General features: G+C 70.5%; 96 protein-coding genes, 1 tRNA gene and 2 pseudogenes (1 of these 99 cut by a window edge). 34 read left to right on the top strand and 65 right to left on the bottom strand.

Annotated elements, in window-relative coordinates:
- The 4 genes in view from pqqE to ACFQ6S_RS12535 are tightly spaced (at most 52 nt apart) and all read left to right on the top strand, a layout consistent with a single transcriptional unit that may run on beyond the window.
- Positions 1 to 539: the 3' portion of a pyrroloquinoline quinone biosynthesis protein PqqE gene (pqqE, locus tag ACFQ6S_RS12550; protein ID WP_383407073.1), read on the top strand. It extends 553 nt beyond the left edge of the window; the window shows 539 of its 1,092 coding nt (coding positions 554-1,092); its start codon lies beyond the left edge, outside the window; its stop codon occupies positions 537 to 539.
- Positions 536 to 1,747, top strand: a complete 1,212-nt coding sequence (locus ACFQ6S_RS12545; protein WP_383407070.1) for a glycoside hydrolase family 105 protein — start codon at positions 536 to 538, stop codon at positions 1,745 to 1,747. The genes pqqE and ACFQ6S_RS12545 overlap by 4 nt, the downstream gene beginning before the upstream one ends.
- Positions 1,744 to 2,526, top strand: a complete 783-nt coding sequence (locus ACFQ6S_RS12540; protein ID WP_383407068.1) for a Tat pathway signal sequence domain protein — start codon at positions 1,744 to 1,746, stop codon at positions 2,524 to 2,526. The genes ACFQ6S_RS12545 and ACFQ6S_RS12540 overlap by 4 nt, the downstream gene beginning before the upstream one ends.
- Positions 2,527 to 2,578: 52 nt before the next feature.
- Entirely contained in the window at positions 2,579 to 4,645 is a 2,067-nt protein-coding gene (locus tag ACFQ6S_RS12535; RefSeq protein WP_383407065.1) for a PQQ-dependent sugar dehydrogenase, read from the top strand.
- Positions 4,646 to 4,657: 12 nt separating this feature from the next.
- Here the strand turns inward: ACFQ6S_RS12535 and ACFQ6S_RS12530 are convergent, their stop codons facing one another.
- Entirely contained in the window at positions 4,658 to 6,484 is a 1,827-nt protein-coding gene (locus tag ACFQ6S_RS12530) for an AMP-dependent synthetase/ligase (RefSeq protein ID WP_383407063.1), read from the bottom strand.
- A 342-nt stretch (positions 6,485 to 6,826) separates the two neighbouring features.
- Positions 6,827 to 7,690, bottom strand: a complete 864-nt coding sequence (locus tag ACFQ6S_RS12525) for a LysR substrate-binding domain-containing protein (protein ID WP_383407060.1) — start codon at positions 7,688 to 7,690, stop codon at positions 6,827 to 6,829.
- 180 nt (positions 7,691 to 7,870) lie between these two features.
- Between ACFQ6S_RS12525 and ACFQ6S_RS12520 the strand changes: the two genes are divergently transcribed.
- Positions 7,871 to 8,938, top strand: coding sequence for a bile acid:sodium symporter family protein (locus ACFQ6S_RS12520; RefSeq protein WP_383409222.1), 1,068 nt, complete (start codon positions 7,871 to 7,873; stop codon positions 8,936 to 8,938).
- On the opposite strand, the gene ACFQ6S_RS12515 is transcribed toward ACFQ6S_RS12520, so the two are convergent.
- Positions 8,874 to 10,109, bottom strand: a complete 1,236-nt coding sequence (locus ACFQ6S_RS12515) for a DUF4185 domain-containing protein (protein ID WP_383407057.1) — start codon at positions 10,107 to 10,109, stop codon at positions 8,874 to 8,876. The genes ACFQ6S_RS12520 and ACFQ6S_RS12515 overlap by 65 nt on opposite strands.
- A gap of 19 nt (positions 10,110 to 10,128) precedes the next feature.
- Positions 10,129 to 11,931: pseudogene (locus tag ACFQ6S_RS12510) on the bottom strand (exo-alpha-sialidase); the annotation flags it as partial.
- Between the two features lie 144 nt (positions 11,932 to 12,075).
- Here ACFQ6S_RS12510 and ACFQ6S_RS12505 point away from each other — a divergent pair.
- Complete coding sequence (locus tag ACFQ6S_RS12505; RefSeq protein WP_383407054.1) at positions 12,076 to 12,426, top strand: trypco2 family protein; 351 nt, start codon at positions 12,076 to 12,078, stop codon at positions 12,424 to 12,426.
- Positions 12,426 to 15,749 (top strand): NACHT domain-containing protein, encoded by a 3,324-nt coding sequence (locus tag ACFQ6S_RS12500; RefSeq protein WP_383407051.1) that lies wholly within the window; start codon positions 12,426 to 12,428, stop codon positions 15,747 to 15,749. Before ACFQ6S_RS12505 ends, ACFQ6S_RS12500 begins: the two co-directional genes overlap by 1 nt.
- Before the next feature lie 99 nt (positions 15,750 to 15,848).
- On the opposite strand, the gene ACFQ6S_RS12495 is transcribed toward ACFQ6S_RS12500, so the two are convergent.
- The gene (locus ACFQ6S_RS12495; protein ID WP_383407048.1) at positions 15,849 to 18,374 is read right to left on the bottom strand and encodes an ATP-dependent Clp protease ATP-binding subunit; all 2,526 of its coding nucleotides are present in this window, start codon (positions 18,372 to 18,374) and stop codon (positions 15,849 to 15,851) included.
- Positions 18,375 to 18,804: 430 nt separating this feature from the next.
- On the opposite strand from ACFQ6S_RS12495, the gene ACFQ6S_RS12490 reads away from it, so the two are divergent.
- Positions 18,805 to 19,572 carry an SCO3374 family protein gene (locus tag ACFQ6S_RS12490; protein WP_383409219.1) on the top strand — a complete coding sequence of 256 codons (768 nt, stop codon included), beginning with the start codon at positions 18,805 to 18,807 and terminating at the stop codon, positions 19,570 to 19,572.
- A 19-nt stretch (positions 19,573 to 19,591) separates the two neighbouring features.
- Here ACFQ6S_RS12490 and ACFQ6S_RS12485 read toward each other — a convergent pair whose 3' ends face one another.
- From ACFQ6S_RS12485 to ACFQ6S_RS12440, 10 genes are all read right to left on the bottom strand, one after another.
- The gene (locus ACFQ6S_RS12485; RefSeq protein ID WP_015658762.1) at positions 19,592 to 19,927 is read right to left on the bottom strand and encodes an Lsr2 family protein; all 336 of its coding nucleotides are present in this window, start codon (positions 19,925 to 19,927) and stop codon (positions 19,592 to 19,594) included.
- 246 nt (positions 19,928 to 20,173) lie between these two features.
- Positions 20,174 to 20,737: an amino-acid N-acetyltransferase gene (locus ACFQ6S_RS12480; RefSeq protein ID WP_383407045.1), complete on the bottom strand. Its 564-nt coding sequence runs from the start codon at positions 20,735 to 20,737 to the stop codon at positions 20,174 to 20,176.
- A 9-nt stretch (positions 20,738 to 20,746) separates the two neighbouring features.
- Entirely contained in the window at positions 20,747 to 21,352 is a 606-nt protein-coding gene (locus ACFQ6S_RS12475; protein WP_383407042.1) for a BlaI/MecI/CopY family transcriptional regulator, read from the bottom strand.
- Between the two features lie 143 nt (positions 21,353 to 21,495).
- Entirely contained in the window at positions 21,496 to 21,675 is a 180-nt protein-coding gene (locus ACFQ6S_RS12470; protein WP_383407039.1) for a hypothetical protein, read from the bottom strand.
- Between the two features lie 59 nt (positions 21,676 to 21,734).
- On the bottom strand, positions 21,735 to 22,379 hold the full coding sequence (locus ACFQ6S_RS12465; RefSeq protein WP_383409216.1) for a hypothetical protein: 645 nt from the start codon (positions 22,377 to 22,379) through the stop codon (positions 21,735 to 21,737).
- Between the two features lie 495 nt (positions 22,380 to 22,874).
- A complete protein-coding gene (locus tag ACFQ6S_RS12460; protein ID WP_383407036.1) occupies positions 22,875 to 23,672 on the bottom strand; it encodes a type III pantothenate kinase in 798 nt (265 codons plus the stop codon).
- 8 nt (positions 23,673 to 23,680) lie between these two features.
- Positions 23,681 to 24,652, bottom strand: a complete 972-nt coding sequence (gene nadC, locus ACFQ6S_RS12455) for a carboxylating nicotinate-nucleotide diphosphorylase (RefSeq protein WP_383409213.1) — start codon at positions 24,650 to 24,652, stop codon at positions 23,681 to 23,683.
- 5 nt (positions 24,653 to 24,657) lie between these two features.
- Positions 24,658 to 26,367, bottom strand: coding sequence for an L-aspartate oxidase (locus ACFQ6S_RS12450; RefSeq protein WP_383407033.1), 1,710 nt, complete (start codon positions 26,365 to 26,367; stop codon positions 24,658 to 24,660).
- Complete coding sequence (gene panC, locus ACFQ6S_RS12445; RefSeq protein ID WP_383407030.1) at positions 26,364 to 27,353, bottom strand: pantoate--beta-alanine ligase; 990 nt, start codon at positions 27,351 to 27,353, stop codon at positions 26,364 to 26,366. The genes ACFQ6S_RS12450 and panC overlap by 4 nt, the downstream gene beginning before the upstream one ends.
- Entirely contained in the window at positions 27,350 to 28,288 is a 939-nt protein-coding gene (locus ACFQ6S_RS12440; protein ID WP_383407028.1) for a Rossmann-like and DUF2520 domain-containing protein, read from the bottom strand. Before ACFQ6S_RS12440 ends, panC begins: the two co-directional genes overlap by 4 nt.
- 208 nt (positions 28,289 to 28,496) lie before the next feature.
- Between ACFQ6S_RS12440 and ACFQ6S_RS12435 the strand changes: the two genes are divergently transcribed.
- Positions 28,497 to 29,801, top strand: a complete 1,305-nt coding sequence (locus ACFQ6S_RS12435) for a threonine aldolase family protein (protein WP_383407026.1) — start codon at positions 28,497 to 28,499, stop codon at positions 29,799 to 29,801.
- Here the strand turns inward: ACFQ6S_RS12435 and ACFQ6S_RS12430 are convergent.
- Positions 29,791 to 30,006 carry a hypothetical protein gene (locus tag ACFQ6S_RS12430; RefSeq protein WP_383407023.1) on the bottom strand — a complete coding sequence of 72 codons (216 nt, stop codon included), beginning with the start codon at positions 30,004 to 30,006 and terminating at the stop codon, positions 29,791 to 29,793. The genes ACFQ6S_RS12435 and ACFQ6S_RS12430 overlap by 11 nt on opposite strands.
- 168 nt (positions 30,007 to 30,174) lie before the next feature.
- On the opposite strand from ACFQ6S_RS12430, the gene ACFQ6S_RS12425 reads away from it, so the two are divergent.
- A complete protein-coding gene (locus ACFQ6S_RS12425) occupies positions 30,175 to 31,281 on the top strand; it encodes a DUF5937 family protein (RefSeq protein ID WP_383407020.1) in 1,107 nt (368 codons plus the stop codon).
- A 19-nt stretch (positions 31,282 to 31,300) separates the two neighbouring features.
- Here the strand turns inward: ACFQ6S_RS12425 and ACFQ6S_RS12420 are convergent, their stop codons facing one another.
- The 3 genes from ACFQ6S_RS12420 to ACFQ6S_RS12410 all read right to left on the bottom strand — a co-directional run bounded on the left by ACFQ6S_RS12420 (position 31,301) and on the right by ACFQ6S_RS12410 (position 33,951).
- Positions 31,301 to 31,933 (bottom strand): AAA family ATPase, encoded by a 633-nt coding sequence (locus ACFQ6S_RS12420; RefSeq protein ID WP_383407017.1) that lies wholly within the window; start codon positions 31,931 to 31,933, stop codon positions 31,301 to 31,303.
- A gap of 56 nt (positions 31,934 to 31,989) precedes the next feature.
- Positions 31,990 to 32,661: a response regulator gene (locus tag ACFQ6S_RS12415; RefSeq protein WP_383407014.1), complete on the bottom strand. Its 672-nt coding sequence runs from the start codon at positions 32,659 to 32,661 to the stop codon at positions 31,990 to 31,992.
- Positions 32,662 to 32,736: 75 nt separating this feature from the next.
- A complete protein-coding gene (locus tag ACFQ6S_RS12410) occupies positions 32,737 to 33,951 on the bottom strand; it encodes a sensor histidine kinase (RefSeq protein ID WP_383407011.1) in 1,215 nt (404 codons plus the stop codon).
- A 118-nt stretch (positions 33,952 to 34,069) separates the two neighbouring features.
- On the opposite strand from ACFQ6S_RS12410, the gene ACFQ6S_RS12405 reads away from it, so the two are divergent.
- Entirely contained in the window at positions 34,070 to 35,074 is a 1,005-nt protein-coding gene (locus ACFQ6S_RS12405; protein ID WP_383407008.1) for an SAM-dependent methyltransferase, read from the top strand.
- 52 nt (positions 35,075 to 35,126) lie between these two features.
- Here the strand turns inward: ACFQ6S_RS12405 and ACFQ6S_RS12400 are convergent, their stop codons facing one another.
- The gene (locus ACFQ6S_RS12400) at positions 35,127 to 36,278 is read right to left on the bottom strand and encodes an NADH-quinone oxidoreductase subunit D (RefSeq protein ID WP_383407005.1); all 1,152 of its coding nucleotides are present in this window, start codon (positions 36,276 to 36,278) and stop codon (positions 35,127 to 35,129) included.
- A 31-nt stretch (positions 36,279 to 36,309) separates the two neighbouring features.
- Here ACFQ6S_RS12400 and ACFQ6S_RS12395 point away from each other — a divergent pair, with 31 nt between their 5' ends.
- Positions 36,310 to 36,828 (top strand): PH domain-containing protein, encoded by a 519-nt coding sequence (locus tag ACFQ6S_RS12395; protein WP_383407002.1) that lies wholly within the window; start codon positions 36,310 to 36,312, stop codon positions 36,826 to 36,828.
- The gene (locus ACFQ6S_RS12390; protein ID WP_383406999.1) at positions 36,825 to 38,159 is read left to right on the top strand and encodes a PH domain-containing protein; all 1,335 of its coding nucleotides are present in this window, start codon (positions 36,825 to 36,827) and stop codon (positions 38,157 to 38,159) included. The genes ACFQ6S_RS12395 and ACFQ6S_RS12390 overlap by 4 nt, the downstream gene beginning before the upstream one ends.
- A gap of 9 nt (positions 38,160 to 38,168) precedes the next feature.
- Here the strand turns inward: ACFQ6S_RS12390 and ACFQ6S_RS12385 are convergent, their stop codons facing one another.
- Positions 38,169 to 39,506, bottom strand: coding sequence for a hypothetical protein (locus tag ACFQ6S_RS12385; RefSeq protein ID WP_383406996.1), 1,338 nt, complete (start codon positions 39,504 to 39,506; stop codon positions 38,169 to 38,171).
- A 155-nt stretch (positions 39,507 to 39,661) separates the two neighbouring features.
- Positions 39,662 to 40,780, bottom strand: coding sequence for an alpha/beta hydrolase (locus ACFQ6S_RS12380; RefSeq protein ID WP_383406994.1), 1,119 nt, complete (start codon positions 40,778 to 40,780; stop codon positions 39,662 to 39,664).
- A gap of 253 nt (positions 40,781 to 41,033) precedes the next feature.
- Here ACFQ6S_RS12380 and ACFQ6S_RS12375 point away from each other — a divergent pair, with 253 nt between their 5' ends.
- The 6 genes from ACFQ6S_RS12375 (at position 41,034) to ACFQ6S_RS12350 (ending at position 46,122) form a co-directional block, all read left to right on the top strand.
- Positions 41,034 to 42,866, top strand: a complete 1,833-nt coding sequence (locus tag ACFQ6S_RS12375) for a phosphatidylglycerol lysyltransferase domain-containing protein (RefSeq protein ID WP_383406991.1) — start codon at positions 41,034 to 41,036, stop codon at positions 42,864 to 42,866.
- A gap of 103 nt (positions 42,867 to 42,969) precedes the next feature.
- Positions 42,970 to 43,848, top strand: a complete 879-nt coding sequence (gene folP / locus ACFQ6S_RS12370; protein WP_383406988.1) for a dihydropteroate synthase — start codon at positions 42,970 to 42,972, stop codon at positions 43,846 to 43,848.
- A complete protein-coding gene (locus tag ACFQ6S_RS12365) occupies positions 43,845 to 44,348 on the top strand; it encodes a nuclear transport factor 2 family protein (protein ID WP_383406985.1) in 504 nt (167 codons plus the stop codon). The genes folP and ACFQ6S_RS12365 overlap by 4 nt, the downstream gene beginning before the upstream one ends.
- A 260-nt stretch (positions 44,349 to 44,608) precedes the next feature.
- A complete protein-coding gene (folB, locus tag ACFQ6S_RS12360; protein ID WP_383406982.1) occupies positions 44,609 to 44,968 on the top strand; it encodes a dihydroneopterin aldolase in 360 nt (119 codons plus the stop codon).
- Positions 44,965 to 45,576, top strand: a complete 612-nt coding sequence (gene folK, locus ACFQ6S_RS12355; RefSeq protein ID WP_383406979.1) for a 2-amino-4-hydroxy-6-hydroxymethyldihydropteridine diphosphokinase — start codon at positions 44,965 to 44,967, stop codon at positions 45,574 to 45,576. Before folB ends, folK begins: the two co-directional genes overlap by 4 nt.
- A 57-nt stretch (positions 45,577 to 45,633) precedes the next feature.
- A complete protein-coding gene (locus tag ACFQ6S_RS12350; RefSeq protein WP_383406976.1) occupies positions 45,634 to 46,122 on the top strand; it encodes a DUF3180 domain-containing protein in 489 nt (162 codons plus the stop codon).
- A 10-nt stretch (positions 46,123 to 46,132) separates the two neighbouring features.
- Here ACFQ6S_RS12350 and ACFQ6S_RS12345 read toward each other — a convergent pair whose 3' ends face one another.
- The 7 genes from ACFQ6S_RS12345 to dacB form a co-directional block, all read right to left on the bottom strand.
- The gene (locus ACFQ6S_RS12345; RefSeq protein WP_383406974.1) at positions 46,133 to 47,122 is read right to left on the bottom strand and encodes a hypothetical protein; all 990 of its coding nucleotides are present in this window, start codon (positions 47,120 to 47,122) and stop codon (positions 46,133 to 46,135) included.
- Positions 47,123 to 47,190: 68 nt separating this feature from the next.
- Positions 47,191 to 47,796 carry a GTP cyclohydrolase I FolE gene (folE, locus tag ACFQ6S_RS12340; protein ID WP_383406971.1) on the bottom strand — a complete coding sequence of 202 codons (606 nt, stop codon included), beginning with the start codon at positions 47,794 to 47,796 and terminating at the stop codon, positions 47,191 to 47,193.
- A gap of 141 nt (positions 47,797 to 47,937) precedes the next feature.
- The gene (gene ftsH / locus ACFQ6S_RS12335; RefSeq protein ID WP_383406968.1) at positions 47,938 to 49,977 is read right to left on the bottom strand and encodes an ATP-dependent zinc metalloprotease FtsH; all 2,040 of its coding nucleotides are present in this window, start codon (positions 49,975 to 49,977) and stop codon (positions 47,938 to 47,940) included.
- Positions 49,978 to 50,184: 207 nt separating this feature from the next.
- Positions 50,185 to 50,745, bottom strand: coding sequence for a hypoxanthine phosphoribosyltransferase (hpt, locus tag ACFQ6S_RS12330; protein WP_383409209.1), 561 nt, complete (start codon positions 50,743 to 50,745; stop codon positions 50,185 to 50,187).
- A gap of 71 nt (positions 50,746 to 50,816) precedes the next feature.
- Entirely contained in the window at positions 50,817 to 51,959 is a 1,143-nt protein-coding gene (tilS, locus tag ACFQ6S_RS12325; protein WP_383406965.1) for a tRNA lysidine(34) synthetase TilS, read from the bottom strand.
- 211 nt (positions 51,960 to 52,170) lie between these two features.
- Positions 52,171 to 53,295, bottom strand: coding sequence for a zinc-dependent metalloprotease (locus ACFQ6S_RS12320; RefSeq protein ID WP_383406962.1), 1,125 nt, complete (start codon positions 53,293 to 53,295; stop codon positions 52,171 to 52,173).
- A gap of 122 nt (positions 53,296 to 53,417) precedes the next feature.
- Positions 53,418 to 55,046 carry a D-alanyl-D-alanine carboxypeptidase/D-alanyl-D-alanine-endopeptidase gene (dacB, locus tag ACFQ6S_RS12315; protein WP_383406959.1) on the bottom strand — a complete coding sequence of 543 codons (1,629 nt, stop codon included), beginning with the start codon at positions 55,044 to 55,046 and terminating at the stop codon, positions 53,418 to 53,420.
- A 79-nt stretch (positions 55,047 to 55,125) separates the two neighbouring features.
- Between dacB and ACFQ6S_RS12310 the strand changes: the two genes are divergently transcribed.
- Together ACFQ6S_RS12310 and ACFQ6S_RS12305 are read left to right on the top strand one after the other, a co-directional pair.
- Positions 55,126 to 55,617, top strand: coding sequence for an inorganic diphosphatase (locus ACFQ6S_RS12310; protein ID WP_383406956.1), 492 nt, complete (start codon positions 55,126 to 55,128; stop codon positions 55,615 to 55,617).
- Between the two features lie 115 nt (positions 55,618 to 55,732).
- Positions 55,733 to 57,364, top strand: a complete 1,632-nt coding sequence (locus tag ACFQ6S_RS12305) for a threonine/serine exporter ThrE family protein (protein WP_383406953.1) — start codon at positions 55,733 to 55,735, stop codon at positions 57,362 to 57,364.
- A gap of 37 nt (positions 57,365 to 57,401) precedes the next feature.
- On the opposite strand, the gene ACFQ6S_RS12300 is transcribed toward ACFQ6S_RS12305, so the two are convergent.
- Positions 57,402 to 58,298 carry a DedA family protein gene (locus ACFQ6S_RS12300; RefSeq protein ID WP_383406950.1) on the bottom strand — a complete coding sequence of 299 codons (897 nt, stop codon included), beginning with the start codon at positions 58,296 to 58,298 and terminating at the stop codon, positions 57,402 to 57,404.
- A 137-nt stretch (positions 58,299 to 58,435) separates the two neighbouring features.
- Here ACFQ6S_RS12300 and ACFQ6S_RS12295 point away from each other — a divergent pair, with 137 nt between their 5' ends.
- Complete coding sequence (locus ACFQ6S_RS12295; protein WP_007502747.1) at positions 58,436 to 58,801, top strand: YbjQ family protein; 366 nt, start codon at positions 58,436 to 58,438, stop codon at positions 58,799 to 58,801.
- A gap of 27 nt (positions 58,802 to 58,828) precedes the next feature.
- On the opposite strand, the gene ACFQ6S_RS12290 is transcribed toward ACFQ6S_RS12295, so the two are convergent.
- A complete protein-coding gene (locus tag ACFQ6S_RS12290; RefSeq protein ID WP_383406947.1) occupies positions 58,829 to 59,590 on the bottom strand; it encodes a MerR family transcriptional regulator in 762 nt (253 codons plus the stop codon).
- Positions 59,591 to 59,715: 125 nt separating this feature from the next.
- On the opposite strand from ACFQ6S_RS12290, the gene ACFQ6S_RS12285 reads away from it, so the two are divergent.
- Complete coding sequence (locus ACFQ6S_RS12285) at positions 59,716 to 60,999, top strand: ion channel protein (protein ID WP_383406944.1); 1,284 nt, start codon at positions 59,716 to 59,718, stop codon at positions 60,997 to 60,999.
- A gap of 30 nt (positions 61,000 to 61,029) precedes the next feature.
- A complete protein-coding gene (locus ACFQ6S_RS12280) occupies positions 61,030 to 62,436 on the top strand; it encodes a glutamate decarboxylase (RefSeq protein ID WP_383406941.1) in 1,407 nt (468 codons plus the stop codon).
- A 135-nt stretch (positions 62,437 to 62,571) separates the two neighbouring features.
- On the opposite strand, the gene ACFQ6S_RS12275 is transcribed toward ACFQ6S_RS12280, so the two are convergent.
- From ACFQ6S_RS12275 to ACFQ6S_RS12255, 5 genes are all read right to left on the bottom strand, one after another.
- Positions 62,572 to 63,294 carry an ABC transporter permease gene (locus tag ACFQ6S_RS12275; RefSeq protein WP_383409207.1) on the bottom strand — a complete coding sequence of 241 codons (723 nt, stop codon included), beginning with the start codon at positions 63,292 to 63,294 and terminating at the stop codon, positions 62,572 to 62,574.
- A gap of 35 nt (positions 63,295 to 63,329) precedes the next feature.
- Positions 63,330 to 64,295, bottom strand: coding sequence for an ATP-binding cassette domain-containing protein (locus ACFQ6S_RS12270; RefSeq protein ID WP_383406938.1), 966 nt, complete (start codon positions 64,293 to 64,295; stop codon positions 63,330 to 63,332).
- A 73-nt stretch (positions 64,296 to 64,368) separates the two neighbouring features.
- Complete coding sequence (locus ACFQ6S_RS12265) at positions 64,369 to 65,010, bottom strand: PadR family transcriptional regulator (protein WP_383406935.1); 642 nt, start codon at positions 65,008 to 65,010, stop codon at positions 64,369 to 64,371.
- Positions 65,011 to 65,084: 74 nt separating this feature from the next.
- Positions 65,085 to 66,545: an aldehyde dehydrogenase family protein gene (locus ACFQ6S_RS12260; RefSeq protein ID WP_383406932.1), complete on the bottom strand. Its 1,461-nt coding sequence runs from the start codon at positions 66,543 to 66,545 to the stop codon at positions 65,085 to 65,087.
- Positions 66,546 to 66,636: 91 nt separating this feature from the next.
- On the bottom strand, positions 66,637 to 67,461 hold the full coding sequence (locus ACFQ6S_RS12255) for a helix-turn-helix domain-containing protein (protein WP_383409204.1): 825 nt from the start codon (positions 67,459 to 67,461) through the stop codon (positions 66,637 to 66,639).
- A gap of 333 nt (positions 67,462 to 67,794) precedes the next feature.
- Between ACFQ6S_RS12255 and ACFQ6S_RS12250 the strand changes: the two genes are divergently transcribed.
- Positions 67,795 to 68,325 carry an ATP-binding protein gene (locus ACFQ6S_RS12250; protein ID WP_383406929.1) on the top strand — a complete coding sequence of 177 codons (531 nt, stop codon included), beginning with the start codon at positions 67,795 to 67,797 and terminating at the stop codon, positions 68,323 to 68,325.
- Between the two features lie 103 nt (positions 68,326 to 68,428).
- Here the strand turns inward: ACFQ6S_RS12250 and ACFQ6S_RS12245 are convergent, their stop codons facing one another.
- From ACFQ6S_RS12245 to rpmG, 5 genes are all read right to left on the bottom strand, one after another.
- Entirely contained in the window at positions 68,429 to 68,707 is a 279-nt protein-coding gene (locus ACFQ6S_RS12245) for a DUF397 domain-containing protein (RefSeq protein WP_383406926.1), read from the bottom strand.
- 276 nt (positions 68,708 to 68,983) lie between these two features.
- Positions 68,984 to 69,217 (bottom strand): 30S ribosomal protein S18, encoded by a 234-nt coding sequence (rpsR, locus tag ACFQ6S_RS12240; RefSeq protein WP_383406923.1) that lies wholly within the window; start codon positions 69,215 to 69,217, stop codon positions 68,984 to 68,986.
- Positions 69,218 to 69,221: 4 nt separating this feature from the next.
- Positions 69,222 to 70,397 carry a CobW family GTP-binding protein gene (locus ACFQ6S_RS12235; RefSeq protein WP_383406920.1) on the bottom strand — a complete coding sequence of 392 codons (1,176 nt, stop codon included), beginning with the start codon at positions 70,395 to 70,397 and terminating at the stop codon, positions 69,222 to 69,224.
- A complete protein-coding gene (locus tag ACFQ6S_RS12230; RefSeq protein WP_383406917.1) occupies positions 70,397 to 70,645 on the bottom strand; it encodes a type B 50S ribosomal protein L31 in 249 nt (82 codons plus the stop codon). Before ACFQ6S_RS12230 ends, ACFQ6S_RS12235 begins: the two co-directional genes overlap by 1 nt.
- Before the next feature lie 8 nt (positions 70,646 to 70,653).
- Positions 70,654 to 70,818, bottom strand: coding sequence for a 50S ribosomal protein L33 (gene rpmG / locus ACFQ6S_RS12225; RefSeq protein ID WP_383406914.1), 165 nt, complete (start codon positions 70,816 to 70,818; stop codon positions 70,654 to 70,656).
- Positions 70,819 to 70,880: 62 nt separating this feature from the next.
- Between rpmG and rpmB the strand changes: the two genes are divergently transcribed.
- The 4 genes from rpmB (at position 70,881) to ACFQ6S_RS12205 (ending at position 72,627) form a co-directional block, all read left to right on the top strand.
- The gene (rpmB, locus tag ACFQ6S_RS12220; RefSeq protein ID WP_383406911.1) at positions 70,881 to 71,117 is read left to right on the top strand and encodes a 50S ribosomal protein L28; all 237 of its coding nucleotides are present in this window, start codon (positions 70,881 to 70,883) and stop codon (positions 71,115 to 71,117) included.
- Positions 71,117 to 71,422 carry a 30S ribosomal protein S14 gene (gene rpsN / locus ACFQ6S_RS12215; protein ID WP_383406908.1) on the top strand — a complete coding sequence of 102 codons (306 nt, stop codon included), beginning with the start codon at positions 71,117 to 71,119 and terminating at the stop codon, positions 71,420 to 71,422. Before rpmB ends, rpsN begins: the two co-directional genes overlap by 1 nt.
- Before the next feature lie 160 nt (positions 71,423 to 71,582).
- Positions 71,583 to 72,056 carry a hypothetical protein gene (locus ACFQ6S_RS12210; protein ID WP_383409201.1) on the top strand — a complete coding sequence of 158 codons (474 nt, stop codon included), beginning with the start codon at positions 71,583 to 71,585 and terminating at the stop codon, positions 72,054 to 72,056.
- A 52-nt stretch (positions 72,057 to 72,108) separates the two neighbouring features.
- Complete coding sequence (locus tag ACFQ6S_RS12205) at positions 72,109 to 72,627, top strand: DUF4232 domain-containing protein (protein WP_383406906.1); 519 nt, start codon at positions 72,109 to 72,111, stop codon at positions 72,625 to 72,627.
- A gap of 6 nt (positions 72,628 to 72,633) precedes the next feature.
- Here the strand turns inward: ACFQ6S_RS12205 and ACFQ6S_RS12200 are convergent, their stop codons facing one another.
- The gene (locus tag ACFQ6S_RS12200; RefSeq protein ID WP_383406903.1) at positions 72,634 to 73,758 is read right to left on the bottom strand and encodes a DUF2786 domain-containing protein; all 1,125 of its coding nucleotides are present in this window, start codon (positions 73,756 to 73,758) and stop codon (positions 72,634 to 72,636) included.
- A gap of 111 nt (positions 73,759 to 73,869) precedes the next feature.
- Here ACFQ6S_RS12200 and ACFQ6S_RS12195 point away from each other — a divergent pair, with 111 nt between their 5' ends.
- On the top strand, positions 73,870 to 74,637 hold the full coding sequence (locus ACFQ6S_RS12195) for a Clp protease N-terminal domain-containing protein (RefSeq protein WP_383406900.1): 768 nt from the start codon (positions 73,870 to 73,872) through the stop codon (positions 74,635 to 74,637).
- A gap of 34 nt (positions 74,638 to 74,671) precedes the next feature.
- Positions 74,672 to 76,375: a bifunctional 3'-5' exonuclease/DNA polymerase gene (locus tag ACFQ6S_RS12190; RefSeq protein WP_383406897.1), complete on the top strand. Its 1,704-nt coding sequence runs from the start codon at positions 74,672 to 74,674 to the stop codon at positions 76,373 to 76,375.
- 311 nt (positions 76,376 to 76,686) lie between these two features.
- Here ACFQ6S_RS12190 and ACFQ6S_RS12185 read toward each other — a convergent pair whose 3' ends face one another.
- From ACFQ6S_RS12185 to ACFQ6S_RS12130, 12 genes are all read right to left on the bottom strand, one after another.
- Positions 76,687 to 77,580, bottom strand: coding sequence for a glycosyltransferase family 2 protein (locus ACFQ6S_RS12185; protein ID WP_383406894.1), 894 nt, complete (start codon positions 77,578 to 77,580; stop codon positions 76,687 to 76,689).
- Between the two features lie 122 nt (positions 77,581 to 77,702).
- Positions 77,703 to 78,104, bottom strand: a complete 402-nt coding sequence (locus ACFQ6S_RS12180) for a DUF3052 domain-containing protein (protein WP_383406891.1) — start codon at positions 78,102 to 78,104, stop codon at positions 77,703 to 77,705.
- A gap of 102 nt (positions 78,105 to 78,206) precedes the next feature.
- A complete protein-coding gene (locus tag ACFQ6S_RS12175; protein ID WP_383406889.1) occupies positions 78,207 to 79,580 on the bottom strand; it encodes a Tat pathway signal sequence domain protein in 1,374 nt (457 codons plus the stop codon).
- Positions 79,581 to 79,816: 236 nt separating this feature from the next.
- Positions 79,817 to 80,884, bottom strand: a complete 1,068-nt coding sequence (locus tag ACFQ6S_RS12170; RefSeq protein WP_383406886.1) for a TauD/TfdA family dioxygenase — start codon at positions 80,882 to 80,884, stop codon at positions 79,817 to 79,819.
- Between the two features lie 6 nt (positions 80,885 to 80,890).
- Positions 80,891 to 81,991: an aspartate kinase gene (locus ACFQ6S_RS12165; RefSeq protein ID WP_383406883.1), complete on the bottom strand. Its 1,101-nt coding sequence runs from the start codon at positions 81,989 to 81,991 to the stop codon at positions 80,891 to 80,893.
- Positions 81,988 to 83,040 carry an aspartate-semialdehyde dehydrogenase gene (locus ACFQ6S_RS12160; protein WP_383406880.1) on the bottom strand — a complete coding sequence of 351 codons (1,053 nt, stop codon included), beginning with the start codon at positions 83,038 to 83,040 and terminating at the stop codon, positions 81,988 to 81,990. Before ACFQ6S_RS12160 ends, ACFQ6S_RS12165 begins: the two co-directional genes overlap by 4 nt.
- Entirely contained in the window at positions 83,037 to 84,065 is a 1,029-nt protein-coding gene (locus tag ACFQ6S_RS12155) for a DMT family transporter (RefSeq protein ID WP_383406877.1), read from the bottom strand. The genes ACFQ6S_RS12160 and ACFQ6S_RS12155 overlap by 4 nt, the downstream gene beginning before the upstream one ends.
- Positions 84,066 to 84,134: 69 nt before the next feature.
- Entirely contained in the window at positions 84,135 to 85,154 is a 1,020-nt protein-coding gene (locus ACFQ6S_RS12150) for a transporter substrate-binding domain-containing protein (RefSeq protein WP_383406874.1), read from the bottom strand.
- Positions 85,151 to 86,473, bottom strand: coding sequence for a methylaspartate mutase (locus ACFQ6S_RS12145; RefSeq protein ID WP_383406871.1), 1,323 nt, complete (start codon positions 86,471 to 86,473; stop codon positions 85,151 to 85,153). Before ACFQ6S_RS12145 ends, ACFQ6S_RS12150 begins: the two co-directional genes overlap by 4 nt.
- A complete protein-coding gene (locus tag ACFQ6S_RS12140; RefSeq protein WP_383406868.1) occupies positions 86,470 to 86,934 on the bottom strand; it encodes a cobalamin B12-binding domain-containing protein in 465 nt (154 codons plus the stop codon). Before ACFQ6S_RS12140 ends, ACFQ6S_RS12145 begins: the two co-directional genes overlap by 4 nt.
- Positions 86,935 to 87,047: 113 nt before the next feature.
- Positions 87,048 to 87,953, bottom strand: a complete 906-nt coding sequence (locus ACFQ6S_RS12135) for a LysR family transcriptional regulator (RefSeq protein ID WP_383406866.1) — start codon at positions 87,951 to 87,953, stop codon at positions 87,048 to 87,050.
- A gap of 169 nt (positions 87,954 to 88,122) precedes the next feature.
- A complete protein-coding gene (locus tag ACFQ6S_RS12130; RefSeq protein ID WP_383406864.1) occupies positions 88,123 to 88,275 on the bottom strand; it encodes a hypothetical protein in 153 nt (50 codons plus the stop codon).
- A 195-nt stretch (positions 88,276 to 88,470) separates the two neighbouring features.
- Here ACFQ6S_RS12130 and ACFQ6S_RS12125 point away from each other — a divergent pair, with 195 nt between their 5' ends.
- Positions 88,471 to 91,542 carry a BTAD domain-containing putative transcriptional regulator gene (locus tag ACFQ6S_RS12125; RefSeq protein WP_383406861.1) on the top strand — a complete coding sequence of 1,024 codons (3,072 nt, stop codon included), beginning with the start codon at positions 88,471 to 88,473 and terminating at the stop codon, positions 91,540 to 91,542.
- Positions 91,543 to 91,583: 41 nt separating this feature from the next.
- On the opposite strand, the gene ACFQ6S_RS12120 is transcribed toward ACFQ6S_RS12125, so the two are convergent.
- Together ACFQ6S_RS12120 and ACFQ6S_RS12115 are read right to left on the bottom strand one after the other, a co-directional pair.
- Complete coding sequence (locus ACFQ6S_RS12120; RefSeq protein ID WP_383406859.1) at positions 91,584 to 92,774, bottom strand: hypothetical protein; 1,191 nt, start codon at positions 92,772 to 92,774, stop codon at positions 91,584 to 91,586.
- 46 nt (positions 92,775 to 92,820) lie between these two features.
- Complete coding sequence (locus ACFQ6S_RS12115; protein WP_383406857.1) at positions 92,821 to 93,366, bottom strand: hypothetical protein; 546 nt, start codon at positions 93,364 to 93,366, stop codon at positions 92,821 to 92,823.
- Between the two features lie 947 nt (positions 93,367 to 94,313).
- On the opposite strand from ACFQ6S_RS12115, the gene ACFQ6S_RS12110 reads away from it, so the two are divergent.
- Both ACFQ6S_RS12110 and ACFQ6S_RS12105 read left to right on the top strand, forming a co-directional pair.
- Positions 94,314 to 96,920, top strand: a complete 2,607-nt coding sequence (locus ACFQ6S_RS12110; RefSeq protein ID WP_383406854.1) for a tetratricopeptide repeat protein — start codon at positions 94,314 to 94,316, stop codon at positions 96,918 to 96,920.
- Positions 96,921 to 97,335: 415 nt separating this feature from the next.
- Positions 97,336 to 97,818, top strand: a pseudogene (locus tag ACFQ6S_RS12105) (tyrosine-type recombinase/integrase); the annotation flags it as partial.
- 49 nt (positions 97,819 to 97,867) lie between these two features.
- Here the strand turns inward: ACFQ6S_RS12105 and ACFQ6S_RS12100 are convergent.
- The 9 genes from ACFQ6S_RS12100 to ACFQ6S_RS12060 all read right to left on the bottom strand — a co-directional run bounded on the left by ACFQ6S_RS12100 (position 97,868) and on the right by ACFQ6S_RS12060 (position 112,842).
- Positions 97,868 to 97,941: transfer RNA gene (locus tag ACFQ6S_RS12100), tRNA-Thr, on the bottom strand.
- 127 nt (positions 97,942 to 98,068) lie between these two features.
- Complete coding sequence (locus tag ACFQ6S_RS12095; RefSeq protein ID WP_383406851.1) at positions 98,069 to 99,697, bottom strand: alpha/beta hydrolase; 1,629 nt, start codon at positions 99,695 to 99,697, stop codon at positions 98,069 to 98,071.
- 152 nt (positions 99,698 to 99,849) lie between these two features.
- Entirely contained in the window at positions 99,850 to 101,055 is a 1,206-nt protein-coding gene (locus ACFQ6S_RS12090) for a DNA polymerase III subunit delta' (protein WP_383406849.1), read from the bottom strand.
- A gap of 138 nt (positions 101,056 to 101,193) precedes the next feature.
- Entirely contained in the window at positions 101,194 to 104,448 is a 3,255-nt protein-coding gene (gene tmk, locus ACFQ6S_RS12085; protein ID WP_383406846.1) for a dTMP kinase, read from the bottom strand.
- A gap of 183 nt (positions 104,449 to 104,631) precedes the next feature.
- On the bottom strand, positions 104,632 to 107,469 hold the full coding sequence (gene topA / locus ACFQ6S_RS12080) for a type I DNA topoisomerase (protein WP_383406844.1): 2,838 nt from the start codon (positions 107,467 to 107,469) through the stop codon (positions 104,632 to 104,634).
- Between the two features lie 247 nt (positions 107,470 to 107,716).
- Entirely contained in the window at positions 107,717 to 107,914 is a 198-nt protein-coding gene (locus tag ACFQ6S_RS12075; RefSeq protein ID WP_383406842.1) for a hypothetical protein, read from the bottom strand.
- 186 nt (positions 107,915 to 108,100) lie between these two features.
- Positions 108,101 to 110,422: a serine/threonine-protein kinase gene (locus ACFQ6S_RS12070; protein WP_383406839.1), complete on the bottom strand. Its 2,322-nt coding sequence runs from the start codon at positions 110,420 to 110,422 to the stop codon at positions 108,101 to 108,103.
- A gap of 190 nt (positions 110,423 to 110,612) precedes the next feature.
- On the bottom strand, positions 110,613 to 112,142 hold the full coding sequence (locus tag ACFQ6S_RS12065) for a methyltransferase (RefSeq protein WP_383406837.1): 1,530 nt from the start codon (positions 112,140 to 112,142) through the stop codon (positions 110,613 to 110,615).
- Between the two features lie 112 nt (positions 112,143 to 112,254).
- A complete protein-coding gene (locus ACFQ6S_RS12060; protein ID WP_383406836.1) occupies positions 112,255 to 112,842 on the bottom strand; it encodes a small secreted protein in 588 nt (195 codons plus the stop codon).
- Positions 112,843 to 113,115 lie beyond the last annotated feature (273 nt).

The following is a 113,115-nucleotide window of genomic DNA, read 5'->3' as shown; positions in this document are numbered from 1 at the left end:
GCTGGGCCCTGCGCAACCGCGCCGCCCTGCTGCCCACCCGCGAGCAGGTGGACCGCGCCCGCGCCCGGCTCGCCCACTGGCGCGAACGCCCCGGCAGCACACCGGAGTTGGTCTGGGTCGCCCCCGACCACATCGACGGCACCGCGAAGCCCTGCATGGGCGGCTGGGGCGCGATCTCGCTCACCGTCGCCCCGGACGGCACGGTCCTGCCGTGCCCGGCGGCGGCCGCCCTGCCCGGACTCGACCCACCCAACGTCAAGGACCGCCGACTCGACTGGATCTGGCGGGAGTCGCATGCGTTCAACGCCTACCGCGGCGAGAGCTGGATGCGTGAACCGTGCCGCGGCTGCGCCCTGCGCTCCACCGACCACGGCGGCTGCCGCTGCCAGGCGTACGCACTCACCGCAGACGCCACCCGCACCGACCCGGCCTGCCGGCTCTCACCCGACCACTCCCTCGTCCGGGACCTGGTCGACACTCCCCGTCCCCTGCCCGGCGATCCGGCCTTCGTCCCCGCCTACCGCGAAGGAGCACCATGAGACGTCTGCACGCGCTGCTCACGGCCGCTGTGCTCGCCGCCGGGACCCTGACCGCGGCACCCGCGGCCGCCGGAAAGACACGACCCGTGTCCGCCGCCGAGCCCCCACGCGCCGTCACGGACTGGTCGGTCGCCCTGGTCGACTCCACCACGGCCCGCTTCTCGCCGAGCACGATCGGCGGCTGGTCGTACCCCGTCGGCCTCTACCTCTACGGCCAGTACCTCGTCCACCGCCGCACCCACGACCCGGACCAACTGGCGTACATCAAGAGCTACGTCGACCGGTTCGTCGCCGCCGACGGCTCCATCGACCGCGGCTTCGACAACCTCGACAGCATGCAGACCGGGCGGCTGCTGACGATCCTGCACCACGAGACCGGCGACGACCGCTACCGCATCGCGGCGAAGCGGATCCGCGACCGCCTCGACACCTACCCGCGCACCGAGGACGGCGGCCTCTGGCACGCCGACACCGCGAGCCGGGCCCACCAACTGTGGGCCGACGGCGTCTACATGGTCGCCCCGTTCCTGGTGGAGTACGGCAAGGAGTTCCACGACTCCGCCTACGCCAACGACGAGGCCGCCGAGCAGCTCCAGGTCTACGGCGGCCATCTCCAGGTCCCGGGCGGCCTGCTGCGCCACGCCTACGACGAGTCGCGCACCACCACCTGGTCCGACCCGGTCACCGGCCTCGCCCCCGAGCACTGGTGCCGTGCCGTCGGCTGGTACTCGATGGCGATCGTGAACGTCCTGGACGCCCTCCCCGCCACCCATCCGCGCCGCCCGGCCCTGCTGAGCATCCTGCGGAAGCTGGCCGCGGGCCTGGAGCGGTACCAGGACCCGGCCACCGGACGCTGGTTCCAGGTCATCGACAAGGGCGACCGCGCCGACAACTGGACCGAGACCTCCTGCTCCAGCATGTTCACCTACGCCCTCTCCCGAGGCGCCCGGCAGGGCCACCTCGACCCGCACTACGCGAAGGTCGCCGAACGCGGCTACCGGGGCGTCCTGCGGAAGATCTCGCTCGGCCCGGACGGCCGCACCGACCTCACCGACATCTCCGTCGGCACCAACGTCGGCGACTACGCGTACTACGCCGCCCGCACCCGGGCGACCAACGACCTCCACGGCCTGGGCGCCTTCCTGATCATGAACGAGCAGCTGCGCGCCGGGCCCCGCACCCCCACCACCGAGAGGGAGCAGTCATGAGAACCAGCCGCAGAACCCTGCTCGGCGCGGCCCTGGGCGGCGCGGCCGTCGCCGCCGTCGGCCTGCCCGCCACCCCCGCCACAGCCGCCTCCTGGCAGCTGAAGTGGTCCCCGTCCGCGCGCTCCGACGGCCTACGCGCCTTCGAGACCATCGAGGACGACCGAGCCGACTCGCATCCGGCGGGCGCGCCCCACATCCGTCCGGACGGCGACAACTGGCGCTTCACCATGCACAAGGCCGACCGGGACACCTCGACCGACCGCCAGCGTCACGAGGTCACCGGTCTGCGCACCTCCTCCGGCTTTCTGAAGTGGCTGCCGGGCCAGACCTGGCGGATCACCTACTCGATGTACATACCGAGCTCGCTGAAGGCCACGACCACCTTCACGCACATCATGCAGATGAAGCAGCCCGGCGCCGGCTCCTCGCCGATCGTCGTGCAGTCGCTGCGGCGGGTGAACGGTGCTCAGACCATCGAGCTCCAACTCCCCATCTCCGGGACCCTCATCGGCCGCACCTCCCTGGACCCGCTGCACGACACCTGGACCGACGTCGACTTCCAGATCAAGGTCGGCGACGGCTCGTCCGGCTCGGTCCGCTGGATCCTCAAGAGCGGCGGCAGCACGCTGATCGACAAGTCACGCAGCGGCGTCGACACCTTCCTGGCCGACCGGGTGCGCCCCAAGTGGGGCATCTACCGCAGCCTCGGCGACGCCTCCGGCTCCCTCCAGGACTGCCACCTGCTGCTCACGAACCTTCGCGGCTACCAACTCCTCTGAACCCGCGCACTCCCGACCTCCCCCTCACCCCCCACCACCGGAGGTGGCCCCCGTGCACGTCATCGCCGCCAGACACCGACACCGCACCGGCGTACTCCTCGCCGCCCTGTGCGGCCTGCTGCTGTCCCTCCTCAGCGCCTCCCCACCCTCCAGAGCCGCCGTCGCGGTCACCGACCACCAGGCCGAGGCCGCGACCATCTCCCAGGGCACGGTGGCGGCCAACCACACCGGCTACACGGGCTCCGGCTTCGTCGACTACACCAATGTCACCGGCTCGTACGTCGAGTTCACGGTGAGCGCGGACACGGCCGGCCGCGCCTCGCTCGCCTTCCGCTACGCCAACGGCACCACCACCGACCGGCCCATGGACATCGCGGTGGGCGGACAGGTCGTCGCGTCGAAGGTGCCCTTCCCGCCCACCGCGAACTGGGACACCTGGGCGGTCAAGTCGATCACCGCCGACCTGCCCGCGGGCACTCACAAGATCCGCGCGACGGCGACCACCTCCGGCGGCGGCCCCAACCTCGACAAGCTGACCGCGGGTCCGGCGGCGGACACCCAGGCCCCGACCCGCCCCGGCACACCGAACTGCTCGGCGATCACCGAGAACACCCTGACCCTCACCTGGGGCGCCTCGACGGACGACGTGGGGGTGGTGGCGTACGACGTCTACGAGCACGGCAACAAGATCGGTGAGGCCACGGGCGGCACGACCACCCAGAACCTCACCGGGCTTACCCCCAACACCACCTACGACCTCACCGTCATCGCCCGGGACGCGGCCGGCAACGCCTCCCCGGCCAGCCCCGCCGTGGACTGCAGGACCGCCGCCGGCTCCGACACCACCCCGCCGACCAAGCCCGGCACACTGGCGTACGCCGACGTCACCGCGAACAGCGCCACGCTGAACTGGGGCGCCGCGACGGACGACAAGGCGGTCACGGCGTACGACATCCGCAGCGGCGCCACCGTCTACAAGACCGTCACCGGCACCCCGCCCGCCACCTCGGCCACGCTCACCGGGCTCGCCTGCGACAGCCCCTACAGCCTGAACGTCGTGGCGCGCGACGCCTCGGGGAACGTCTCCCCGCAGAGCAACACCGTCACCTTCACCACCCGGGCCTGCGCGACGGACGGCGGCGTCCCCTCGTCCATCGGCACGCTGTCGTCCGGCTGGAGCATCCCCTGGGGCACCTACTGGATGCCCGACGGCAACAGCGCCCTGGTCACCGAACGGGACAGCTTCAAGGTGTTCAAGCTGACCAAGGACGGCACCAGGACCCAGGTCGGCAGTGTCCCGAACGCGGTCACCACGGACGGCGAGGGCGGATTGCTCGGCGTGGCCGTCGACCCCGGCTGGGCCACCAACCACCGCGTGTACTTCATGCACACCGCCGCCGAGGGCAACCGCATCGCGCGGATGACCTACGACGGCAGCTCACTGAGCGGCTACACGGTCCTGCTGCAGGGCATCAAGAAGAACCGCTACCACAATGGCGGGCGGCTCGCCTTCGGCCCGGACGGGCTGCTGTACGCCTCCACCGGAGACGCCCAGACCTCCTCGCTCGCCCAGGACAAGAACTCCCTCAACGGCAAGATCCTGCGCCTGACGACGGACGGCCGACCGGCCCCCGGCAACCCCTTCGGCACCTACGTCTACTCCCTCGGCCACCGCAACCCGCAGGGCCTCGCCTTCGACCGGAGCGGCCGTCTGTGGGAGGCGGAGTTCGGCAACAGCGCCTACGACGAGCTCAACCTGATCAAGCCGGGCGCCAACTACGGCTGGCCGACCTGCGAAGGCACCTGCTCGGTCTCCGGCATGACCAACCCGAAGAAGACGTGGCCCGTCTCCGAGGCGTCCCCGAGCGGCATCGCCATCGTCCGCAACGTCATCTACATGGCGGCCCTGCGCGGCGAACGGCTGTGGCGCATCCCCATCAACGGCGACACCGAGAACGTCGGCTCGGCGACCGCGTACTACGTCGGTACCTACGGCAGGCTGCGCACGGTCACCAAGGTGCCGGGCGCCGACCAGCTGTGGCTGTCCACCACCAACAGCGACAACAACGGAGGCGAGCCGGACGGAGCGGACAAGGTCTTCCGCGTGAACATCAGCTGACCCGGCACGGACTCACGCCTGGTACAGCGCCTCCACCTCGCCCGAGTACGCGTTCTCGATCGCCTTGCGCTTCAGCTTCAGCGACGGCGTGAGCAGTCCGTGCTCCTCGGTGAAGGGCTGGGCGAGGATCCGGAAGGTGCGGATCGACTCGGCCTGCGAGACCAGGGTGTTGGCGGCGACGACCGCGCGCCGCACCTCGGTCTCCAGGTCGGGGTCGCGCACCAGCTGGGCCGGGGTCATCTGCGGCTTGTCGCGCATCATCAGCCAGTGCTCCACGGCCTCCTGGTCGAGCGTGACCAGGGCCGCGATGTACGGGCGGTCGTTGCCGACGACGATGCACTGCGAGACCAGCGGATGGTCCCGGACCCGTTCCTCCAGCACGCCCGGCGAGACGCTCTTGCCACCGGAGGTGACCAGGATCTCCTTCTTGCGGCCGGTGATGGTGAGAAAGCCGTCCTCGTCGAGGGAGCCCAGGTCACCGGTGGCCAGCCAGCCGTCGTGCAGTGACTCGTCGGTGGCCTTCGGGTTGTTGAGGTAGCCCTGGAAGATGTTGTCACCGTGCAGCCAGATCTCGCCGTCGTCCGCGATGTGCACGGTCATGCCGGGGATGGGGCGGCCGACGGTGCCGTAGCGGGTGCGCTCGGGCGGGTTCGCGGTCGCGGCCGCCGTCGACTCGGTGAGGCCGTAGCCCTCGTAGATGTGCACACCGGCGCCCGCGAAGAACAGCCCGAGCCGCCGGTCCATCGCCGAACCGCCGGACATCGCGTGCCGGATGCGGCCGCCCATCGCCGCCCGCATCTTGGAGTAGACGAGCTTGTCGAAGAGCTGGTGCTGCATGCGCAGCCCCGCCGACGGGCCGGGCCCGATGCCCCACGCCTTGGCCTCCACGGCGTCCGCGTACTTCACGGCGACCTCGACGGCCTTCTCGAAGGGGCCGGATTTGCCCTCTTTCTCGGCCTTGCGGCGGGCGGCGTTGAAGACCTTCTCGAAGATGTACGGCACGGCGAGGAAGAACGTCGGCTTGAAGGCGGCGAGGTCCGGCAGCAGGGCCGCCGCGTTCATCTGCGGCTGGTGGCCGAAGCGGACCCTGCCGCGGATCGCGGCCACCTGCACCATCCGCCCGAAGACATGCGCGAGCGGCAGGAACAGCAGGGTCGCCGCCTCGTCGCCCTTCTTGGAGTGGAACACCGGCTCCCAGCGCTCGATGACGGTGTCCGCCTCGTACATGAAGTTGCCGTGCGAGATGACACAGCCCTTGGGGCGGCCGGTCGTACCCGAGGTGTAGATGATCGTGGCGATCGAGTCCGGTGTGACCGCCTGCCGGTGGCGGTGGACCACCTCGTCGTCGAGATGGGCGCCCGCGTCGTACAGCTCCTGCACGGCGCCCGAGTCCAGCTGCAACAGCTGGTGCAGCCGCGGCAGCCGGCCGATGACGGTCGCGATCGTCATCGCGTGGTCCTCGTGCTCCACGATCGCCGCCGAGCACTCGGCGTCGTACAGCATCCAGAAGCACTGCTCGGCCGAGGAGGTGGGGTAGATCGGCACCACCTGCGCGCCGATGGTCCACAGCGCGAAGTCGAAGAGCGTCCACTCGTAGCGGGTGCGCGACATGATCGCGACCCGGTCGCCGAAGCGGATGCCCCGGGCGAGCAGGCCCTTGGCGAGGGCCAGGACCTCGTCCCGGAACTCGGCGGCGGTGACGTCACGCCACTGGTCGCCCTCGTCCTTGCGGCCCAGCACGACGTACGACGGATCCTCCTGGGCATGCTGGAAGACGACATCGGCCAGGCCGCCCACCGGCGGTGCCAACGCCAACGGAGGGTTGGTGAACTCGCGCAAACCCCGCTCCCCGCTCCGAACACTTCGGCTGACGCTCCGCACAGCGCCGTGAAAGCTACCCCACCCGCCTTTCGGACGGGAGGGGGCCGAAAATCGACCAGTGCTCAGGTATCCACTGGTCAGCGGTGGAAAATGCGCTCACATGGGGAAGGGTCGGACAGAAAACTGACGGTTGAGTAAGTTTCGGGGCCGTAATCTCCACCAAATCTGTACGACCCGATTGCCGGGTACGGGCCCTGTCGATCTTGTTTTCCCCGCGCTGCCGCAGTCGTCTCCTCTGTCAGCGTGCGCGAGGCCGAACCTGTCACTCCGGTTTCCTTTCGGCGCCGGTGCCCCGCCCCGCTAACGGCGGTGCAGCCGATCCCCGCCCGCCAGAATCGCCCCCGCCAGAGCGTCCGCCGCCCCCTGGGCCGCCGGGTGCCGCCGGCCGTGCACCAGCACGAAGTCGACGCGCCCGAGCGCGGGCAGCCCGAACCGGTCCGGCACGCGCACGAGGCCCGGCGGAATCAGTCCCCGCGAGTGCGCCATCACCCCGAGCCCGGCCCGCGCCGCCGCGATCAGCCCGTTGAGGCTGCCGCTGGTGCACACGATCCGCCAGTCACGCCCCTGCCGTTCCAGCGCCTCCAGTGCGAGCGCCCGGGTGATGCCCGGCGGTGGATAGACGATCAACGGCACGGGGCGGTCCGCCTCCAGCCGGAGCCGCTCCGCGCCGATCCACACCAGCCGGTCGTGCCAGACCGGTTCGCCGTGTGGATCCTCGGGACGCCGCTTGGCCAGCACCAGGTCGAGCTTTCCGGCGGCCAGCTGCTCGTGCAGGGTGCCCGAGAGCTCGACCGTCAGCTCCAGGTCGACCTCGGGATGCTCGTACCGGAAGCCCTCCAGGATCTCCGGCAGCCGGGTCAGGACGAAGTCCTCGGACGCGCCGAATCGCAGCCGGCCGCGCAGCCGGGTGCCGGTGAAGAACGACGTCGCCTGCTCGTGCACCTCCAGGATCCGGCGGGCGAAGCCCAGCATCGCCTCGCCGTCCTCGGTCAGCTCCACGGAGTGGGTGTCCCGGGTGAACAGCGGCCGCCCGGTGACGTCCTCCAGCCGCCGTACATGCTGGCTGACGGTCGACTGGCGCAGGCCGAGGCGCCGGGCGGCCTGTGTGAAGCTCAGGGTCTGGGCCACCGCGAGGAACGTACGCAGATGTGAGGGGTCGTACACGCCACCAGGTTACCCACTGCTATCGCGGAACGTGATGACAGTCAGAGTGGTATGCGGGATTCCCGATCGCTGACCCTCAGAGGACGATGGAGAGGGCACGTCCGTGCCCGGAGCCGGAAGTTCAGCGAAGCGACAGCGAAGTAGTGGAGCACAGTGAAACGCCTGCAATGGCCGCGTTGGATGCCGATCGACCCGTACATCCTGCTGCTGCTCGGAACCGTGGGGCTCGCGGCCCTCTTCCCGGCGCGCGGGGCGGCCTCCGACGTGGCGTCCGGTGCCTCCACGGCCGCGATCGCCTTCCTGTTCTTCCTCTACGGCGCCCGGCTGTCCACCCGTGAGGCGCTGGACGGCGTCAAGCACTGGCGGCTTCACGTCACCGTCCTCGCCTGCACCTTCGTCGCCTTCCCGCTGCTCGGCCTGGCCGCCCGGGGCTTCGTCCCGGTGATCCTGAGCCACCCCCTCTACCAGGGTCTGCTCTTCCTCACCCTCGTCCCGTCGACCATCCAGTCGTCGATCGCCTTCACCTCGATGGCCCGCGGCAACGTGCCCGCCGCGATCTGCGCGGGCTCCTTCTCCTCCCTCGTCGGCATCGTCGCCACCCCGCTCCTCGCGGCGGCCGTGCTCGGCGGCAGCGCGGGTGGCTTCTCCGCCGACTCGGTGGTCGGGATCGTGCTGCAGCTGCTGGTGCCGTTCGTCGCCGGGCAGTTGCTGCGCTGCTGCGGAGTCAGGAGGGGCCGCGCGAAGCGCGTCGAGCAGGGTGGTGGCGGGCGACGGGTGGGCGGCTTCGTCGCCCGGCACAAGAGTGTCCTCGGGCTCGTCGATCGGGGCTCGATCCTGCTGGTCGTCTACACCGCGTTCAGCGAGGGCATGGTCCAGGGCATCTGGCACCAGGTGAGCCCGATCCGGCTCGGCGGCCTGCTCGCCGTCGAGGCGGTGCTGCTGGCCGTGATGCTCGCCCTGACCTGGTACGGCGCCAAGGCGCTGCGCTTCGGCCGGGAGGACCGCATCGTGATCCAGTTCGCCGGCTCGAAGAAGTCGCTCGCCGCCGGGCTGCCCATGGCGAGCGTCCTGTTCGGCGCGCACGCCTCACTGGCCGTGCTCCCGCTCATGCTCTTCCACCAGATGCAGTTGATGGTGTGCGCGGTCATCGCCAAGCGGCGCGCCCATGACGCCCAGGAGACGATCACCGTGTCGGCGCAGCCCGCAGCGTCACGAACCGTGGTCGGTACAGGGACACGTTCCGGCTGAGCTGCGCCGCCGCTCCGCCGGTGTCCAGCCAGTTGACGTCGTAGCTCAGCACCAGATGTCCGTCGCCGCTCAGCTCGGGGTGCACCTGCGGGTTGTAGGCGGCGACCTGCCCGCCCGGCGGCAGCGACGGGGTGAAGTCCTTCGTCGGCCCGCGCCACGGCCCGGCGGGGGAGCAGGCCCAGTACGACGTGACGGTCGTCAGCCCCTCGGCGCCGGGGGCCATCGTGAACAGCACGTACGTCCCCCGCACCCGCGCCACCGAGAACGCGCTGCCCACTCCGGTGCGCTGCCCGTCCCCCAGCACGGCCCGCGGCCGCGCACCCGCCTTCCCCCACGCGGAGCCGTTCCAGTACCGCCAGGCTCCCGGTTCGGCGAGCCGGCCGTCCGGCACACGGGCGACGTAGGCGTGCGAGACGGGTCGGGACGCGGCCTGACCGTCGTCACCCCCGAAGACGTACGTCCAGCCGCCCTCCTCGACGAGCGTCGTCCCGAACAGGACCCGCCGTGAGGCATCCGGCACCCGTTGCTGGTCGAGGACCTTGGTGACCGACTCGACCCGCAGATCGGGCAGCGAGAGCGTGGCCACCTCGGTGGCGGTCGGCACACCGTAGATCCAGGGGGACTGCCCGGCCGTGCGCACCCACAGCAGTACCCGCAGCACCTGTTTCGACGATCCGGGGGAGCGGGGCTCGACGCGGGCCGCGACCGGCCAGCGCCACTGGTTGGGGGCGGGATCGGGGAACAGCGGGGCGGGAAGCGTGCGCTCCAGGCGTCCCTCGCGCATGACGACCGCCGAATTGCGCACCAGCGGAGCGGTCGCCTCCCGCCAGGTGAACGACTCGCCGAACGGGTTGGGCGGGGCGTGCACCTGCCCGAGATAGGTGTCGGAGAACAGCCACAGCACCCGCCCGTCCGGCAGCCGCACCGAGTGCGTCCCGTCGCCCCCGGTCCAGTCGTCGGTGCGGGAGGGGTCGTCGCCGTAGCGGGCGAACTCGGCGGTCAGATCCTCGTCGGCCGACCAGGACGCGACCGAGTGCGCCACGCACGCGTCACCGCCCTCCCGTTCGCCGTCGTCCGGGAGGGCGGTGAGCAGTACTGCGGCGAGAACCAGGACCAGCAGGAGTCCGAGGCCGGTTCCCGTGCGCTGCCGTGCTCGTGTGTCGTCGGGCACGCCCGGGACGTTAGTGGCCTCAGCCCACGTGGTCCATGGGCAGCCACAGCACGGTGTCGCGGGTGTTCACCTTCTTGCGGGTGTTCGACTGTGCCGCCGAGGCGCTGAGCTCCTCCTCGCCGAGTGCCCGGTTCCACACCCGGACGTCGTCGATCGTGCCGGTGAGGAAGGCCCGGCTGTCCATGCGCTGGCCGACGTGCACACCGAACGGCGAGTTGCGGCTGACCGAACCGGGCACGTCCGTGGTGCTGATCGCCCGGCCGTCGAGGAAGAGCGTCAGCCGGCCGCCGCCGCGCCGCAGCGCCAGATGGTGCCACTCGCCGTCATTGGCGGCACCACCGGCCCACACGGACGAGGTGTGCACGGTCCCGAACCCCTCGCGCGTGGTGATCAGGGCGCGCACCCGGTTGTTGTCGGGCTCCCCGCGCAGCCAGATCTGGGGCTGGGTGCTGCCGATCCCGCCCATCCACAGGAACGGCTGCTCGCCGGACATGGCGGAGTAGCGGAAGAACAGCGACACCGTGAACTCACCCGTCCCGAGCGGGAGGCTGCTCCGGTACGGCAGCCGTACGGCGTCGTCCTTGCCGTCGAACTCCAGGGCCCTGCCCAGCACGCCGTCCGTCGTCCCGGCGCCGCCCAGGACGGTCGCGCGCGGTGCTCCGATGGCCAGGTCGGCGGTGGTCGGGTCCGGGCCGCGCCGGGCCCCGAGCCAGTCCTCGTTGAACCGCGCGAACCGGATCTCGTCCCGCGCGTCGACGGCGCCGCCCTCGTACATCAGACCCACCGTGGACGTATCGACGTCCACCATGTCGGAGTATCCCGACCAGTCCGTGGTGACGACCTTGCCGCGGTCCACGCTGTCCCAGGTGTCGCCGCCGTCGTAGGAGCTGCGGATCATCATGGTCCGGCGACGGTCCGGGTCGCCCGGGGCCGACAGCAGTATGCGGTTGCCCAACCGCAGTGTGGCGCCCTGGACTTGGGGCGTGTAGAGGTCCGGCATGTCGTGGAACGGCCCGGTGAAGCTGTCGCCGCCGTCGCTGCTGTAGGTCTGGCTGCGGTGCCCGAGGTCGGTACCGTCCTGTTCCCGGCCGCTGATGAGGATCTTGCCGTCCGTGCGCTCGGTGAGGGTCACTTCGGACGGCTTCTGCCGGAAGGTGCCGTCGGCCGCGGAGATGGGCCAGGAGTCGGTGGCGCCGATCCTCCAGTTGTCGCCGCCGTCGTCGCTGACGATGAGGGCCGCGTGGTTGGCGGTGACCCGACTGCCGTCCCAGGTCTCGGTGTTGACGCCGAAGACCAGCCGCCCGGCGTGCTTGCCCTTGGTGAGCTGGATGCCGTGCACGGGGCCGGTGGCGTACCAGGAGTTCCAGTTCGCGGGCAGTATCCGGTCGCTCAGATCGCGAGGCTCGGACCAGGTCTGCCCGTCGTCGTCGCTGTATTGCAGATGGGGAATGCGATTACAGGGAACCGAGCAACTGCCGCTGTCGGTACGCCCCGTGTTGTACGTCTCGGCCAGCAGGATGCGGCCGGTCTCACGGTCCACGATCGGTGCCGGGTTGCCGTGCGTGTCGCCGTTGCCCTCGTTGACGACCTGGAGCGGTCCCCAGGTGCGCCCGCCGTCGGTCGACCGCTTGAGCACGATGTCGATGTCGGCGGCGTCGCCGCAGTTGAGCACCCGGCCCTCGGCGAAGGCGAGCAGCGTGCCGTCCTTGGTCTTCACGATCGCGGGGATGCGGAAGCAGGCGTACCCGGGATCCTGGGACGCCTTGAACAGGATCTGTTGCTCGAACGACGGGACGGTCGTGGCCGGTTGGGACTCAGCGGGACCTAACGTCGCGGGGGGGGGGGCAGGGGGGGGGGGACAAAAGACGCGAGGGGGGGGGGCGGGACCCTTGAAGCCACCGCCCCCACGGCGCGTTCACGGGGCCACGGCCGCACGCCGGCCGGACCGAAGGCTTAAGGAGGCCCCATGAGCGCTGCCGACGAGTCACGCATCGAACTCGCGGACGCCGTGCAGACCATCCGTGACGAACTGCTGACCGCGGCCCGGCGTTCGGCGGGGCAGGACCTCGTCTTCGAACTCGGCGACATCCAGATGGAGTTCACCGTCGAGATACGCAAGGAGGTCAAGGCCGGCGCGAAGCTGAGAGCCTTGGTCGTCGATGCGGGCGCGGACACCGCACGGGCCGACAGCCGTACTCACAAGGTCTCGTTCACGCTGCAGGCCAAGGACGCCCGCACCGGCGCTCCGCTCAAGGTCGGCAACGACACGGAGGGAAGCGTCGGCGCATTCGGGCGCGGCACCCCTTCGTCGCGGTGATGCTGCGCTCGGCCGTCGAGCGGTCCGTGGTGGTGCTGGCCGGATCGCAGGGCAGCGGGGTCATGCTGTCGCCCCGCCTCGTGCTGACCAGCGCCCACGTACTGCGGAACAGGGAGTGGATCCGCACGGTCCATCCCGAGAGCGAACAGCCCCTGCCCAGCCGGGCGGTGTGGCAGGACGAGGAGAGCGACGTGGCTCTCCTGCTCACCGGCGAGGAGCTGGTCGATCCGGAGCAGTGGGCGCTGGCCAGGCTGCGCTGGGGAGTCGTCGGGTCGCCCGATCCGCTGCCCGGCTGCCAGGTCGTCGGGTTCCCCGCCGTCCAGCGCTACGGCCCGGACGACCAGTTGGAGTACGACCAGCTCACGGGCACCGTCCTGCCGATGGCGGGGCGGATCAGATCGATGCTGGTGTGCGAGTTCGACCGGGCTCCGGTCACCGCCCCGAGGCCGGGCGAGTCACCGTTCGCCGGACTGTCCGGCGCCCCGCTGTTCGCCGGTTCCGTACTGATCGGGGTGGTCACCCAGGTGCCGGACGGGCGGGACCACCGACGGGTCGAAGCGGTCCCGGTGCAGCGCATCCTGGACGCGCCGGGATTCCCGCACCATGTGATGGGCGCCGAGCCGGGTCATGTCCCGCCGGTGCTGGAGACCGTCGTGCCCGGCCATCACCTCCAGGACGAGCGGTTCGAGCAGCACTACGCCCGGGCCCTGAAGTCCCGGTACCGCAAGATCGAGATATTCGGCATCGACGAGCTGGGCACGACCGAGACCAACTGGGACCTCGACACCGCCTACTTGAGTCTGGAGGCCATAGCGGTCTCGGCCGCGCGGGAGAACGTGCCGGCCTCCCGGGCCGTCTCCGCGCCGCGCCGGATCAACGATCTGCTCGCCGACCGGCCGCGGGCGATGCTGCGCGGTGAGGCCGGCGCGGGCAAGACGACGCTGGTGTGGTGGCTCGCCTCGCACGCCGCCTGCGGCGCCCTGGATCACGAACTCGCCGAGCTGAACGACCTCGTGCCCTTCGTCATCCCGATGCGCAGCCTGCTGGCCCGGGCCATGGCCTTCCCGAAGCCGCACGAGCTGGCGACCGTGGCCGAGCTCCAGATCGACGAGGCACCGGACGGCTGGGCGCGCCGCGTCCTGGAAGCCGGACGGGCTGTGCTGCTGGTCGACGGCATGGACGAAGTACCGGCCGCCGACCGGGAGGAGGCGCGGCGCCGGCTCGCCGACCTGCTGGCGATGTACCCGCACAACCGCTGCCTGGTCACCGTACGGCCGCTGGCCGTCGCCGCCGACTGGCTCAGCTCCGAGAACTTCGAGGAGCTACGGCTGCTGCCCATGCGGGACGAGGACATCCTGGCCTTCTCGAAGGCCTGGCACGCCGCCGCCCGCCTGGAGTGCGCGGGCTTCCGGGACCCTCACCGGGCCGCCGCCGAGGACAAGAACCTCCGAGCCCTGGAGCAGGGCCTGGAGCAGGAGTTGGGCCGCAATCCCACCCTGCTCCATCTGTCCCGCACCCCGCTGCTGGCCGCGGTGGTCTGTGCGTTGCACCGGCGCCGCAGGGGCTTTCTGCCGGAGACCCGCTGGTCGTTGTACAACGCGGCGCTCACCATGCTGCTGGGCAGCCGGGACACACTGCGCCGGGTCGGAGCGCCGGAGGGCATCGCTCTCGGGGTCGAGGAGCACCAGCAGCTACTCCAGCGGATCGCGGCGTGGCTGGCCCGCGGCGGGTACGCCGAGTTCAACCACAAGCAGGCGGAGCATCAGATCGACCTGGCCATGCGGGGCATGCCCCAGGTGCGGCAGCAGGGCTCCGCCGAGGCCGTACTGACGCATCTGCTCAACCGCAGCGGTCTGCTCCAGGAACGCAACGAGACGGTCATCCAGTTCATCCACCGCACCTTCCAGGACTATCTGGCGGCGAAGGAGCTCCAGGAGAGCGACGGCATGGGCGAGCTGCTGAGCCATGCGGCCGACGAGGAGTGGCAGGACATCATCCTGCTGGCCGTGGGCCACTGCCACCGCGGCGAGGTCCGCCGTCTCATCGGAGGGCTGATCAAGAAGGGCGACGAGACGGCGGACGCCCGGACCCGCGCCGACATCCACCTCCTTGCGGCCCGGTGCGCGCTCAGCGCCGTGGTGCTGAACGAAGAGGTGCGGGAGCGGATCGCCGACCGCATCCGCGCGCTGATCCCGCCGCGCGACGCCACCAGTACGGCCAAGCTGACCTCCCTCGGCCCCTATGTGCTTCCGCTGGTTCCGCGGGCCGAGAGCCTGAGCGGCGAGGAGGCCCAGTCGGTCGTGCACATGATCCGCGACATCGGCGGTCCCGCGTCCCTGCCGCTGCTGCGACGGTTCGCCGCGCACCCCTCGCACGAGGTCCGCAGGGTGCTGATCGCCACATGGCCCCGCTACCCGGCGGACGAGTACGCCCATGAGGTCCTCGCGCACATGCCGCTGGAGGACGACGAAGTCGTCGTCATCAGCCCCGCCATGGCCTCCGCGCTGCGGCACTGCGGCCCCGTCGGACGGGTCTTCCTCAACATGCCGATCACCGGCGCGGACCTGGCGAAGACCCTGCCGGAGCAGGGCATCCGCAGGCTCGACGTGCGCGAGAATCCGCTGCTGAACGATCTGTCGTTCGTCCGCAAGCTGTCCGGTCTGACGTCCCTGTCGCTCAGCGGATGCCCGAGGGCGCGGAAACTGTCCGCGCTCGAAGGACTGCCGCTCAGCTCGCTCCGTCTGGAGCTCTACGAGATGCAGAAGGCGGACCTGGCCCCGCTGCAACGGCTGGAACAGCTCACCAGCCTGTCGCTGGTCGGAACGCTGCTCGACAGCGAGATCCCGCTGCCCGCGGGCCACCCGTCGGTCGAGAGCCTCACGGTGGCCAGCCAGACCACCATGATGATCAATGACCTGTCGCAGTGGCCGGCGCTCAGGAGCCTCGTCGTGCGCGGCGACTGCCACGCCTACGCCCTGCTGCTGGCGGCCTCGCGCGCTCCCGCTCTCACCGGCCTCGACTTCTCCATCAGCTCGCTGAGACTGCCGCGTCAGGTCGTTCCCCCGGCCCTCAACAAGGACGAGGAGGTCAGGCCGCGCAGACCACGCGAGCTCGAACCCCTGCCGGCGATCCGCCGGCTGACGGTCAGGGGCGTGAACCGGGGCGGGTCCACCAGGGACCTGGCGCGGGTGTTCCCGTCCCTCACCCGGCTCAGCATCAAATGCGACGAGGACGCGCCCCTGGACCTTTCCGCGCTGAGCGGGCACGCCGGGCTGGTGATCGAGGTCAACGGGCGGGTACTGACGCCGCGCCGCGGGCCCTGACACCGGGCTGCGGGCAGGCACCACCCGAGTGCCGGACATGCCAAAGGGGCCGGTGCTCGAAAGCACCGGCCCCTTTTCAGCTGGTGAGGCTGGGGAGGCTTACGCCTCCTTGCTCAGGTTCGGCCCGCTACCACCGGCCGCCTGCTCGATCGGCGGGACGTCCGGCAGCGCCGACTTCTCTTCACCGCGGAAGGTGAAGGTCTTGGCCTCGCCCTCGCCCTCGGTGTCCACGACCACGATGTGACCGGGACGCAGCTCGCCGAAGAGGATCTTCTCCGACAGCGAGTCCTCGATCTCGCGCTGGATCGTGCGGCGCAGCGGCCGCGCGCCCAGCACCGGGTCGTAACCCTTCTTGGACAGCAGCTCCTTGGCGGACTGGGAGAGCTCGATGCCCATGTCCCGGTCCTTCAGGCGCTCGTCGACCTTGCCGATCATCAGGTCGACGATCGCGAGGATGTCGTCCTGGGTCAGCTGCGGGAAGACGACCACGTCGTCGACGCGGTTGAGGAACTCGGGCCGGAAGTGCTGCTTGAGCTCGTCCTGGACCTTGTTCTTCATGCGCTCGTAGTTGGACTTCGTGTCACCCGAGGCCGCGAAGCCCAGGTTGAAGCCCTTGGAGATGTCCCGGGTGCCGAGGTTGGTCGTCATGATGATGACCGTGTTCTTGAAGTCCACGACCCGGCCCTGGGAGTCGGTCAGGCGACCGTCCTCCAGGATCTGCAGCAGCGAGTTGAAGATGTCCGGGTGGGCCTTCTCGACCTCGTCGAAGAGGACGACGGAGAACGGCTTGCGGCGGACCTTCTCGGTCAGCTGGCCGCCCTCTTCGTAGCCCACGTAGCCGGGGGGCGAACCGAAGAGACGCGACACCGTGTGCTTCTCGCTGAACTCCGACATGTCGAGGGAGATCAGCGCGTCCTCGTCGCCGAAGAGGAACTCGGCGAGCGCCTTGGACAGCTCGGTCTTACCGACACCGGACGGGCCGGCGAAGATGAACGAGCCACCGGGACGCTTCGGGTCCTTCAGACCGGCGCGCGTACGGCGGATCGCCTTCGACAGCGCCTTGACGGCGTCCTTCTGACCGATGACCCGCTTGTGGAGCTCGTCCTCCATGCGCAGCAGACGCGAGGACTCCTCCTCGGTCAGCTTGAAGACCGGGATGCCGGTGGCGGTGGCGAGGACCTCGGCGATCAGCTCGCCGTCGACCTCGGCGACGACGTCCATGTCGCCGGCCTTCCACTCCTTCTCCCGCTTGGCCTTCGCGGCGAGCAGCTGCTTCTCCTTGTCGCGGAGCGAAGCTGCCTTCTCGAAGTCCTGGGAGTCGATGGCCGACTCCTTGTCGCGGCGCACGCCCGCGATCTTCTCGTCGAACTCGCGCAGGTCCGGCGGCGCGGTCATCCGGCGGATACGCATCCGGGAACCGGCCTCGTCGATCAGGTCGATCGCCTTGTCCGGCAGGAAGCGGTCCGAGATGTACCGGTCGGCCAGGGTGGCGGCCTGGACCAGCGCCTCGTCGGTGATGGAGACGCGGTGGTGCGCCTCGTACCGGTCACGCAGACCCTTGAGGATCTCGATCGTGTGCGGCAGGGACGGCTCGGCGACCTGGATGGGCTGGAAGCGGCGCTCGAGGGCCGCGTCCTTCTCCAGGTGCTTGCGGTACTCGTCCAGCGTCGTCGCACCGATGGTCTGCAGCTCACCGCGGGCCAGCATCGGCTTCAGGATCGAAGCGGCGTCGATGGCGCCCTCGGCGGCACCCGCACCGACCAGCGTGTGCAGCTCGTCGATGAACAGGATGATGTCGCCGCGGGTGCGGATCTCCTTGAGCACCTTCTTCAGGCGCTCCTCGAAGTCACCGCGGTAGCGGGAGCCGGCGACCAGCGCGCCGAGGTCCAGGGTGTAGAGGTGCTTGTCCTTGAGGGTCTCGGGCACCTCGCCCTTGACGATGGCCTGGGCGAGACCCTCGACGACGGCGGTCTTGCCGACGCCGGGCTCACCGATCAGGACCGGGTTGTTCTTGGTACGGCGGGACAGCACCTGCATGACCCGCTCGATCTCCTTCTCGCGCCCGATGACCGGGTCGAGCTTGGACTCACGAGCGGCCTGGGTGAGGTTCCGGCCGAACTGGTCGAGGACCAGGGACGTCGAGGGGGTGCCCTCGGCAGGCCCGCCGGCGGTGGCGGTCTCCTTGCCCTGGTAACCGGAGAGCAGCTGGATCACCTGCTGCCGCACCCGGTTCAGATCTGCGCCCAGCTTGACCAGGACCTGGGCGGCGACGCCCTCGCCCTCACGGATCAGGCCGAGCAGGATGTGCTCCGTGCCGATGTAGTTGTGGCCCAGCTGAAGGGCCTCGCGGAGCGACAGCTCCAGGACCTTCTTGGCACGGGGGGTGAAGGGGATGTGCCCGGACGGGGCCTGCTGCCCCTGCCCGATGATCTCCTCCACCTGCTGGCGGACCGCCTCGAGCGAAATCCCGAGGCTCTCAAGGGCCTTGGCGGCGACACCCTCACCCTCATGGATCAGGCCCAGGAGGATGTGCTCGGTGCCGATGTAGTTGTGGTTGAGCATCCGGGCTTCTTCCTGAGCCAGGACGACAACCCGCCGCGCGCGGTCGGTGAACCTCTCGAACATCGTTAATCGCTCCTCAGAGCGGTCAGGCAGTGGGGGGAACTTCCCCTCCCTGTCCTTCCGCAGCTTAGTCCCGCAAGCGGGGACCGCTCATTCCAACTGCCGACACCGTCGATGGCCTCCTGACCCCGAACGCCGACATCTGCTCCAACCCGATGGTGCGAGACGATGTTCCCGCAGGCCAGGTGGTTACCCTCACCATCAGTACGCCGATGGCGAACGTAAGACTCACTGTCCTGCGTGTCGCCCCCTCCCACTAGGGATGTCTTACCCGCTGGGACAGACACTCCATGCCGCGCCCCCCGGTTCCCTCCGCTACGGGCGAACAACCTTGCGCCACCCCACACCCCCCGCACGCCCCCTTTTCAGCACTCTGTGCATCCGCTAGTACACCCAGCGTAACCTGCATGCTCTTTTGGCGGTTGCACTTGGCATGGTCGGCATCCGCCCCTTGATCACCCCCTCGATCACCCCGGACCTCGCCGCGATCCCCCTCCCCCGTCGGCCGCTCGATCCGAGCGTTCAGCTCCGCCGGTGGTACGAGAACGAACTGGGCTGGCCGGTGGTGCCCGCGCCGCCCGGAACCCCGCCGAGTCTTCGCGTGGGCACGCACTTCGACGTCCTGGACGTCCCGGCCGAGGCGGGCCGCGGGGCCCTGCGCCATCTGAGGCCGGACTCCCCCGTCGCCGTCCAGGGCAACCGGATGCTGCTGCTCATGGCCGCGGGCAGCGCCGAGGAGGTGCCGGGGGTGCTGCTCTGGCTGGAGTGGGGCACGCTGCCCCTGGACCTGCGGGCCCTCGGCGAGGGAGGCCTCATGGAGGCGCCGCTGCCGCCGGAGCGCGGGGCTGTCATGGCCGTACGGCCTCTGGAGGCGATCGGGGCGGCGGCGGTTGCCGCCGGGGCCGCTGTGCCGTGGCCCGTCGACTCAAGGGCGAGGGGGGTCCTACGGCGTTCCGGGCTGCCGGGGCTCGGTGGGATGCGCTCGCTTCCCCTGAGCCGCTCCGGCGCAGTGCAGGGGGCCGCCGTGTGGCTGCGGCCCCCCGAGCCCGGGGGCGAGGTCGAGGCCTCGCTGCCGACGCTGTCGGCCCTCGGGGGCGGTGGGGGCGCCCCCGATCTCGTGCGGGTGCTGGACACGGTGGCAACGCAGAGCCACCGCCTGTGGCTGAGGCGCGGAGGCGCCCAGCCGTCGGCCTGCCCGTAGAGCAGGCGCCGACCCTTGCTCAGCCGTTGGCCTTCTCGTAAGCCTCACGAATGGACGCCGGAACGCGGCCGCGGTCATTCACCTCGTAGCCGTTCTCCTTGGCCCACGCGCGAATCTGCGCGGTGTCCTGGCTGCCACCGGAAGCGGCGCGCGCCTTTCCGCGACCACCCGAAGCGCGGCCTCCGGTACGACGACCGCCCTTCACGTAAGGCTCGAGAAGGCCACGGAGCTTGTCCGCATTGGTAGTCGTGAGATCGATCTCGTACGTCTTGCCGTCCAGCGCGAACGTCACGGTCTCGTCCGCCTCGCCGCCGTCGAGGTCGTCGACAAGAAGGACCTGAACCTTCTGTGCCACCGGATTTCCTTTCATCGAAACTTGAGGGCTGGGGGTCTGCGGCGTCCGCCGTTTCGCCGTCCCCTGTTATATGCAGTACTGCAGTACGTCGGAAAGCAAACCGCTTTTGCTGGAAAAACACAAACCCCCGGGAGAGACCCACAGGCAGACCGCAGTCCGGAAACATGCGCGTTTCGGACATAGGGCACCTGGGCACACCCTGTCGGGCCGAATACGGGTTGTGGAAGCTTGGTGGATGCTGGGCGATCACAGATGCAGAAGCATGCGGCTGTTGCCCAAGGTGTTCGGTTTCACTCGTTCGAGACCGAGGAACTCCGCCACGCCCTCGTCATAGGAACGCAGCAGCTCCGCGTAGACATCGGTGTCGACCGGCGTCTCGCCGATCTCGACGAAGCCGTGCTTGCCGAAGAAGTCCTCTTCGAAGGTCAGACAGAAAACTCGTCGAACACCGAGCCAACGCGCGGTGTGCAGCAACTTCTCCAGCAACTGGTGACCGACGCCGGCGCCCTTCAGGCCCGGCTTCACGGCGAGAGTGCGTACTTCCGCCAGGTCTTCCCACATCACGTGCAGGGCTCCGCAGCCGACGACCTCGCCGTTGTCGTCCCGTTCCGCCACCCAGAACTCCTGGATGTCCTCGTAAAGCGTCACTGTGGCTTTGTCGAGCAGGATGCGTCGGCGGACGTACTCGTCAAGGAGGCGGCGCACCGCCGGGACATCGCTGGTACGGGCCCGCCGGACGGTGATGGCTTTTGCGGTGACTTCTGGGCTCTCCGCCGAGGGGGTCTCGGCCGAGTGGCTCTCTGCTGACATGAGCGGACGCTATCGCCCGTCGGGCCCCTGTGCGGACCCGGGGTTCTCGGGGGCGGTATCCGTGCCGCCGGTATCGGGGGCCACCGTATTGACGCTGTCGCTATCGGTGCTGGTATCGCTGCTGCGGGTATCGGTGACCGTATCCGCGCCGGGGGTATCCGCGGTGCCCGTATCGGCGCCGCGGGTATCGGTGCCGCCGGTATCGGTGCTCGTAACGCGGGGTGTATCGGGCTGTTCCGTGGGTTCGGGGGTTTCCGGGCCTTGGACGATGCGTACGGCGTCCCGCAGCGCCTGGCGCTGTTCGTCGCTCATCATGCCGAAGAAGGCGACGAGCGCGGCGGCGGGGTTGTCGCTCTGCGACCAGGCGTCGTTCATCAGAGCGGCGGCGTAGGCGGCTCGGGTGGAGACCGCCTCATATCGATAGGCGCGGCCTTCCGACTCGCGGCGTACCCAGCCCTTCTGATGGAGATTGTCCAAAACGGTCATCACCGTGGTGTACGCGATGGACCGTTCCTGCTGGAGATCTTCCAGGACTTCTCGAACGGTCGCCGGGCGGTTCCACTTCCACACCCGCGTCATGACCGCGTCTTCGAGTTCTCCCAATGGGCGAGGCACAGTTCAGCACAATAGTGGGAGAACTGGGAGTTGGCGTCTCGGACGTGCGCTTTATCTGGCAAATGGGAACAAAAAGGGCGTACGACTCGGAAAGCGACTGGGCTTGGAGTCGTACGCCGTTGAGTGTGGCGGCGGTGGGGCGGTCAGGCGTCCTGGTTCTTGGAGGGCCGGCGGGGGCCCTCCACGCGCGCGAGGGCGGCGTCCACGGCCGCGTCCTCCTTGGCCTTGTTGGCTCCGCCTTGAGTCTTCACGATCACCCTGATCACGCCGATGAAGAAAACGGCCATGACGGCCGGCGGGAGGAGTGCGGAGACGTAGTCCATGCGTCCAGGGTAGCCAGGGGGGTGGGGCGGGGTGGACGTCGGGTGGACCTCGGGGCGTGTCAGCCTGCGGCGAGCTGCTGGGGTGGGCTCGGGGGCGGCTGGGTGGGTGGTTTGCGGCGGGGGAAGACCTCGCCGGGGGTGGGGATGGGGCGCGTCGGCTTCGGGGCGGCGGGGGTGGGCGCGGGGCCGGGGGCGGGTTTCGGGGTGGCCGGCTTTTCGGCGGGCTTCTTCCGGGACGGCCTGGCGGGTTCCTGGCCGGCTGCTTGGGCGGGGAGGTCGACCGGGGTGCCGGGTGTGGCGTCGGGGCGGCCTCCGGGGAGGGCCTGGAGGTGGGTACGGGACGCGGGGATGGTGGGCTGGGCGGCGTGGAGGCGGCGGCAGCGGTTGAGGAGGGTGGCCGCGGCGGGGTTGCCGTGCAGGGCCCGGAGGGCGGCGAGGTCCTCGGGGGTCGGGTCGTAGCCGGCGCCGAGGGCCTCGTCGAGGAGGGTGAGGTAGCCGGCTGCGGTGCCGGGGAGGGCGGCGCGGTAGCGGGCGAGGTCGGCCACCAGGAAGGCACGCATCCGGGCGCCCTCGCGCATCGCCTCGTCTAGCGATTCGGCTAGGCGAAGACAGTCCTGGACGTCCTCGGCCGGGGCGGGGCTGGGGTCGACGGCAAGGGCGAGGGCGCGGCGGAGCACACGCAGCTCCTCCGCGCCGAACGCCATGCCACCGCGGGATCCGTATGGCGTGGGCATGCGCCGACGATACGCGCTAATCAGACAAACGCGGCATATGGGGGCGGGTGTGGCGTGGGGTGACACTCGGGTGGTGGGGGCTGGGGGCGATGCCTGCGGCGCCTGTGCGGTTTCGGTGGGGGTGCGTGTAGCGCCTGCGGTGTGGTGGGTGGGTCGGGGCCGTGCCGGGGGGTGTCCGTCCTCGGTCGGGCGGTTGCTGTCGGGCAGGGAGGTGGGCGTTCGTTGACGCCCGCCGCTGCGGGCGGACACCCCCCGGCACGGCCCCCATGCCCCTTGCCGCCGTACGCGGGTGCCGGCCCGGTGGGCGCCGACCCACACCATCCAAGCCCGTCCGGCGTTTGAGGACGAGGCCCCCTCAGGGCCGACGCGGGGGTCTGGGGGCCGCAGGTCCCCCAGGTTGGCCCGCGTCGGCGACGGGTGTGGGTCGAGGCGGCGGCATCGGGAGCCGCGGTGCAACCGACGGAGTCACATGCGGGAGACGTTGCGTTCGTAGACCAGGCGGAGGCCGACCAGGGTCAGCCACGGCTCGTGTTCGTCGATGACCGAGGATTCGCCCAGGACCATGGGGGCCAGACCGCCCGTCGCGATGACCGTGACGTCGTCGGGGTCGTCCGCCAGTTCGCGGGCCATGCGGTTGACGACGCCGTCGACCTGGCCCGCGAAGCCGTAGATGATGCCGGACTGCATGGCCTCGACGGTGTTCTTGCCGATGACGCTGCGGGGGCGGGCCACCTCGATCTTGCGGAGCTGGGCGCCCCGGACGCCGAGGGCCTCGACCGAGATCTCGATGCCGGGGGCGATGACACCGCCGATGTACTCGCCGCGCGCGCTCACCGCGTCGAACGTCGTCGCCGTACCGAAGTCGACGACGATCGCGGGGCCGCCGTAGAGCTCGACCGCCGCCACGGCGTTGATGATGCGGTCGGCGCCGACCTCCTTGGGGTTGTCCGTGAGGATCGGGACGCCCGTCTTCACGCCCGGTTCGACGAGGACCGCGGGGACGTCGCCGTAGTAGCGGCGGGTCACCTCACGGAGTTCGTGAAGGACGGAGGGGACGGTGGCGCAGATGGCGATTCCGTCGATGCCGTCGCCCAGTTCGTCGCCGAGGAGCGGGTGCATGCCCATCAGGCCCTGGAGGAGGACCGCCAGTTCGTCGGCCGTGCGGCGGGCGTCCGTCGAGATGCGCCAGTGCTCGACGATGTCCTCGCCGTCGAACAGGCCGAGGACGGTGTGCGTGTTGCCTACGTCGATCGTGAGGAGCATGCCGGTCCCTACTCCGCCGCTCGCAGGTCCAGGCCGATGTCCAGGATCGGCGAGGAGTGGGTGAGGGCCCCGACGGCCAGGTAGTCGACGCCCGTCTGCGCGTATGCCCTGGCGTTGTCGAGGGTCAGGCGGCCCGATGCCTCCAGCGCTGCGCGGCCGTCGACGATCGCCACGGCCTCCTCGCACTCGCCGGGCGTGAAGTTGTCCAGGAGGATCAGGTCGGCGCCCGCGTCCACCACCTCGCGGAGCTGGTGCAGGGTGTCCACCTCGACCTCGATGGCCAGGTCCGGGAAGGACTCGCGGACCGCCTTGAAGGCCTGGGCGACACCGCCCGCCGCCACCACGTGGTTGTCCTTGACCAGGGCCGCGTCCGACAGGGACATGCGGTGGTTCACTCCGCCTCCGCAGCGCACCGCGTACTTCTCCAGCGCGCGCAGGCCCGGCGTCGTCTTGCGGGTGTCGCGGACCCTCGCCTTCGTGCCGTCCAGTACGTCCGCCCACGCGCGCGTGGCCGTCGCGATGCCCGACAGACGGCAGAGGATGTTCAGTGCGCTGCGTTCGGCGGTGAGGAGGTCCCGGGTGCGGGCGGTGATCGACAGGAGCTTTTGGCCTGCCGCCACCTTGTCGCCGTCCTCCACGTGGCGTTCCACCTCGAACTCGTCCTCGCAGACGATCGAGACGACCGCTTCGGCGACCCTGAGGCCCGCCACGACGCCCGCCTCGCGCGCGGCGAAGTCGGCCGTGGCGACCGCGTCCTCGGGGATGGTCGCGACCGTCGTCACGTCCACGCCGTGTGCCAGGTCCTCCTGGATCGCCACGTTGGCGATGTCCTCGACCTCGACCGGGTCGAGGCCCGCGTCGGCCAGGAGCTGGGCGAGCGCGGGGTCGAGGCCGCACTCCATGTACTCCTCGTCGGCACCGCAGGCGCAGTCGTCGCCGCAGCCGCCGTTCGAGGCGAGGGGAAGGTCGGGGGTGGTCACTGCTGTCACTGCTCCTGGGGCCGGGTCGGGGGGAAGTCTGCGGTGTCTGTGGTGTGCACGGCCAGTGTGCGGTCGGGGTTCAGGCGTACGACGATGTGGCGGCGCCATGCCGTGTCGACACGGTCGGCGTGGTCCTCGCGCCAGTGGCAGCCACGCGTCTCCTCGCGCAGACGGGCGGCCGCGACCAGGACCCGGGCCACGCACAGGAGGTTCGTGGCCTCCCAGGTGTCCACGCCGGGCTCGGCCGTCTTGCCGTTCTCGGCGAGGGCGTCGCGGGCCTCGGTGCGCAGCTGCTGGAGCTGCTCGGCGGCCTGGGCCAGGGAGTCGGCGGAGCGCAGGACGCCTGCGCCGTCGGTCATGATCCGCTGGATCGTGAAGCGGGCCTCGGGCGCGAGCAGGGGGTGCTCGGGGGTCTCGGGGTGCGGCACCGGCTGCGGCACGCGGGCGTGCAGGCCGTTGGCCGCGCGGGCCCCCGCTATGTCCTCCACGATGCGCTCGGCGTAGACCAGGCCTTCGAGGAGTGAGTTGGAGGCCAGGCGGTTGGCGCCGTGCACGCCCGTGCAGGCGACCTCGCCGCACGCGTACAGGCCGGGGACGGTCGTACGGCCGCGGGAGTCGGTGCGTACGCCGCCGGAGGCGTAGTGGGCGGCCGGGGCGATCGGGATGGGGTCGTGGACCGGGTCGATGCCGTGCGCGCGGCAGGCGGCGAGGATCGTGGGGAAGCGGTGTTCCCACATCTCGGCGCCGAAGTGCCGCGCGTCGAGGAACATGTGCTCGGCGTCCTGCTCCTGCATGCGCCGCATGATGCCCTTGGCGACGATGTCCCGGGGAGCGAGTTCGGCGAGTTCGTGCTGGCCGGTCATGAAGCGCACGCCGTCGGCGTCGACCAGGTGGGCGCCCTCGCCGCGTACCGCCTCGGAGACCAGGGGCTGCTGGCCCTCCGCCTCCGCGCCGAGGAACAGGACGGTGGGGTGGAACTGGACGAATTCGAGATCGCTGACCTCGGCGCCCGCGCGCAGGGCGAGGGCCACTCCGTCGCCCGTCGACACGGACGGGTTCGTCGTCGCCGAGAAGACCTGGCCCATGCCGCCGGTCGCGAGGACCACCGCGGGGGCATGGACCGCCCCCACGCCGTCGTGCTGACCCTCGCCCATGACGTGCAGGGTGACGCCCGCCGTGCGGCCGTCGGCGTCGGTGAGGAGGTCGAGGACCAGCGCGTTCTCGATCGTGCGCAGACCACGCGCGCGTACCGCCTCGACGAGGGCACGGGAGATCTCCGCGCCGGTGGCGTCGCCACCGGCGTGGGCGATACGGCGGCGGTGGTGGCCGCCCTCGCGGGTGAGTGCGAGTTCCCCTTCGGAGGACTCGTCGAAGTGGGCGCCCGTCTCGATCAGCCGGCGTACGGCGTCGGGGCCCTCGGTGACGAGGATGCGGACCGCTCCCTCGTCGCACAGGCCCGCGCCCGCGACCAGGGTGTCGTCCAGGTGCTGTTCGGGGGTGTCACCCTCGCCGAGGGCCGCGGCGATGCCGCCCTGGGCCCAGCGGGTGGAGCCGTCGTCGAGGCGGGCCTTGGTGACGACGACGGTCGTCAGGCCGGCGGCCTCGCAGCGCAGGGCCGCGGTGAGGCCCGCGACACCCGAGCCGACGACCACGACGTCCGCGGCGATGGACCATCCGGGCGCGGGCGCGTGCAGTCGTATGCCTGTGCTGGTCACGAGGCGGCTCCGAAGGTGAGGGGGATGTTGTCGATCAGCCGGGTCGCCCCGACCCGGGCGGCGACGGCGAGGACGGCCTCGCCGGTGAAGTCGTCCTCGATCTCGGTGAAGTCGGAGGGGTCGATCAGGGCGAGGTAGTCCAGTTCGAGGGGCGGGTCGAGGCGGGCGGCCTCGTCGAGGACCAGGCGGGAGGCGGCGCGAATGGCCGCGGCGGCGCCGGGGACGGCCTTGGCGACGGCGTGCGCGTCGGCCGCCGCGCGGGACTCGCCTATGGCGCTGAGCGCCTCGGCACGCGCGCGCGTGGCGGGCACTTCGCGGGCCCGCGCGCGCAGTGCTTCCTGGGCCGCGTGCCGGTCGCGGCCGGCGAACAACGCCTGGGACAGCGCGAGCGCCGTGCGCCGCTCCTTGGGCGAGAGGTAGCGGTTGCGGCTGGAGAGGGCGAGGCCGTCCTCCTCGCGCACGGTCGGGACGCCGACGATCTCCACGCCGAAGTTCAGGTCGCGTGCCATCCGGCGGATCAGGGCGAGCTGCTGGGCGTCCTTCTGGCCGTACAGGGCGACGTCGGGGCGGGTGAGGTGGAGCAGCTTGGCGACGACGGTGAGCACGCCGTCGAAGTGGCCGGGGCGCGAGGTGCCCTCGAGCCGCTCGCCCATGGGGCCGGCGCTGACGCGGACCTGGGGCTCGCCGCCCGGGTAGACCTCGTCGACGGCGGGGGCGAACACGGCGTCCGCGCCCGCCTCTTCGGCGATCTTGAGGTCGGCTTCCAGCGTGCGCGGGTAGCGATCGAGATCCTCGCCCCGGCCGAACTGCAAGGGGTTCACGAAGACCGTGACGACGACCTCGCCGTCGGGTCCGGCGATCCCGCGCGCGGTGCGGATCAGGGTGGCGTGGCCCTCGTGCAGGGCGCCCATGGTCATCACGACGGCGCGGCGGCCGGCACGCGTGCGTGCGTGCAGTTCGCCGGCGGTGCGCAGCAGGGTGGTCATCGGGCCTCTCCCTCGGCGCCGTCGGCCCTGTCGGTCCCGTCGGCGAGTACCCCGAGGAGGTCCTCGGCGAATTCCGGTTTGAGCAGTCCGTGGGCGAGCGCCCGGTCGGCGGTCGCGCGGGCCATGGCGACATAGCCGGCGACGGTCTGCGGGGCGTGCCGGCGCAGCTCGGTGATGTGCGCGGCGACGGTGCCCGCGTCCCCGCGCGCGACCGGGCCGGTCAGGGCCGCGTCGCCGGAGCGCAGGGCGTTGTCGAGGGCGGCCCCGAGCAGGGGGCCGAGCATCCGGTCGGGGGCCTCGACGCCCGCCTCGCGCAGCAGCTCCATGGACTGGGCGACGAGAGTCACCAGGTGGTTGGCGCCCAGTGCGAGCGCCGCGTGGTAGAGCGGGCGCATCTCCTCGGAGACCCACTCGGGCTCGCCGCCCATCTCGATGACGAGGGCCTCGGCGGCGAGGCGCAGTTCCTCGGGGGCGGTGACGCCGAATGAGCAGCCGGCCAGCCGCTGGACGTCCACCGGGGTGCCGGTGAAGGTCATCGCCGGGTGCAGGGCCAGCGGCAGCCCGCCCGCGCGCAGGGCGGGGTCCAGGACCTTCGCGCCGTACCGCCCGGAGGTGTGCACCAGCAGCTGGCCCGGCCGTACGGCCCCGGTCTCGGCGAGGCCCTCGACCAGGCCGGGCAGGCTGTCGTCCGGGACGGTCAGCAGGACGAGCTCGGCGCGCGCGAGGACTTCGGCGGGCGGCACGAGCGGTACGCCGGGAAGCATCCGCTCGGCACGTCGCCGGGAGGCGTCGGAGACCCCGGACACGGCCACCGGGCGGTGCCCGGCGAGCTGGAGGGACGCGGCCAGCGCGGGGCCCACGCGGCCGGCGCCGACGACACCGACGGTGAGCCGCGCGGGGCGGTCCCTGGGATCTGGCTGTTGGCTTGTAGTCACGCGAAGGCGGCCTTCCCGTTCCAGTCCGCTCTGGGTACCGGACGATTTCTCGTCATGTTAACGCGATTGGTTCGAGAGGCGTTCGGTTGTCCACAGGCTGTGGGTTACCACACGTCCCGGCGCGCGTGCCGGTGCGAGGGCCGGGGCAAGCGCCGGTGTACGGAAATGCGGGTGCCCGCGTGGGCGGGCGCACGGGATGATCCGGGGCATGAGCGATACGGCGGAGCAGGGCGGGAAGCGGGCAGGGGCGGCGCCGGACGAGGCATCACCCGGCCGGCGATCATCGGGCGACGCGTCAACGGGCCGGCCGTCACCGGACGAGGCACCGTCCGGCGAGCAATTGTCGGACGAGCAGGTGTCGGACGACGAGCGGCGCAAGCGGCGCCGTGAAAGGCGCATCGTCGCCTACCGCAGCGCGCGGCGCGTGCTCGCGCGCCCCGGCTTCCTGGGCACCCTCCGTGAGCGCCTGGCGCTGCTGGACGAGGCGCGTGCGCTGGACCTGCACGACCTCGACGAGTCGTCGGACCTCTACGGCGACGGCATCGTCGAGGCCCTGGAGGAAAAGACCGCCGCTCTGCTCGGCAAGGAGGCCGCCGCGTTCTTCCCGACGGGCACCATGGCCCAGCAGGTCGCCCTGCGCTGCTGGGCGGGCCGTACCGGGAACCCGACCGTCGCCCTGCATGCGCTCGCCCACCCCGAGGTGCATGAGAGGAACGCGTTCAGCGAGGTGGGCGGCCTGCGCCCGGTCCGCGTGACGAGCGAACCGCGGCTGCCCACCGCCGCCGAGGTACGTGACTTCGACGAGCCCTTCGGGGCGCTGATGCTCGAACTGCCCCTCAGGGACGCCGGTTTCGTGCTGCCGACGTGGGAGGAGCTCACGGAGGTGGTGGAGGCGGCGCGGGAGCGCGAGGCGGTGGTGCACTTCGACGGCGCGCGCCTGTGGGAGTCCACGGTCCACTTCGGCCGCCCGCTGGCGGAGATCGCGGACCTGGCGGACAGCGGGTACGTGTCGTTCTACAAGTCCCTCGACGGCTTCGGCGGCGCCGCCGTCGCCGGTCCGAAGACGCTGGTGGACGAGGCGAAGGCCTGGCGGCACCGGTACGGCGGCACGATCTTCCAGCAGTTCCCGACCGCGCTGTCGGCCCTCGCCGGTCTGCGCAGGGAGCTGCCCCGGCTGCCCGAGTACGTGGCCCACGCGCGCGTGGTGGCCGCCGCGCTGCGCGAGGGGTTCGCGGCGGCCGGGGTGCCGTGGACGCGGGTGCACCCCGAGCCGCCGCACACCAACGAGTTCCAGGTCTGGCTGCCGTACGACGCCGACGCCCTCGCGGAGGCGGCCATCCGCCAGGCGGAGGAGACGAAGACCGTCCTGTTCGCAGGCGGCTGGGAGGCCAAGGGGCCGGGTCTGGCCTTCACCGAGGTCTACGTACGGGCCGCCGCGCTGGAGTGGACGGCCGACGACGTGCGGGAGGCCGTAGCCGGGTTCGTGCGACGGCTGACCGACGTCAGTGGGTAGAGCGCGGCCGCAGATGCAGCCACCGCCCCAGAGCGTGCCGTAGCCGCCCATGGGCCGGGCGTCCGGCGACGACGGCCCGGAACTGCCGGTGGTCGCGGAACTCGCGCACGACCTGCCAGTCGTGGCTGCCCGGCGCCGGCGGGGCGGCCTCGCCGAGCTGGCTGGCACGGTAGGTGTCGAGGAGGTAGTGCTGCGTGATGCTCATGGCTGGTCGCCTTCTCGGGACGTAGGAGACATGACTGGGTGGTGTTCGGGCTCCGCGGCTGCCCCGGTCGTCCCAGGCTGCGCCGGGTACGGCACCCCCGTCGCGTCGATTGACGGCCGCCGTCAATCGACGGCCGCGTTGTCAGTGGCGGGGTGCACCATGAAGGACATGAGCGTCACCATCGACATCACGGGGCTGCGCCCGGAGAGGCTCGCCGTCGTGCCCTCGCCCCTGGCCGAGCTCGGCATGGCGCTGCACGCGCTGGCGGAGCCGGGGCACCATCCCGGGCTGCAGGGCTGGGTGACGGGCGTGACGGCCCGGTTGGACTCGCACCTGGCCGACCGGATGTGCGAGGCCGACTTCCTGTGGCGGTCGACGTTCTCCGACCTCTTCCTGCCCTTCGCCGGCATCCGGGGCCGCAGCACCCTGCCGGGCGCCACGCTGGCGGAGGAGCTGGACCAGTTGGACAAACTCACGGACGAGCAGTTCGTGGACGCGGCCCTGGAGTTCACCTGCGCCCTGCCGTACAGCACGCGCGGGCCCGACGCGCTCTCCGACGCCGAGGTGCGGCGGCGCGCGCTGGACCTCGCCGCCGCGCGCGGGCCGCAGCAGATGCGGTTCAGCGAGCGGCTGCTGTTCGATCCGCCGCGGATCCGGGCCTGGCTGCGCCAGTTCCTCCAGGACTGCGACGAGGCCTTCTTCGCCGAGACCTGGTCCCGGCTGCGCCATCAGCTCGCCACGGACGCCCGTCACAAGACGGACCTCCTGCGCCACAAGGGCCTCGCGGACGCGCTGGCCGCGGTGTCCCCGGCGGTGACCCTCGACGAGAGCGCCGCGCGGATCACGATCGACAAGCTGGGCGACGGCCACACGGCCGTGGGCGACGGCGGCCTCCTCCTCGTCCCGACGAGCCTGGGCTGGCCCCACCTGATGGTCCTGCACCGCTACGCCTGGCAGCCGGTCCTGCACTACCCGGTCGGTTCCCCCGAGCTGGCCGCCCCGCCCACGGTCGATCAGCTGGCCCTGCGGATGACCGCGCTCTCCCACCCCGTACGGATGCGCATCTGCCGCAACCTGGCCCGCAGCGCCTACACCACGGGCGAGCTGGCGCAGGTGCACGGCATCACGGCACCGGAGATATCCCGGCACCTGAGCGTCCTGAAGAAGGCGGGCCTGATCACCACCCGCCGCCGCGGGCGTTACGTCCTGCACCAGCTGGACGTGACGGTGGTGGCCCGGCTGGGCAGCGACTTCCTCGAAGGCATCCTCAGATAGCGCCCACAGCGCGCGGCCGTCAGTCGAACCGGATGTGCCTGAACCCGACCCCCGCCTGCCGCAGCCGCGTCCGCAGCGCGCCCTCGTTGTTGGGCCGCAGCCGCAGCCCGGCCAGGACGGCCACACGGTCCGCGGTCTTCGGCACCGTCGAGTGGTCCGTCCACAGATGCTCGGCGAACTCCGGCTCGCGCAACCGCTCCAGACAGCGGTCTAGCTGCTGGACGGCCCAGCTCTCCCGCCGCAGCCCGGAGTTCTTTCCGGCGACGTACTGAAGGAGGTGCCCGAAGCCGCGCTCGCGCAGCCGCTTCAGCACGGTCGCGCGTTCGGCGAGGAGGGTGAAGTGCCTTACGTCATGGCCGAGTTCACCCAACCGCCCGACCGTCTCGGCGAAGTAGCCGGGGTTCGTGACCGTCATGGGGACGATCACCGTCCCGTCGTGCTTGGTCAGGGCGAGGTCGAGGACCTCGACGACGCCCTGCCGCCAGGACGCCAGGTCCTGGAAGTCGCCGCGCAGTTGGGGCGGGAGCATGCGCCGCAGGCCGAACCCGGCATGCTCCGGGTCGCAGACGACGCTGCCGGGCAGACGGCGCTGGATCTCGTGTGCGGTCTGTGTCTTGCCGCCCCCGAAGGGGCCGTTGATCCACAGGAGCATGCGCAGACCCTAGTGCCTCCGCGTCACGCGCGCGTGAGGTCCCCGGGCTTCCGGGCTCAGCCGTGCCCGCCGGCCCGTACCAGACCCGTCTCGTACGCGAGGACGACCACCTGCACCCGGTCCCTGAGCCCCAGCTTGGTCAGGATGCGGCCGACGTGGGTCTTCACGGTCGCCTCGGACAGCACCAGCCGGGCGGCGATCTCACCGTTGGACAGGCCCTGGGCGACCAGCACCATGACCTCGCGCTCGCGGTCGGTGAGCCGCTCAAGCTCCTTGCGCTGGGGCTCCTTGCCGGTGGACGGCAGCATGGGCGCGAACCGGTCCAGCAGGCGCCGGGTCGTCGACGGGGCGACCACCGCGTCGCCGCTGTGCACCGAGCGGATGGCGGCGAGCAGCTCGCCGGGCGGCACGTCCTTGAGCATGAAGCCGGAGGCGCCCGCCTTCAGCCCGGAGAAGGCGTACTCGTCGAGGTCGAAGGTGGTGAGGATCAGCACCTTGGGCGGGTCCTCGTCCAAGCAGATACGGCGGGTGGTCTCCACGCCGTCCAGCTTCGGCATGCGCACATCCATCAGCACCACGTCGACGGCGGTCGAGCGCAGTACCTCGAGGGCCTCGACGCCGTCGCCCGCCTCCGCGACGACCTCCATGTCCGGCTGGGCGGCGAGCACCATCCGGAACCCGGTGCGCAGCAGCACCTGGTCGTCGACGAGCATCACGCGGATCGCCATCGGGGTCCTCTTCCGTGTCTTTCGTATCCGTCTACAGGGCCGTTACAGGTGTCAACAAGGAGCATGGTTCAGGGATCAGTGTGCTGGTTTGAGCGGCAGCAGCGCACTGATGCGGAATCCTCCGCCCGGGCGCGGCCCCGCGTCCAGGGTGCCGCCGACCATGCCGACGCGTTCGCGCATCCCGATCAGGCCGTGCCCCCGGCCGTCGGCGCCGCCGTCCTCGTACAGCTCGTGCGGGGCGCCCTTGCCGTCGTCCTCGACGAGCAGGCCGAGACCGTCGTCGAAGTAGACCAGTCGCACGCTGGCGCCCGCGTTGGGCCCGCCGTGCTTGCGCGTGTTGGTCAGGGCCTCCTGCACGATGCGGTACGCCGTCAGCTCGACGCCGCTGGGCAGCGGGCGCGGGGTGCCCTCGACCTTGAAGTCGACCGGCAGGCCGGAGGTGCGGCACTGCTGGATGAGCTCGTCGATCTGCTCGACGTCGGGCTGCGGGACGTACTCGCCGCTCTCCTGGTGCTCGCCGGTGCGCAGCACCCCGAGCAGGCGGCGCATCTCGGCGAGGGCCTGGCGGCCGGTGGAGGAGATCGTCTCCAGGGCCTTCTTGGCCTGGTCCGGTGCGGAGTCGAGGACGTAGGCGGCGCCGTCGGCCTGCACCACCATCACGGAGACGTTGTGCGCGACCACGTCATGCAGCTCGCGCGCGATCCGGGCGCGTTCGGCGGCGACCGCGACCTTGGACTGCGCCTCGCGCTCCTTCTCGAGCCGGGTCGCGCGCTCCTCCAGCTGCTCGTAGTAGGCGCGGCGGGTGCGGATCGAGTCGCCGAGCACCCAGGCGAGCGCGAAGGGCACCGTCAGGAAGATCACCAGGGCGATGTTGCCCAGGACGCTGGAGTCCTGCTCCGGCCAGCGCAGCTGTGCCAGCGGCGCCGCGCACAGGCCCACGCCGAGCGCGAGCCGGGAGGCCCAGCGGGCGCCGGTCGCGGCCACGGTGTAGGTGATCACCAGGAAGGCGAAGTTGGCGGGCGTGGTCGCCACGTTCAGCACCAGCTGTGCCACGCCCACGCCGACGGCCAGCAGCAGCATCTTCTCCGGCATGCGCCGGCGCAGCGCGATGACCAGGCACAGCAGCAGGACCACCACGATGATGAGCGCCTCTGAGTCCGTGCCCGGAGGGTTCTGTCCGCCCTCGTCCCGGACGGCCACGGTGACCGCAGAGATCCCGAGCAGGAAGACGGCCCAGAAGCTGTCGACCCATGTCGGGTGCCTGCGGATGAAGTCATAGAGGCGCTGCACGTAACCCAGCGTAGGGAAGGCAGATGTGTGCAGGGGTCAACCGGAGGGCCGATCCGCACCCCGCGCGCGTACTCCGCAAGGTGGAGGCTGCGTTCCTCTGTGCGCTTAGCCTGGGCCGGTGACAGCGGAGGCGACGGGTGAGTGGCACGGTTGGCGGGCGGCAGCGGAAGCCGCTCTTTACGGGCCGGAGGGCTTCTACCGCCGCCCCGAGGGACCGGCCGGCCACTTCCGTACGTCCGTCCACGCCTCGCCGCTCTTCGCCCGCGCGGTAGCCCGGCTGCTGTGCCGCGTCGACGAGGCCCTGGACCGGCCCGCGACGCTCGACTTCGTCGACATGGCGGCGGGCCGTGGCGAGCTGGTCACGGGCGTCCTGGCCGCCCTGCCCGCCGAGGTGGCGGCACGCACGCGTGCGTACGCCGTCGAGATCGCCGACCGCCCGCAGGCCCTCGGTCACCGGATCGAGTGGCTCCCCGAGCCGCCGCCCCGGAGCACCGGCCTGCTCTTCGCCAACGAGTGGCTGGACAACGTGCCCGTGGAGGTCGCCGAGGTGGACTCCGCGGGCGTACCGCGCCGGGTCCTCGTACGACGTGACGGGACCGAACGCCTCGGGGAGCCGGTCGCCGGGCCGGAGGCGGAGTGGCTCGACCGGTGGTGGCCGCTGGCGAGCGCCGCGGACGGCACGCGGGCCGAGATCGGCCTGCCGCGGGACGAGGCCTGGGCCGCGGCGGTCGGCACGGTGGACCGGGGACTCGCGGTAGCCGTGGACTACGCGCACACGGCCGCGAACCGGCCGCCCTTCGGCACCCTCACCGGCTTCCGCGAGGGCCGCGAGACGGCACCCGTCCCGGACGGTTCCTGCGACCTCACGGCACATGTGGCGCTGGACGCGTGCGCGCTGCCCGGGGCGCGCCTGCTGTCCCAGCGCGAGGCCCTGCGCGCCTTGAGCATCACGGGCGCACGCCCCTCGCTCGAACTGGCCTCGACCCGCCCGGCCGAGTACGTACGAGCCCTCGCGGCCGCGGGCGAGGCGGCCGAGCTGACCGCGACGGGCGGTCTTGGGGACTTCGGCTGGCTGGTGCAGCCGGTGGGAATTCCGAACGTACTGACCGGACCGGCGGACTGACCGGACCGGCGGCCGGGTCCGCCCTCCGTCGCTGCCCTGCCCGCCCCACCTGCTACTTGTCGATGTCCCCCACCACGAAGAAGAGCGACCCCAGGATGGCCACCATGTCCGCGACCAGCGTCCCCGGCAGCAGCTCGACCAGCGCCTGGATGTTGTTGTACGACGCCGAGCGCAGCTTCAGCCGGTACGGGGTCTTCTCGCCCTTGCTGACGAGGTAGTAGCCGTTGATGCCGAGCGGGTTCTCGGTCCACGCGTATGTGTGGCCCTCGGGGGCCTTCAGCACCTTGGGGAGCCGCTGGTTGATCGGCCCCGGCGGCAGCTCGGTGAGACGGTCGAGGCAGGCGTCGGCGAGGTCGAGGGCGTTGTGCGTCTGCTCCAGCAGGCACTCGAAGCGGGCGAGGCAGTCACCCTCCTCGCGGGTCACCACCTTCAGCACGTCCCCCAGCTCGCCATAGGCGAGATAGGGCTCGTCGCGACGCAGGTCGAAGTCCACGCCCGAGGCGCGCGCGATCGGCCCGCTCACGCCGTACGCGTGCACGGCCTCCGGCGTGAGGGCGCCCACGCCCCGCGTGCGCCCCCGGAAGATCTCGTTGCCGAGCACGAGGTCGTCGAAGCGGTCCATGCGCGAGCGCACATCGGCGACGGCGGTACGCGCGCGTGTGGTCCACCCGGCCGGCAGGTCCTCCTTCAGGCCGCCCACCCGGTTGAACATGTAGTGCATCCGCCCACCGGAGACCTCCTCCATCACATGCTGGAGTTCCTCGCGCTCGGTGAAGGCGTAGAAGATCGGCGTGATCCCGCCCAGCTCCAGCGGATACGACCCCAGGAACATCAGGTGGTTGAGCACCCGGTTGAGCTCCGCGAGCAGGGTCCGGGTCCACACGGCCCGCTCGGGCACCTCCATGCCGAGCATGCGCTCGACGGCGAGGACGACGCCCAGTTCGTTGGAGAAGGCCGACAGCCAGTCGTGGCGGTTGGCCAGCATGATGATCTGCCGGTAGTCACGGGCCTCGAAGAGCTTCTCCGCGCCACGGTGCATATAGCCGATCACGGGCTCCGCGCGCGTGATGCGCTCACCGTCCAGCACGAGCTTGAGGCGCAGCACGCCGTGCGTGGACGGGTGCTGGGGGCCGATGTTGAGCACCATGTCGGTGCTCTCCGCGGCGCCGCCGATGCCGACCATGGTCTCCGTCGTAGGAGTCATGGACACAGTCTCTCCTACGTACGCTGGGCCCATGGAGACGGGGAGCCCGGAGAACACGGGTACGGCGGGGGACGAGCGGGCGGCGGCCGAACCGGGGTGGACCGGGCTGCCGCCGGGTCTGCTCCGCATGCGCCGGCTGTTGCTGGTGGTGTGGCTGGGGCTGCTGACGATCGGCCTGGCCCTGCTGCTCGGGATGCTCGCCGGCCCGGTCTGGGCCGGCTTCGCAGTGCTGCCCCTGGCAGTGATGGCGTGGGGCTGGGTGATGCTCGGCCGCAACTGGCGTTCGTGGCGCTACGCCGAGCGCGCCGACGACCTGCTGATCAGCCGGGGCGTGCTGTGGCGCGAGGAGACCGTGGTGCCGTACGGCCGTATGCAGCTGGTCGAGGTGACCTCGGGCCCCGTGGAGCGCCACTTCGGCCTGGCCAGCGTGCAACTGCACACGGCGGCCGCCGCGACCGATGCCACGATCCCCGGCCTGGACCCGGCGGAGGCGGAACGGCTGCGCGACCGGCTCACCGAGCTCGGCGAGGCCCGATCGGCGGGCCTGTGACGACGCCCGGCGTCGACGACGCCGTCCGGGAACAGCGCTCCGTGACCGAACGCCGACTGCACCCCGTCACCCCGCTCAGGCGCGCGTGGGCACCGGTCGCCGTACTGATCGGCTGGGCGGTGCACGACCCGGACCAGGCGCAACGCCAGCTCACCAAGCTGACCACGACCACCCTTCTGCTCGCCCTCGCCGTACTGCTCCCCGCAGCGGCCCTCTATGGCTTCCTCACCTGGTGGTTCACGCACTTCGCGGTGACCGACACGGAGCTGCGCATCCGTACCGGGCTGATGTTCCGGCGCACCGCGCACATCCGGCTGGAACGCATCCAGGCCATCGACGTCACCCAGCCGCTGCTCGCGCGCGTGGCGGGCGTCGCGAAGCTCAAACTGGACGTCATAGGCACGGGCAAGAAGGACGAACTGGCCTTCCTCGGCGCCGATGAAGCACGCACCCTCCGCGCGGAACTCCTCGCCCGTGCCGCCGGTTTCGCCCCCGAGACGGCACACGAGATAGGCGAGGCGCCCTCCCAACAGCTTCTGCGCGTACCCCCCGCCGTGCTGGCCACCTCCCTCGTCCTGACAGGCACGACCTGGGGAACGCTGGCCTGCGCGGTGGTCGTACCGACGATCCTCTGGCTGACCACCGGGAGCGCGTGGACGGTCCTGGCGACCGCGATCCCCCTCTTCGGCGCGGCGGGCGCGAGCAGCGTGGGGCGTTTCGTCACCGAATACGACTGGACGGTGGGCGAGTCCCAGGACGGCCTGCGCATCGACCACGGCCTGCTCGACCGCGCCCACGAGACGGTGCCGCCCGGCCGTGTCCAGACCGTGCGGATCGTCGAGCCGCTCCTGTGGCGTCGACGCGGCTGGGTACGGGTGGAACTGGACGTGGCGGGCTCCTCCAACTCCGTCCTGCTCCCGGTCGCCCCGCGCGAGGTGGCCGAATCGGTCATAGCCCGGGTGCTGCCCGGGGTGACCGTCCCGAGTGGCGCGTCCCTGTCCCGTCCACCGCACCGTGCGGCGCGCTGTGTGCCCCTGTGGTGGCGCGGATACGGCCTCGCCGTCACGGACGCGGTCTTCGCCGCCCGGACCGGCCTCCTGCGCAGAAGCCTCGCCCTGGTCCCGCACGCGAAGGTGCAGAGCGTACGACTGGCTCAGGGCCCCTGGAAGCGCCTCTGGGCCGTCGCCGACGTCCACGTGGACACGGGAGCCAACAAGACCGTCACAGCCCGTCTGAGGGGCGTGGAGGAGGCGGCGGAACTGCTGCGCGGGCAGGCGGAGAGGTCCCGCACGGGACGCCGGGACGCCCGCCCGGACCGCTGGATGGCGTGAGCGCAGGGGTCAGGAAACGGCGCTGCGCAGCCCCTGCACATCGATCTGTTCCGTCTCGTCATGAGCCGTCAGATCGATGACCTGGCCGATGCCCCGCGACCCCTCGTCCACCGGCTTGAACTCGGCCTCGGACTCGGCCTTGTGCAGGGCGAGGGCCTCCTGGCCGACGACATCGGCGAGGTCCTCGTTCTGGACGGACTCCAGGGTGAAGGACTCCGTCTCCGTCTTCGTACCGAAGAAGTCGAACCCACCCTCGATCGCCGGACGCCGTACGGGCGCGGCCGGTGCGACGGCCACGGCGGTCGGCGCGATGAAGTGCCCCGAGGGCTGCTTGGCGGGAGGCAGCGCCGGTCGCGTCGTGGCGACCGCGTCTGCCGGGGTGACGGCGGCCGCGTGCTCATGCCCGTCGGCCGCCTCGGACTTCCCCTGCGGGTCGTCCTCCAGCGCGGTCTCCGTCTCGGACCCGCCGGTCGCCTCCGCCTCGACGGCACCGGAATCGTCCTGCACCGACTCACCGTCAGAGGGACCGCCCCCGTTCGGAGGCTCGTTGTTCGGGGGCTCGTCCTTCGGGGCCTCGCCCTTCAGCCCCTTCGCAGCGTCGTCGTTCTTCGGGGACTCGTTCTTGCGGGACTCGTCCTCCGCCGGTTCACCGTCCTCGTCGAACCGCGCCAACGCCGCCTTGGCCCGCAGAAACAGCCGGGACCCCTCCGGCGAGAAGACCCCAGAAGGGTCCGAGTCCTCTTCGGCGACGTCAGCGACCTCTTCGGCGGCTTCAGCGGCCTCTTCGGCCTCCGCAGACTCCGCGGCCTCCTCAGCCGGGGCAGCCACAGCCCCCGCCCCCTCGGCCTCGGCGCCGTCAACCGGCGCCGGCGGCAGCGCGCGCGCGGGCGCGGTCGCCTCTATCTCCAGGACCCGGCGCTCCTCCAGGACGGTCGCCCGCTCGGTCTCCGCCGTGGCGTACCGGCGCAGCAGCGCCGCATGCTCATTGCGCAGCCCGGCCAGCTCCGTCCGCTTGCCCCGCAGCCGCTGCTCCAGCTTCATGCGCAGCTCGCGGGACTCCTCGAGGTCGGTCTCCAGCTCGGCGACCCGCTCCTCGTGCCGCCACTCGTCGCTCGCCCGCGCGCGCGTGAGGTCGGCGACCTGCTTGCCCGCCTGTGAGTCCCAGCGGCGCATGACGACCCCACCGACGACCGCCGTCGTCGCGGCGGCCGCGGCAAGGCCGCGCAACGCCATTGGCTCGGTGAACACCCAGGGGGCGAGCGCACAGACGACGGATACGCCTGCGATCGCCGACGGGGGCAGCAGCCTGTGCAAGGGCGGTGAATGGCGGTGACGTCCACGTGGCATGGCCAGAAACTTACCGCGCGTAGGCGAATCTTGGAGCCCCGCCCCGTAAAAACACAGCCATCCCGAGTCGTTCACACGACATCAGGAATCAGTTCCGCCACCGATCCACCGCCGAATTGACCACGAACCAAGATCACAAAGCCCGTTCGGGCATGTCACCCGCCGCCCAACCGCCCGCTCATCCACTCCAGCGTCCCCGGAATCTCCCGCCGCCAGGTGTTGAAGTTGTGCCCTCCCCTTTCGAGGACGATCGATGAGATCCGGGTCGTCCCGGTCGCCTTCACGCGCGCAATGAACTTCAACGTGTCCTTGTAGTTGGATTCTCCAACTTTGCTGCTGCTGACAAGCAGTGAAGTGTCCGGAGCGGGCATGTGCTTGAGGTACCACCACAGGTTCGCGCGATTGCGCAGTTCCTCGTCGCCCTGGAACAGATCGCCCGTCGTGGCGTCGATCGGCGCCTTGTAGTACGCCGAGAGCCCCGCCCCGGCGGCGTACACCGCGGGGTGGTGCATGGCGAGCTTCAACGCGCAGTAGCCGCCCGTCGAGTCACCGATGACGCCCCAGCCACCCGTCCCGCCGGCCACCCGGTAGCGGCCGCTCACGGCGGCGGGCAGGTCCGACGCGAAGAACGTCTCGGTCTGCGGGCCCCCGGGAATGTCCACGCACTCCGTGTCCCGCGGCGGCGCAACGGTCGGCCGCATCATGACCAGGATCATCGGCTCCATACGGCCCGCGGCGACGAGCCCGGCCGCCGTGCGCGGATAGTCGAGCTTGTCCACCAGCGCCTCGGCGGTACCCGGATAGCCGGTGAGGACGACGGCCGCGGGGAACGTACGCGCGCGATATTCCGGCTGAAAGTATTCGGGCGGCAGATAGACGTACGCGGGCGTGGCGATGTGTGTCGTACGGCCCACCACGCGGATCTTCTGGATCTGTCCGCCGCTCTGCGCCCGGCCGCTCGCCGCCCCCGGCACCCGCCGGGTGTCGACGACCTTCAGCGGCCCCTCGCCCGGCGTGTGGTCCACGACGACACCCTGCTCGTCCTCCTGCCCGAACAGGTCGGCCCAGCCGGCGTAGAACCCGAAGGCCTGGTTGGCGACCAGACCGACCGCCGCGAAGAGCGCCAACTGCGTGGCGACCAGCAGCCCTACGCGCCCGGCGACCGCCCGCAGGCCCCGCCGCGCCAGCCGTGGCCACAGCCACACCGTGCCGACGAACAGCCCGAACGCGGCCAGCACCGCCAGCGCCAGCACCTTGTCGCTCGTGAGACCCATCGATGGTTACCTGCCCGCACTTTCCGCCCGGGACCGCGCGGGCCTGCAGCCCGCGCCGTCTCCCCCGCTCCTTCGCAAGGGCTTGCCCCGGACTTTCCTTGGCCTTTGAAACGGTTTTGGGAAGCCGAGTGAACCTCTCCCCTCAAGACACCGTCCTAGAGGGCGCAATGTCGCCGGATGCCCGAATCGGCACCGGATCCAAGGTCTCTCGCAGAACTAGTGGGATGCGATGTCTGTCAGGACAGATGTGGAAATGTCGGGCAAGGTTCCTCAACGATCGAGCCAGGTAGGCCATCTGTCGAGCCGTGCACGGCACCTGATGCGCGGCCCGCGCCCCGAGGCCGTCCCCGTCCTCGTCGGCAGGGCCTGTGCCCTGGTCGGCCTGCTGGACATAGCCGCGGGTGTCTTCCCGCGCTTCCGGCACAGCCGTATGCACGCCATCGCCGAGGTACTGCCGGGCGCCACCGGCCCGTTCGCGGCCGCGCTCTCGCTGAGCGCCGGCGTGCTGTTGCTGCTGCTCGCCCACGGCCTCAAGCGCGGCAAGCGCAGGGCGTGGCGCGCGGCCGTCGTCCTGCTGCCGGCCGGAGCGGTGGCGCAGTTCACGTACCGCCACTCCATCATCGGCGTCCTGATCTCGCTCGCGCTGCTCGCACCCCTGCTGCGCCACCGCGACCAGTTCGAGGCCCTGCCCGACCCGCGCAGCCGCTGGCGGGCGCTGGCCAACTTCGTTCTCATGGGCGCCGGTTCGCTCGCCCTCGGGCTGATCATCGTCAGCGCCCACCCGAACACCCTGGTCGGCGACCCGAGCCTGGCCGACCGCATCACCCACGTCCTGTACGGCCTGTTCGGCTTCGAGGGCCCGGTCGACTACCAGGGCAACACCTCCTGGACGGTCGCCTTCTCGCTCGGCGCCCTCGGCTGGATCACCGCGGTCACGACGATCTACTTCGCCTTCCGCCCCGAACACCCCGCCGCACACCTCACCGAGGACGACGAGGAACGACTGCGCGCCCTGCTGGTCAAGCACGGCGGCCGCGACTCCCTCGGCCACTTCGCGCTGCGCCGCGACAAGGCCGTCGTCTTCTCCCCCAGCGGCAAGGCGGCCGTGACGTACCGCGTCGTCTCCGGCGTGATGCTCGCCAGCGGCGACCCCATCGGCGACGTCGAGGCCTGGCCCGGCGCCATCGAGCGCTTCATGGACGAGGCCAAGGCCCACTCCTGGACCCCCGCCGTCATGGGCTGCTCCGAGACCGGCGCCGAGGTCTGGACCCGCGAGACCGGGCTCGACGCCCTCGAACTGGGCGACGAGGCGGTGGTGGACGTCCCGGATTTCTCGCTCGCCGGCCGCGCGATGCGCAACGTGCGTCAGATGGTCAAGCGCATCGAGCGCGCCGGTTACGAGACCCGGGTACGTCGCATCCGTGACCTCGGCGAGACCGAGCTGGAGCGCATCCGGCAGGCCGCGGACGACTGGCGCGGCACCGACACCGAGCGCGGCTTCTCCATGGCGCTCGGCCGCGTCGGCGATCCGGCCGACGGCGACTGCCTCATCGCCACCGCCCACAAGGCCGACGACGAGCCGGGCCCGTACGGCGACCTCAAGGCGATCCTCCACTTCGTGCCGTGGGGCACCGACGGAGTCTCGCTCGACCTGATGCGCCGCGACCGCTCGGCGGACCCCGGCATGAACGAGCTGCTGATCGTGGCCGCCCTCCAGGCCGCCCCGAAGTTCGACATCGCGCGCGTGTCGCTCAACTTCGCCATGTTCCGCTCGGCGCTGGCACGCGGCGAGAAGATCGGCGCGGGCCCGGTGCTGCGCGCCTGGCGGGGTCTGCTGGTCTTCCTGTCCCGCTGGTTCCAGATCGAGTCCCTGTACAAGTTCAACGCCAAGTTCCAGCCGCGCTGGGAGCCCCGCTTCGTGGTCTACCGCGCCTCGGCCGACCTGCCCCGCCTCGGCATCGCCGCCATGCAGGCGGAGGGCTTCGTGAACCTGGCCCTGCCCCTGCCGCGCTTCCTGCGCCGCCGTACGGCCGCTCCGCGCCCGTGCGCGCACCGGGTGGCCGAGCGCGACGTACAGGCGGCATGACGGCTGCCACCCGAGACCGGCCCGAGCGGCAGCCCACCCACCCCCCTGGGCTGCCGCTCGGGCCACGGCACCTCACGGCCCCTGCTGGGCCTACGCTGAACGTATGAGCAAGCAGAGCGGACGCGGGCGCGTCGCGGGCCTTCCGCAGTGGGACCGGTGCGCGGTCATGGGAGTCGTGAACGTGACCCCCGACTCCTTCTCCGACGGCGGCCGCTGGTTCGACACCACGTCCGCCGTCAAGCACGGCCTCGCCCTGGTCGAGGAGGGCGCCGACCTCGTCGACGTCGGCGGCGAGTCCACCCGCCCCGGCGCCACCCGGGTCGACGAGGACGAGGAACTGCGCCGAGTGATCCCCGTCGTCCGCGGCCTCGCCGCCGAGGGCGTCTCGGTCTCCGTCGACACCATGCGCGCCTCCGTCGCCGAGCAGGCCCTCGCCGCCGGCGCCGCCCTCGTCAACGACGTCAGCGGCGGCCTCGCCGACCCCGCCATGATCCCGGTCGTCGCCGACGCGGGCGCCCCCTTCGTCGTCATGCACTGGCGCGGCTTCCTCGAAGGCGGGAACGTCAAGGGCACCTACGACGACGTCGTCGCCGAGGTCGTCGAAGAACTGCACGCGCGCGTGGAGGCCGTTCTGGAGGGCGGCATCGCCCCGGACCGCGTCGTCGTCGACCCCGGTCTCGGATTCTCCAAGGACGCCGAGCACGACCTCGTCCTGCTCGCCCACCTCGACCGCCTGCTCCGCCTCGGCCACCCCCTTCTCGTCGCCGCCTCCCGCAAGCGGTTCCTCGGCCGTGTCCTCGCCGGCCCCGAGGCCGCGCCGCCGCCCGCCCGGGAACGCGACGCCGCCACGGCCGCCGTCTCGGCGCTCGCGGCACAGGCCGGCGCGTGGGCGGTGCGTGTGCACGAGGTGCGCGCCACCGCGGACGCCGTGCGCGTCGCACGCGCCATCGAAGAGGCACGCGGCTCCGAAGGAGCCCGGTGAGCGCCCCCCACACCGACGTCGAACAAGTGGAGGCAGCCAACACCGCCTTCTATGAAGCGGTGGAGCGCGGCGACTTCGAAACGGTGTCCTCGCTCTGGCTCACCCCGTCCGACCTCGGCGTCGACGAGACCTACCACGACCCGGCCGACTCCGGCGTGATCTCCTGCGTACACCCCGGCTGGCCGGTACTCACCGGCCGCGGAGAGGTCCTCAGGTCGTACGCGCTGATCATGGCGAACACCGACTACATCCAGTTCTTCCTCACCGACGTGCACGTCTCCGTCACCGGCGACACCGCCCTGGTGACCTGCACCGAGAACATCCTCAGCGGCGGCCCGGCACCCGACGCCGGCGAGGAGCTCGGCCCGCTCGTGGGCCAGCTCGTGGTCGCCACGAACGTGTTCCGGCGCACACCCGAGGGCTGGAAGATGTGGTCCCACCACGCCTCACCCGTTCTGGCCGAAAACGACGAGGACGACAGCGACGAGACCCCCTCCTGAGTGGGTAGGCGCTCCCTAGGGACCCACCATCGGGACCAACAAGTGGTTGGAATCACGTGTGTGCGGGTAGGGGCGGCTACCAACCCATGAGCCGCCGGATTCCCCAGGGGAAACACGCGATGAATCCTGTCGGCCCCGGGCCGGGCCACGCCCCCGTGACCCGGCCCTGTCAGTGCCCGCAGGTAGATTCGTTCGAGGCCGGTGTGCCGCCCGCACACGGCACCGACCGGCCGTCACCGACGATTGCAGGAGTGATTCGCGTGGATCGTGTCGCGCTGCGCGGCCTGAAGGCCCGCGGGTACCACGGTGTGTTCCCCGAGGAACGCAGGGAGGGCCAGACCTTCGTCGTGGACCTCGTGCTGGGCCTGGACACCCGTCCTGCCGCCGCCGACGACGACCTGGCGAAGACCGTGCACTACGGCATCGTGGCGGAGGAGGTCGTGGCCGTCGTCGAGGGCGAACCGGTCAACCTCATCGAGACGCTCGCCGAGCGCGTCGCCCAGGCCTGTCTGAAGCACGAAGAGGTCCAGGAGGTCGAGGTCACCGTCCACAAGCCGGACGCGCCGATCACGGTCCCCTTCGACGACGTGACCGTCACCATCACCCGGAGCCGAGTATGACCGCGCCCTTCATCAAGGGTCCCAGCGACCCGACCGTACAGCCGGTACCCGCCTCCGTCGTCGACCAGGTCGACGCCGCCGACACCACCCTCCACAACCCCAAACGGGCCGTGATCTCCCTCGGCGCCAACCTCGGCAACCGACTGGAAACCCTCCAGGGCGCCATCGACGCGCTGGAGGACACCCCGGGCGTGCGCATCAAGGCGGTCTCCCCCGTCTACGAGACCGAGCCGTGGGGCGTCGAGCCGGGCACCCAGCCCTCCTACTTCAACGCGATCGTGGTCCTCAAGACGACGCTCCCCCCGTCCTCCCTCCTGGAGCGCGCGCACGCGGTCGAGGAGGCCTTCCACCGGATCCGCGACGAGCGCTGGGGAGCGCGCACCCTCGACGTCGACATCGTCGCCTACGCCGACGTCGTCTCCGACGACCCGCAGCTCACCCTCCCCCACCCGCGCGCCCACGAGCGGGCCTTCGTCCTCGCCCCCTGGCACGACCTGGAGCCCGAGGCCCAGTTGCCGGGCCGCGGCGCGGTCGCCGACCTTCTCGGCACGGTCACCCGGCATGGCGTCGCGGCGCGGGCGGACCTGGAACTCCAGCTGCCCGAATAGTCGTTAAGGTCAAGACGACCACCATCCGCGGGGACCCGGGGGAGCTGAAGGAACACCGTGAGAGAGCTGCGCATCAGGACGCTGATCGGCGTGTTCATCGTCGCCGGGGTCCTGTCGTGGGCGGGTGCCCGCCTCTGGAACTCGGTCGGGACCCTGCCCAGCGTCCCCCTGGCCGCCCCCATCGTCCTTGCGGTCATCGCCGTGGTCCTGTTGTCCACGGCACTCTCGATCCGCGCCCGCCTGAAGGCCCAACGCGAGCGCCGGCCCGAGGCCAAGGGCGTCGACCCCATGATGGCCGCCCGCGCGGTCGTCTTCGGCCAGGCCAGCGCCCTGGTCGCCGCCCTGGTCGCCGGCATGTACGGCGGCACGGGCGTCTTCCTCCTGGAATCCCTCGACATCCCCGCCCGCCGGGACCAGGCCATCTACGCCGGCTTCTCGGTCCTGGCAGGCCTCGGCGTGATAGCGGCAGCCATCTTCCTGGAACGCGTCTGCAAACTCCCGGAGGACGACGAACACAACGGCGCGGGGGCGGCGCCGACGGTGTGAAGCGCCGGGTTCACCAGGGCTGGCGGGCCAGGTGTCCGTTGACCAGGAAGCCGGGGTGGGGGTCGAGGCGGTAGCTGTAGAGGGTGTACGGCTTGTTCACGGTGGTCCGCCGCCGCACCTCGTGGACCTGGGCCCAGCCGGACTCTCGGAGTTGCAGGGAGTGCTGCTCGGTTCTGAACGTCCCTCGCGAGGTCCAGCTGTCGGCCACGACCAGGTGTGACGCCAATGGACTGGCACGTGGAGTGAACCTTGCGCCCACCAGCCGCGCCAGCTCCGAAAGGAACGGCGCGTTCCCGCTGACCAGCAGCCGCCCGGACCAAGTCTTGGGACGGAATCCATCGCCGTCCGTGTAGCCGTCCAGAAAGCCTTCGAACGTTTCCCTGTCCCGAAGGACAACCCGCGGAAATCGCTGCCGCATGTGGTGCGCGTCTCCGCCCACGTACTGCCTCATCAAGTCGGCCAGATACGACGACACCACACGTACGCGAAAGCCCGGAGCATCCCGCTGGAGGTAGCCGGAAGGCCGCGTCACTGCCTCTAGACGAGCAGGCAGGCCGGTGGCGGCGGTGAGACAGGCCGCAAAGCGCGCGGCGAACACCTCGTCATTGACCACCAGGGACACGTAGTTCTTGCCGACTGTCCCGTCCGCGCAGTTGGCCCCGATCAGGTAGCCCAGCTCGTATCCCGGCTTGATGATCAACCGTGTGCGACACAGCTTCCGCGCCTGCGTCCCGGCAAGCACCGTTCCCGTGGCGTCCCTCGCGTGAACCCACCCGTCGGGCGTGCCCAGCATCTGGTCAGGTGCCACCGTGAACGTCACATGATCGGTCACGACGTCGACCACCTCGCGGACCCGGACCGTGGCGACCGCCGCGACCGTGGTCTGGACCGTGCGCTCCCCATCCAACGTCCAGAGGCGGCAGCCCATTCGGACACTCCGCGCCTGGAGGCGGCCGTCAACAGCGTTGACCGTCTGCTTGCTGGGCAGCCCATACCCCACCGCGATCCCCCTTGATCAGCGATCAACTCACTGACCAAGGACGATATCGGGCACCACTGACAATCGGTTCAGCGCGCCAGTATCAGGCTCATTGCCTCGGCCCGGGTCGTAGCATCCCGAAGCTGCCCACGCACCGCCGACGTCGTGGTCTTGGCACCAGGCTTGCGGATACCGCGCACCGACATGCACATGTGCTCGGCCTCGATAACGACGATCACCCCACGCGCCTCAAGGATCTTCATGAGTGAGTCGGCGACCTGCGTGGTGAGCCGTTCCTGCACCTGAAGGCGGCGGGCGAACACCTCCACGAGCCTCGCCAGCTTCGACAGGCCCGTGATCTTGCCGCTTTCCGCCGGGATGTACCCGATGTGAGCGACGCCGTGGAACGGCAACATGTGATGCTCACACAAAGATACGATTTCGATGTCCTTGACCAGGACCATCTCGTCATGCCCGATGTCGAACGTAGTCGTCAGGACATCCTCGGGCTGCTGCGTGTGTCCCGCCAAGAGCTCCCGATACGCCCGCGCCACCCGCCCCGGCGTCTCCCTGAGCCCTTCGCGGTCCGGATCCTCTCCGACCGCGATCAGCAGTTCGCGTACGGCGTTCTCGGCTCGCTTCTCGTCGAACTCTCCGATGCTGCCCTCGCCGTCCAGCGTCACGGGGTCGGTCATGTGGTGCCTCGTTCCATCGCGGGTGGCGCGTGTGGGTCACGCGTCTGAACTGCGGTCATACGAAATACCGCGCCCCCCAGGCTAAAACCTGGGGGGCGCGGCATCCATTCCGGGCCCGGTGGCGTCACCGGGGGCCGGGTGTCAGCTCTCGGGGCGCTCCTCGGGAGCCGGCTCCGTCGCCGGGGCGGGCTCCGTCAGCGTCGCCTTGGCGGTGCTGATCGCCGGTGTCGCGCCGTTGGCGCCGTTCGTCAGTGCGAGCTCCTTCGGGGAGAGCACCGGCGGACGGGTGGACGGCGTGCGGCGGGAGGAGCCGGTCCAGGCGGGCCGGGGCGGACGCTTGACGATGGGGGCGAAGATCTCGGCGATCTCCTCCTTGCCCAGCGTCTCCCTCTCCAGCAGCTGAAGCACCAGGTTGTCGAGGACGTCGCGGTTCTCGACCAGGATCTCCCAGGCCTCGTTGTGCGCGTTCTCGATGAGCTTCTTGACTTCCTCGTCCACCAGCGCGGCGACCTCTTCCGAGTAGTCGCGCTGGTGAGCCATCTCACGTCCGAGGAACGGCTCGGTGTTGTCGCCGCCGAACTTGATGGCACCGAGGCGCTCGGTCATGCCGTACTGCGTGACCATCGCGCGGGCCGTGGTCGTGGCCTTCTCGATGTCGTTCGCAGCGCCCGTGGTCGGGTCGTGGAAGACGAGCTCCTCGGCCGCACGGCCGCCCAGCATGTAGGCCAGCTGGTCCAGCATCTCGTTGCGGGTCGTGGAGTACTTGTCCTCCTCCGGCAGGACCATCGTGTAGCCGAGAGCACGGCCTCTGGAGAGGATCGTGATCTTGTGGACCGGGTCGGAGTTCGGGGAAGCCGCCGCGACCAGGGCGTGTCCGCCCTCGTGGTACGCGGTGATCTTCTTCTCCTTGTCCGACATGATCCGGGTCCGCTTCTGCGGGCCCGCCACGACGCGGTCAATGGCCTCGTCGAGCATCTGGTTGTCGATCAGCTTCCGGTCGCTGCGGGCCGTCAGGAGCGCCGCCTCGTTGAGGACGTTGCTCAGGTCCGCGCCGGTGAAGCCCGGCGTGCGGCGGGAGACTGCCGACAGGTCGACGTCCGGGGCGACCGGCTTGCCCTTCTGGTGAACCTTGAGGATCTCCAGACGGCCCTGCATGTCCGGGCGGTCGACCGCGATCTGGCGGTCGAAGCGGCCGGGCCGCAGAAGGGCCGGGTCGAGGATGTCGGGGCGGTTCGTCGCGGCGATGAGGATCACGCCGCCCTTGACGTCGAAGCCGTCCATCTCGACGAGCAGCTGGTTCAGGGTCTGTTCGCGCTCGTCGTGTCCGCCGCCGAGGCCGGCGCCGCGATGGCGGCCGACCGCGTCGATCTCGTCGACGAAGACGATCGCCGGGGCATTCGCCTTGGCCTGCTCGAACAGGTCTCGGACTCGGGAGGCACCGACACCGACGAACATCTCGACGAAGTCGGAACCGGAGATCGAGTAGAAGGGGACGCCCGCTTCGCCGGCGACGGCGCGCGCGAGGAGCGTCTTACCGGTGCCAGGAGGCCCGTAGAGCAGTACGCCCTTGGGGATCTTGGCGCCGACGGCCTGGAACTTGGCCGGCTCCTGGAGGAACTCCTTGATCTCCTGGAGCTCCTCGACGGCCTCGTCCGAGCCGGCGACGTCGGAGAACGTCGTCTTCGGGGTGTCCTTGGTGATGAGCTTCGCCTTGGACTTGCCGAAGTTCATGACCCTGGAGCCGCCGCCCTGCATCTGATTCATCAGGAACAGGAAGACGACCACGATGAGGACGAAGGGAAGCAGGGAGAGCAGGATCCCGACGAACGGGTTCTGCTTGGACGGCGAAACGGTGTAGCCGTCCGGGATCTGCTTGTCCTGGTACTTGGTCTGCAGCGTGTTGGCGATGGTCACGCCTTGGTCGCCGATGTAGCTCGCCTGGATCTTGGTGGCGCCCTCGACCTTTTGACCGTCCTTGAGCTGGACCTTGACGGTCTGCTCGTCGCCGGTGGTGATCTTGGCCGACTCGACCTTGTTGTCATTGATCGCCTGGACGACCTGGCCGGTGTCCACCGTCTTGTAGCCGCCGGACGAGCCGACGACCTGCATCAACACGACCACGGCAAGGACGGCCAGCACGATCCACATGACCGGCCCACGGAAGTATCGCTTCACGTCCATCCATACGGAGCGGTGTCGCCCCGTCCCTCCTGCCATAGTGAGTTTGATAAGACAGTTCTTCTGACGGTACCCCAGCTTTGTCGCGCGTAGCCGCACGGGACGGCTGGCAAGCCCGTCTGCATGCTCCAACGGCGCGAGGCCCGCCGGGGTTCCCGATCTTCGTACGAGGCTTGGGCCCTTCGGGTCCGCGGTCGCGGACCGTCGGACTCAGCCGCCGTAGACGTGGGGCGCGAGCGTACCGACGAACGGGAGGTTGCGGTACTTCTCGGCGTAGTCGAGGCCGTAGCCGACGACGAACTCGTTGGGGATGTCGAAGCCGACCCACTCGACGTCGATGGCGACCTTCGCGGCGTCCGGCTTGCGCAGCAGGGTGCAGATCCTCAGGGTCTCGGGCTCGCGGGAGCCGAGGTTGTTGATCAGCCAGGACAGGGTCAGGCCGGAGTCGATGATGTCCTCGACGATCAGGACGTGCTTGCCCTTGATGTCGGTGTCGAGGTCCTTGAGGATCCGCACGACACCGGAGGACTGGGTGCCGGCGCCGTAGGAGGACACCGCCATCCAGTCCATGGTGACGGGGGTGGACAGCGCCCGGGCGAGGTCGGCCATGACCATCACCGCGCCCTTGAGGACGCCGACGATGAGCAGGTCCTTGCCCTCGTACTCCGCGTCGATCTTCGCGGCCAGCTCAGCCAGCTTCGCGTCGATCTCTTCCTTGGTGATGAGCACCTGCTGGAGGTCGGCACCCATGTCTTTCGCGTCCACCCGCATCACTTTCGGTCGGTCGTCCCGCATTGTCGGCTCGCCGGCCCCTCCGCGATGTGCTTCGGAGGGGTCGGGAATCAGCCTTGCCGAATCACCAGTCTGCCACCCTGGCGCTGGGCGACGACCTTGCCGGGGAGATTGATGGCTCCCTGGCCGCGCCAGCCGGTGATCAGACGGTCGACTTCCTCGATGTGGCGGGCGAACAGCGAACCGGCGGGTGCCCCGGCCTCGATGGCGGCACGGCGCAGGATCCGGCGGCGTACGGCGGGCGGCAGCGCGTACAGCTTGGCGCACTCCAGCAGGCCGGTCGCGTCCCGTACGGCGGCCTCGGCCTGGCTGGCCCAGGCGTCGAGGGCGTCGGCGTCGTCGCGGGAGAGCTGGGCGGTGCGGGCGAGGGCCTCGACGACGCCCTTGCCGAGCGCCTTCTCCAGGGCGGGCAGGCCCTCTTGGCGCAGGCGCGACCTGGTGTACGCGGGATCGGAGTTGTGCGGGTCGTCCCAGACCGAGAGGGACTGGACCATGCAGGCCTTGCGGGCGGTCTGCCGGTCGAGGCCGAGGAAGGGACGGCGGTAACGGCCGCCGGTCCCCGAGACCGCGGCCATTCCGGACAGGGAGCGGATGCCGGAGCCGCGGGCGAGACCGAGCAGGACGGTCTCGGCCTGGTCGTCGCGGGTGTGGCCGAGCAGGACGGCTGTGGCGCCGTGGCGTTCGGCCGCGTCGTCGAGGGCGGCGTAGCGGGCGTCGCGGGCGGCGGCCTCGGGTCCTCCCGCGCGGCCGACGGTCACGGCGATGGACTCGACCGGGTCGAGGCCGAGTTCGCGCAGGCGCAGGGCGACTTCCTCGGCGCGCAGATCGGAGCCGGGCTGGAGACCGTGGTCGACGGTGATGGCGCCGGCGCGCAGGCCGAGTTTGGGGGCTTCGAACGCGAGGGCGGAGGCGAGGCCCATGGAGTCGGCGCCGCCGGAGCATGCCACGAGCACGAGCGGGGAGGGGGGCCGCTCGTGCGGGGTGGTGCGCGGGAGCTCGTAGGACGGTGGGAGCGCCGTGTCGAGGAGGGTGCGTGAGGCGCCGGTGGCGGGCACGGGCGACGCGTGGAGCGCGGCCGCGCGCGGGCTGCTGGGCGCGGGCACGTCGGTGGTGCGGCTGTGTTCGTTGAGGATGTCGTGGAGGACGCGGCGAACCGCCAGGCGTATCGCCGCGACCGCAGGATGGGGACCCATGTCCGGTTCCCTTCATGAAATTGTCGGGGGGTGAGCCCGAGCTCGGTCACTCAGAGTGTGTAGATGGTGACAGAACCGGGCCGTTCCCCGAGCATCGCACGCCTACCCATGGCTCACGGTCCCTCGGACGGGTGATTGAAGGGGCGTTCGCCTGCCGTCGGCCGGATTCGGTTCACGACCTTCGTATGAGATGCGCGACTCGGCGCGCATTTCACGACTCCGCCTTGCGGTGCACCCGCGCGATCCAGTCCGCCGGTTTGGCGATCTCCGCCTTGGTGGGGAGGGTGTTCGGGGACGTCCACACCCGGTTGAAGCCGTCCATGCCGACCTGGTCCACCACGGACCGTACGAAGCGTTCGCCGTCGCGGTACTGCCTGAGTTTGGCATCGAGGCCGAGCAGTTTGCGCAGGGTCATGTCGAGCCTTGAGGCGCCCTTGGCGCGCCGCTGCTGGAACTTCTCGCGGATCTCGGCGACGGAGGGCACCACGGCGGGGCCGACGCCGTCCATCACAAAGTCGGCGTGGCCCTCCAGCAGGGACATCACCGCGGTGAGGCGGCCGAGGATCTCCCGCTGGGCGGGGGTCTGCACCAGTTCGACGAAGGACCGTCCGCCGTCGTCCTCCTCGGCCTCGGGCCGGCTGCCCGAGAGGGACTGGGCGGCTTCGCGGATGCGCTCCAGGACGGTCATGGGATCGACATCCGTCTCCCCCAAGAAAGACTGGATTTCGCCCTCCAGGTGGTCCCGCAGCCAGGGCACCGCGCTGAACTGGGTGCGGTGGGTCTCCTCGTGCAGGCACACCCACAGGCGGAAGTCGTGGGGCTGTACGTCGAGTTCGCGCTCCACGTGCACGATGTTCGGGGCGACGAGGAGCAGGCGGCCGCCGCCGTTCTCGCCCGCGGGGAGTTCGCGGGTGGCCGGGGCGAAGGTCTCGTACTGGCCGAGGACGCGGGAGGCGAGGAAGGACAGCAGCATGCCCAGTTCCACGCCGGTGACCTTGCCGCCGACCGCGCCGAGGACGGCGCCGCCGGGGGTGCCGGTGCGCCGCTCCTGCATCTTGTCGAGCAGGGGCTTGAGGATCTCGCGGAATCCGGCGACGTTGGCGCGGACCCAGCCGGGGCGGTCCACGACGAGGACGGGGGTGTCGTGGATCTCGCCCGTGCCCAGACGGGTGAAGCCCCGGACGTGTTCCTCCGCGGCCTTGGCATGTCGGCGCAGCTCGGCGACGACGGCCCTGGCCTCGTCGCGGCTCACCTCGGGGCCCGGCCGTACGAGCCGGGTCGCGGTCGCCACCGCGAGATTCCAGTCGACCATCTCGGCACCACCGATGCTCGTCATGTGTCAACCGTACGTGAGCGTTCCCACTTGGGGCAGGCCGTGAGAGGCCGACCCGGTCGGCGGTGCCAGGCCGAGCCCACCCGTTCCGCCCGACGGCCCCTCGTCCTGCCCCGGCCGTGCCACTAGCCGCAGCCGCACGACGCCAGCGCCGTCGCCGTCCTGTCCAGCGCCGCCCGGGCCGCCTCCGTGTCCTCGCCCGTCGACAGGAACGCGAAGGCGAGCAGCCTGCCGTCCTGGTCCACGACCGTGCCGGCCAGGGAGTTCACGCCGTGCAGGGTGCCTGTCTTCGCTCGGACGATGCCGGCCGCGCCGTCGGTGTAGCGGCTGGTGAGGGTGCCGGTGAAGCCGGCCACGGGGAGGCCGGTCAGCACGGGGCGCAGTTCCGGGCGGGTCGGGTCGGCGGCCTTGGCCAGGAGGGCCGTGAGCAGGTCGGCCGTGAGTCGGTCGTCGCGGTTGAGGCCGCTGCCGTCCTTGAAGTCGGCGCCCGTCACCGGCAGCCCGAGCTTCCTCAGTTGGGCGCCGATCGCCTCGCCCGCGCCGTCGAAGTCGGCGCGCGCGCCGCTCGCCAGGGCGGTCTGGCGGGCGAGGTGCTCGGCGATGTCGTTGTCGCTGTTGGTGAGCATGCGCTCGACCAGGGCGGACATGGGCGGTGAGGTGACCTCGGCGAGCGGCGTGGCCCGGTTCGTCGCCTTGGACGGGCCGGGCGCGGTCGTCCTGATGCCGCGGTCCGCGAGGAGGGCGGCGAACTGGATCGCCGCGTCCTTCGCCGGGTCCTTCACCCGCTCCACCGGCCCGCTGGTGGAGTCGTCCGTGCGGGCCTCGTCGACCATGAGGGCGCTGACGGGGGCGAGGTTGCCGTTGTCGCCGATGGGGTGGAGTTCGGGGCCGGCGTAGAGCGTCTTGTCGTACGAAAGGGTGACCTCGCGTACGTCCCGCTTCTTCAGCGCCGCGGCCGTGCCGTCGGCCAGTTCGCGCAGGCTCGCCCAGCCCTCGGCGTCCTTGCGGGCCGTGAGCGTGGGGTCGCCGCCGCCGACCAGGACCAGCTCCCCGGTGTCCGGTTCCAGGGCGGTGCGGGTGGTGAGCCGGTGGTCGGGGCCCATCGCGGCGAGGGCGGCCGTGGCGGTGGCGATCTTCGTGGTGGAGGCGGGCGTGAGGGCCTTGCCGGTGCCGTCGCCGTAGAGGCGCCTGCCGGTGGCCACGTCGACGATCGCCGCCGACCTCTGGCCGAGCGCCGGGTCGTCCAGGAGCGGGCCCACCAGGCCGGCGACGGCCTTGCCGTCGGGGGCCGAGTTCGCGGCGCCCGCGCTGCCGAGGCCGGTCAGGACGGAGGCCGCGCTGGGGGCGGGGCGGGGTTCCCCGGCCTCGGTGTCCGCGGAATCGGACGTATCGGCAGAACGACCGTGATCTGCGCCACCCGTGCGCTCCTGGGCGGCCGCCCAGTCCCGCTCGGCCGTACGCTGACCGGTGGAGTCCCAGGGGCCGGCGGCGGTCACCACTCCGGCGGCCAGCGCCAGTCCGGCGGTGGCGGCGCCCGCGGTGTATTGCCAGGTCTTCGGCCTCGTGGTCCGTGCGGCCTGCGGTGAGACGGCTCGGGTGAGCCGTGCGATCCGCGGTTTCGCGGCCGTCACGGCGCGTGCGAGACGTGGCCGTACGGCGTCCGCGGCCCGCCCCAGACGCGGTCGTACGGCGCTCGCGACCCGCGTCACATGCGGTCTCGCGGCTCGCCAAGGCCTCAGCTCTGGCACGACCACCAGCCCCTTTCGCGATCACACACCTGCGTGAGGGACACTTAACCACCAGAACTATGTGTTGATCATGGAGGAGCCACCGGTGGAGTTCGACGTCACGATCGAGATCCCGAAGGGTTCGCGGAACAAGTACGAGGTGGACCACGAGACCGGTCGGATCCGCTTGGACCGTCGACTCTTCACCTCGACCAGCTACCCGGCCGACTACGGCTTCGTCGAGAACACCCTCGGCGAGGACGGTGACCCGCTGGACGCGCTGGTCATCCTGGAGGAGCCGACGTTCCCGGGCTGTCTCATCAAGTGCCGCGCCATCGGCATGTTCCGGATGACGGACGAGGCCGGCGGCGACGACAAGCTGCTGTGCGTGCCGGCGTCCGACCCGCGCGTGGAGCACCTGCGTGACATCCACCACGTGTCGGAGTTCGACCGCCTGGAGATCCAGCACTTCTTCGAGGTCTACAAGGACCTGGAACCCGGCAAGTCCGTCGAGGGCGCCGACTGGGTGGGCCGTACCGAGGCCGAGGCCGAGATCGAGCGGTCCTACAAGCGCTTCAAGGACCACGGCGGCCACTGAGACCCCCTGGCTTTTGGCCATGTGAACGGGCTGTACGCGTGCGCGTGCAGCCCGTTCGTGTGTCTGTGCGCATACTGAGTGCGGCAGGAGGTGTCGTACAGGGAGTGCTACGCAGGTGACGGACGCGGAGGACCGCAAGCCGCAGTCGGACGAGGCGAGGATGGCCTTCACCCCGCCCGCGGGGATCGAGGTGGGCGACAGCGAGTCGGAGACGACGTCCGAGTTCGCTCTGCCCACGGGGCTGGATGTGCCGCATCCGCCGGCCGCGGAGTCGGAGGGCTCGGCGTTCAGCACGCCCCGCGGGTACAGCGGCGCGGACCACCCGCCCGCATTCACGCCCCCCAACGGCATCCCGCAGGTCAGCCTGATCAAGGACCTGCCCTGGCAGGACCGGATGCGCACCATGCTGCGCATGCCGGTGACCGAGCGGCCCGCCCCGGAGCGGATGCCGCGGGCGGAGGAAGAGGGTCCGGCCGTCCCGCGCGTGCTCGACCTGACCCTGCGTATCGGCGAGTTGCTGCTGGCGGGCGGTGAGGGCGCGGAGGACGTGGAGGCCGCGATGTTCGCGGTCTGCCGGTCCTACGGCCTGGACCGCTGCGAGCCGAACGTCACCTTCACGCTGCTGTCGGTCTCGTACCAGCCGTCGCTGGTGGACGATCCGGTGTCGGCGGCGCGTACGGTCCGGCGGCGCGGCACCGACTACACGCGCCTGGCCGCCGTGTACCAGCTCGTCGACGACCTCAGCGACCCGGAGAGCCACATCTCCCTGGAGGAGGCCTACGGGCGGCTCGCGGAGATACGCCGCAACCGGCACCCGTATCCGACCTGGGTGCTGACCGGCGCGAGCGGGCTGCTCGCGGGTGCGGCCTCGGTGCTGGTCGGTGGTGATGTGATCGTCTTCGTCGCCGCCATGGTGGGCGCGATGCTCGGCGACCGGCTGGCGTGGCTGTGCGCGGGGCGTGGTCTGCCGGAGTTCTACCAGTTCACGGTGGCCGCGATGCCGCCGGCCGCGATAGGGGTCACGCTGACGCTGGCCCACGTCGATGTGAAGGCGTCCGCGGTCATCACCGGTGGGCTGTTCGCGCTGCTGCCCGGGCGGGCGCTGGTGGCGGGCGTGCAGGACGGGCTGACCGGGTTCTACATCACCGCGTCCGCGCGGCTGCTGGAGGTCCTGTACTTCTTCGTCGGCATCGTGGTCGGGGTGCTGGTGATCCTGTACTTCGGGGTCAACCTCGGTGCCAAGCTCAGCCCGGACGCGGCGCTGAACGTCTCCGAACGGCCGTACTGGCAGATCGGCGCCTCGATGCTGCTGTCGCTGACCTTCGCGGTGCTGCTCCAGCAGGAGCGGTCCACGGTGCTCGCCGTGACGCTCAACGGGGGTGTCGCCTGGGTGGTGTACGGCGCGATGCACTACGCCGGTGAGTTCTCGCCGGTGGCTTCCACGGCTGTCGCGGCGGGGCTGGTGGGGTTGTTCGGGCAGCTGATGGCGCGGTATCGGTTCGCGTCCGCCCTGCCGTACACGACGGCCGCGATCGGGCCGCTGCTGCCGGGATCCTCGACGTATTTCGGGCTGTTGTCGATCGCGCAGAACAAGGTGGACGCGGGGCTGGTCTCACTGGCCACGGCGGCTTCCCTGGCCATGGCCATCGCCATCGGGGTGAACCTCGGATCCGAGATCTCGCGGTTGTTCCTGCGGATCGGGTCCCCGGAGAAGCGGCGAGCCGCCAAGCGCACCCGAGGTTTCTGAGCGCCTGACGGCCCGGTCGGTTTCCCGGTGGGGCGTTTCAGTAGCCCTGGTTCGGCGGGTACTGCTGGTTCTGCTGGTTCTGCTGCCCGTAGCCCTGGGGGTACTGCTGGGCGTACGGCTGCTGCGGGGGCGTCTGCTGGCCGTAGTACTGCTGGTCGTAGCCGTATTGCTGCTGACCGCCCTGGTCGCCGTACTGGTTGCCGTACGGCTGCTGGGGCTGGTCGTCGGACGGGATGCGGCGGAGCTGGGTCGTCGCGTCGTCCATCTGCGGGGTCTGCGGGTGCTGTACGGCGGCGGGAGCCTCGGCCGCCGCGCGCTTCTTCTTGGCGCGCTCCCGCAGGAACTCGATGAGGATCGGGACCACCGAGACGAAGACGATCAGGATGAGGATCGACTCGACGTTCGTCTTGATGAACTCGATCTGGCCGAGCCAGTAACCCGCGAGGGTGACGCCGGTGCCCCAGGCGACACCGCCGATGACGTTGTACGTGAGGAACGTGGCGTACTTCATACGGCCGGCGCCCGCCACGATGGGGGCGAAGGTGCGCACGATCGGCACGAAACGGGCGAGGACGATCGCCTTCGGGCCGTACTTCTCCATGAACCCGTGCGCCTTCTCCAGGTTCTCCTGTTTGAAGAGCTTGGAGTTCGGGCGGTTGAAGAGCTTCGGGCCGAAGAACTTGCCGATCATGTAGCCGACCTGGTCGCCGATGACGGCCGCCAGCACGATGAGCGTGCAGACCAGCCACAGGGGCTGGCTGATGTAGTTCCCCTCGGCCACGAACAGACCCGCCGTGAACAGCAGGGAGTCTCCCGGCAGGAACGCGAAGAGGCCGGACTCCGCGAAGACGATCAGCAGGATGCCGGGGAGGCTGAAGGTCTCGATCAGATAGTCCGGGCTGAGCCACTCGGGGCCGAGCGCAAGCGTGGTCACGTGTCTGTGGCTCCTGCGGGGAAGGGGCGGGCGGGCTGTGACTGGCGGGTCCAAAATATCAACGCCGCAGTGGCCGCCCAGGTTCCATGGACGCGTTCAGGATGCACTGTGCCCCCGCTGGGACAAAGCTGTGAGTCATGGGCATCGAAGAGTACGGCGGCGGGCAAGGACCGCGGCCCGACGTTCTGGTAGTGACCACGAACGACGTCCCCGGACACCGGGTCACGGAGGTCATCGGCGAGGTCTTCGGACTGACCGTGCGCTCCCGGCACGTCGGCAGTCAGATCGGCGCCGGGCTGAAGTCGCTGGTCGGCGGCGAGCTCAAGGGGCTCACCAAGACGCTGGTGGAGACCCGTAACCAGGCCATGGAACGGCTCGTCGAGCAGGCACGCGCGCGTGGCGCGAACGGCGTGCTGGCCTTCCGCTTCGACGTGACCGAGGCGGCCGACGTGGGCACCGAGGTGTGCGCGTACGGGACGGCGGTGGTCCTGGCCCGGGAGTGACCCGTACGGGGACCCGGGCCAGGAGCCTCAAGAGGAGTGCCGGGCTGCGTTGGCGAGGATCGCGTCCCTCAGATAGACCGCGAGGCCCGGCTTGGCCTGGTCGATGTTCTGGGTGAACCGCTCGTCGGAGACGTACATCTCGCCGAGGCAGGCGTGCATCTCGTGCCCGCAGTCGTAGTGGTTGCGGGCGATCCCCTGGCGGTGCTCCTCGGCGGCGTCCATGGCCGCCTCGGAGTCGGCCGGCTCACCGGCCTCCATGAGCGCGACGAAGCGGCGGTTGAGTTCGTCGGCCTCGTGCTGGATCCGCTGCCAGTCCTCCTTGGTGTACGAGGCGGCGCGCTGCTGTGACTGCCGATAGGCGTCGGTGTTCCCCCAGCGTTCCTGCACCTCCTCCTCGTACTGGTCCGGGTCGAAGTCCCCGAACACCTCGAACTTCTCCTCCGGCGTGAGATTGATGCCCATCTTGCGTGCCTCCATGGCGTTTTCCACGGCCGCCGCCATCTTCTGCAGCTTCTCGATCCGGGCGGTCAGCAACTCGTGCTGGCGGCGCAGGTGTGCGCGCGGGTCCGCGTCCGGGTCGTCGAGCAGGGCGGCGACCTCTTCGAGCGGGAAGCCGAGCTCGCGGTAGAACAGGATCTGCTGGAGCCGGTCGAGGTCGCCGTCGCTGTAGCGCCGGTGGCCCGCGTGGCTGCGCTCGCTGGGCACGAGCAGGCCGATGTCGTCGTAGTGGTGCAGGGTGCGCACGGTCACTGCGGCGAACCCGGCGACCTGTCCCACGGAGTAGCTCACTTCCGCTCCCTTCTCGGTACGCGCTCCACGGTGCGTCCTCACGCCGCGTGAGGTGCAAGCCGGTTGGCCGCCGCACTCGGCCCACTCCAGATGAGGCGTCCGTTTTGCCCGTTTATCGTGAGCCCGTGGCCCAGGAAACCGCACGGCAGACGCCTGACACCCCGGCGACCCCGGCGCGCACGCTGCTGCCGTCGATCCTGCCCGCCCTGGTCGTCGGTGTGATGGCGAGCCTGCTGCTCCTGGGAGTGAGCGAGGCGGCCGAGGAGCTCCAGGACGTGCTGTGGGGCGATCTGCCGGACGCCCTGGGGGTGGGCCGCTACTCGGTGTTGTGGATGCTGGTGATGCTCACCGCCACCGGGATCCTGGTCGGTCTGGTGGTGTGGAAGGTCCCGGGGCACGCCGGGCCCGATCCGGCCACCATCGGCCTGGACGCGCCCGTGCTGCCGTTCTCCGTGCTGCCGGGGCTGGTGCTGGCGACGGCGCTGATGCTGGCGGGCGGACCGAGTCTGGGTCCGGAGAACCCGATCATCGCGGTGAACGTGGGCCTGGCCTACTGGCTGGGCCACCGCCTGGTGCCGCGGGCGCCGGGCCGGCTGTGGCCGATGCTGGCGGAGGCGGCGACGATCGGCGCGCTGTTCGGGACGCCGGTCGCGGCGGCGCTGCTGCTGTCGGAGGCGCTGGCGACGCGGGGGACGCGGGGCGCGCTGTGGGACAACGTGTTCGCGCCCCTGGTGTCGGCGGCGGCCGGGGCGATGACCATCGACCTGGTGTCCGAGCCGAGCTTCGACCTGGACCTGCCCCCGTTCGGGCATCCCGGCTGGGGCGATCTGCTGGCGGCACTCGTGATCGCCTCGTTGGCCGCGGTGCTCGCCATGGCTGCCGTGTACGTCTTCCCGTACGTCCACGCGGTCTTCCGGCGGCTGGGGCACCCGATGGTGGCCCTGCCCGTCGGCGGGGTCGTGCTGGGGCTCCTGGGGGCGCTGGGCGGCCATCTGACGCTCTTCAAGGGGCTGGACGAGGTCGCGGAGCTGGCGGCCGACCCGGACGGCTGGACGGCCGGGGAGTTCGCCACGATGACGGTGGTGAAGCTGGCCGCGCTGGTGGTCGCCGCGTCCTGCGGGTTCCGGGGCGGGCGGATCTTCCCGGCCGTGTTCGTCGGTTCCGCGTTCGGACTCACCGCCCATGCCCTGGTGTCGGACGTGCACCCGTCGGTGGGCGTGGCGGCGGGCGTGCTGGGCGTGCTGCTGGCCATCACCCGGCAGGGCTGGGTGAGCCTGTTCACCGCGGCCGTTCTGGTCGCCTCGCCCTCGATCATCGCCCTGTTGTGCATCGCCTCGCTGCCGGCCTGGTTGCTGGTGACGGGACGGCCCCAGATGCAGCTGCGCGCGGACGGAACCCCGGTCCGCTGACACCCGTTCATGTCTTCAGGAGGCAGGCCCATGTCGTTGCACAAAGGTCCCGAGCACCCCGACGAGCGTCACCTGTCCGTCAACCCCTTCTACGGCGAGGCGAACCCGGTCGGCGGCATGACCGACGCCCCGCCCACGCACCGGCTGCCCGACACACCCATGTCGCCGTCGACGGCGTATCAGCTGGTGCACGACGAGCTGATGCTGGACGGCAATTCCCGGCTCAACCTGGCCACCTTCGTCACCACCTGGATGGAGCCGCAGGCCGATGTGCTGATGGTGGAGTGCCGGGACAAGAACATGATCGACAAGGACGAGTACCCGCGCACCGCCGAGCTGGAGCGGCGCTGTGTGGCGATGCTCGCCGATCTGTGGAACGCGCCCGATCCGTCGGCGGCCGTGGGCTGTTCGACGACCGGCTCCAGCGAGGCGTGCATGCTCGCCGGGATGGCACTGAAGCGGCGCTGGACGGCACGCAACGCCGACCGGTACCCGGGCGCCCGCCCGAACCTGGTGATGGGGGTCAACGTCCAGGTCTGCTGGGACAAGTTCTGCAACTTCTGGGAGGTGGAGCCCCGCCTCGTGCCGATGGAGGGCGAGCGGTTCCATCTCGATCCGCAGGCGGCGGCCGAGCTGTGCGACGAGAACACCATCGGGGTCGTCGGCATCCTCGGCTCCACCTTCGACGGTTCCTACGAGCCGATCGCGGATCTGTGCGCCGCCCTCGACGCCCTCCAGGAGCGCACGGGGCTCGACGTCCCGGTGCACGTGGACGGCGCGTCCGGCGCGATGGTGGCGCCCTTCCTCGACGAGGACCTGGCGTGGGACTTCCGGCTGCCGAGGGTCGCCTCGATCAACACCTCGGGGCACAAGTACGGGCTGGTCTACCCCGGCGTCGGCTGGGCGCTGTGGCGGGACAAGGAGGCGCTGCCGGAGGAGCTCGTCTTCCGCGTCAACTACCTGGGCGGTGACATGCCGACCTTCGCGCTGAACTTCTCCCGGCCGGGCGCCCAGGTCGTGGCGCAGTACTACTCGTTCCTGCGGCTGGGCCGGCAGGGCTACCGGGCCGTGCAGCAGACCGCGCGGGACGTGGCCGGGAAGCTCGCCCAGGCCGTGGAGAAGCTGGGCGACTTCCGGCTGCTGACCCGAGGCGACCAACTGCCCGTGTTCGCCTTCACGACGGCCCCGCACGTCACGGCGTACGACGTCTTCGACGTCTCCCGGCGGATGCGGGAGAACGGCTGGCTGGTCCCGGCGTACACCTTCCCGCCCAACCGCGAGGACCTGTCCGTGCTGAGAGTCGTCTGCCGCAACGGCTTCTCCGCCGACCTCGCCGAGCTGTTCGTGGAGGACCTGGGCCGGTCCCTGCCGGAGCTGCGCCGGCAGCCGCAACCCTTCACCCAGGACAAGAGCGCGGCGACCGGCTTCCACCACTAGGGCCCTGTCTTTCGGATCAGCTCGGCGTCGCGGGGCCCTGGCACGCACTCCCCCAGAGGGGGACCCCGCTCGGCTCGGCCAGAAGGCGTCGCACCTCCAGGCCGAGCCGATCCGAAGGACAGGCCCTGACCGGCGCTACCGGCTCAGTCGGCCGAACCGTCGTACGGCCAGCGGAAAGAACACCGCCAGCAGCAGCAAGGGCCAGACGATCGCCGCGACGACGTGCTCGGTGCCGGTGCCGGCGAACAGGTCCCGTACGGCCGTCGCCGTATGGGACATCGGGTTCCACTCGACGACCGTGCCCAGCCAGCCGGGCATGGACTCGGGCAGGGCGAGGGCGTTGGAGAGGAAGCCGACCGGCCAGACCAGGATCTGCACCGCCTGCACCATCTCCGGCCTGCCCGCGACCAGCGCCAGGTGGATGCCGATCCACAGCATGGCGAAGCGGAAGAGCAGGAGCAGTCCCACGGCGCCCAGGAAGGCCCCCGGACCGCCGTCCACACGCCAGCCGAGGGCGAGGCCGACGCCCATCAGGACGAGCACGGCCAGCCCCGACTGGAGCATGTCGGCCACCGAACGGCCCACCAGGACCGCCCCGTTGGCCATCGGCATGGACCGGAAGCGGTCGATCACGCCCTTGTTGAGGTCCTGGGTGACCGCGATCATCGTGCCCTCCAGGCCGAAGGCCATGGTGAGCGCGAGCATGCCGGGGACGAGATAGTCGATGTAGGAGCCCTGGACGCCCCGGCCCCCGCCGATGAGATAGCCGAACATCAGCATCAGCATCACGGGGAAGACCAGGTTGACCACGACCTGCACGGGCTGCCGCGCCCAGTGGGCGAGTTCACGGCGGGTCATGGTCCAGGAGTCGGTCAGCGGGTAGGTGTTCGTGCTCACGCGGGCTCCTTCACTCGGTGGTCGTCCCCGGTGAGGTGCAGGAACACCTCGTCCAGCGTCGGCCGGCGCAGAGCGACGTCCGCCGCCTCGATCCCGGCCTCCTCCAGGGCCCGTACGACACCGGAGAGCGCCGCCATCCGGTCGGTGACGGGGGCGCTGAGCAGCCGGCGGTCGGGGTCGACGGAGACGGCGTCCTTCGGTACGGGCAGCAGGGCGACGGCGGCGCCGAGCTGGCCGGCGTCGCGCAGGACGACGTCGATGCGGTCACCGCCCGTCAGCGCCTTGAGCTGGTCCGCCGTGCCGTCGGCGACGACACGGCCGGCGTCCACGACCGAGATGCGGTCGGCGAGCTGGTCGGCCTCCTCCAGGTACTGGGTGGTGAGCAGGACCGTCGTGCCGCCGCCCACCAGGGAGCGGACGGCGGACCAGACCTCGGCACGGCCGCGCGGATCGAGACCGGTGGTGGGTTCGTCCAGGAAGAGCACCTCCGGGTCGGTGATGAGCGAGGCAGCCAGATCCAGTCGCCGGCGCATGCCGCCGCTGTACTGCCTGACCGGCTTGCGGCCGGTGTCGGCGAGGCCGAAGCGCTCCAGCAGCTCGTCGGCGCGCACGCGCGCGTGGCGGGCGCCGAGGTGGTAGAGGCGGCCGAACATCTCCAGGTTCTGGTGGCCGCCCAACTCCTCGTCCAGGGCGGCGTGCTGGCCGAGAAGGCCGATGCGCAGCCGTACGTCGTACGCCTGGCGCACCACGTCGTGTCCGGCCACCTCGATGCGGCCGCTGTCCGGCCGCAGCAGGGTGGACAGGATCCGGACCAGGGTCGTCTTGCCCGCGCCGTTGGGGCCGAGCACTGCGTGCACGGTGCCGCTCGTCACCGTGAGGTCGAGCCCGTCCAGTGCGTTCTTGCCGGCTTTGCCGCCGTACCTCTTGCGTGCCCCTTCGACGTTGATCGCCGTGTCGGCCACTGGGTCTCCCTCGCTAGTCAAACTTGACTACAAGCTCGAAGGTAAGCCAGGACTCAGGGTTAGTCAAACTTGATTAGAAAGCGTCTCCGGGATGGGGCTCCCCCGTCGCGTACGGGTTCTCCTGGTCCTCGGCGAGGACGCCGACGAACGGATCGCCTTCGCCGGAGAATGTGTAGGCGCCCCCTTCGAGCCGTTCGATCAGCCCGCCGGTCCACTCCTCCTCGGAGTCGGCCGTGTGCACCCACATGTTCATGATCTCGCCGATGTGGCCGAGTTGCCCGGGGCCTTCCTCGGGCACGTGGTGGGCCACGACGGAGGCCCGCCACTCCTCGATCCGCCGGACCCGCTCCTTCAGGAGGGTCACCGCCTCCGCCCTCGGCAGGTCGACCATGAAGCCGAGGGCCGCCGTCTTCACGTCTCCCCGCTGGTCGTAGGTGACCAGTGCGTCGCGCAGCAGCGCGAAGTACTCCTCGGTGCCCGCGTCCGTCAGTTCGTACTCCACACGCGGCGGGCCGCCCGCCGTGGACGGCGCGATCTCGTGCGCGCGCAGCAGGCCCTGCTTCGCCATCTGCTTGAGCGCGTGGTAGATCGAGCCGGGCTTGGCGTTGGACCACTCGTGCGCGCCCCAGTACTCCAGGTCGTTGCGCACCTGATAGCCGTGGGCCCGGCCGTGCATTCGGACGGCGCCGAGCACGAGGAGACGGATCGCTGACATGCGGTCCAGGTTAGAGCCGCGGCGCGCCGGGGGCCGAGGTCAGCCCCGGGCGCGAGGACCCTCGGACACTGCGCTCAGAACGGGAACCCGCTGCGCCCGTGCTGCACCGAGATCCACTTCGTCGTGGTGAACGCGTCCAGCATGGTCTCGCCGTTCAGGCGGCCGAGGCCGGAGTGCTTCTCGCCGCCGAAGGGGACGATCGGCTCGTCGTGGACGGTGCCGTCGTTCACATGGAACATGCCCGTGTCGATCTGCTTGGCGAAGGCGACGCCGCGCTCGATGTTCTCCGTGTGGACCGCGCCGCTCAGTCCGTACGGGGTGTCGTTGACAAGGCGTACGGCCTCCTCCTCGCCGTCGACGGTGATGAGGAAGGCGACCGGGCCGAAGACCTCCTGCTTCAGGAGGGCCGAGTCGGCGGGCAGGTTCGTCAGGACCGACGGCTCGACGAGGTTGTCCCTCGTGGTGCCGTGCACCAGGGCCGTGGCGCCCTCGGCGATCGCCTGCTCGACCGCGCTCGAAATGGCCTCCGCCTGGGAGGAGTTGATGACCGGACCGATGACGGTCTCCGGGTCCCGCGGGTCGCCGACCTTGAGGGTCTTCACCTTGGCGACGAACTTCTCGGTGAACTCGTCGGCGACCGAGCGGTCCACGAGGACGCGGTTCGCGGCCATGCAGACCTGGCCCTGGTGGACGTAACGGCTGAAGACCGCCGCGTCGACCGCGTAGTCGATGTCGGCGTCGTCGAGGACCACCAGCGCGCTGTTGCCGCCGAGTTCGAGGACCGAACGCTTGAAGTGCGAGGCGCAGACGGTGGCGACGTGGCGGCCGACCTTGTCGGAGCCGGTGAAGGAGATGACCTTCGGGACCGGGTGCTCGATGAAGGCGTCGCCTATCTCCGCGATGTCCGTGATGACGACGTTGAGCAGGCCGGCGGGCAGGCCCGCGTCCTCGAAGATCTTCGCCACCAGGGAGCCGCCGCAGATCGGGGTGTTCTGGTGGGGCTTGAGGACCACGCCGTTGCCGAGCGCGAGGGCCGGGGCGACCGACTTGAGGGAGAGCAGGAAGGGGAAGTTGAAGGGGCTGATCACACCCACGACACCGACCGGCACGCGGTAGACGCGGTTCTCCTTGCCGTCCACCGGCGACGGGACGATCCTGCCCTCGGGACGCAGCGCCAGATGGACCGCCTCGCGCAGGAACTCCTTGGCGAGGTGGAGTTCGAAGGCCGCCTTCAACCGGGTGCCGCCGAGCTCGGCGATGATCGCCTCGGCGATCTCCTGCTCGCGGTCCTCTATCAGGCGCAACGCCTTCTCGAACACCCCGCGACGGGCGTACGGATTGGTCGTCGCCCACTGCTTCTGGGCGCGGGCGGCCGCCTTGTATGCGTCGTCCACCTCGTCGACCGTGGCTATGGTGATCGAGGCCAACTTCTCGCCGTCGTACGGGTTGAAGTCGATGATGTCCCAGGAACCTGTGCCCGGGCGCCACTCACCGTCGATGTACTGCTGAGCCAGGTCGGTGAAGTAGGACGACATGTGATCCCTCAATCCCTAGCAGACACCCGATCGGCATGGCCGCCATCGCGCTCGTCTTCACGGTCTGATCACACGTCATCGTACTTGTGTCTCAGGAGAGTTGGAGGAGTCCCCGGAGAAGATCCCGGCTCTCGTCCGGACCCGGACTGTCCTGCTGGAGCTCCTTCAGCGCCTTCTCGTACTGGGCGACATCCTCGTGCTTGTCCAGATACAGGGCGCTGGTGAGCTGCTCCAGATAGACGACGTCCGAGAGGTCGGACTCGGGGAAGCTGAGGACCGTGAACGCGCCGGACTCGCCGGAGTGGCCACCGAAGCCGAACGGCATGATCTGCAGCCGTAGGTTGGGGCGCTGGGAGATCTCGATGAGGTGCTGGAGCTGGCCGCGCATCACCTCGCGGTCGCCGTAGGGGCGACGCAGGGCGGCCTCGTCCAGGACGATGTGGAACTCGGGGGCGCCGTCGCCGACGAGGTACTTCTGCCGCTCCAGGCGCAGCGCCACGCGCTTTTCGACGTCGGCCGCGCTCGCGCCCTTCATGCCGCGCCTGACTACCGCGCGGGCGTAGGCCTCGGTCTGCAGCAGCCCGTGCACGAACTGCACTTCGTACGCGCGGATGAGGCTGGCGGCGCCCTCCAGGCCGACGTAGGTGGGGAACCAGCTGGGCAGGACGTCCGAGTAGCTGTGCCACCAGCCGGCGACGTTGGCCTCTCTGGCGAGGGAGAGCAGTGAGGCGCGCTCCTGCTCGTCCGTGATGCCGTACAGCGTCAGCAGGTCCTCGACGTCCCGCGTCTTGAAGCTCACCCGGCCCAACTCCATGCGGCTGATCTTCGACTCGGACGCGCGAATGGAGTACCCCGCTGCCTCGCGCGTGATCCCTCGCGCCTCCCGCAGTCGCCTCAGTTGCGAGCCGAGCAGCATGCGCCGCACCACCGATCCGGGCTCTCCCGCGCTCACGTTCGCCAGCCTCCCCAACCGTCTTCAGGGCCCGCAGTCTGCCACTAAATCACTTCGAGCAGTACTCGTCCGATTACAGAGACGGAAAGAAGACAAGGATTCCTCCAAGGAAGGAGACATCGGAACGCAAGGAGAGGGGCGGAAGTTGGCGGAAAAAATGGCCAACAAGCGGTACGGGAGCGTCCAATTCGGTCACGTGCACGTGCATCTGCCCTTGCATCTGCTCTGCGCATCCGAAACCATGGTCCCGCGCAACCGCTGCATCGCAACGACCGCGAACTCTCGGGAGTGCCTCGCATGGGGACGAATGGATCGACCATGCTCGAGCCGTTACGGCAGGGCCTTCCGCCGCTGGATCCGACCGCCGTCTCCAACGCCGCGTCCTGCGCTCTGCCCGCCCGTTACGAAGCGGTGCGCGAGGCCCGGAAGTTCACCCGACGCACCCTGGACCAGTGGGAACTGGGCTATCGCTTCGACGACGTGTGCCTCGTGGTGTCCGAGCTGGTGACCAACGCGCTGCGGCACGCGCTGCCGGCGGGGGCGCAGCGGATGCCTGACCAGACGCCGCCCGTGCGGCTGCATCTGATGCGGTGGACCGAGCGGCTGGTGTGCGCGGTGCGCGATCCCAGTCATGACAGTCCGGTCGCGCGCGATTCCGACGACTTCTCGGCGGAGTCGGGGCGGGGATTGTTCCTTGTCGACTCCTTCAGTGACGGCTGGGGATGGCACCCGTTGGCGGGGACGCTCAGTGGGAAGGTCGTCTGGGCGCTGTTCCGGCTGCAGACGGGACCCGTGCCGGGCGGCGCGGGAGCCTCGGCGGAATCATGAACCGCGGCGCTCGTCGGCGCCGCGGTTCTACGCGCGTTACTAGGTGATAGATCCTGATTGCCCTGAATTGTACGGCCGCGTGGAGCGCTGGTGAGGTGCTGGTTCAGCCCACGACCAGGTGGTCGAACTCGCCGTCCTTGACACCCAGGAGCATGGCCTCGATCTCGGCCCGGGTGTAGACGAGGGCGGGACCCTCCGGGAAGCGCGAGTTGCGTACCGCGACGTCGCCTCCGGGGAGCCTCGCGAACTCCACGCAGGAGCCCTGCGAGTTGCTGTGCCGGCTCTTCTGCCAGGCGACCCCGTTCAGATCCGTGGCCGCCATGCCGTTGTACACGTCGTGGTCCACAGGTCGCTCCCCGGTGGTGCGGTGGCTCGAGGCCATTGAGGCAAGAGGTGGTGCAGTGGTGCGGCAGTCAACTGCTTCCGGATCATAGCTCTGTTCACGTGCAACTGCATGAGCAGATGCACGTGCACGCGGGGTGTTCCTGTGGTTACTCCTGTGACGTACGCGGCCCTGCTTGCGTTCCAGCGCATGCCCCATGGATCGCGTCACATGCGATTCCCTCGCGCACTAGGAACAGACGCGTTCCGAGGCCCTGGTGTTCCAAACGCTAAGGGACAGTCCGGTTCGGGGAGTTGACGGTGGCCGACCGCGAGTTCAGCGGTTCGTGTACGGCAGCAGTGCCATCTCGCGGGCGTTCTTGATCGCTTTTGCCAGTCGGCGCTGCTGCCGGACCGTCACTCGGGTGACGCGACGGCTGCGGATCTTGCCCCGGTCGGAGATGAACTTTCGCAGGAGATCGGTGTCCTTGTAGTCGATGTAGGTGATGCCGGCCTGGTCAAGGGGGTTGGGGCGGGGCGTTGCGGGCTTGCGGGCGGGGATGCGGGGCATCGGGTCAGACCTCCAGGAGGGTGTCGAAGGCGGGCGGGAGCCGTTTCCAGGCATCGCGGCCGGCGGCGTACTCGGTGTCGGTGAGGAGACAGGACTCAAGGAGCCGGCACAGACCGTCCCGGTCGAGGCCGGGGGACGTGAAGACCAGGTGCTGGCAGCAGTCGCCGTGCTCGGGGTGCCAGTCCAGCGCGGCGGCCGCCCGGCGTACCGGCGGGAGCATGTCCCAGGCCGCGTCGGGCAGGGAGGCGAGCCAGGGGCCCGCGCTCTCCACGCAGAGGGCGCCGCCCGCCGCGTCCCAGTGCAGCAGTACGTCGGGCTTGTCGGCGAGCCAGAAGCGGCCCCGGCTGCGGGCGGCCGCGCAGGTGATGTCCTCCAGTGCCTCGTACAGCCGCTCCGGATGGAAGGGCCGGCGGCGGTGCCAGACGAGGGTGGCCACTCCGTGCGCGTCGGCGTCGGCGGGGAGCAGCGCGCACGCCGGGTGCTGGGCAGCGGCGGCCGACTCCACGTCGAAGCCGGCCAACGCCGCCTGGGCGAGGGGGGTGAGCGGGCCGCGGCGCGGGGCCGGCACCGTCAGGTCGTCGGCAGGGGTGACCTGGCCGATCGGGACCTGGCGGGCCGTCGGGTGGAGCTGGGCGAGCAGTTCGCGGTCCTCGTCGTCGGCCTCCGGGGAGTCGGCGACGGCGAGGACGGGGGCGTATTCGAGCTGGCGGGCGAAGGTGTCGGCGACCGTGCGCTGGTCCGTCGCCGCGGCCGCCAGGTCGCGCTCGGCCAGGTCGTCGCCATCGCCCAGGTACGGCAGGACCAGGGCTGGGTCGACCGCGGTGATCACCCCGGTGACCGTGAGCCCGCCGGCCGTGACGACCTCGGCCATCGCCTTGGGTTCCACGGAGTCCCAGAGTTCGACGACCGCCATCCGGGTGCCGCCCGCGTCCCGGATCCGCAGCAGCTCCGGCACCAGGTCCTCGCGCAGGGCGCAGCAGGCGCAGTCGTTGACCAGCGGCGCCTCGCCGGCGCCGACGAGGCCGGTGGCGTCCCGGATCGTGCGGACGACCGTGCCGGCGGCGGCCGTGGCCAGGTCGTGGTGGAGCACGACACTGCCGGGGACGTCGGCGAGCAGTTGCGCCACGGCGGCCTTGCGGGCGTCGGCGTGCAGCCCGCCGACGATCACGACGGAGAGCATCAGCCCTTCTTTCCGTACCGGCGCTCGAAGCGCTCGACGCGGCCGGCGGTGTCCAGGACGCGGGCCGTGCCGGTGTAGAAGGGGTGGCTGACGTTCGAGATCTCGACGTCGACGACCGGGTAGGTGTTGCCGTCCTCCCACTCGATCGTCTTCTCGCCGGCCATCGTCGAGCGGGTCAGGAACGCGTGGTTCGCGGCGCGGTCACGGAAGACGACCGGGCCGTAGGACGGGTGGATCCCCTTGCGCATGGCGGTACTCAGCGCTCCTCTCGGAAGTCGACGTGCAGGCCGGCGACCGGGTCGTACTTGCGCAGGGTCATCCGGTCGGGGTCGTTGCGGCGGTTCTTGCGGGTCACATACGTGTAGCCGGTCCCGGCGGTGGACCGGAGCTTGATGACCGGGCGGAGTTCGTTGCGTGCCATGCTGCTACCTTACTGAAAATGAATTCCATTAACAGTAACGAACGAGGAGAGGTACATCACCCGTGTCCGCCCACTGCATGCTGACCGGCGCCCGGCCCGGTTTCGGCAACACCGTCTCCCACTCCCACCGGCGCTCCTCCCGCCGCTTCGACCCCAACATCCAGACCAAGCGCTACTGGCTGCCCGGCGAAGGCCGGCACGTGCGGCTGCGGCTGAGCGCCAGGGGGATCAGGACCGTGGACGTCATCGGCGTCGAGGCGGCCGTCGCCCGGATCCGCGCGCGGGGAGTGAAGGTCTGATGGCCAAGAAGAGCAAGATCGCCAAGAATCGACAGCGGCAGGAGATCGTCGCGCGCTACGCCGCCCGGCGGGCCGAGCTGAAGGAGATCATCCGCCGGCCGTCCTCCGGCGACGCCGAACGGCTCGCCGCCCAGCGCGAGTTGCGCGGACAGCCCCGGGACGCCGGCGCCACACGCGTACGCAACCGCGACCAGGTGGACGGGCGGCCGCGTGGCTACCTCCGCGCCTTCGGACTGTCCCGGGTGAGGCTGCGGGAGCAGGCACACGCCGGGTATCTGCCGGGAGTGCGCAAGGCGTCCTGGTAGGCCGGGTGGGGCTCTGGGGTCACGACAGGACTCCCTGGTAACTTGCTGCGGGCGTTTCGGCCACGTCGGCCGAAACGGCCGTATGCCGACCGCTACAGCTTGGGAGCTTCCAGTGACCTCGGCGACTTTCTCGGGTACGCGCACGATGTCGGGCCGACGGATGCGGGCCGCCGCCGTGGCCGCGACCATGGCCGGCGCGCTCGCGCTGACCGCGTGCAGCGGCGACGGCGACACCAAGGACGACGCCGGCCCCAGCGGCTCCGCGTCCGCCAGTGCCGACACCGGCGGCGGTACGGGCGGCGGGTCGTCCTCCGCGGCGGGCGCGCTGGAGGGCAGCTGGCTGGCCACGACCGACGGAAAGGCCGTCGCGCTGGTCGTCACCGGCAAGCAGGTCGGGCTCTTCGCGACCGGCGGGACCGTGTGCAGCGGAACCGCCGGCGAGGAGGGCGGGATGCGGATGATCCGCCTCAAGTGCACCGACGGCAGCAAGGACCGGGCGACCGGGATGGTCGACTCCGTCGGCAAGACCTCGCTGAAGGTGACCTGGGAGGGCGGCCTCGGCGCCGAGACGTACACCAAGGCCGAAGGCGGCCAGCTGCCTACGGGACTGCCCACGGCCGGTCTGGGATCGTGATGTTTGATTCGGGGACTGCCCGCGATCACTGACGCCACTGCCAGAGGACCCCATGCGCGCCACCTCCCTCACCGTCGCCGCCGTCGCCGCGGCCCTTCTCCTGACCGCCTGTGACGACGGCGGGGACAGCAAGCAGAACAGCAAGGGCGGTTCCGACTGCGTGGCCGAGCTGGCCCTGGAGTTCGGACCAGGCAACGCCGCCCCCGCCGCCGGGGACACCGGCAACGTGCCCGTCACCGTCACCAACCGCGGCGGCGGCGAGTGTGTCCTGGACGGGCTGCCCACCGTCGAGTTCGCGGCGGGCGGCACCACGGCCGCCGTCGCGCCGGACGCGGCCGTCACGGCGGGCAGGACGACCGTCGCGAAGGGCGCCGCCACGTCCTTCACGCTCACCTACGTCCGCGGCGCCGACGGCGGCGGCAAGGGCCTCGCCGTCAAGACCGCGAAGGTCCGGCTGCCCGGGTCCGCCGAGACACACAACTTCAAGTGGTCGTACGGCGTCGTCGCGCTCAAGAGCGACGGGAAGACCCCGGACGCCTCGGTGAGCGGATTCCAGCGGTCCGGCGACTGACGTCCCTCAGCGGAGCGGCCGGCGGGGAGACACCTGCGCCCTGTCGGCCGCCTCGGCACCTTCCACCCAGCCCGCCTCGTCACTGACGCCGCGCAGCCGGGTCGTGGTGGTCTCGGGGAACATTCGGTCCAGGCGGGCCGTCACCGCGACCTCGCGGGAGGCCAGGACCGGGAGCAGGTCGTCGGTCACCTGCGTCTGTGCCGCCGCGGCCAGGCGGGTGCCGATGCGGTGGGCGTAGGCCGCGAGGAACGACTGCCGGAAGGTCTTGGTCCGTTTGCGGCCGCCCGCGCGCTGCGCCGCCTCCGCCTTCGTCATCGCCGTCTGGGCCTGCACCAGGAGCGAGGTGTAGAGGAGTTCGACCACCTCCAGGTCGGCCTCGAAGCCGACGACCGTGGAGAAGCCGAAGGGTTCGTTCCACACGGCACGGCAGTGGTTGGCGCTCGCCACCGCGTCCAGCAGAACGGCCTTGGCCTGCTCGTACGGCGGCTCCACACCGATCCGGCAGGCGCCGGGCGCGTCCTTGGCGGCGGCCGTACGGGACGCCAGCAGGGCCTCGTCGATGCTGTGCCGGGCCATCAGCTCCTGCGCCTTGGCGCTGAGCGCCTCCGCCTCCTGCGGGAACCCGGTCGCCTCCGCCTTCGCCAGCAGCGCGCGGATACGGGTGAGCATGCGGGACTCGGGCCTGGGGTCCCCGGCGGCCGGCTCGGCCGCCTGGTCCAGGGGCTCCAGCGTGGGCAGGCGCAGCAGGAGGCGGTACAGCTCCAGGACGGCGGTGGCGTGCGAGAAGCGGTCGGTGCGGGCCGGCGCCTCGGTGGGCAGATCGTCGAGCTGCGCCTGCCAGCGGGGCCCGCGGGGACGGTCGTGAGGCGTCTGCGCGCGGATCAGCGCCGCGAGCAGACGTACATGTATGTCCTCCAGATCGCGCCGCACCAGCCGTACGAGGTCGGCCGGCTGCCAGCCGCGCCGCCAGGCCGCCGCCACGAACTCCTCGCCGCGCCGGGCGAGTTCGGCGTCCGCCGCGGAGTCGGCGGCGAGGAGGGAGGCGCCGGTGTCGAGCGTGGTGTGCTCGGTGTCGTAGAGGGCGGACTCGAAGGCGCGGTCGACGGTGCCGGGCGTACTGGGCGTGCTCACCAGGGGATCGTAAATCCGTACGGCACGGCGTGTGGGTGCGGCCTGCTCTCGCCCCGAACCCGATGTCAACCATCGGTTGACACATGAAGGGTGTCAACCTACGGTTGACACATGTCGACGAACCCGACCATCACGTCATCCGTACGTCTCGACGAACTCATCGCGGCCATCAAGAAGGGCCACGACCAACCCCTCGACCAGCTCGAGGACGCGGTGATCGCCGCCGATCACCTCGGCGAGGTGGCCGACCATCTGATCGGTCACTTCGTGGACCAGGCCCGCCGATCGGGCGCCTCCTGGACCGACATCGGCAAGAGCATGGGCGTCACCCGGCAGGCCGCGCAGAAGCGGTTCGTGCCCAAGGAGGGGACCGACCTCGACCCCCAGCAGGGCTTCGGCCGCTACACGCCGCGTGCCCGCAATGTGGTGATGGCCGCCCACAACGAGGCCGTGGCGGCCCGCAACCCCGAGGGCCGGCCCGAGCACCTGGTCCTCGGACTGCTGGCCGAGCCGGACGGCATCGCCGCCAGGGCGATCACGGCCAAGGGCGTTCTCCTGGACTCCGTGCGCCAGGCCGCCGGAGCCGCGCTGCCGGCCGCGGCCGACGAGGTCCCCGAGCTCATCCCCTACGGCTCCGACGCCAAGAAGGTCCTGGAGCTCACCTTCCGCGAGGCCCTGCGGCTCGGCCACAACTACATCGGCACCGAGCACATCCTGCTGGCCCTGCTGGAGTTCGAGAACGGCACCGGCGTCCTGTACGGGCTCGGGCTCACCAAGCAGGGGGTGGAGGACTACGTCGTCGAGGTGCTCTCCCAGTTCCTCAAGAGCGGCGAGGAGACCGCCAAGAAGGCCCGCGAGGAGGGCGGGGCGCAGGGCTGAGGCCGTTGTCAGTGCCGGGTGCCACACTCGCAGAATGACCGACCGGTGGGCGCTCGCTCCGGCCGAGGACGGCGGCGTGGAGATCGCCCCCCTCGGCCCGGACGGGCTGCTCGCGGGTCCGGTGCGACGGGAGCCGGACGCGGCCTCGGCCGTGCGGGGACGGCCGGAGGTCGCGCGGTGGGTGTGGCGGTCCACCGCCGAGATCTATCCGCGGCTGCTCGCCACGGGGGTGCGAGTGGAGCGGTGCTACGACATCGAGGACGCCGAGACCCTCCTGCTCGGCCACGAGGGACGGTACGGCGAGCCGAGGTCGGCCGCCGCCGCCCTCGCCCGGCTGCGCGGCGGCCCCGTGCCGCCCGATCCGCCGCAGCGCTCGGCCGAACCCGGCTCGCAGTCCTCGCTCTTCGAGCCCCAGGCGCTCCATGTGCCGCTCGCCGACCTGGTCGCGGTGTACACCGAGCAGCAGCGGCGGCACGAGGGGTCCGCGCACCCGGAGCGGATGCGGCTGCTGACGGCGGCCGAGTCGGCGGGGATGCTGGTCGCCGCCGAGATGAACCGGTCCGGGCTGCCGTGGAGCGCCGAGGTGCACCGCCGGGTGCTGCACGAGTTGCTGGGCGAGCGGTACGCGGGCGGCGGGGAGCCGCGGCGGCTGGCCGAGCTGGCGGACGAGGTGTCGGCGGCGTTCGGACGCCGGGTGCGGCCCGATCTGCCGGCCGATGTGATCAAGGCCTTCGCACAGGCCGGGATCAAGATCAGATCGACCCGGCGCTGGGAGATCGAGTCCCTCGACCATCCGGCCGTGAAGCCGCTGATCGAGTACAAGAAGCTGTACCGGATCTGGGTGGCCCACGGCTGGTCCTGGCTCCAGGACTGGGTGCGCGAGGGGCGGTTCAGACCGGAGTTCATCGCGGGCGGGACGGTCACCGGGCGGTGGGTGACCAACGGCGGGGGCGGCTTGCAGATCCCGAAGGTCATCCGGCGTGCGGTGGTCGCCGACCCGGGCTGGCGGCTGGTCGTGGCCGACGCCGACCAGATGGAGCCGCGTGTGCTCGCCGCGATCTCCCGTGACCCCGGGCTGATGGAGGTGGCCGGGCGGGAGAGCGACCTGTACCAGTCCGTCTCCGACCGCGCCTTCTCCGGCGACCGCGCCCAGGCCAAGCTCGCCGTACTGGGTGCCGTCTACGGCCAGACCTCGGGCGACGGGCTCAAGAACCTCGCCGCGCTCAGACGCCGCTTCCCCAAGGCGGTGGCGTACGTCGACGAGGCGGCGCGGGCGGGCGAGGAGGGGCGGCTGGTGCGGACGTGGCTGGGCCGGACGTGTCCGCCGGCGGCCGGGGCGACGGACGACATCGCCGAGGAGGCCGGGATCCCGGTCGCGGACGGGCCGGACGAACCGGCCGAGGGCTCCGGGCAGCAGGAGTGGGGCCGGGGGTACGCCTCCACCAACGCCCGCGCCCGGGGCCGCTTCGCCCGCAACTTCGTGGTGCAGGGCAGCGCCGCCGACTGGGCGCTGCTGCTGCTCGCCGCGCTGCGGCAGACCTGTGCGGGGATGGCGGCCGAGCTGGTCTTCTTCCAGCACGACGAGGTGATCGTGCACTGTCCGGAGGAGGAGGCCGAAGCGGTCGTGGCGGCGATCCGGGAGGCGGCGGAGCTGGCCGGACGGCTGACGTTCGGGGAGACGCCGGTGCGGTTTCCGTTCACCACCGCGGTGGTGGAGTGTTATGCGGATGCGAAGTGAGCGGCCGACGGGCTCCACAACCGGCCGGGCGTACCGTGCGCACCCGCGAAGGGCGCCCTGGGGTGCGCCTCTTGGGGCGAGTGAATGGCCCGGCGGCCGGTGACCACAGCGTGTCACGAAACACATTTGGCCAGATGTTGATGCTCTGTTGACATGGCTTAATCTGATCAACACATCGGATCCGGCCCGACGGCGCGCGCGTACGACGCGCAGCTCGGGGGAGCGTCGCCGCCGTGGCCGGATCCGGGGACGTGTGGGTCCCGGTCGTCGGAGGTGAGCGACCGGGACCCGCGTCCCGCTCCCCCTCCCCCTCAGATGACCGGCGGCCGCCCCAGCCGGCACAGCCGCCACACCGTGCGCCACCGCATGGGCCGCCGCTCTCCGGCCGGTTCCCGCACCCCCTCCATGAAGCCGCCGAACCACGCGCGCAGACCACCGAGCGACCGGGTGCGGGTGAGGGTGAGCAGGACCCAGATGCCCAGATGGACCGGGATGAGCGGCAACGGCAGCCGACGGCGGGTCAGCCACACCCGATTGCGGGCGTTCACCCGGAAGTAGATGGCGTGCCGGGCGGGCGAGGTCTTCGGGTGCTGCAGGAGCAGCTTGGGGGCGTAGAGAATGCGCCAGCCAGCGTCGGCCGCCCGCCACGCCAGGTCCGTCTCCTCGTGCGCGAAGAAGAACTCGGCCGGCCAGTGACCGGTCTCGGCCAGCATCGCCGTCCGCAACGCGTGCCCGCCGCCGAGGAAGCAGGTGACATAGCCGCCCCTGAGCGGATCCGACTTGCCGATCCGCGGCACGTGGCGCTGCTGGGTCTCCCCGTGCTCGTCGGCGATCCGGAAACCGACGATGCCGAGCCGGTCGTCGGCGGCGTACAGATCACGCACCCTGCGCAGTACGTCGGCGTCGACGAGCAGCCCGTCGTCGTCCAGCTCGACCACGACGTCGATGTCCCCGAACCCGCGCAGCCGCTCCAGGGCAGCGTTGCGTCCACCCGGACAGCCCAGGTTCTCGTCCAGCTCGATCGCCGTGAACTCGCCGGGCAATGCCAGCCGTTCGGCGTACTCGGGCAGCGGGCAGCCGTTGCCGACGACGACGATCCGGGCGGGGTCGAGGTCCTGCTTGGCGACGGACTCCAGCAGGGCGTCGACCTGGGCGGGACGGTTGCCCATGGTCACCACGGCGACCGCGATCCTCAGCTCCGTCATGCCCGCCCCCTCGCCTCGTCCCGGCTGCGATTACCGGCGCGATGCTAGTGGTTCACGGTAGGGACGTCTAAAGTTCGCCCTCCTGCCGGGTGATCAGAGAGCGGAGCATCACGTGCGGCGGGCTACGAACGGCGGTTCTCACGGCGCCGTACGAACTTGAGTCCCGACCAGTCCTCCCCCAGCGCCGCCACCTTCACATCGACGACGCCGAGCGGGAGGAACAGGTCCCGCAGCGCGTTCTCGGTGATGTCGCTGACATGGCCGGCCGCGCGTCGGGGCCAGGCGATCCACAGCATGGCGTCATCGGCGAGATCACCGACCAGCCCGGGGCCCTCGGCGACGAGATCGCCGTACGACCGGTAGAACGCGACGGCGACGTCCGCGCCACGCGGACCTCCCTCGCCCACCTCGCACGCCTCCGGCAGTCCGGGTACGTCCCATCCGTCCGGCGCATGCCGAAGCCGGACCCGGTGGCCCGGCTTGATGCCGATCTTCTTGGCGAGCGGCGTACCGGAGTCACTCATCGCGGTCATCTCCCTGCACGGGAATCCGAGGTGCCCGATTCTCCCGCGCCACACTCGCCGGAGGCGTCAGTGACATCGCCGGCCGTCGAGTCCGGCAGACGCTCAGGCCCGCAGCGGATTGAAGCGCGTGGCCGCCATCAGGTACCAGGCCGTCGCCCCCACATGCCGGTACGGGTAGTACCCGAACCCGAAGCCGGTGTCGAGCGGACTGCTCGCCGACACGACCCCCGCCCGCTCGGGCAGGGCCCGCCCGCCGACGGTCTGGCCGCCCCCGAGCAGATCCTGGGCCCGCTCGACGGAGCCGATCAGCCGGCGCGCCCGCGCCTCGTCACCCCGTCCGCCGCGCCGCTCCCGCAGGGCCAGCGCGAGATGGGCGGTCCCCTCGAACCACACACCGTTCCGGTCCGGCTTCGGCTGGGAGTCGGCGATCGGGGCGTCCTCGTTCGCGAGGAGACTGGCGGAACCGAAGGTGACCCCTTCGTACGACTGCCCCGCCGGCACCGTGCTGTTGCGCCGCCCGGCGTGGTCGAACACGGCCAGCTCACGCGCGGCCCAGTCCAGCGACCCTGCGTGCGCACGGGAGCCGAGGGCGAGCCAGGTCCAGGTCTGGGTGTCCTCGGGAATCGGCGAGGTGTTGATGTTCACCCCGTCATTGGTGCCGGTGTAGAAGAAGCCTCCGTCCGTCTCCCACATCCGCTCGACGAACTCCCGGGCACGAGCCCGCCGTTCCAGCCAGACCCGGTCCCGAGTGAGCCGGGCCAGCCGCCCGAACAGACAGACGAGGTCGGTGTTGTGCTCGGTGGAGGTGAAGGGCAGCTTCTGATTGCCCCCGTCGACCCCGAACTTGTACCCCCCGAGGGGTTCATCGGTACGGCCGTTCCGCTCGATCCACTCCCCGATCCGCACGGCCCCCTCGAGGAACCGCCGCTTCCCGGTCCGCCCGGCGAGCGCACTGAGCGCGATCCCGGCCCAGGCCATGTCCCCGACGGCCGTACCGGTGAATCCGAACTGCGTCCCGACGTTGACGGTCGCGTCGGCCCGCACGAACCCGTCCGGCTGCCGCGAGCCGTCGTAGAAGGTGTACGGCCCGACGTTGTACCCCTGACGCAGCCGGCCGTCGTCGTGCACCGGGTCATGCGCCTGGGCGTACAGCAGCGCGTCCCCGAGGGCGACGGCCCTGTCCCGTCCGCCGGTGGTGCGGGCGGCGATGAAGGCGAGGATCGCGAGGGCGTTGTCGTAGGTGAAGGCGGTGCTGAACAGGCCGGCCTGGTCGGCGTAGCTCTGGGCGAGGCGGGTGGTGCCGTGGTCGGGGTAGGCGTCCATGGCGGCGGTCAGGAAGGCGTGGGCGCGGGCCTGGGCAAAGGCCGCCGGGGAGGCATGGGCCGATCCCGCACCGGTCACGCCGATCACCGCGGCGCCGAGGCCGGCCCCGAGGAGTGCGCGACGGCTGGGCGCCGGGTGTCGTCTGCCGGACATGGGTCCCCCTCGGATGATGCCGACCGTTGGGCACGTGCCTGAGAAGCAATGCTGCGAGCGCTCTGCTGAGAGCGCTCTCAACGATGCGCGCCCATTCTGCTGGTGCACGTGGGGCGGGTCAACGCCCTTGGCATGGCACGGGATTGGAACACCGGGGAACGCCGCGGTGACCGGCGCCTTCGCGCCGGTCACCATGGGCTGCATGCGGGTCGTCGTGAGACAGGACGCGCTCCGGATCAGTAGTGGACGCGGCGGTTCTCCGGGGTCACCCGGTAGCGGATGTTCCACAGGCTGCGCCGGACGTAAGTGCGCTGCAGCCAGCGGTCCTGGCCGTCGTACCGGGCGGTGAAGGAGGTGCGCGCGTGCACGCCCTTGCGGTTGTTGATCAGCAGCGTCTGGCCCGGCCGGAGCTTGACACTGTGGGCGACGTCGCGGCAGACCTCCTGGAGCTTGTCGAGGGCGGCCCGCGCGCCGCTGGTGAGCGGCTGGACACCGTTGGCGGAGATCGCGATCTCCGGGTACTCGTCGTTGCCGCTGATCATCGGCACCGGGTCGGAGAGCACCTCCGCGCCCCCGGCGACATCACGCACATAGCTGCCGGGCGCGTTCAGCCGGAACAGCGGAGAGCGCAGCGTCTCCAGCACCTCGGGGGCGAGCGCCGCCGAGATGTCGCGGGCGTCGGCGTAGTGGGTGCCGGCGATGCCCTCGTGGTCGGCACGCAGGCAACTGAGCACCAGGAAGTCGGGATTGGCTATGTCGTAGCGGCCGATCACGTCGTGCATGATGTCGCTGTGGAAGTTGAGGAAGACTTCCGAGCCCTGATTGGTCTGGGTCATCGCGCCGCCCGGGACCGGGATGACGTCGTGGACGAGCTGACCCGACTTCTCCGTCCGTACGCCCAGGGGTTCGCCGAGCAGCCCGCTCAGGCCCAGAAGCGCTCCCTCCGCGACAAAGCTCCGCTTGTCGCGGCTCGGACCGCCGTCCGAGGGGGTGTCGGGCAGCCGCTCGTCGACGGGCAGGTTGTCGACCAGCGTGACACCGGGGGTGTCGATGTGGCGGCCGAAGTCGAGGATCTGCTGCAGGATCGGGGTCGGCAGTCCGGCGAAGAGCTGCAGGTAGCGGGTCATCGACCAGTCGATGTCGGCATTCGGGTCGCCCACTTCGGCCAGCCCGGCGCCCAGGGCGTCGCGCACCTCGTCGGGCAGTTCGATCCGAGCGAAGGTCGGTACCGACGAGCGGGCTGCCGACCCGGACACGGCACTGCTGCGGTCGGCGTCGAGCGGGTGGTCGGCAAGGGTGGTCATCCGGTGTCACACTCCCAGCAATTCGGGTTCGGGGAACAGGGCGTCGGGGTCTTGGAGTTCGTCGTGCAGGCGCTGCGCCAGATGCAGCGCCTCGTCCTCGCTCGCGGCGAGATGCGTGGCGACCTTGCTGCCTCGCAGCGCCGTGACCGGAATACCGGCGAAGGAGCCGGGCATCAGGCCCTGGCGGCGCTGGAACTCCTCCAGGTCGACGAAGCCGCCGACGACGGCCACCAGCGGACCCGTGGTCAGGCGAATGGTGTCGATGTTGGCGCCGTGGAAGGCGGCGTAGGCACGGTCCGCCTCGCCCTCGGACTCGTAACGCAGCACCGTCGACCGCTGGTTGAGCACGACGGCCGAGGCCGAGGCGCCCCGCGTGCCGATCACCGAGCCTTCCGGGAAGGGGGCACGGTTGAGCCGGCAGACGATGTCGATACGGTGCTTCTGCGCCAGCCGCACGGATCGCCGGTGCAGGACCTTCGCCCCGTACAACGACATCAGGGCCGCGATGTTGTACGAGACCTCCTTCAGCAGCCGGGTGCCGGTGACCAGGTGCGGGTCGGTGCTGTAGATGCCGTCCACATCGGAGTGGATCTCGCAGCGCGGGGCGCCGAGTGCGGCGGCGATGGCCACCGCGGACAGGTCGGAGCTGTTCTTGCCGAGCCAGGTCGGCCGGCCCTGGGCATCGGCGGCCTGCCCCCCGGGGACGACCACGATGTCGTTCTCCCGTAGTGCGTCCCTCAGCGGCCCGGGATTTGACTGCTCCAGCCTCGCCCACATGAACGCCGAGTTGGTCACGAGTCCCAGCTGGTGACCGGCGAGCACGGTGGCGCTGTGGCCCTGCCGGTGCAGGGCGGTGGCGAGCAGCTGCGCCCCGATGGTGTCGGCCAGGGTCAGCAGGCCGGCGACGGTCTCGTCCTCGGGGTGCGGGTTGATGTGGCTCAGCCGCTCCCGGAACTGCTCGGTCTCACCGGGCTGTCCGCTGACCACGACGACCAGCTTGGTGCCCTCCTCGTCGACGCGGCGCCCGAGAGCCTCGGCGAGTGAGCCGTACGCGGCGAGCGTACGGAAGCTGGATCCGCCGAACTTCAGCACGGCAGGTGGGGTCACAGTGTGCCCCGTTCCAGCAGTTCCTCGGCGATCTGGAAGGCGTTGAGGGCGGCACCGATACGCAGGTTGTCGGCGACCAGCCACAGCCAGAAGGCGCGGGGATTGCTCTGGGTGATCCGGACCCGGCCGACGTGGACGCGGTCCGAGCTGCCCACGGTCGCCGGTGTCGGGAACTCCTTCAGGTCGGTCCGGTCGTGGACGGTGACCTCCGGAAGGCCGCCGAGGACCTCGACGAGCTCGGCGCGGTCCACCGGCTCGTGGCACTCGATGTAGACGGCCTCCGAGTGGCAGTTCACGACGGGAACGCGGACACATGTGGTCGTGACGTCCAGGTGCGGCATTCCGAGGATCTTGCGCGACTCCTGGAGCATCTTCTGCTCCTCCATGGTGAAGCCGGAGTCCAGGAAGCGGTCGATCTTCGGTATGACGTTGAAGGCGAGCGACGGCTTGAAGTGCTCCGGCTCGAACGCGGAGTCCGGGCCGTTCAGGGACGCGAGGGTGGAACCCTGCAGCTCCTCGACGCCGGTGTAGCCGAGGCCGGAGGCGGCCTGATAGGTGCTGACCACCGCGTGCCGGATGCCCCACCGGTCCTCGACGCCGCGCAGCAGCCGGACCAGCGGAATGGTGGAGCAGTTGGGGTTGGCGATCACGCCGCTCTTCGGCCGCCGGTCGAGCTCGTGCGCGTTGACCTGCGGCACCACGAGGGGGGAGTCCGGGTCCATGCGGAAGGCGATGGTGTTGTCGATCACCAGGGTGCCGGCGGCGGTGGCGACGGGCACCCACTTCTCGCTCACCGACGTGCCGGCGGAGAAGAAGGCCACGTCGGCCTGGGAGAAGTCGAAGGTCTCGATCGCCTGGACCTCGTACTGCGCACCGTCCACCGTGAGCATCCGGCCCGCCGAGCGGGAGGAGGCGACGAGGTGCAACTCGCGGTAGCGCAGGCCCCGTTCCTCGATGAGCTCGATCAGGGTGCTGCCCACGGCACCGGTGGCTCCGACGATCGCGACGCGGGGCGCGGTCGGCTCCGCGGGGTCCGTTACCAGGGTCATCGGGACTCTCCGATCGTGATCTTCTCGGCGGCAGGGGTGGTGGCGGGGGCGGCCGCAGGGGCGGCGGCCGGCGCGGCGGCGGCAGGCGCGGCGGCGGCCGGCGCGGCGGGCGTGGTGTCGCTACGGCGCGGCCCGAGTCGCCAGCCGAGGTTGACGCCGAGGCTGGCGGCGACGATCAGCGGAATGCCCAGCGCCTGCAGCAGGCTGATGCTGTGCCCGTACACGGCCCAGTCGCAGAGCATGGCGATCGCCGGGTAGATGAAGGCCAGAACGGCGATCTTCGGCGTGGGCAGCTTCTGGTACGAGGAGTACATGAGGATGTACATCAGGCAGGTGTGGATCAGGCCGAGGCCGACCAGCCAGCCCCAGTCCGCGCCGAGGCCGTTCATGTCGGCGAAGGAGGCGAAGGGCAGCAGCAGCGGGATGCCCAGCGTCACCTGGATCAGCGCGACCAGGTGCGGCTTGACCCCGGTCACCCGCTTGGTGATGACGGTGGCGAAGGCGTAGAAGAGGGCGGCCAGGAGCGCCTGTCCGAGGCCGATCAGATAGCCGTTCTGACCACTGTCCTGGAAGTCGGAGACGGAGACCCCCGCGACCAGGATCAGCCCGACGAAGGCGACCCCCAGCCAGCCGAACTTGGTGGCGGTCAGCTTGTCGCGGAACAGCACCGAGCCCAGCAGCACCACGTAGAACGGCTGCGTGTGGTAGACGACGGTGGCGACGGAGATCGACGTCGACTCGTAGGCCTCGAAGAGAAACGCCCAGTTGAAGACGATGAAGACGCCGCCCAGGGCCGCCAGGCCCAGCTTCTTCGGGGTGAAGCCGTGGTTTTTGAAGAACCCGCGCACCAGGCAGTACAGGCCCAGGGCAACGGCTCCGAAGACGCACCTGAAGAAGACGACGTTGAACGGGGAGGCGCCGGACTCGATGACGAAGATGCCGAGGGTGCCGGACAGCACCATGGCGATCGTCAGTTCCACGGTTCCTTTCAACTCGGTACCGGCGGAACGGGTGTCAGTACTCATGGAGGTTCCTTCCTCGCGGGGTGCGCAGGCGGTCAGGGCACGGCCGGTCGTGGGCCGGACGGGTTCTCGTCAGTGCAGGGGTACGGCGTAGTGCAGACCACCTCGGGTCCACAGCTCGTTCAGTCCGCGCGGCACGCCCAGTCCGGAAGCGCCGCCCAGATTGCGCTCGTAGATGTCGGCGTAGGTGCCGACGGCTTGCAGGACCCGCGCGGCCCAGCCCTCGTCCAGGCCCACCGCGCTGCCGTGCGGACCCGCGAGCCGAGCGGCTTCCGCGAGGGCCTCGGCCCGGTTGTCCGGGCCCGCCTCGTCGACGTGGTGTTCGGCGGCGAGCAGCAGCTGCAGCACCCAGCGGCACAGCCGGTACCAGTGGGGGTCGTTGTCGCGGACGGCGGCGGCCATCGGCTCGCGGGAGATCGACGCGTCCAGGACGCGATGGGCCGCGGGATCGGGGAGCGTGGCCCGCTCACCGGCCAGCGCGGTCCGGTCGAGGACGTACGCGACACACTCGCCGCCGGCATAGCCGGCCAGGGCCGCGGCCGGGGTCGGAAAGGTCACGGGCTCGACGGACAGGCCCCGCCTGCCGTACCAGGCGGCGAGGTTGGCGGCGCTCGTGGTTCCGGCCTGCACGGCCACCCGGGCCCCGGCCAGCTGCGCGGGGTCCTGGATTCCGCTGTCCGCGCGGACCATGAACCCCTCGCCGTCGTAGCAGGTGACCCCGGCGAACAGCACCGGCCACCGCGCCTCACGGCCGAGCGTCCAGGTCAGGTTGCAGACCGTCAGCTCGGCGTCCCCCGCCGCGAGCGGGTCCAGGCGCTCGGCCGGATCGGTCGGCAGCCACTGGACCGCCTCGGGATCGCCGAGGGCGGCGGCGGCCACGGCGCGCGCGATATCGGTGTCCAGACCGGCCCAGCGGCCGTCGTCGCACTGCGACAGTCCGAGGATGCCCCGGCTGACGACGGCGCGCAGGGCGCCTCGGTCACGGACCGCGTCGAGCGTCGGAGACGGGCTCCTCGTGTGGGCGGTGGTCGTTTCCGCGCTGGTCGTTTCGGCGGTGGTCGTTTCGGCGGTTATCGCGGTCGCCGTGGTCATGACAGGCTCCACTGGGGTACTCGGGTCAGCTGCTCACGGTCGAATCGCCGCTCGTTGTAGGCGAGCATGTCGATCAGGCTCTGCGCGGTGAGCGGCCGTGCGGCGGTGGACGGCTCCGGTTTCAGGGGCATCGCGCCGGGCTTCGCCCACCGCAGCAGGCCGCGGGGATCGACGTACGCCCGGGACTTGTTGGCGTTGTCCTGGTGCAGGCAGAACGGCACGTCGAGATGGCCGCGGGCGAAGGCCCGCACCAGCGCGGCGCCCACCGTGGGGGCGAGCTCCAGCGTGCTGTCCACCAGCAGCCGGGCCTCCTCGTACACGCCCGTCGAGGTGGCGGCCCAGGGTTCGCCGTGGGCGGCCTCGTCGGCGGCGACGGCCGAGGCGAACTCCAGCGCGTCGACGTTCTCCGCGACGGTCGGGATCCGGTACGCCTCCGCCGGGGTCTTGACGATCAGTCGCTCGGACCCGCTGCGCACCGCTAGGCGCGCGCTGTCCTCCAGGATCCGGAAGGAGCCGACCGGAGTGCGCGGGTAGACGCCCATGTAGGTGTAGAGCACGACGTGCCAGTCGGTTCCGCCCAGCCGCTCGCCCGCGAGCCGGCGCAGCGCGGCCAGGGCTTCCAAGTCCTGACCCCTGCTGGTCTGCTGGGCATAGCTGACGGAGATGCTGGTCAGCCCGTGCTCCTGGAAGAACATTCCCTCCAGCACACTGAGCGCCACCAGCAGGCTCGGCGGGCACAACTGGCCCAGCATGCAACCGCCGAAGCTCTCCAGGTGCATCTGCTCGTCCTGGGCGGCGAGCAACTCGCAGCAGCGCGACCAGGCGTCGACGGCCTGGGACAGCGGCGCCCTGCTGTAGGGCAGGCAGTACGAGACGGGACCGCCCTCGGTGGCGTCGATGTCCGCCGCCACCATCGCTTCGAACAGCGGATACGGCAGCGCGGAGCCGTGCCTGACCTGGACCGGGAAGTCCGCTCCCGCCAGGCCGTCGAGCATCTGCCGGGTGGCCTGCGGACCGTGCGCCACGAGCGGGAAGCCGTTGAGTTCGGCTCCGGTGCGCAGCGCGCTGCGGGCCGAGTCGTGGTCGTTGACCCGGGTGTAACTGTCCAGAGTGACGGTGCCGACAGCGGTGGCCTGTGCCCCGCGGACGGCGCGCAGCCCCTCACGCATGACGGGGATCTCGGCGAAGCCCATCCTGGGTTGCACGACGAGCCTGCCCTCGTCCTTCGCCCGGTGGACGAAGGAGGAGAAACGGCCGCGACGCGGCGCGGAAACCAACGTTGAACCGGTGGTGCGCTCCGGAGCGGCGGCGCTGTTCATGCGGCCGCCTCCACGGGAGAGAGTGCGGGCCGGGACGCCGGGTTCAAAGCCGCGAGGAATTCCTGGAAATCCTGCAGTCCGCCCTCGGACTCGAATACGGCGTCGAAACCGCCGGCCGCCAGCTCTTCGATGAACCTGACGTTTTCCGCACCGCGCACCCCGAGCTTTCCGCCGATGACGACGCGCAGTTCCCTGAGATCGGGTTCCTTGCGTATCTTCCGGATGAGCCGGAGTCCGTCGAGATGGCCGTGTCCGTTCACCGTGCTGAGGACCAGGACGTCGGGTTTCTCCGCTCGGCACTCCTCGATGATGACCTCGTCCGGAACGCAGGCTCCGAGATTTCGCACCTCGCCGCCGTGCTCTTCGAGCAGCAATTGAAGAAACACCAGGTTCCACATGTGGGCGTCGGAGGAGACGCTCGACACGATGAATTTCCTGCGCTGGCGCATGACGTTCGACATGAATTCTTCTCCATACGATGAGCGACGGACCGCGAAAATCATGTCTGGGTGCGCATAATCGCGTCCAGGGACGGCGGCATGGAAAACGCGATGCCCGGTATCAACACCTTCGATCAGGCGTCCGCCGAGGCGTACTCGGCCGTCATGCACTCCATCGTCCGGTCGATGAAGAGGCGCATTTCGCGGGTGAGCTGCCGACCGCGCCGCCAGGCGAGCTGGGTGAAGACCTCGAACGGCGGTTCCCAGGCCAGCGCGGCGAGCGTCCCCGCGGCGATGTCGTCGGCCACGGTCATCGTGGGCAGCAGGCTCACGCCTAGCCCCACCGCCAGGCCACGCTTGATGGACTCGATGTTGCCGAACTCCAGGAACGGCACCGGCTCGCCCGTGCCGTCGTTGAGTTCGGCCTCGAACAGCTCCCGGTAGGCGCAGCCCGCCTCCGGGGCCAGTACCTGCACCTCGCGTAGCTGATCCAGGGTCACCTTCTCCTCGGCGACCAGCGGATGGTTCGGGGCGGCGACGACCACGAGCGGCTCGCGACCGAGCATTTCGCTCTCCACACCCGAGTGCCGGGTCTCCGCCTCCATGAGGAAGCCCATGTCGAAGGTGCCCTGGCGCAGCGAGTGGAGGGTCTCCGCGCAGAGGCTGGGCCGCAGCACCAGCTGCACATGCGGATAGCGGTGGTGGAAGAACTCCAGTACCGGAGGCATCCGGTACGAGGTGACGCTCTCCATGGTGCCGATGGTGAGCTGGCCCGAGGGCTCTCCCTCGTCGACGGCCACTCCCCGGGCCTCGCCGGCGAGCGTCAGCATCTGTTCGGCGTAGGGCATGAGCCGCTGGCCGGCCTGGGTGAGCTGGATCCTGCCCCCGAACCGCTCGAAGAGCTCGACGCCGAGCGAGGTCTCGAGGCTCTTTATCTGTGCCGTGACACTGGACTGCGCGTACTTGAGCTCGGTCGCGGCGCGGGTGAAGCTGAGTAGCGTGGCGACCTTGTGAAAGGTCGTCAGTTGACGGATGTCCACAGTGGCTCCAAGGCGGGTTTCGGTGATGAGTGACGAAGTCGGGCGCCCCCCAAGGGGCGCGGGGCTGCATCGATCTGCGGCTCCGCCGCGTGAGCGCGACCGTTCACGACGGGACCCGCAGACGATCGACGGCCCATCGCGGCCCTCCCCGCGGAGCGCTTCGCGCCTGTCACGGGGTGGGGGCCGCAGGCCCCTTGTCGTCCGCGACCACTTGAGTGCCCGCATGCCCGTCGGCCGCGATCGACCCGGCGGTCCCGCCCAGGCCGAGGACCAGAGCCACTGCTGCGAGGAATCCGATGAGCCGCGCCGGCTTGTTGCGCATGTCTTTCTCCCCTTGGATCGGTGATGTTCTCGATCGACGTCACCGATGCTGGGCGCAGCCCTTACCGCACCGTTCCCCTCCCGTTACCGCCCGCGACCGCTCCGTTCCCGTGCCATCGGGCGGGCGAACCCCCTATGATCGCGCGGCAGGGGTCCTGCCAGGTGCTTTGCCTGAGTCAGGGGGACATCAGGGGGCATGATGGAGGCAAGCGAGCAAGGAGAGTTGCGCTTCAACGTCCTGGGTTCGCTCGAGGGGTGGTCCGGATCCTCGCGGCTGCGTCTCGGCGGAGCGGTCCAGGAACGTGTACTGGCCACGCTGCTGCTCGAACCGGGCAGGATGGTGCCGGTGTCCCGGCTGGTGGAATCGGTGTGGGACGACACGCCGCCGCCGACGGCCGCGCACCAGGTCCGCAAGGCTGTCGCCCATCTGCGCCGGCGCGTCCCGGACGGCAATGACGTGATCATCACCGACGGCCCCGGTTACCGCGCTTCGGTGGACGACACCCAGCTGGATCTCATCGAGTTCGGCACCCATCTGGGCACCGCGGGCCGAGCCGTCTCCGAAGGACGCACCACCGACGCCGTCACGGCCCTGCGCCGGGCGGTCGCCCTCTGGCGCGGCCCCGTCCTGTCGGGCATCGGCGGTTCCGTGATCGAGGCCGCGGCGACCGCCCTCGAGGAACGCCGCCTGACTGCCGCCGAGCAGCTCCTGGAACTGCGGCTGGGACTCGGCGAGGCCGCCGAACTGGTCGTCGATCTGCGCGACTTGATCGTGCAGCACCCGCTGCGCGAGACCCTGCGCGGCCATCTGATGCTGGCCCTGTACCGCAGCGGCCGCCAGGCCGAGGCACTGGAGGAGTACCAGCGGGTCCGCGCCCTGCTGGCCGACGAACTCGGGATAGACCCCGGACCACAACTGACCAGGCTCCACGAGGGAATTCTGCGCGAGGCCCCGGAACTGGCCGCCCCCGAGCCCCCCATGCCCGCCCCTCGCGCGCCCGCTGCCCCGCAGTCCGCCGCCCTCCCTGCCGCATCCGCGTCCGGCAGCTGGACCACGGCCCCCTGCACGCTGCCCTACGACCTGTCCGACTTCACGGGCCGGCAGAAGGAGCTCAGCGCACTTCTCGACTGCATCAAGGACAAAAACGATTCGGCGGAGCGGCACACCCCGATCGTCGCGATCGACGGCATGGGCGGCAGCGGCAAGACCTCGCTCGCGGTGCGAGCCGCCCGCCAGATGTCGGATCTCTTCCCCGACGGACAACTCCACATGGACCTGCGCGGCTTCACACCGGGCGAACGGTCCGTGACGCCCGCCTCCGCACTCGACAGCCTGCTGCGGGCACTAGGCATACCCGGCGACCGCATACCCGACGACGTCGAGGGCCGCGCCGCACTGTGGCGGTCCACACTGGCGGACCGCCGCGTACTGCTCCTGCTCGACAACGCGGTCGACGCCGCCCAGGTCCTCCCCCTGCTCCCCCCTGCACCCGGCTCCCTCGTCCTGGTCACCAGCCGGGCCAGACTCCTCGACCTCGACGGCGCCGAATGGATCTCCATCGGACCCATGTCGCACGAGGACAGCGCGCTGCTGCTCAAGGAGATGCTCGGTGAGGCACGCGTGGCCGCCGAGCCGAAGGCGGCGGCGGAACTCGTCGCCCTGTGCGGTCGTCTCCCCCTCGCACTGCGCATCGTGGCCGCCCGTCTGCGCAACCGGCCACGCTGGACCGTGCAGTATCTGGCCGACCGGCTGCGCGACGAGACCCGGCGGCTGGAGGAGCTCAGCGCGGGCGAACGCAGTGTCGCGGCGACACTGCGGCTGTCGTACCAGGCGATGGCCGAGGAGTACCGCACCTCGTTCCGCGTTCTGGGTCTGCACCCGGGCACCGACATCGACGTCCACTCGACGGCCGCCCTCCTGGAGATGGACACCCACGACGCCGAGGACGTCCTCGAACGCCTCCTGGACGTCCATCTGCTCCAGCAGCCCGACATGGGTCTGTACCGATTCCACGACCTGGTACGCAACTTCGCGCGGAGCCAACGCGGGCCCGCCACCGAGCAGGACGACTCGGCAGCCGTGGAACGTCTGCTGGGCTACTACCTGACAGCCACCGAAGAGGCATGCCAAGTGCTCTTCCCGGGGCGCAAGCGCAGTTCGACGGGCATCGCGGTCCACGCGGGCGAACTGCCGCCCCTCCAGCACCCGGCACAGGCCGCACAGTGGTTCGATCGCGAGCACAGCAGCCTGCTGGCGGCCGTCGTCCTGGCCGACGGGCACGGCCTCGACCGCCACACGGTGTGCCTGACCCGCAACATCGTCTTCCAGCTCAACGCCCTCGGCCGCTTCGAGGACTTCAGGTACCTCAGCCAGGTCGCGGTCTCGGCCGCGCGCCGGGTCCAGGACCTGGCCCTGCTGGGCGCCAGCCTGTCCAGCCTGGGCATAGCGTGCTGGAAGCTCGGCCACTTCGACGAGGGAATCGAGGTGGCCGGCGAAGGGCGCGACATCGCCGTACGCCTGGGCGACAAGCACACCGAGGCGCACAGCGAGTCCACCATCGGACTGCTGCTGACGGTACTGGGCCAGCACGCGGACGCACTGCCCCACCTTGAACGCGCGATGACCCTGGAGCGGGAGCTGGACATCCCGCGGGCACAGGCGGAGACGCTCACGATCCTCAGCACGCTGTACGAGCAGTGGGGCAGGTACGAGGAGGCGGCCTCCGCGGCACGGCGTGCCCTGGAGATCCACGGCGAGGTGGACTACCGCAACAACCAGGTCATGGCGCTGACCGATCTCGCCTTCGCCCACGTGGGCCTGGGCGAGTACGAAGACGCCCGTGCCTGCCTGGAACGGGCCCGCGGCCTGTGCGACGAGTCGAGCCCGCCCGGAGACTTCGCCCTGGTGCTGGCACTGTCCGCCGAGGTCGCCCAGTGCCTGGAGGGTGGGTCGGAGGTGTCCGGCCTCACCGAACACGCCCTGGAACTCGCGCGGACGAGCGGCAGCCCCACCCGCCAGGCGAAGGTCGAGAATCTCATCGGCCGGTTCCACCGCCGACGGCACGAGTACGACCGTGCCATGGCCCTCCATGCCCACGCACACGAACTGGCGTCCGCGATCCGCTACCGCGCCGAGGACGCGCGGGCCCTGTACGGCATGGGCTGCGCGGCGGAAGCACTCGGCGACACGGCCTCGGCCGCCGAGCACAAGGCGGCCGCGATCACGCTCTTCGACTTCATGGGTTCAACACCGCACGGCTTCGGCTGAGACCGCCGGGCGCCGGCCTTACACGGGCCAGGCTTGCGCTCTCAGCCAGTGCCTTCCCGCAGGGGTTCCGCCCCCGTCCCGGTGTTCGCGGCTTCCCACCGTCGCCGTACGGCGGTGAGACGCTCGGCCACTTCATCCGGCGAGGACCCATCGACCACGACCTGGACGGCACGGCCACCCGAACCCGTGGCACCGCCCACGATGTCGACCTCGTGGACATGCGCCGAGGCACGGATGCCGTCCAGCAGCCCGGCCGTCGGCTCCGGGGCCCCGTCGGGAAGTGCCAGCCTGGCGAGGGCCGCGAACCGTACCGCGTCCGGCTCCCGCGGTGACCGCCCGGCCAGTGCCGCCAGGATGTCGTGCCCCGGATCGCGCCCTGTGGCCACCCTCATCAAAAGCGTGATCGGATGGCTGCTGGGGCGCGGCCGGGACGACGCGATCCTAGGACCGCTCTCGGTGAGCACCACATGGGTGTGCGCGAGCCCGGACTCGTATCCGACCAGGTCGAGCAAGGAGCGTACGGTCGCCCGGACACCGGCCCTGTCCGCGTCGCTCAGCGGTGCCGGGTACAGCAGTTCGGCTCCCGCGGGCGCGGCGCTCCGCACGGCCGTCATGCCGATCACCTCATGCATGCCCTCACAGGTCAGCGTCTGCACGCTGACCTCCGGCCCGGCCAGGAACTCCTCGACGAGATACGGCCCCTCTTGCGCACCGGCACTCCACTCGTCGAGGTCGGCCCGGTCCCGGACGACCGTGACCCTCGGGTCGCCCCCGGCCTTGACGACGAGCGGCAGCGGGACCTGACCGGCCAGCGCGCACACCGCCGCCACGGACTGCGCGGACGTGGCCCTGACGACCGAGACGCCGCTCTCGTTGAGGATGCGTCGCATGGTCACGGGGTCGCCGAGCCTGCGCAGAGCTTCCGCGAGGCGCGGTGAGATGTCCACGAGCGCGCGCTCAACCGCCTGATGAAGCGCCTCGGATCCGCCGAAGTACAGGATGTGCTCGATCCCGTGCGTGAGCCCGCAGTTCACCAGCAGGGAGTGAAGTGCGTCCCCGGCCTCCGTGTCCACGACCAACTGCCGCACCGTGGAATGCCCGACCCCGACCTCATACGCCACCGAAGCGGCGGCGCTCTGTACCGACCAGGTCTCAAGACCCGCCGTCGCCGCCGCGTCGATCACGTGGGCCGCCGGCTCGACCAGCAGCACCCGCTGTCCGTTCTCCCCCACTGCCCTCTCCTCCCTACCCTGGAGTCCAGGACAATGCCGCCTCGCCTTACCGATGACTTCCCGGTCCGGTCCCGCTGTCGACAACAGTGAGGTGGTACGTCGTGTCCACCCAGAAACCACCGGTGGTGCGCGCCTTGATCTCGAGCACGTAGTGGCCGGCGGACAACGGATCGAACGCACACCAGAGCCCCCAGGCGATGCGCCGCTGCAGCGCCGCGCGGAAGGGCTTCGAAGTGAACTCCTTCATCGGCAGAGGAAGTCCATTCAGGAACGCCTTGGCCTCGGCGACCTCCATCACCATCGGCTCGCGAGAGGTCAGCGTCTGCGGCCGCTGCGTGTTGAACACCGGGAAGAAGACCGGCCGTCCCGAGGGCATCGAACAACGCCGCACCACGCAACCGCCGTAGGTACCGGCCAGGAACCAGACATCCTCGGGCTGACGCCAGCCCGCGAACTCCCCCGTCTGATCCCTGACCGGGCTACGGTCGTCGGGCGCCGACAGCGCCCACTGCCACCAGCGGGCAGCCAGCTCACCACCACGCTCGGGCCCCAGCCCCTTGAAGTCCCCCCCGACCGAAACCGACTCGCTCACGGCTCCCCACCCCTCCACTCGCTCAGACGTGCGATCACGCCGGCGAGACCCTACACGGCAAGATCGATCACGACGTAGTGCGGCGGCTCAGGGCAGGTCGTCCCTGACAGCACGAACCTGACAGCACGAAAAAGACCCCCGCTGAGATCAACGAGGGTCTTCGTCCAAACCGATTGCCCGGCCGGGGGTGGAGCCGCCTTCGGGATTCGAACCCGAGACCTACGCATTACGAGTTGTCCGATCTTGGTCCTGGGCGGTCCGTGAACATCCGCGAATAGTGCTCGGTGCCTGTTCAGAAGGGTTTCCAGACCTCATCGGACGGCGGTAGATGATTGCGGAACAAGTGGCCATTGAGACCGGAACCGAGACCACAGCCGCCCGAGTCGCCTCAAGGGCGATTGCGTGGCCGGTGGCCCTGCCAGAGAGCATAAAGAGTTGTCGCGGCTGCTGTAACGGCGCCAACGGCGGTCGGCCCTGCCCAGCAGTAGACAACGGTCGCGGCTGCCAGCAAGATCGCCAAGCCGACGAGGTCAATGATTCGTTCATGTGTCCTCTGCTCGGTGGGGCTGCGCCGCTTTCGGATCGGGCCAGTCATCGAGTGCTCCCCCTTGAGGTGCTCTGGTTTGTCGCCCCATCAGTGAGCCACGCCTCGATGGCCATCCCCGAAGTCCAGGACACGTTTTTCTGTCCAGAACTGCGGAAGAGTGTCCAGGTCGGCCAGGATGGGGAGGTGGGTTGTCCTGGACAGGGTCCGAGCGTGTCCAGAACAACTGGGAGCGATCCGGAGAGGCGCAATGCCATTGCCGTGGGAGAGCAGCAGGGACACGTGGACTGCGTTTCGCGCAGACCTGCGAGCGCTGAAGAAGGCGTCAGGACTGACCTATAGGGAGATAGAAGCCAAAGCCGCGAAGGGGGGCAAGACGCTTCCTCGTTCGACGATCAGTTCCATGCTGAGCGGCACCGGAGGCAGGGTGGGCAAGGAGGGGGAGGCCACAGATAGGCTTCAAATCCTGATCAACATCTGTCTACAGAGAGTGGACACCAGCGACCCGGCCGGACAGCCTTGGCGAGAAGCGGATGCTTGGCAGCATCGCTGGGAGAGCCTCAACGACGCCGATTTGCATCGTCCAACCCAGACGCAGAGCTCAACTACTGGTGTGAGGATTCCAGGCCTGGCGGGCTGGGACGGGATGGCAGAAGCCCTCGGCTCCGCCCTTGAAACCCCCTGGCTGGACCACAAGCACCTCAAAAGCCTTGCAGTTCTGATCGACGGTCTAGGCGAAAGCGGTCTACCTCTGGAAGCCCTACAGGTGGCTAAGCGCCTTCTCTACGAGGCTGAGGAAGCTCTACCTTCTCGCGCCACTGGCGTGTTAGCCGCGCGGCATATCCATGCCTACTGGACCGGCGAGGCTGGGGATAGACGCCTTGCCCGTACGCTAACCATGGCCCTGGCCGAGGATTGCCGTTCCTCGCTCGGTGCCGATCACCCACTAACGCGGCTTGCCCACCTGCGCAGCGCCGCGTGGATGCTCGCATGTTCCGAGATCGCCGCTGCCCGCAGGACCTTCCGTGCCCTCGTCGAAGCCAGCAGCGAGAATAATCAAATTACGCTACTGGCGCGTTGGGGAGGAGCCGTTGCACTGAGCCACGTAGATGCAGAGGAGGCAGCCGACCGGATCGCACAGCTCCTGCCGGCCCTCAAACTCGCGTATGGCACCCATCACGTCTTAACGTATTCAGCGCAGATGACTCAGGTCATGGCACTCCATGATGCCGGACATGTAATACGTGCGCTGCGGCTCGCCAACCCGCTCATCGAATCTGCGACGGATAATTTAGGCATCGACCATCCATTGACGCTACGCATCCGCGGGTATCACGCGGGGCTAACCCGAGAATTGAATAGTCGTGATTCCCTTGAACTGGCGGAAGCGGCTCACCGTGACTGCCGCAGGACCCTTGGCGACACCCATCCTGACACTCTGGTCGTCGCTAACGTACGTGCCGTCGTTCTTTCCGAGTATGACCCAAGGGCGGCCCTGGCCCTATGGCAGGAGCTAGTGGTCCACGGCACTCATGTACTTGGGGCTGCGCATCAAACCTCTCTCGTGATCGCTGCCAACCTCGCCGTCGCCGTCCACGAGTTGGAGGGGCCTGCCGCAGCGCGACCACGGTACGAAGCCGTCTTGGAAACGCAGTCGCGCATCCTGGGCCAAGACCACCCCGACACCCTGAACACCTGGAACAGCCTCGCCGTCGCCGTCCACGAGTTGGAGGGGCCTGCCGCAGCGCGACCACGGTACGAAGCCGTCTTGGAAACACAGTCGCGCATCCTGGGCCAAGACCACCCCGACGCCCTGACGACCCGGAACCTTCTCGCCGTCGTGATGCATGGTCTGGAAGGGCCCGCCGCAGCACGCCCCCTCTACGAAGCCGTCCTGGAAACACAGACACGCATCCTGGGCCAAGACCACCCCGACACCCTGAGCACCCGGTACCTTCTCGCCGGCGTGGTGCAGGAAGTGGAAGGGCACGCTGCGGCACGCCCTCTCCTCGAAGCCGTCCTGGAAGCTCGCACGAGAATCCTCGGTCAAGACCACCCCGCCATCCTGACCACCCGGAACGGTCTCGCCGTCGTGATGGATGTTCTGGAAGGGCCCGCCGCGGCACGCCCTCTCTACGAAGCCGTCCTGGAAACACAGACACGCATCCTGGGCCAAGACCACCCCAACACCCTGACCACCCGGAACAACATCGCGGGCGTAATACAGGATCTGGAAGGGCCCGCCGCGGCACGCCCTCTCTACGAAGCCGTCCTGGAAGCTCGCACGAGAATCCTCGGTCAAGACCACCCCGACACCCTGAGCACCCGGAACGGTCTCGCCGTCGTGATGGATGTTCTGGAAGGGCCCGCCGCGGCACGTCCCCTCCACGAAGCCGTCCTGGAAGCTCGCATGAGAATCCTCCGTCAGGACCACCCCGACACCCTGAACGCCCGGAACAATCTCGCGGGCGTAATACAGGAAGTGGAAGGGCCCGCCGCGGCACGCCCTCTCTACGAAGCCGTCCTGGAAGCTCGCACGAGAATCCTCGGTCACGACCACCCCGACACCCTGAGCACCCGGAGTAACCTCGCCAGCGTCCTGCTGGATCTGGAGGAACCCGGGGCGGCACGCCCCCTGGTTGAAGCCGTATTGGAGGCTCGCACGAGAATCCACGGTCACGACCACCCCGGAACGTTGTTCGCCCGGTACCGAATAGCCTTCATCACCTTAGAGTTGGACGGCGCTGCGGCGGCACGGCCACTGCTTGAGGACTTGCTCGAAACACAGAAGCGCACGCTGCGGCCAAATAATCCAGACATCCTCGCCACCCGACAGGCCATCGCAAAAGCGGTGACCAACCTAGAGGGAGCAGCAGCGGCGCGATCGATGTGGCGAGAACTCTTGGATGACGGTTGCGCTGTCCTTGGTGCGCATCACCCGCACACGCTAGCCACCAGGCAACTCGCCCGCGAGTTCTATCCTAACGAGGACTGGTGGCAGTTGCCCTGACGCCTTCAGCTTGTCTGGATGACGGCGCTGTCGACCTAGACGTCGGCGGCACTGTGCGGCCAGAGGGTCGTGTGATTGCCGCAGAAAGGTGGGGCCTCGTGCGGCCCGTTCACTCAGAACCCACTGGGGTGACCACACGCGAAACTGGCTTCGGCACTCGCTTCAACTGACTTTCAAACGACAGAGAGAGGGTGAAGGAGGCAAGGTGGCGGATAGTTTAATTGTAGTGTCCGCCGGCGAGTCATCAGCGGCCTGGGCTGTCGCCCTGATTGCCGCTCTCGGCACTCTTTTCGGCGTAGTGGTAACTGTCTTGGGAAGCATCTATGCAGCGAAAAAGAAGGTAAAAGAACTCGAGCTGACGTATCAGCAGAAACTGCAAGAGTCGTATCTTCAGAACGCGCGGGCCTACTTGGAAAGGAGCCGGAACGCCGTCCCTATCCCGCCCGTCTTCATGCCGTTCCTGCGCGCCCACAAGGCGCAGCAAGAGGAGATGCGAGCCGCCGCCGAGGAGCTGTGGGAGGAACACCACGTGGTGTTCTCGCGTCCCGACGGGCGCCCGCTAGACCCGCGGCAGGACTACGAGGAGTTCAAGGATCTGCTCGTCGAGGCCGGGATCGATGACCGCCATCTGTACGACGGGAGCCGGCATACGGCCGGCACGATCCTGAACGAGCTGGGCGTCGACATGCCCACCATCATGGAGATCCTGCGGCACACCCAGATCAGCCAGACCCGCCGCTATGTGAAGGGCCGATCCCACCTGTCGAAGGACGCGATGCGGCGCATGGGCGAGTTCTTTGTGCCCGCTCCCCCGGCGCCCGATCCGGGCCCCACTGAGACCAAAACTGAGACCCTCGACAGCCGCGCGGCACGCGCTCAACGTCGCCGCCGCATCCGGCAAAGCAAAAGCCCCAGGTCACGGCGAGTGAGTCCTGAGGCTTCGGCAGAGCCGCCTTCGGGATTCGAACCCGAGACCTACGCATTACGAGTGCGTTGCTCTGGCCATCTGAGCTAAGGCGGCGCGCTGTCCGCACTATGGTGCGATCAGCAACGTCGGTAAGTCTACACAGTTTCTGAAGTGCTCCGTACCAAGGGCCGCCCGGCCTCCGACCGCCCCGGAGGGCCGTATTCCGGGGCAGTCGGTAGGGCTAGGCGCAGCGCTTGTCGCGGGTCGGTGGGGTCCCTCGGACGAGGTACGCGTTGATCGTGGCGTCGATGCAGGTGCTGCCCCGGCCGTATGCCGTGTGACCGTCGCCGTCGTAGGTGAGGAGGCGGGACGAGGTGAGCTGGCGGGAGAGGGCCTGGGCCCAGCGGTAGGGGGTCGCCGGGTCGCGGGTGGTGCCGACCACGACGATCGGGGCCGCGCCCTTCGCCTCGATGCGGCGCGGCTCACCGGTGGCGGCCACCGGCCAGTACGCGCAGTTCAGGGTGGCCCAGGCAAGGCCCTCGCCGAAGACGGGGGACGCCTTCTCGAAGGCGGGGAGGGATCTGCGGACCTCGTCGGGCGTGGAGAAGGCCGCTGGGAGGTCCACGCAGTTCACGGCGGCGTTGGCGAACATCAGGTTCGTGTAGCGGCCGTCGGCGTCGCGTTCGTAGTAGCTGTCGGACAGGACGAGGAGACCCGCCCCGTCGTTCTCCCGCATCGCCGAGGACAGCCCGTCGCGCAGTTGCGCCCAGGCGCCCTCGTCGTACATCGCCGCGATCACGCCCGTGGTGGCAAGGGATTCGCCCAGCTCACGGCCGTCCGCGTCGCCGGTCGGGACGGGCTTCGCGTCGAGCTTCTCGAAGAAGGCCTTGAGGTTGCCGCCGACCTCGCTCGCCTTGGTGCCCAGCGGGCAGTCCCGCTGCCCTACGCAGTCCTTCGCGAACGCCTGGAACGCCGTCTCGAACCCCGCCGTCTGGTCGAGGTTCATCCGGCGGGCGGGCAGGGAGGGGTCCATCGCGCCGTCCAGGACCAGCCGGCCCACCCGGTCCGGGAAGAGCCCGGCGTACGTCGCCCCGAGGAAGGTGCCGTACGACGCGCCCACATACGTGAGCTTGTCGTCCCCGACCGCCGCACGCAGGACGTCCATGTCGCGGGCCGCCTCGGCGGTGGAGACATGACGCAGGAGACCGGCCGCGTCCGCTCCGCACCCTTCCGCGAACCTCTTGTACGCGTCGACGAGCTCGCCGGTCTCCTTCTCGTCGTCCGGCGTGAAGTCCGTCTGTGTGTAGGCGTCCATCTCCTTGCCGTCGAGGCATTCGACCGGATCGCTGCCGGCGACTCCGCGCGGGTCGACGGCGACCATGTCGTAGCGGGCGCGCACCTCGGCCGGGTAGCCGATCCCCGCGTATTGCTGGAGGTAGCCGATCGCCGCACCGCCCGGCCCGCCCGGGTTCACGAGCAGCGATCCGAGCCGCTTGCCGGGTCCGGTCGCCTTCTTGCGGGTCACGGCGAGCCGGGTGTCCCCGGCCTCCGGCTTCGCGTAGTCGAGCGGCGCCCGCAGGGTGGCGCACTGGAAGCCGGGTACTCCGCAGTCGCGCCAGGTCAGCTTCTGCCCGTAGTACGGCGCGAGCGCGGCCGGTGTCGACTGCGGCAACGCGGCCAGCGCGGCCTCGGCCACCGGGCTCCCCGAGTGCGTCGAGCCGCCGGCGGTGCAGGCGGAGGCGAGCAGCGCGGCGACGGCTAGGAGGGTGCCGAGCGTGCCCGCCCGCCGACGGTGCCGACGGTGGTTGCGTGGACCCGGTCCGCTCGGGCTCGGGGCCGGGCTGCCTGGGGAGCTGTGCCTGGTGTGCATTTGGCGAGCGTAACTCTGTGCAGTGGATTGGATGCCCTGCGTGCACACCGCGGCTCGTACGTGTTACACGGTCAACCTCCCGTTGATCGCCTGCCGATGAGAGCACCCACGGGCCGCGCCGGAGTCCGGGCCGGCCGGCTGTCAGCCCGCCCTCAGCCCGCTCTGAGTGCCATGGTCATCGCCTCCACCGCCAGCAGCGGCGCCACATTGCCCTCAAGTGCGTCGCGGCAGGCGGCGATGGCCTCGATGCGGCGAAGCGTGGACTCCGGGGAGCTGTCACGGGCCAGGCGGTCCAGGGCGTCCTGGGCGTCGGTGTTGGCGAGGGCGATGCGGGAGCCGAGCTGGAGGGCGAGGACGTCGCGGTAGAAGGCGGTGAGGTCGGTCAGGGCGAGGTCGAGGCTGTCGCGCTGCGTCCTCGTACGGCGCCGCTTCTGCTTGTCCTCCAGGTCCTTCATCACACCCGCGGTGCCGCGCGGCATCCTGCCGCCCTGGGACGCGCCCAGGGCGGCCTTCAGTTCCTCGGTCTCCTTGGCGTCGATCTCCTCGGCGAGCTGTTTGGCGTCCTCGGCGGCGGCGTCCACCAGCTCCTGGGCGGCCTTGAGACAGGCGCCGACCTCGCCGAGGCGCAGCGGCAGCTTGAGCACGGACGCCCGGCGCTCGCGGGCCGCCGGGTCGGTGGCCAGGCGGCGGGCCCGGTCGACATGGCCCTGGGTGGCGCGGGCCGCCGCGGCGGCCACGTCGGGCTCGACGCCCTCACGGCGTACGAGCATGTCGGCGATGGCGTCGACCGACGGCGTGCTCAGATTCAGATGGCGGCAGCGGGAGCGGATGGTGGGCAGGACGTCCTCGAGGGAGGGGGCGCAGAGCAGCCAGACCGTGCGGGGGGCGGGCTCCTCCACTGCCTTGAGGACGGCGTTCGCGGACTTCTCGTTCAGCCGCTCGGCGTCCTCGACGAGGATGATCTGCCAGCGGCCGTTCGCGGGCGAGGTGAACGACTTGCGGACGGTGTCCCGCATGTCGTCGGCGAGGATCTGCGTGCCGACGGCGGCGACGGTGGTGACGTCGGCGTGCGTGCCCAGCAGCGCCGTATGGCATCCGTCGCAGAAACCGCAGCCGGGGGCGCCGCCGAGCGCGCGGTCCGGGCTGACGCACTGCAAGGCGGCGGCGAAGGCCCGGGCCGCCTGATTCCGGCCGGCCCCGGGCGGTCCCGTGAACAGCCAGGCGTGCGTCATCTTGGACGCTTCGGGGGGCGGCGCGCCGGTGGCAACGGCCGTGACGAGGGCGTCGGCGTCCCGGGCGGCAGCGCCCAGCTGCTCACTGACCCGCTCCTGGCCGACCAGGTCGTCCCACACGGTCATGGGTCACGCCCGCCTTTCGTCACACGTCACGTCGCCGGATCCATTGTGCGGGGCGGCACTGACAACGCGGACCGGGGCGGGCGGCCATGGGTGATCGTGGGACGCGGGTGAGCGGGGGCTGGGCAGCCCCCGCCGACCTCAGCGCCGTCGGCCCCGCCCGCGGCCCCCGTCGTCGCCGTACTCGTCGTCATGCGGGCCGAGGAGCTCGTCCGCCAGCGACGGCAGATCGTCCAGCGGAGTCTCCTCGGCCCAGTCGGACCGGGCCCTGCGCCGCGGCGCGCCCGCCTCGTCGACCTGGGGCATCTCACGCGTACGGTCCTCGTCGCGGAAGTACCCCGGCGGAACCCGGTCCCCGGGCTCGTCCCCCGACACGGGAGGCAGCACGGCCGTCTCGTCCGCGGCACCCGGAGGAACCGGCGGAAGCACGGCCGTCTCGTCGGCCGCACCCGGCACCACCGGAGGCAGCACCGCGGTCTCGTCCGCCGCACCCGGGGGAACCGGCGGAAGCACGGCCGTCTCGTCCGCCGCCCCGGCAGGCGCCGGCGGCTGCGGCAGCTTCGTCGTCACCTCGGACTCGGACGGCCCGGAAGCACGCTCACCCGAGGGCTGCTGGCCGGAAGGCCGCTCGTCGCCGGGCTCCTCATCGCGCACCGGCCGCAGCACGGTCGTCTCGTCCGACGCCCCACCCGGCACGTTCCCCGGCGCCACCAGTGGCGTGGGAACCGTCGCCGCGTCCCGGAAAGCGGCACGGGCCTCGGGCTCCGACCGCTTCGGACCCGCCTCCGCCGCGGCGGCGGCCTGCTCGGCCAGTCGCCGGGCCTCCTCCGCGCGCAGCAGGGCCTCCTCCGCCTTGCGCTGCTTCTCCAGGCGCCGTGCCTCGGCCTCGGCGTGGATGCGCGCCTCCTCCTCGGCCTGCTTGCGGCGCCGGTCCTCCTCGGCCTTGCGGCGCGCTTCCTGCTCGGCGCGCACCTTCTCCTCGGCGAGGAGCCGCAGGCGCTCCTCCTCGGCCCGCCGGCTCGCTTCCTCGGCCCGCTGCCGGGCCTCCTCCGCCTGCCGTTCGGCCTCGCGCCGCTGCGCCTCCTCCAGCTCGCGCCGCTTGCGCTCCTCCTCCTCGGCACGCAGCCGGGCGAGCTGCTCCTGGCGCTCGCGCTCCAGGCGCTCCTCCTCGGCCTTGCGGGCCGCCTCTTCCTCGGCCTTGCGGCGGGCCTCTTCCTCGGCCTTGCGGCGGGCCTCCTCCTGCGCCTGGATCTCGGCCTCGGAAAGCGGCAGCATCTGGTCGAGCCGGTGCCGGATGACCGTGGTCACCGACTCGGGCTCCTGGCCGGCGTCCACCACCAGGTAGCGCCCGGGGTCGGCCGCGGCCAGCGTCAGGAAGCCGGAGCGCACGCGCGCGTGGAACTCCGCCGGCTCCGACTCCAGCCGGTCCGGCGCCTCGGTGAACCGCTCGCGGGCGATCTCCGGCGAGACGTCCAGCAGCACGGTCAGGTGGGGCGCCAGTCCGTTCGTCGCCCAGCGGTTGATGCGGGCGATCTCCGTCGGGGACAGGTCGCGGCCCGCGCCCTGGTAGGCGACGGAGGAGTCGATGTAGCGGTCCGAGATCACCACGGCGCCGCGCTCCAGGGCGGGCCTGACCACCGTGTCCACGTGCTCCGCGCGGTCCGCCGCGTACAGCAGCGCCTCCGCGCGGTGCGACAGGCCGGCGCTCGACACGTCCAGCAGGATCGAACGCAGCCGCTTGCCGACCGCTGTCGCGCCGGGCTCGCGCGTGACGACGACCTCGTGGCCCTTGCCACGGATCCACTCGGCGAGCGCCTCGGCCTGGGTGGACTTCCCGGCGCCGTCGCCGCCCTCCAGGGCGATGAAGAATCCGGACGTCGCGGGCACCAGCTCCGGGTCGTCACCGCCGAGCACCGCGTCCCGCAGGTCCTGCCGCAGCGGCACGCCGGAGCGGTCGTCGACCTTGGCCAGCACCAGCACGGCCACCGGCAGCAGCAGCGCCCCGACCAGCATCAGCGTGAACGCCGCACCGCCGTGCGCGAAGACGAACTTGCCGCTCTCCAGCCGGTGCGGCCCGATGAGCGCGGCCACCAGCGGCGCGATCACCGCGCCGAGCGCCACGCAGACCCGTACGACCGCGTGCAGGTGCTCCGTGGTCCGCGCCCGCCGGAACTCCTCGGCCTCCTGGTCGATCAGCGTGTGCCCGGTGTTGGCGGCCACGCCCGCGCCGGCCCCGGCCAGCGCGACGATCAGCAGGACGGTCGTGACGTCCGGGACGAGGCCCGCGGCCAGCAGCGCGATGCCGGTGACGGCGATGGCCATCGCCAGCAGCCGGCGCCGCGACAGCGCGGGCAGCACGGAGGGCGCCGTACGGATGCCGACGACCACGCCGCCGGTCAGCGCGAGCACCAGCAGGCCGTACAGCACCGGGCCGCCGCCCAGGTCCTTGGCGTGCAGCACGGCCACGGCGACGGCCGCGGCCACCGCTGCGGCCACCGCCGCGCACGCCGTCACCAGCAGCGCGATCGCGCCGGTACGGCCCTTGTCCACGCCCGAGCCGGTCTTCGGGCGGCGCAGCCCCTCCAGCGGCGACCGCGCGCGCGGAGTGCGCGTGTCGGGCAGCTCCAGGAACGTCAGCACGGACAGGGACGCGGCGAACAGACCGGCCGCGACATACGACGCGAGGGCCGCCTGGTGCTGCTCGAACCAGTCGAGCCCGGCACCGAGCAGGTTGTTCAGCAGAGCGGCGACGACGAGTGCGGCGGCGCCCATCGGGACCGCCACGAAGCTCGTGCGCAGCGACAGGCGGCGCAGGGCGTCCATGTGGTCGGGCAGCGGTCGTACCGTCGCGCCCTCCGGCGGCGGGGGCGGCAGCAGCGCGGGCGCCGCGCTCTCCCGGCACACCGTCCAGAAACGCTCGGCCACGCCGGTCACGAAGACGGTCACCAGGAGGACCGCCAGCGCGTTGTCCGGCGACCAGTCGATCCACAGCGGCGCGACGATCAGCAGGGCCGCCCGCAGTCCGTCCGCGCCGACCATGGTCCAGCGCCGGTCGAGCGGGCCCTCCTGCGAGGTCAGCGACGTCAGCGGGCCGAGGAGTACGGCGCCGAAGAGCAGGGTGGCCAGGATGCGTACCCCGAAGACGGTCGCCACTGCGAACGCCACGCCCCGGTAGCCACCGCCGAACGACCCTTCGGCGATCGCCGCCTGAAGGGCCAGCAGAACCAGTACAAAAAGGGCGAGAATGTCGCCGACACCGCCCACCAACTGCGCACTCCACAGTCGCTTGAGCTGCGGTCGGCGCAGCAGGGCGCGCACGGCGCGCTCGCGTGAGTCCGCCGCCAGGGCGTCGTCGGGGGCCGTGTTGGGGGCCGTTGGCTGCTCGGCTCGCGTCATGCTTTCAGCCTATCGGGACCCACCGACAGCCCGGCGCTCCCGCCCGAACGTACGCACGCCCCGACACCAAACTGATGCCGAGGCGTTCGTTTTGCGAACCGCAAGTGAAGAACCGGACCGCCAACCGGCCCCCGTGGAAGCCCGGTTGGTCCCGAGATGAGAGCCGCTCAGCCCTCCGTCGGCTCAGTCCTCCGTCGACGAATTGGAAGCCGTCGCCTTCTTGGCAACCGTCTTCTTCGCCGTGGTCTTCTTCGCAGCCGTCGTCGTCTTCTTCGCCGCGGTCTTCTTGGCGGCCGTCTTCTTGGCCGGGGCGGCCTTCTTGGCGGTCGTCTTCTTCGCGGGTGCCTTCTTCGCCGTCTTCTTGGCAGGGCCCTTCGCGCGCTTCTCGGCGAGCAGCTCGAAGCCGCGCTCCGGCGTGATCGTCTCGACGCTGTCGCCGGAGCGCAGGGTCGCGTTGGTCTCGCCGTCGGTGACGTACGGCCCGAAGCGACCGTCCTTGACCACGACCGGCTTCTCGCTGACCGGGTCCACGCCCAGCTCCTTCAGCGGCGGCTTGGCGGCCGCGCGGCCACGCTGCTTGGGCTGGGCGTAGATCGCCTGCGCCTCCTCCAGCGTGATCGTGAACAGCTGCTCCTCGTCCTGCAGGGAGCGCGAGTCCGTGCCCTTCTTCAGATACGGCCCGTAGCGGCCGTTCTGCGCGGTGATCTCCACGCCCTCCGCGTCCTTGCCGACGACCCGCGGCAGGGACATCAGCTTGAGCGCGTCCTCCAGCGTCACCGTGTCGAGCGCCATCGACTTGAACAGCGAGGCCGTACGCGGCTTGACGGCGTTCTTGCCGGTCTTCGGGGTGCCCTCGGGGAGCACCTCGGTGACGTACGGGCCGTACCGGCCGTCCTTGGCGACGATCTCGTGGCCGGTCTGCGGGTCGGTGCCGAGCTCGAAGTCGCCGCTGGGCTTGGCCAGCAGTTCCTCGGCCAGCTCGACGGACAGCTCGTCCGGCGCCAGGTCGTCCGGGATGTCGGCGCGCTGGTGCTGCTCGGTGTCCTTCTCGCCGCGCTCGATGTAGGGGCCGTAGCGGCCCACGCGCAGCACGATGTCGTTGCCCACGGGGAACGACGACACCTCGCGCGCGTCGATCGCGCCCAGGTCGGTCACCAGTTCCTTGAGGCCGCCGAGGTGGTCCCCGTCGCCGTTGCCGGCGTCGGCCGCGCTGCCGTTGTGCGTGCCCTCGCCGAAGTAGAACCGCTTCAGCCACGGCACGGACTGGGCCTCACCGCGGGCGATGCGGTCGAGGTCGTCCTCCATCTTGGCGGTGAAGTCGTAGTCGACGAGCCGCCCGAAGTGCTTCTCCAGGAGGTTGACCACGGCGAAGGACAGGAAGGACGGGACGAGCGCGGTGCCCTTCTTGAACACATACCCGCGGTCCAGGATCGTGCCGATGATCGACGCGTACGTCGACGGGCGGCCGATCTCGCGCTCTTCCAGCTCCTTGACCAGGGAGGCCTCGGTGTAGCGGGCCGGGGGCTTGGTGGCGTGCCCGTCGACCGTGATCTCCTCGGCGCTGAGCGCGTCGCCCTCGTTGACCTGCGGCAGCCGGCGCTCGCGGTCGTCGAGCTCGGCGTTCGGGTCGTCGGCGCCTTCGACGTACGCCTTGAGGAAGCCGTGGAAGGTGATCGTCTTGCCGGACGCGCTGAACTCGACGTCCCGCCCGTCGGCCGCGGTGCCGCCGATCTTGACGGTGACGGAGTTACCGGTCGCGTCCTTCATCTGGGAGGCGACGGTCCGCTTCCAGATCAGCTCGTAAAGCTTGAACTGGTCGCCGGTCAGCCCGGTCTCGGCAGGCGTGCGGAAGCGGTCGCCGGAGGGGCGGATCGCCTCGTGCGCCTCCTGCGCGTTCTTGACCTTCCCGGCGTACGTCCGCGGGGCGGACGGCAGGTAGTCGGCGCCGTACAGCTGAGTGACCTGGGCGCGGGCGGCCGCCACGGCGGTGTCGCTCAGCGTCGTGGAGTCCGTACGCATGTACGTGATGTAGCCGTTTTCGTACAGCTTCTGCGCGACCTGCATCGTGGCCTTCGCGCCGAAGCCGAGCTTGCGGCTGGCCTCCTGCTGCAGCGTCGTCGTACGGAACGGGGCGTACGGCGAGCGGCGGTACGGCTTGGACTCGACGGACCGGACGGCGAACGGCGTCTGCTCCAGGGCGGCGGCGAGGGCGCGGGCGTTGGCCTCGTCGAGGTGGAGGATGTTCGCGCTCTTCAGCTGTCCCAGGGAGTCGAAGTCGCGGCCCTGCGCGACCCGCCTGCCGTCGACGGTCTGCAGGCGGGCGACCAGCGACGACGGGTCCGACGAGTCCCCGGTGCGGCCGGTCGCGAAGGTGCCCGTCAGGTCCCAGTACTCGGCAGAACGAAACGCGATGCGGTCGCGTTCCCGCTCCACGACGAGTCGGGTGGCGACCGACTGGACACGGCCCGCGGACAGCCGCGGCATGACCTTCTTCCACAGGACCGGCGAGACCTCGTAGCCGTAGAGACGGTCGAGGATGCGGCGGGTCTCCTGGGCGTCGACCAGCTTCTGGTTCAGCTCGCGCGGGTTGGCGACGGCGGCCTGGATCGCGGCCTTGGTGATCTCGTGGAAGACCATCCGCTTGACCGGGACCTTGGGCTTGAGCACTTCCTGGAGGTGCCACGCGATGGCCTCGCCCTCGCGGTCCTCATCGGTGGCGAGGAAGAGCTCGTCGGAGTCCTTCAGCAGGTCCTTGAGCTTCTTGACCTGGGCCCGCTTGTCGGCGTTGACCACATAGATCGGCTCGAAGTCGTGCTCGACGTCCACACCGAGGCGGCGGACCTCACCGGTGTACTTCTCCGGCACCTCCGCGGCGCCGTTCGGGAGGTCGCGGATGTGCCCGACGCTCGCCTCGACTACGTATCCGGGGCCGAGGTAGCCCTTGATCGTCTTCGCCTTGGCAGGGGACTCGACGATGACGAGTCGGCGGCCGCCATGTGCGGTCTCGCTGGTCGGGGACAACTTCGCTCTTCTCTCCGGTCGACGCTGGGGCCTCCCCAGGTCGCATGGGTCCCGGGGTCGGGTGGTGGTGACGCTGCGGAGTGTGACGGTACATCCCGCCCCGTTGTCAAACGGGAAAAGCCCGCAACGGCCACTCGAACGGTAACCCGACTTCCGCCATTCCTGCCGCCCGGAGTGGCCACAGGTCTATTCGAGCCTTTCCGGAGGGCGGCTCCCCAATTATCGGTCGCCCAGCTCATGGGCGTTCTCAGAGGCGGGCGAAGCACCAGGTTCCGAGGATCAGCGCGATCACCGAGACAAGGCCCGCGAGCGTCGCCGATGCGACAGGGTTCACACCGTGGGCGACGGGCTGGCGCTGTCGTACCCGGATCGCGGTCCACACCAGCAGCCCGCCTCCGAACAGGGCGAACACGATGCCGGCGAAGATCGCCGGTCCTCTTTCCATGGTCCGCTTGCCCCTTTTCTCCCGTACGCGAGTGCCCCGGCCCGGGGAGGCTGACACGCGCGGACGGCGCTCAGGCGAATCTCAGGTGAACGCGGAACCGACGCGGCTGTGGACTCTCCTGACCCCGCGGTCCCGGCTGCCACGACCGCCCCACCGGATCCTCCACCCTCGTCGGCCTCGTCCGCCTCAGACCGCGCCGGGCGCGGATATTTTTCCGGTCGTCTCGGATCCGTCGGCCCGGCCGACCGTGCACACGACCTTGTTGAAGCCCCGTTCCCAGTCCTCCTCGTCCGCGATCCAGCCGTAGACGGTCCGCTCCGAACCCGGTGCCCAGACCGACTCGAATTTGTTCCCGCACAGCTTGGTGGCGTTGTCGGAGGCCTTCTTGTGGTTCATTTCGCCGGGCGCCTGAACCGTGCCTATGACCTGGTCGGTGTGCGGTTCGGAGCAGTTGATCAACGGGGCGTTGTAACCGTCCTCCTGTTCCTCGTAGACCCAGCAGTCGCCGACGCTCATCTGACCGACCCACAGGTTCTCGCCGTCGTCGCGGAAGCGGCCCACTTCGCCGCCTATCGCCGCATGCCTGCCGAGTACGAGACATGCCGTACCGCTGCCCGTCGCGGCGAACCCGTCCTTCGTCGGTACGACGGCGTAGGCGGCGGCGTCCGGCAGCGCGGTGGCGAGCGCCCTGCTCTGCTTCTCACAGCGCCCGGCGCCCTCCGCGCGGGCGTCTTCGAAGTCGGTGGCGGTGGCGACGGCCACGACCTGGCCGTCGGGCCAGTCCTCGGCGCAGTCCACCACCCCCAGGTTCGGTGGCGACTCGAACGGCGTCCCCGACCACACCGCCTGCACACAGTCCCCGGCTTCCAGCGGCTCCGTGAGCCCCACGACCTCGCCGTACGGATACACGGGCCCGGCCGGCGCCGACGCCCTCGGCGACCCGCCCGCCGAGGGCGAGCTCTTCGTCGCGGAGTCCTTCTTGTCCCGGCCGTCACCGCTGGTCAGCGACACGGCGGCCCATGTCCCACCGGCGACGACGAGCACGATGCCGACAACGAGCGCGATGAGCGTGACGCGCTTCCTGGCGGCGGCGTTCGGGTCCCGGCCCTCGCCTCCCCCGCCGGGCAGGGGACCTCCGAGCCCACCCGTGCTCCAGGCACCGCCCGGGCCACCCGGCGTACCGCTCATGTACGAGGGCGTGGTCGCGGCTCCCGCGTACGAGGGCGGGGCGGGGCGCGCGGGGTACGGCGGCGGCGAGCTGGGGCTCCCGGTGTACGGCGGCTGAGCCGTCCCACCCGCGTGCGGGGGCTGCCCTCCGCTGCCGGCGTAGGGCGACCGGTCGGCGCCGTCCGCGCCGGGGGCTTGCGGGTACGGGCCCTGTGCGTAGGGGCGCTGCGCGTAGGGGTTCCCCGGGTCGAACGGCGGCTGCGAGGAGGGCTGGCGCCAGCCGTCGTACGGACCCGGCGGAGTGTGGGGCGTGGGTGTCTGCGGGGTGTTCGGCGTCGAGGCCGAGCCCGGCGTCGGCGGAGTGCCGGGCGCCGGTCCGAAACCGTCCGGCGTCCCGGGGATGCCGGACGCGGGCCCCGAGCCCCCCGGCGCCCGCAACGGCCCGCCGAGATCCGCCCCCGGCGTCCCAGGCACTCCCCGCGCCACCCGCTCCAGCCCCCGTCCCACCACCTCCGGCGCCGACCGCCGCACCGGGTCCTTCACCAGCAACCCCTGGAGCACCGGCGCCAGTTCGCCCGCCCGGACCGGCGGGGTCGCTTCCTCGCCGAGCAGGGCGGTCAGGGTGGCGTAGTCGCCGTGACGGTCGAAGGGGCCGCGGCCCTCCACCGCGGTGTACAGCGTGGCGCCGAGGGAGAACAGGTCGGCGGCGGGTGTGGGCGGTTCGCCGCGGGCGCGTTCCGGGGCGAGGTAGCCGGGGGTGCCGAGGATGCCCGCGGTGGCCGTGAGCCGGGGCTCGCGGGACTCGGGCTGGAGGGCGATGCCGTAGTCGGTGAGCAGAACGCGCGCGTAGGGGTCGCCCGAAGCGTCGGACGCCAGAAGGATGTTAGCCGGTTTCACATCCCTGTGGAGGATGCCGATCCGGTGCCCGGCGGTCAGCGCGTCGAGCACGGCGAGCCCGACGCGGGCCGCCTGAACGGGCGTCAGCGGCCCCGAACTCCGTACGACGGCCTGGAGATCCACCGCGTCCGGCACGTACTCCATGACGATCCACGGCAGCCCCTCGTGCACCACCACGTCATGCACCGTGGCCACATGCGGATGCCCGCGCAGCCGCGCCGCGTGCCGGGCCTCGCTGCGGGCCCGCGCGATGCGCTGCGAGGTCTCACTCGCGTCCATCGGCCCGTCCGCGAGCGCGATCTCCTTCAGCGCGACCTCGCAGGCCAACTCCTCGTCGTGCGCGAGCCACACCCGTCCCATGCCGCCCGCGCCGAGCGTCCGCAGCAGCCGGTACCGCCCGTTGATGAACCTGCCTTCGCCGTGATCCGGCGTCTCCCCCGCCATCACGCCTCCCCCCGAGACCCGGGACAGCGCGCCTCCCCCGAGGGCGCGTCGGGTCCGTCTCCCGAAGGTAGCCTCGCACCCACCACTAACAGGAGACCTTTTCCGGATCAATCCCATCAGATCGGACACAAGGGCATCAGAGGTGACGACACACCTCAGGTGTGTCGAGGGTCGCCGGCCCCGAGCCGGGTCACCGCGCCGGTTCGAGGAACCCCTGCTCCACCAGCAGCCGGATCTGCGCGGGCGTACGGTCGCGCAGCAACACCGGATCCTCGCCCATCAGTTGGGCGATGGCGTCCAGGATGCGGCCCGCGCTGAGTGTGCCGTCGCACACACCGGCGAAGCCCGCGCCGACCGTGTCCACCTGGGTGGCCCGGCGCATCCCGCGGTGCTGACGCAGCACCACGTGCTCCGGGTCCTCCGCGCCGGGCATCCCGACCTGCTCCTGCACGACCTCGGCGACGAGCCGGAAGTGGTCCGCCAGCAGGGCCGCGTCGTCGCGGGCCCGCAGATAGTCGATCCGGTCGAAGTGCTCCCGCACCGTGTCGCCGAGCGGCTGCTCGACCGGATGCGGCCACTCCTCCACGGTGATCGCGGGCACGGCGGCCGAAGTCTTCCGCAGGGTGATCCACCCGAACCCCACGGCCTTCACCTTGCGCGCCTCGAACTCGTCCAGCCACGCGTCGTACCGCGCCTGGTACTCGGCCGCGTCACCCCGGTGGTCACCGGCGTCCCTGAGCCACAACTCGGCGTACTGCGTGACGTCCTGGACCTCGCGCTGCACGATCCACGCATCGCACCCGCGCGGCACCCAGGACCTGAGCCTGTCCTGCCAGTCCTCCCCCTCCACCTGCTGCCAGTTGGCGAGGAACTGCGCGAACCCGCCCTCGTTCAGCCGCTCCCCCGCTCCCTGAACGATCGACCGGCACAGATCGTCCCCGCCCATCCCGCCGTCGCGGTACGTCAGCCGCGCGCCCGGCGAGATCACGAAAGGCGGGTTGGACACGATCAGGTCGTACGTCTCGCCGTTCTTGAGCGGCTCGTACAGCGAGCCCTGCCGAAGGTCCGAGACCGGGGCGCCGGACAGCGCGAGCGTCAGCGCGGTGATGTGCAGGGCGCGCGGATTGAGGTCGGTCGCCGTCACGCGCGTGGCGTGCTGCGCGGCGTGCAGGGCCTGGATGCCGGACCCGGTGCCGAGGTCGAGGGCGGCGGGGACGGGCGTACGGACGGTGATGCCGGCGAGGGTCGTGGAGGCGCCGCCGACGCCGAGGACGACACCCTCGTCCTTGCTGCCGATGCCGCCCGCACCGCCGACCGCGCACCCCAGGTCGGACACGATGAACCAGTCCTCGCCGTCGGGCCCGCCGTACGGCCGTACGTCCACGGTCGCGGAGACGTCGTCGCCGGGGGCGCCGCCGACCCGGACCAGCCACCCGCTCTCCAGGCACGCGTCCAGGGGCAGCACGTCGGCCACGCGCGCATGCGGCACGGGCTGCTGCAACAGGAACAGCCGTACGAGCGCCTCGAGGGGCGTGTCTCCCCGGGTCGCCCGGAGCGCGGGCACGGTCTCGCTGCGCGCGAGCGCCGCGTATGCGGGCGCTCCGAGCAGTTCGAGCAGCCCGTCGGCGGTGAAGGAGGCCCTGAGCAGGGCCTCCCGCAGCCGGGTGGCCACATCGGGGCGGTCGGAGGCGGGCAGGGCAGGCAGCGTGGAGTCACTCACGACCCCATTGTGTCCCGCGCCCGCCCCCGGAGTCGGCACGGCTGTCGCCGAGCGGAACGGTTCGACCGCGGGAGGCGCCGAAACGGCTCGGCCTTCCGAGGCCGCGTTCGGCTCAGCTGTCGGTGGACCCGGACGCCACGGCGGCCTGCTTGCAGCCCTCCTGCGAGGTCAGCGCCTTCTTGGTGTCGCCGGACTCCAGCTTCTTCAGCGCCGTGATCGCGCTCTTGCGCTGGGTCTCGACCTGCTTCATCTCGGCCGACACCTCCTTCAGACCGGACGCGAACTTCCCCTGGTTCTTCGTGTCCAGCCCGTCGACCCGCTTCTTCAGGTCGGCGTAGGCGGCGGAGAGGGCGGTGAGCTTCTTGACGACGTCCTTCTGGACCGTCGCGCCGTCCTCGACGCCCGGAGGCGCCCCGGCGCCACTGATGAGCGTCGCGCGGGCCTTGTAGCCGTCGGCGAGGTCCTGGAAGGCCTTGGAGTCGGCCTGCTGGAGCTCCTCGGGCGTGCTGGTCGTGTCCTTGGCGGCCTTGGTGATCGCGACGTAGGCCGCCGAGATCTTCGCGTTTTGCGACGGCACCGCGTCGCAGACCTTCTTGGCCCAGGCGTCGAGCTCCTTGTTGCCCTCGTCGCTCGTGCATCCCGTCAGCGCCAGCACCAGTACCGCACCGCCGGACAGTGCGGCCGCGAGCTTCTTGTTCACCGGTTCGGTCCCTTCCGTGGCTCTCGGCCAACGGACCTTACACGTCGGACGGCGAACAGCTGTGCGCCAAATGCACCATTAATTGCATTGTCCGACTCTTTGCACCATGTGAGAGAAGGGTCACGGCTCGGGCGTGAACAGGCACAAGGCGGGGGGGGGGGGGGGGGGCCCCCCCCCCCCCCCCCCCCCCCCCCCCCGGCCCCCCCCCCCCCCCCCCCTTCGCCCGGTCCCCGCCCCCACCGAACACACCCACACCAGCCCAGCACCCGCCCC

It is taken from the genome of Streptomyces sp. NPDC056479 (genome assembly GCF_042795335.1).
GTDB lineage: Bacteria > Actinomycetota > Actinomycetes > Streptomycetales > Streptomycetaceae > Streptomyces.
This window is presented reverse-complemented; position numbering and strand designations above follow the sequence as displayed.

What these genes read in the sequence shown, in the direction of transcription:
- ACFQ6S_RS12545 (WP_383407070.1), top strand. Translation starts at nt 536, where the DNA reads ATGAGACGTCTGCACGCGCTGCTCACGGCCGCTGTGCTCGCCGCCGGG.
- ACFQ6S_RS12540 (WP_383407068.1), top strand. Translation starts at nt 1,744, where the DNA reads ATGAGAACCAGCCGCAGAACCCTGCTCGGCGCGGCCCTGGGCGGCGCG.
- ACFQ6S_RS12520 (WP_383409222.1), top strand. Translation starts at nt 7,871, where the DNA reads ATGCCGATCGACCCGTACATCCTGCTGCTGCTCGGAACCGTGGGGCTC.
- ACFQ6S_RS12505 (WP_383407054.1), top strand. Translation starts at nt 12,076, where the DNA reads ATGAGCGCTGCCGACGAGTCACGCATCGAACTCGCGGACGCCGTGCAG.
- ACFQ6S_RS12500 (WP_383407051.1), top strand. Translation starts at nt 12,426, where the DNA reads ATGCTGCGCTCGGCCGTCGAGCGGTCCGTGGTGGTGCTGGCCGGATCG.
- ACFQ6S_RS12495 (WP_383407048.1), bottom strand. Translation starts at nt 18,374, where the DNA reads ATGTTCGAGAGGTTCACCGACCGCGCGCGGCGGGTTGTCGTCCTGGCT.
- ACFQ6S_RS12490 (WP_383409219.1), top strand. Translation starts at nt 18,805, where the DNA reads ATGGTCGGCATCCGCCCCTTGATCACCCCCTCGATCACCCCGGACCTC.
- ACFQ6S_RS12480 (WP_383407045.1), bottom strand. Translation starts at nt 20,737, where the DNA reads ATGTCAGCAGAGAGCCACTCGGCCGAGACCCCCTCGGCGGAGAGCCCA.
- ACFQ6S_RS12470 (WP_383407039.1), bottom strand. Translation starts at nt 21,675, where the DNA reads ATGGACTACGTCTCCGCACTCCTCCCGCCGGCCGTCATGGCCGTTTTC.
- ACFQ6S_RS12465 (WP_383409216.1), bottom strand. Translation starts at nt 22,379, where the DNA reads ATGGCGTTCGGCGCGGAGGAGCTGCGTGTGCTCCGCCGCGCCCTCGCC.
- ACFQ6S_RS12460 (WP_383407036.1), bottom strand. Translation starts at nt 23,672, where the DNA reads ATGCTCCTCACGATCGACGTAGGCAACACGCACACCGTCCTCGGCCTG.
- panC (WP_383407030.1), bottom strand. Translation starts at nt 27,353, where the DNA reads ATGACCACCCTGCTGCGCACCGCCGGCGAACTGCACGCACGCACGCGT.
- ACFQ6S_RS12435 (WP_383407026.1), top strand. Translation starts at nt 28,497, where the DNA reads ATGAGCGATACGGCGGAGCAGGGCGGGAAGCGGGCAGGGGCGGCGCCG.
- ACFQ6S_RS12430 (WP_383407023.1), bottom strand. Translation starts at nt 30,006, where the DNA reads ATGAGCATCACGCAGCACTACCTCCTCGACACCTACCGTGCCAGCCAG.
- ACFQ6S_RS12425 (WP_383407020.1), top strand. Translation starts at nt 30,175, where the DNA reads ATGAGCGTCACCATCGACATCACGGGGCTGCGCCCGGAGAGGCTCGCC.
- ACFQ6S_RS12420 (WP_383407017.1), bottom strand. Translation starts at nt 31,933, where the DNA reads ATGCTCCTGTGGATCAACGGCCCCTTCGGGGGCGGCAAGACACAGACC.
- ACFQ6S_RS12415 (WP_383407014.1), bottom strand. Translation starts at nt 32,661, where the DNA reads ATGGCGATCCGCGTGATGCTCGTCGACGACCAGGTGCTGCTGCGCACC.
- ACFQ6S_RS12400 (WP_383407005.1), bottom strand. Translation starts at nt 36,278, where the DNA reads ATGACTCCTACGACGGAGACCATGGTCGGCATCGGCGGCGCCGCGGAG.
- ACFQ6S_RS12395 (WP_383407002.1), top strand. Translation starts at nt 36,310, where the DNA reads ATGGAGACGGGGAGCCCGGAGAACACGGGTACGGCGGGGGACGAGCGG.
- ACFQ6S_RS12385 (WP_383406996.1), bottom strand. Translation starts at nt 39,506, where the DNA reads ATGCCACGTGGACGTCACCGCCATTCACCGCCCTTGCACAGGCTGCTG.
- ACFQ6S_RS12380 (WP_383406994.1), bottom strand. Translation starts at nt 40,780, where the DNA reads ATGGGTCTCACGAGCGACAAGGTGCTGGCGCTGGCGGTGCTGGCCGCG.
- ACFQ6S_RS12375 (WP_383406991.1), top strand. Translation starts at nt 41,034, where the DNA reads ATGTCGGGCAAGGTTCCTCAACGATCGAGCCAGGTAGGCCATCTGTCG.
- folP (WP_383406988.1), top strand. Translation starts at nt 42,970, where the DNA reads ATGAGCAAGCAGAGCGGACGCGGGCGCGTCGCGGGCCTTCCGCAGTGG.
- folK (WP_383406979.1), top strand. Translation starts at nt 44,965, where the DNA reads ATGACCGCGCCCTTCATCAAGGGTCCCAGCGACCCGACCGTACAGCCG.
- folE (WP_383406971.1), bottom strand. Translation starts at nt 47,796, where the DNA reads ATGACCGACCCCGTGACGCTGGACGGCGAGGGCAGCATCGGAGAGTTC.
- ftsH (WP_383406968.1), bottom strand. Translation starts at nt 49,977, where the DNA reads ATGGACGTGAAGCGATACTTCCGTGGGCCGGTCATGTGGATCGTGCTG.
- hpt (WP_383409209.1), bottom strand. Translation starts at nt 50,745, where the DNA reads ATGCGGGTGGACGCGAAAGACATGGGTGCCGACCTCCAGCAGGTGCTC.
- tilS (WP_383406965.1), bottom strand. Translation starts at nt 51,959, where the DNA reads ATGGGTCCCCATCCTGCGGTCGCGGCGATACGCCTGGCGGTTCGCCGC.
- ACFQ6S_RS12320 (WP_383406962.1), bottom strand. Translation starts at nt 53,295, where the DNA reads ATGACGAGCATCGGTGGTGCCGAGATGGTCGACTGGAATCTCGCGGTG.
- ACFQ6S_RS12295 (WP_007502747.1), top strand. Translation starts at nt 58,436, where the DNA reads ATGGGCATCGAAGAGTACGGCGGCGGGCAAGGACCGCGGCCCGACGTT.
- ACFQ6S_RS12280 (WP_383406941.1), top strand. Translation starts at nt 61,030, where the DNA reads ATGTCGTTGCACAAAGGTCCCGAGCACCCCGACGAGCGTCACCTGTCC.
- ACFQ6S_RS12275 (WP_383409207.1), bottom strand. Translation starts at nt 63,294, where the DNA reads ATGACCCGCCGTGAACTCGCCCACTGGGCGCGGCAGCCCGTGCAGGTC.
- ACFQ6S_RS12265 (WP_383406935.1), bottom strand. Translation starts at nt 65,010, where the DNA reads ATGTCAGCGATCCGTCTCCTCGTGCTCGGCGCCGTCCGAATGCACGGC.
- ACFQ6S_RS12260 (WP_383406932.1), bottom strand. Translation starts at nt 66,545, where the DNA reads ATGTCGTCCTACTTCACCGACCTGGCTCAGCAGTACATCGACGGTGAG.
- ACFQ6S_RS12255 (WP_383409204.1), bottom strand. Translation starts at nt 67,461, where the DNA reads ATGCTGCTCGGCTCGCAACTGAGGCGACTGCGGGAGGCGCGAGGGATC.
- ACFQ6S_RS12250 (WP_383406929.1), top strand. Translation starts at nt 67,795, where the DNA reads ATGGGGACGAATGGATCGACCATGCTCGAGCCGTTACGGCAGGGCCTT.
- ACFQ6S_RS12245 (WP_383406926.1), bottom strand. Translation starts at nt 68,707, where the DNA reads ATGGCCTCGAGCCACCGCACCACCGGGGAGCGACCTGTGGACCACGAC.
- rpsR (WP_383406923.1), bottom strand. Translation starts at nt 69,217, where the DNA reads ATGCCCCGCATCCCCGCCCGCAAGCCCGCAACGCCCCGCCCCAACCCC.
- ACFQ6S_RS12235 (WP_383406920.1), bottom strand. Translation starts at nt 70,397, where the DNA reads ATGCTCTCCGTCGTGATCGTCGGCGGGCTGCACGCCGACGCCCGCAAG.
- ACFQ6S_RS12230 (WP_383406917.1), bottom strand. Translation starts at nt 70,645, where the DNA reads ATGCGCAAGGGGATCCACCCGTCCTACGGCCCGGTCGTCTTCCGTGAC.
- rpmG (WP_383406914.1), bottom strand. Translation starts at nt 70,818, where the DNA reads ATGGCACGCAACGAACTCCGCCCGGTCATCAAGCTCCGGTCCACCGCC.
- rpsN (WP_383406908.1), top strand. Translation starts at nt 71,117, where the DNA reads ATGGCCAAGAAGAGCAAGATCGCCAAGAATCGACAGCGGCAGGAGATC.
- ACFQ6S_RS12210 (WP_383409201.1), top strand. Translation starts at nt 71,583, where the DNA reads ATGCGGGCCGCCGCCGTGGCCGCGACCATGGCCGGCGCGCTCGCGCTG.
- ACFQ6S_RS12205 (WP_383406906.1), top strand. Translation starts at nt 72,109, where the DNA reads ATGCGCGCCACCTCCCTCACCGTCGCCGCCGTCGCCGCGGCCCTTCTC.
- ACFQ6S_RS12195 (WP_383406900.1), top strand. Translation starts at nt 73,870, where the DNA reads ATGTCGACGAACCCGACCATCACGTCATCCGTACGTCTCGACGAACTC.
- ACFQ6S_RS12190 (WP_383406897.1), top strand. Translation starts at nt 74,672, where the DNA reads ATGACCGACCGGTGGGCGCTCGCTCCGGCCGAGGACGGCGGCGTGGAG.
- ACFQ6S_RS12185 (WP_383406894.1), bottom strand. Translation starts at nt 77,580, where the DNA reads ATGACGGAGCTGAGGATCGCGGTCGCCGTGGTGACCATGGGCAACCGT.
- ACFQ6S_RS12180 (WP_383406891.1), bottom strand. Translation starts at nt 78,104, where the DNA reads ATGAGTGACTCCGGTACGCCGCTCGCCAAGAAGATCGGCATCAAGCCG.
- ACFQ6S_RS12175 (WP_383406889.1), bottom strand. Translation starts at nt 79,580, where the DNA reads ATGTCCGGCAGACGACACCCGGCGCCCAGCCGTCGCGCACTCCTCGGG.
- ACFQ6S_RS12170 (WP_383406886.1), bottom strand. Translation starts at nt 80,884, where the DNA reads ATGACCACCCTTGCCGACCACCCGCTCGACGCCGACCGCAGCAGTGCC.
- ACFQ6S_RS12160 (WP_383406880.1), bottom strand. Translation starts at nt 83,040, where the DNA reads ATGACCCTGGTAACGGACCCCGCGGAGCCGACCGCGCCCCGCGTCGCG.
- ACFQ6S_RS12155 (WP_383406877.1), bottom strand. Translation starts at nt 84,065, where the DNA reads ATGAGTACTGACACCCGTTCCGCCGGTACCGAGTTGAAAGGAACCGTG.
- ACFQ6S_RS12150 (WP_383406874.1), bottom strand. Translation starts at nt 85,154, where the DNA reads ATGACCACGGCGACCGCGATAACCGCCGAAACGACCACCGCCGAAACG.
- ACFQ6S_RS12145 (WP_383406871.1), bottom strand. Translation starts at nt 86,473, where the DNA reads ATGAACAGCGCCGCCGCTCCGGAGCGCACCACCGGTTCAACGTTGGTT.
- ACFQ6S_RS12140 (WP_383406868.1), bottom strand. Translation starts at nt 86,934, where the DNA reads ATGTCGAACGTCATGCGCCAGCGCAGGAAATTCATCGTGTCGAGCGTC.
- ACFQ6S_RS12130 (WP_383406864.1), bottom strand. Translation starts at nt 88,275, where the DNA reads ATGCGCAACAAGCCGGCGCGGCTCATCGGATTCCTCGCAGCAGTGGCT.
- ACFQ6S_RS12125 (WP_383406861.1), top strand. Translation starts at nt 88,471, where the DNA reads ATGATGGAGGCAAGCGAGCAAGGAGAGTTGCGCTTCAACGTCCTGGGT.
- ACFQ6S_RS12110 (WP_383406854.1), top strand. Translation starts at nt 94,314, where the DNA reads ATGCTGAGCGGCACCGGAGGCAGGGTGGGCAAGGAGGGGGAGGCCACA.
- ACFQ6S_RS12095 (WP_383406851.1), bottom strand. Translation starts at nt 99,697, where the DNA reads ATGCACACCAGGCACAGCTCCCCAGGCAGCCCGGCCCCGAGCCCGAGC.
- ACFQ6S_RS12090 (WP_383406849.1), bottom strand. Translation starts at nt 101,055, where the DNA reads ATGACCGTGTGGGACGACCTGGTCGGCCAGGAGCGGGTCAGTGAGCAG.
- tmk (WP_383406846.1), bottom strand. Translation starts at nt 104,448, where the DNA reads ATGACGCGAGCCGAGCAGCCAACGGCCCCCAACACGGCCCCCGACGAC.
- ACFQ6S_RS12075 (WP_383406842.1), bottom strand. Translation starts at nt 107,914, where the DNA reads ATGGAAAGAGGACCGGCGATCTTCGCCGGCATCGTGTTCGCCCTGTTC.
- ACFQ6S_RS12070 (WP_383406839.1), bottom strand. Translation starts at nt 110,422, where the DNA reads ATGGCGGGGGAGACGCCGGATCACGGCGAAGGCAGGTTCATCAACGGG.